The 115343-nt window shown below is 61.7% G+C and carries 96 protein-coding genes, 4 tRNA genes and 1 rRNA gene (1 of these 101 running past the window's edge); 57 read left to right on the forward strand and 44 right to left on the reverse strand.

Annotated features, from left to right (window positions below; genetic code table 11):
• From ACQ4W0_RS24805 to ACQ4W0_RS24830, 6 genes are all read right to left on the reverse strand, one after another.
• A 16S ribosomal RNA gene (locus ACQ4W0_RS24805) occupies nucleotides 1-453 on the reverse strand; the annotation flags it as partial.
• Between the two features lie 399 nt (nucleotides 454-852).
• A complete protein-coding gene (locus ACQ4W0_RS24810) occupies nucleotides 853-1581 on the reverse strand; it encodes a DUF2135 domain-containing protein (RefSeq protein WP_436579336.1) in 729 nt (242 codons plus the stop codon).
• 29 nt (nucleotides 1582-1610) lie between these two features.
• Nucleotides 1611-3293, reverse strand: a complete 1683-nt coding sequence (locus tag ACQ4W0_RS24815) for a DUF2300 domain-containing protein (RefSeq protein WP_436579183.1) — start codon at nucleotides 3291-3293, stop codon at nucleotides 1611-1613.
• A complete protein-coding gene (locus tag ACQ4W0_RS24820; protein ID WP_436579184.1) occupies nucleotides 3293-7831 on the reverse strand; it encodes an alpha-2-macroglobulin family protein in 4539 nt (1512 codons plus the stop codon). Before ACQ4W0_RS24820 ends, ACQ4W0_RS24815 begins: the two co-directional genes overlap by 1 nt.
• Nucleotides 7828-8502, reverse strand: coding sequence for a DUF1175 family protein (locus tag ACQ4W0_RS24825; RefSeq protein ID WP_436579185.1), 675 nt, complete (start codon nucleotides 8500-8502; stop codon nucleotides 7828-7830). Before ACQ4W0_RS24825 ends, ACQ4W0_RS24820 begins: the two co-directional genes overlap by 4 nt.
• Nucleotides 8499-10115, reverse strand: a complete 1617-nt coding sequence (locus ACQ4W0_RS24830; protein WP_436579186.1) for a DUF2138 family protein — start codon at nucleotides 10113-10115, stop codon at nucleotides 8499-8501. Before ACQ4W0_RS24830 ends, ACQ4W0_RS24825 begins: the two co-directional genes overlap by 4 nt.
• 134 nt (nucleotides 10116-10249) lie before the next feature.
• Between ACQ4W0_RS24830 and ACQ4W0_RS24835 the strand changes: the two genes are divergently transcribed.
• From ACQ4W0_RS24835 to ACQ4W0_RS24875, 9 genes are all read left to right on the forward strand, one after another.
• A complete protein-coding gene (locus ACQ4W0_RS24835; RefSeq protein WP_436579187.1) occupies nucleotides 10250-11770 on the forward strand; it encodes a B12-binding domain-containing radical SAM protein in 1521 nt (506 codons plus the stop codon).
• Nucleotides 11771-11827: 57 nt separating this feature from the next.
• Entirely contained in the window at nucleotides 11828-12961 is a 1134-nt protein-coding gene (locus tag ACQ4W0_RS24840; RefSeq protein WP_436579188.1) for an MlaE family ABC transporter permease, read from the forward strand.
• Nucleotides 12961-13863, forward strand: coding sequence for an ABC transporter ATP-binding protein (locus ACQ4W0_RS24845; protein ID WP_436579189.1), 903 nt, complete (start codon nucleotides 12961-12963; stop codon nucleotides 13861-13863). The genes ACQ4W0_RS24840 and ACQ4W0_RS24845 overlap by 1 nt, the downstream gene beginning before the upstream one ends.
• Nucleotides 13863-14822 (forward strand): MlaD family protein, encoded by a 960-nt coding sequence (locus tag ACQ4W0_RS24850; RefSeq protein WP_071321645.1) that lies wholly within the window; start codon nucleotides 13863-13865, stop codon nucleotides 14820-14822. Before ACQ4W0_RS24845 ends, ACQ4W0_RS24850 begins: the two co-directional genes overlap by 1 nt.
• Nucleotides 14823-14834: 12 nt before the next feature.
• Nucleotides 14835-15449, forward strand: coding sequence for an ABC-type transport auxiliary lipoprotein family protein (locus ACQ4W0_RS24855; protein WP_436579190.1), 615 nt, complete (start codon nucleotides 14835-14837; stop codon nucleotides 15447-15449).
• Nucleotides 15450-15459: 10 nt separating this feature from the next.
• Nucleotides 15460-16647: a VanZ family protein gene (locus ACQ4W0_RS24860; RefSeq protein ID WP_436579191.1), complete on the forward strand. Its 1188-nt coding sequence runs from the start codon at nucleotides 15460-15462 to the stop codon at nucleotides 16645-16647.
• 40 nt (nucleotides 16648-16687) lie between these two features.
• A complete protein-coding gene (locus ACQ4W0_RS24865) occupies nucleotides 16688-17005 on the forward strand; it encodes a (2Fe-2S) ferredoxin domain-containing protein (protein ID WP_034781335.1) in 318 nt (105 codons plus the stop codon).
• A 48-nt stretch (nucleotides 17006-17053) separates the two neighbouring features.
• On the forward strand, nucleotides 17054-17707 hold the full coding sequence (locus ACQ4W0_RS24870) for an alpha/beta hydrolase (protein WP_230523236.1): 654 nt from the start codon (nucleotides 17054-17056) through the stop codon (nucleotides 17705-17707).
• Nucleotides 17708-17820: 113 nt separating this feature from the next.
• Nucleotides 17821-18966 (forward strand): D-alanyl-D-alanine carboxypeptidase family protein, encoded by a 1146-nt coding sequence (locus ACQ4W0_RS24875; RefSeq protein ID WP_436579192.1) that lies wholly within the window; start codon nucleotides 17821-17823, stop codon nucleotides 18964-18966.
• Between the two features lie 59 nt (nucleotides 18967-19025).
• On the opposite strand, the gene ACQ4W0_RS24880 is transcribed toward ACQ4W0_RS24875, so the two are convergent.
• From ACQ4W0_RS24880 to ACQ4W0_RS24890, 3 genes are read right to left on the reverse strand one after another with little or no spacing between them, the layout of a single operon-like run.
• Nucleotides 19026-20423 carry a cytochrome c gene (locus ACQ4W0_RS24880; RefSeq protein ID WP_436579193.1) on the reverse strand — a complete coding sequence of 466 codons (1398 nt, stop codon included), beginning with the start codon at nucleotides 20421-20423 and terminating at the stop codon, nucleotides 19026-19028.
• 14 nt (nucleotides 20424-20437) lie between these two features.
• The gene (locus ACQ4W0_RS24885) at nucleotides 20438-22234 is read right to left on the reverse strand and encodes a GMC family oxidoreductase (protein WP_436579194.1); all 1797 of its coding nucleotides are present in this window, start codon (nucleotides 22232-22234) and stop codon (nucleotides 20438-20440) included.
• Nucleotides 22235-22272: 38 nt separating this feature from the next.
• Nucleotides 22273-22965 (reverse strand): gluconate 2-dehydrogenase subunit 3 family protein, encoded by a 693-nt coding sequence (locus ACQ4W0_RS24890; RefSeq protein ID WP_436579195.1) that lies wholly within the window; start codon nucleotides 22963-22965, stop codon nucleotides 22273-22275.
• A gap of 225 nt (nucleotides 22966-23190) precedes the next feature.
• Here ACQ4W0_RS24890 and ACQ4W0_RS24895 point away from each other — a divergent pair, with 225 nt between their 5' ends.
• Both ACQ4W0_RS24895 and ACQ4W0_RS24900 read left to right on the forward strand, forming a co-directional pair.
• Entirely contained in the window at nucleotides 23191-23754 is a 564-nt protein-coding gene (locus ACQ4W0_RS24895; protein WP_436579196.1) for a TetR/AcrR family transcriptional regulator, read from the forward strand.
• A gap of 56 nt (nucleotides 23755-23810) precedes the next feature.
• The gene (locus tag ACQ4W0_RS24900) at nucleotides 23811-24737 is read left to right on the forward strand and encodes an aldo/keto reductase (protein ID WP_436579197.1); all 927 of its coding nucleotides are present in this window, start codon (nucleotides 23811-23813) and stop codon (nucleotides 24735-24737) included.
• Here the strand turns inward: ACQ4W0_RS24900 and pssA are convergent.
• Complete coding sequence (gene pssA, locus ACQ4W0_RS24905; protein WP_436579337.1) at nucleotides 24734-25504, reverse strand: CDP-diacylglycerol--serine O-phosphatidyltransferase; 771 nt, start codon at nucleotides 25502-25504, stop codon at nucleotides 24734-24736. The two genes, ACQ4W0_RS24900 and pssA, sit on opposite strands and share 4 nt — an antisense overlap.
• A 237-nt stretch (nucleotides 25505-25741) precedes the next feature.
• On the opposite strand from pssA, the gene ACQ4W0_RS24910 reads away from it, so the two are divergent.
• Together ACQ4W0_RS24910 and ACQ4W0_RS24915 are read left to right on the forward strand one after the other, a co-directional pair.
• On the forward strand, nucleotides 25742-26692 hold the full coding sequence (locus ACQ4W0_RS24910; protein WP_436579198.1) for a CAP domain-containing protein: 951 nt from the start codon (nucleotides 25742-25744) through the stop codon (nucleotides 26690-26692).
• A gap of 104 nt (nucleotides 26693-26796) precedes the next feature.
• On the forward strand, nucleotides 26797-27432 hold the full coding sequence (locus tag ACQ4W0_RS24915) for an Hpt domain-containing protein (RefSeq protein ID WP_436579199.1): 636 nt from the start codon (nucleotides 26797-26799) through the stop codon (nucleotides 27430-27432).
• Between the two features lie 9 nt (nucleotides 27433-27441).
• Here the strand turns inward: ACQ4W0_RS24915 and ACQ4W0_RS24920 are convergent, their stop codons facing one another.
• Nucleotides 27442-27642, reverse strand: coding sequence for a hypothetical protein (locus ACQ4W0_RS24920; protein ID WP_436579200.1), 201 nt, complete (start codon nucleotides 27640-27642; stop codon nucleotides 27442-27444).
• A gap of 179 nt (nucleotides 27643-27821) precedes the next feature.
• Here ACQ4W0_RS24920 and ACQ4W0_RS24925 point away from each other — a divergent pair, with 179 nt between their 5' ends.
• A complete protein-coding gene (locus ACQ4W0_RS24925; protein WP_436579201.1) occupies nucleotides 27822-29528 on the forward strand; it encodes a M1 family metallopeptidase in 1707 nt (568 codons plus the stop codon).
• 143 nt (nucleotides 29529-29671) lie between these two features.
• On the opposite strand, the gene ACQ4W0_RS24930 is transcribed toward ACQ4W0_RS24925, so the two are convergent.
• The 6 genes from ACQ4W0_RS24930 to rpmH form a co-directional block, all read right to left on the reverse strand.
• A complete protein-coding gene (locus ACQ4W0_RS24930) occupies nucleotides 29672-29974 on the reverse strand; it encodes a hypothetical protein (protein WP_436579202.1) in 303 nt (100 codons plus the stop codon).
• Between the two features lie 6 nt (nucleotides 29975-29980).
• Nucleotides 29981-31360 (reverse strand): tRNA uridine-5-carboxymethylaminomethyl(34) synthesis GTPase MnmE, encoded by a 1380-nt coding sequence (gene mnmE / locus ACQ4W0_RS24935; protein ID WP_436579203.1) that lies wholly within the window; start codon nucleotides 31358-31360, stop codon nucleotides 29981-29983.
• Between the two features lie 163 nt (nucleotides 31361-31523).
• Nucleotides 31524-33254 carry a membrane protein insertase YidC gene (yidC, locus tag ACQ4W0_RS24940; protein ID WP_436579204.1) on the reverse strand — a complete coding sequence of 577 codons (1731 nt, stop codon included), beginning with the start codon at nucleotides 33252-33254 and terminating at the stop codon, nucleotides 31524-31526.
• An 11-nt stretch (nucleotides 33255-33265) separates the two neighbouring features.
• Nucleotides 33266-33526: a membrane protein insertion efficiency factor YidD gene (yidD, locus tag ACQ4W0_RS24945; RefSeq protein ID WP_436579205.1), complete on the reverse strand. Its 261-nt coding sequence runs from the start codon at nucleotides 33524-33526 to the stop codon at nucleotides 33266-33268.
• The gene (gene rnpA / locus ACQ4W0_RS24950; RefSeq protein WP_102123307.1) at nucleotides 33523-33960 is read right to left on the reverse strand and encodes a ribonuclease P protein component; all 438 of its coding nucleotides are present in this window, start codon (nucleotides 33958-33960) and stop codon (nucleotides 33523-33525) included. The genes yidD and rnpA overlap by 4 nt, the downstream gene beginning before the upstream one ends.
• 23 nt (nucleotides 33961-33983) lie before the next feature.
• Nucleotides 33984-34118 carry a 50S ribosomal protein L34 gene (gene rpmH / locus ACQ4W0_RS24955; RefSeq protein WP_010401996.1) on the reverse strand — a complete coding sequence of 45 codons (135 nt, stop codon included), beginning with the start codon at nucleotides 34116-34118 and terminating at the stop codon, nucleotides 33984-33986.
• A gap of 513 nt (nucleotides 34119-34631) precedes the next feature.
• Between rpmH and dnaA the strand changes: the two genes are divergently transcribed.
• From dnaA to ACQ4W0_RS24980, 5 genes are all read left to right on the forward strand, one after another.
• A complete protein-coding gene (dnaA, locus tag ACQ4W0_RS24960) occupies nucleotides 34632-36026 on the forward strand; it encodes a chromosomal replication initiator protein DnaA (RefSeq protein WP_034781304.1) in 1395 nt (464 codons plus the stop codon).
• Nucleotides 36027-36175: 149 nt separating this feature from the next.
• Entirely contained in the window at nucleotides 36176-37282 is a 1107-nt protein-coding gene (gene dnaN / locus ACQ4W0_RS24965) for a DNA polymerase III subunit beta (RefSeq protein WP_086147318.1), read from the forward strand.
• Between the two features lie 81 nt (nucleotides 37283-37363).
• Nucleotides 37364-39862 (forward strand): DNA topoisomerase (ATP-hydrolyzing) subunit B, encoded by a 2499-nt coding sequence (gyrB, locus tag ACQ4W0_RS24970; protein ID WP_436579206.1) that lies wholly within the window; start codon nucleotides 37364-37366, stop codon nucleotides 39860-39862.
• A 144-nt stretch (nucleotides 39863-40006) separates the two neighbouring features.
• Complete coding sequence (locus ACQ4W0_RS24975; protein ID WP_436579207.1) at nucleotides 40007-40927, forward strand: bifunctional helix-turn-helix transcriptional regulator/GNAT family N-acetyltransferase; 921 nt, start codon at nucleotides 40007-40009, stop codon at nucleotides 40925-40927.
• A gap of 204 nt (nucleotides 40928-41131) precedes the next feature.
• Nucleotides 41132-42193, forward strand: a complete 1062-nt coding sequence (locus ACQ4W0_RS24980) for a GGDEF domain-containing protein (protein ID WP_436579208.1) — start codon at nucleotides 41132-41134, stop codon at nucleotides 42191-42193.
• On the opposite strand, the gene ACQ4W0_RS24985 is transcribed toward ACQ4W0_RS24980, so the two are convergent.
• A complete protein-coding gene (locus ACQ4W0_RS24985; protein ID WP_436579209.1) occupies nucleotides 42172-42543 on the reverse strand; it encodes a hypothetical protein in 372 nt (123 codons plus the stop codon). The genes ACQ4W0_RS24980 and ACQ4W0_RS24985 overlap by 22 nt on opposite strands.
• A 122-nt stretch (nucleotides 42544-42665) precedes the next feature.
• Here ACQ4W0_RS24985 and ACQ4W0_RS24990 point away from each other — a divergent pair, with 122 nt between their 5' ends.
• On the forward strand, nucleotides 42666-43676 hold the full coding sequence (locus tag ACQ4W0_RS24990) for a hypothetical protein (RefSeq protein WP_436579210.1): 1011 nt from the start codon (nucleotides 42666-42668) through the stop codon (nucleotides 43674-43676).
• A 171-nt stretch (nucleotides 43677-43847) separates the two neighbouring features.
• The gene (locus ACQ4W0_RS24995; RefSeq protein ID WP_436579211.1) at nucleotides 43848-44999 is read left to right on the forward strand and encodes an AI-2E family transporter; all 1152 of its coding nucleotides are present in this window, start codon (nucleotides 43848-43850) and stop codon (nucleotides 44997-44999) included.
• 130 nt (nucleotides 45000-45129) lie between these two features.
• On the opposite strand, the gene ACQ4W0_RS25000 is transcribed toward ACQ4W0_RS24995, so the two are convergent.
• The 5 genes from ACQ4W0_RS25000 to ACQ4W0_RS25020 all read right to left on the reverse strand — a co-directional run bounded on the left by ACQ4W0_RS25000 (nucleotide 45130) and on the right by ACQ4W0_RS25020 (nucleotide 49782).
• Nucleotides 45130-46863: a methyl-accepting chemotaxis protein gene (locus ACQ4W0_RS25000; protein ID WP_436579212.1), complete on the reverse strand. Its 1734-nt coding sequence runs from the start codon at nucleotides 46861-46863 to the stop codon at nucleotides 45130-45132.
• Nucleotides 46864-47209: 346 nt separating this feature from the next.
• The gene (locus ACQ4W0_RS25005; RefSeq protein WP_436579213.1) at nucleotides 47210-48040 is read right to left on the reverse strand and encodes a toxin-antitoxin system YwqK family antitoxin; all 831 of its coding nucleotides are present in this window, start codon (nucleotides 48038-48040) and stop codon (nucleotides 47210-47212) included.
• A 131-nt stretch (nucleotides 48041-48171) separates the two neighbouring features.
• On the reverse strand, nucleotides 48172-48318 hold the full coding sequence (locus ACQ4W0_RS25010) for a hypothetical protein (protein ID WP_436579214.1): 147 nt from the start codon (nucleotides 48316-48318) through the stop codon (nucleotides 48172-48174).
• Between the two features lie 32 nt (nucleotides 48319-48350).
• Entirely contained in the window at nucleotides 48351-48827 is a 477-nt protein-coding gene (locus tag ACQ4W0_RS25015; protein WP_436579215.1) for a hypothetical protein, read from the reverse strand.
• Between the two features lie 40 nt (nucleotides 48828-48867).
• Nucleotides 48868-49782: a DMT family transporter gene (locus ACQ4W0_RS25020; protein ID WP_436579216.1), complete on the reverse strand. Its 915-nt coding sequence runs from the start codon at nucleotides 49780-49782 to the stop codon at nucleotides 48868-48870.
• Nucleotides 49783-49884: 102 nt separating this feature from the next.
• Here ACQ4W0_RS25020 and ACQ4W0_RS25025 point away from each other — a divergent pair, with 102 nt between their 5' ends.
• The 3 genes from ACQ4W0_RS25025 (at nucleotide 49885) to ACQ4W0_RS25035 (ending at nucleotide 51968) form a co-directional block, all read left to right on the forward strand.
• Nucleotides 49885-50673: an AraC family transcriptional regulator gene (locus ACQ4W0_RS25025; RefSeq protein WP_436579217.1), complete on the forward strand. Its 789-nt coding sequence runs from the start codon at nucleotides 49885-49887 to the stop codon at nucleotides 50671-50673.
• A 116-nt stretch (nucleotides 50674-50789) separates the two neighbouring features.
• On the forward strand, nucleotides 50790-51389 hold the full coding sequence (locus ACQ4W0_RS25030; protein ID WP_101483148.1) for a MarC family protein: 600 nt from the start codon (nucleotides 50790-50792) through the stop codon (nucleotides 51387-51389).
• 33 nt (nucleotides 51390-51422) lie between these two features.
• A complete protein-coding gene (locus ACQ4W0_RS25035) occupies nucleotides 51423-51968 on the forward strand; it encodes a DinB family protein (RefSeq protein ID WP_436579218.1) in 546 nt (181 codons plus the stop codon).
• Here the strand turns inward: ACQ4W0_RS25035 and ACQ4W0_RS25040 are convergent.
• Both ACQ4W0_RS25040 and ACQ4W0_RS25045 read right to left on the reverse strand, forming a co-directional pair.
• Nucleotides 51933-53114, reverse strand: a complete 1182-nt coding sequence (locus ACQ4W0_RS25040; RefSeq protein ID WP_436579219.1) for an MFS transporter — start codon at nucleotides 53112-53114, stop codon at nucleotides 51933-51935. The genes ACQ4W0_RS25035 and ACQ4W0_RS25040 overlap by 36 nt on opposite strands.
• Complete coding sequence (locus tag ACQ4W0_RS25045) at nucleotides 53111-54292, reverse strand: serine hydrolase domain-containing protein (RefSeq protein WP_436579220.1); 1182 nt, start codon at nucleotides 54290-54292, stop codon at nucleotides 53111-53113. The genes ACQ4W0_RS25040 and ACQ4W0_RS25045 overlap by 4 nt, the downstream gene beginning before the upstream one ends.
• Before the next feature lie 119 nt (nucleotides 54293-54411).
• Here ACQ4W0_RS25045 and ACQ4W0_RS25050 point away from each other — a divergent pair, with 119 nt between their 5' ends.
• From ACQ4W0_RS25050 to ACQ4W0_RS25060, 3 genes are all read left to right on the forward strand, one after another.
• Nucleotides 54412-55302 (forward strand): LysR family transcriptional regulator, encoded by an 891-nt coding sequence (locus tag ACQ4W0_RS25050; RefSeq protein ID WP_436579221.1) that lies wholly within the window; start codon nucleotides 54412-54414, stop codon nucleotides 55300-55302.
• A 208-nt stretch (nucleotides 55303-55510) separates the two neighbouring features.
• A complete protein-coding gene (locus ACQ4W0_RS25055) occupies nucleotides 55511-57226 on the forward strand; it encodes a methyl-accepting chemotaxis protein (protein WP_436579222.1) in 1716 nt (571 codons plus the stop codon).
• A gap of 173 nt (nucleotides 57227-57399) precedes the next feature.
• Entirely contained in the window at nucleotides 57400-60738 is a 3339-nt protein-coding gene (locus tag ACQ4W0_RS25060) for a DEAD/DEAH box helicase (protein WP_436579223.1), read from the forward strand.
• Here ACQ4W0_RS25060 and ACQ4W0_RS25065 read toward each other — a convergent pair.
• Nucleotides 60735-62135 carry a heavy metal sensor histidine kinase gene (locus ACQ4W0_RS25065; RefSeq protein ID WP_436579224.1) on the reverse strand — a complete coding sequence of 467 codons (1401 nt, stop codon included), beginning with the start codon at nucleotides 62133-62135 and terminating at the stop codon, nucleotides 60735-60737. The two genes, ACQ4W0_RS25060 and ACQ4W0_RS25065, sit on opposite strands and share 4 nt — an antisense overlap.
• Nucleotides 62132-62842 carry a heavy metal response regulator transcription factor gene (locus ACQ4W0_RS25070; RefSeq protein WP_436579225.1) on the reverse strand — a complete coding sequence of 237 codons (711 nt, stop codon included), beginning with the start codon at nucleotides 62840-62842 and terminating at the stop codon, nucleotides 62132-62134. The genes ACQ4W0_RS25065 and ACQ4W0_RS25070 overlap by 4 nt, the downstream gene beginning before the upstream one ends.
• A 141-nt stretch (nucleotides 62843-62983) precedes the next feature.
• On the opposite strand from ACQ4W0_RS25070, the gene ACQ4W0_RS25075 reads away from it, so the two are divergent.
• The gene (locus ACQ4W0_RS25075) at nucleotides 62984-63478 is read left to right on the forward strand and encodes a GlcG/HbpS family heme-binding protein (RefSeq protein WP_436579226.1); all 495 of its coding nucleotides are present in this window, start codon (nucleotides 62984-62986) and stop codon (nucleotides 63476-63478) included.
• Between the two features lie 10 nt (nucleotides 63479-63488).
• Entirely contained in the window at nucleotides 63489-63899 is a 411-nt protein-coding gene (gene uraH / locus ACQ4W0_RS25080) for a hydroxyisourate hydrolase (protein ID WP_436579227.1), read from the forward strand.
• A gap of 14 nt (nucleotides 63900-63913) precedes the next feature.
• On the opposite strand, the gene ACQ4W0_RS25085 is transcribed toward uraH, so the two are convergent.
• Nucleotides 63914-64612, reverse strand: a complete 699-nt coding sequence (locus tag ACQ4W0_RS25085) for a glutathione binding-like protein (RefSeq protein ID WP_436579228.1) — start codon at nucleotides 64610-64612, stop codon at nucleotides 63914-63916.
• Between the two features lie 190 nt (nucleotides 64613-64802).
• Here ACQ4W0_RS25085 and ACQ4W0_RS25090 point away from each other — a divergent pair, with 190 nt between their 5' ends.
• A complete protein-coding gene (locus tag ACQ4W0_RS25090; protein WP_436579229.1) occupies nucleotides 64803-65228 on the forward strand; it encodes a hypothetical protein in 426 nt (141 codons plus the stop codon).
• A 1-nt stretch (nucleotide 65229) separates the two neighbouring features.
• Here ACQ4W0_RS25090 and ACQ4W0_RS25095 read toward each other — a convergent pair whose 3' ends face one another.
• Nucleotides 65230-66876: a methyl-accepting chemotaxis protein gene (locus ACQ4W0_RS25095; RefSeq protein ID WP_436579230.1), complete on the reverse strand. Its 1647-nt coding sequence runs from the start codon at nucleotides 66874-66876 to the stop codon at nucleotides 65230-65232.
• A 289-nt stretch (nucleotides 66877-67165) separates the two neighbouring features.
• Here ACQ4W0_RS25095 and ACQ4W0_RS25100 point away from each other — a divergent pair, with 289 nt between their 5' ends.
• Both ACQ4W0_RS25100 and ACQ4W0_RS25105 read left to right on the forward strand, forming a co-directional pair.
• Nucleotides 67166-67594, forward strand: a complete 429-nt coding sequence (locus ACQ4W0_RS25100; RefSeq protein WP_436579231.1) for an EamA family transporter — start codon at nucleotides 67166-67168, stop codon at nucleotides 67592-67594.
• Between the two features lie 73 nt (nucleotides 67595-67667).
• Nucleotides 67668-68033, forward strand: a complete 366-nt coding sequence (locus ACQ4W0_RS25105) for a hypothetical protein (protein ID WP_034781254.1) — start codon at nucleotides 67668-67670, stop codon at nucleotides 68031-68033.
• Here ACQ4W0_RS25105 and ACQ4W0_RS25110 read toward each other — a convergent pair.
• Nucleotides 68027-68464 carry a hypothetical protein gene (locus ACQ4W0_RS25110; RefSeq protein ID WP_436579232.1) on the reverse strand — a complete coding sequence of 146 codons (438 nt, stop codon included), beginning with the start codon at nucleotides 68462-68464 and terminating at the stop codon, nucleotides 68027-68029. The two genes, ACQ4W0_RS25105 and ACQ4W0_RS25110, sit on opposite strands and share 7 nt — an antisense overlap.
• Before the next feature lie 170 nt (nucleotides 68465-68634).
• Between ACQ4W0_RS25110 and ACQ4W0_RS25115 the strand changes: the two genes are divergently transcribed.
• Nucleotides 68635-69471, forward strand: coding sequence for an AraC family transcriptional regulator (locus ACQ4W0_RS25115; protein ID WP_436579233.1), 837 nt, complete (start codon nucleotides 68635-68637; stop codon nucleotides 69469-69471).
• A gap of 48 nt (nucleotides 69472-69519) precedes the next feature.
• Here ACQ4W0_RS25115 and folE read toward each other — a convergent pair whose 3' ends face one another.
• Together folE and nudC are read right to left on the reverse strand one after the other, a co-directional pair.
• Nucleotides 69520-70086 carry a GTP cyclohydrolase I FolE gene (folE, locus tag ACQ4W0_RS25120; RefSeq protein ID WP_035822985.1) on the reverse strand — a complete coding sequence of 189 codons (567 nt, stop codon included), beginning with the start codon at nucleotides 70084-70086 and terminating at the stop codon, nucleotides 69520-69522.
• Nucleotides 70087-70160: 74 nt separating this feature from the next.
• Nucleotides 70161-71000 (reverse strand): NAD(+) diphosphatase, encoded by an 840-nt coding sequence (nudC, locus tag ACQ4W0_RS25125; RefSeq protein WP_436579234.1) that lies wholly within the window; start codon nucleotides 70998-71000, stop codon nucleotides 70161-70163.
• Between the two features lie 291 nt (nucleotides 71001-71291).
• Here nudC and ACQ4W0_RS25130 point away from each other — a divergent pair, with 291 nt between their 5' ends.
• The 5 genes from ACQ4W0_RS25130 (at nucleotide 71292) to ACQ4W0_RS25150 (ending at nucleotide 79787) form a co-directional block, all read left to right on the forward strand.
• Entirely contained in the window at nucleotides 71292-73625 is a 2334-nt protein-coding gene (locus ACQ4W0_RS25130) for a catecholate siderophore receptor Fiu (RefSeq protein WP_436579235.1), read from the forward strand.
• 382 nt (nucleotides 73626-74007) lie between these two features.
• On the forward strand, nucleotides 74008-75321 hold the full coding sequence (locus tag ACQ4W0_RS25135; protein WP_436579236.1) for a dicarboxylate/amino acid:cation symporter: 1314 nt from the start codon (nucleotides 74008-74010) through the stop codon (nucleotides 75319-75321).
• A gap of 108 nt (nucleotides 75322-75429) precedes the next feature.
• On the forward strand, nucleotides 75430-76422 hold the full coding sequence (locus ACQ4W0_RS25140; protein WP_436579237.1) for a porin: 993 nt from the start codon (nucleotides 75430-75432) through the stop codon (nucleotides 76420-76422).
• A 121-nt stretch (nucleotides 76423-76543) separates the two neighbouring features.
• Nucleotides 76544-78451, forward strand: coding sequence for a sensor histidine kinase (locus ACQ4W0_RS25145; RefSeq protein WP_436579238.1), 1908 nt, complete (start codon nucleotides 76544-76546; stop codon nucleotides 78449-78451).
• Nucleotides 78444-79787 carry a sigma-54-dependent transcriptional regulator gene (locus ACQ4W0_RS25150; RefSeq protein WP_436579239.1) on the forward strand — a complete coding sequence of 448 codons (1344 nt, stop codon included), beginning with the start codon at nucleotides 78444-78446 and terminating at the stop codon, nucleotides 79785-79787. The genes ACQ4W0_RS25145 and ACQ4W0_RS25150 overlap by 8 nt, the downstream gene beginning before the upstream one ends.
• Here ACQ4W0_RS25150 and ACQ4W0_RS25155 read toward each other — a convergent pair whose 3' ends face one another.
• Nucleotides 79788-80525, reverse strand: coding sequence for a metallophosphoesterase family protein (locus ACQ4W0_RS25155; RefSeq protein ID WP_436579240.1), 738 nt, complete (start codon nucleotides 80523-80525; stop codon nucleotides 79788-79790). It abuts the gene before it with no gap.
• A gap of 214 nt (nucleotides 80526-80739) precedes the next feature.
• Here ACQ4W0_RS25155 and ACQ4W0_RS25160 point away from each other — a divergent pair, with 214 nt between their 5' ends.
• Nucleotides 80740-81588, forward strand: a complete 849-nt coding sequence (locus ACQ4W0_RS25160) for a porin family protein (RefSeq protein WP_436579241.1) — start codon at nucleotides 80740-80742, stop codon at nucleotides 81586-81588.
• 6 nt (nucleotides 81589-81594) lie between these two features.
• Here the strand turns inward: ACQ4W0_RS25160 and ACQ4W0_RS25165 are convergent, their stop codons facing one another.
• Nucleotides 81595-81825, reverse strand: a complete 231-nt coding sequence (locus ACQ4W0_RS25165; protein WP_436579242.1) for a hypothetical protein — start codon at nucleotides 81823-81825, stop codon at nucleotides 81595-81597.
• Between the two features lie 250 nt (nucleotides 81826-82075).
• On the opposite strand from ACQ4W0_RS25165, the gene ACQ4W0_RS25170 reads away from it, so the two are divergent.
• Both ACQ4W0_RS25170 and ACQ4W0_RS25175 read left to right on the forward strand, forming a co-directional pair.
• Nucleotides 82076-82990 carry an ABC transporter ATP-binding protein gene (locus ACQ4W0_RS25170; protein WP_436579243.1) on the forward strand — a complete coding sequence of 305 codons (915 nt, stop codon included), beginning with the start codon at nucleotides 82076-82078 and terminating at the stop codon, nucleotides 82988-82990.
• Nucleotides 82991-82999: 9 nt separating this feature from the next.
• Entirely contained in the window at nucleotides 83000-86581 is a 3582-nt protein-coding gene (locus tag ACQ4W0_RS25175; RefSeq protein WP_436579244.1) for an ABC transporter permease/M1 family aminopeptidase, read from the forward strand.
• Nucleotides 86582-86666: 85 nt separating this feature from the next.
• Here the strand turns inward: ACQ4W0_RS25175 and ACQ4W0_RS25180 are convergent, their stop codons facing one another.
• Nucleotides 86667-87446 carry an acetoin reductase gene (locus ACQ4W0_RS25180; RefSeq protein ID WP_436579245.1) on the reverse strand — a complete coding sequence of 260 codons (780 nt, stop codon included), beginning with the start codon at nucleotides 87444-87446 and terminating at the stop codon, nucleotides 86667-86669.
• A gap of 300 nt (nucleotides 87447-87746) precedes the next feature.
• Between ACQ4W0_RS25180 and ACQ4W0_RS25185 the strand changes: the two genes are divergently transcribed.
• The gene (locus tag ACQ4W0_RS25185) at nucleotides 87747-88163 is read left to right on the forward strand and encodes a hypothetical protein (RefSeq protein WP_436579246.1); all 417 of its coding nucleotides are present in this window, start codon (nucleotides 87747-87749) and stop codon (nucleotides 88161-88163) included.
• Here ACQ4W0_RS25185 and ACQ4W0_RS25190 read toward each other — a convergent pair.
• Both ACQ4W0_RS25190 and ssb read right to left on the reverse strand, forming a co-directional pair.
• Complete coding sequence (locus ACQ4W0_RS25190) at nucleotides 88160-88642, reverse strand: DUF1203 domain-containing protein (protein WP_436579247.1); 483 nt, start codon at nucleotides 88640-88642, stop codon at nucleotides 88160-88162. The two genes, ACQ4W0_RS25185 and ACQ4W0_RS25190, sit on opposite strands and share 4 nt — an antisense overlap.
• A 193-nt stretch (nucleotides 88643-88835) precedes the next feature.
• Nucleotides 88836-89354 carry a single-stranded DNA-binding protein gene (ssb, locus tag ACQ4W0_RS25195; RefSeq protein ID WP_071075050.1) on the reverse strand — a complete coding sequence of 173 codons (519 nt, stop codon included), beginning with the start codon at nucleotides 89352-89354 and terminating at the stop codon, nucleotides 88836-88838.
• 381 nt (nucleotides 89355-89735) lie between these two features.
• On the opposite strand from ssb, the gene uvrA reads away from it, so the two are divergent.
• Complete coding sequence (gene uvrA / locus ACQ4W0_RS25200) at nucleotides 89736-92585, forward strand: excinuclease ABC subunit UvrA (RefSeq protein ID WP_436579248.1); 2850 nt, start codon at nucleotides 89736-89738, stop codon at nucleotides 92583-92585.
• A gap of 206 nt (nucleotides 92586-92791) precedes the next feature.
• On the opposite strand, the gene ACQ4W0_RS25205 is transcribed toward uvrA, so the two are convergent.
• Nucleotides 92792-94663, reverse strand: a complete 1872-nt coding sequence (locus ACQ4W0_RS25205; protein WP_436579249.1) for a phosphoenolpyruvate carboxykinase (GTP) — start codon at nucleotides 94661-94663, stop codon at nucleotides 92792-92794.
• Between the two features lie 328 nt (nucleotides 94664-94991).
• Here ACQ4W0_RS25205 and ACQ4W0_RS25210 point away from each other — a divergent pair, with 328 nt between their 5' ends.
• Complete coding sequence (locus ACQ4W0_RS25210; RefSeq protein ID WP_436579250.1) at nucleotides 94992-96005, forward strand: D-2-hydroxyacid dehydrogenase family protein; 1014 nt, start codon at nucleotides 94992-94994, stop codon at nucleotides 96003-96005.
• Here ACQ4W0_RS25210 and ACQ4W0_RS25215 read toward each other — a convergent pair.
• Nucleotides 95993-96766, reverse strand: a complete 774-nt coding sequence (locus ACQ4W0_RS25215) for an L-asparaginase (protein WP_436579251.1) — start codon at nucleotides 96764-96766, stop codon at nucleotides 95993-95995. The genes ACQ4W0_RS25210 and ACQ4W0_RS25215 overlap by 13 nt on opposite strands.
• A 178-nt stretch (nucleotides 96767-96944) precedes the next feature.
• Here ACQ4W0_RS25215 and ACQ4W0_RS25220 point away from each other — a divergent pair, with 178 nt between their 5' ends.
• Both ACQ4W0_RS25220 and ACQ4W0_RS25225 read left to right on the forward strand, forming a co-directional pair.
• Nucleotides 96945-97430: an asparaginase domain-containing protein gene (locus ACQ4W0_RS25220; protein WP_034781194.1), complete on the forward strand. Its 486-nt coding sequence runs from the start codon at nucleotides 96945-96947 to the stop codon at nucleotides 97428-97430.
• Between the two features lie 521 nt (nucleotides 97431-97951).
• On the forward strand, nucleotides 97952-100690 hold the full coding sequence (locus ACQ4W0_RS25225) for a TonB-dependent receptor (RefSeq protein WP_436579252.1): 2739 nt from the start codon (nucleotides 97952-97954) through the stop codon (nucleotides 100688-100690).
• Between the two features lie 135 nt (nucleotides 100691-100825).
• Here ACQ4W0_RS25225 and ACQ4W0_RS25230 read toward each other — a convergent pair whose 3' ends face one another.
• Together ACQ4W0_RS25230 and dinB are read right to left on the reverse strand one after the other, a co-directional pair.
• Nucleotides 100826-101722, reverse strand: a complete 897-nt coding sequence (locus tag ACQ4W0_RS25230) for a recombination-associated protein RdgC (protein ID WP_034754435.1) — start codon at nucleotides 101720-101722, stop codon at nucleotides 100826-100828.
• A 116-nt stretch (nucleotides 101723-101838) separates the two neighbouring features.
• Nucleotides 101839-102993 (reverse strand): DNA polymerase IV, encoded by a 1155-nt coding sequence (gene dinB, locus ACQ4W0_RS25235; protein WP_436579338.1) that lies wholly within the window; start codon nucleotides 102991-102993, stop codon nucleotides 101839-101841.
• A 173-nt stretch (nucleotides 102994-103166) separates the two neighbouring features.
• On the opposite strand from dinB, the gene ACQ4W0_RS25240 reads away from it, so the two are divergent.
• From ACQ4W0_RS25240 to ACQ4W0_RS25290, 11 genes are all read left to right on the forward strand, one after another.
• The gene (locus ACQ4W0_RS25240) at nucleotides 103167-105326 is read left to right on the forward strand and encodes a S9 family peptidase (RefSeq protein ID WP_436579253.1); all 2160 of its coding nucleotides are present in this window, start codon (nucleotides 103167-103169) and stop codon (nucleotides 105324-105326) included.
• A 99-nt stretch (nucleotides 105327-105425) separates the two neighbouring features.
• A tRNA-Val gene (locus ACQ4W0_RS25245) sits at nucleotides 105426-105501 on the forward strand.
• Between the two features lie 54 nt (nucleotides 105502-105555).
• Nucleotides 105556-105632, forward strand: a tRNA-Asp gene (locus tag ACQ4W0_RS25250).
• Nucleotides 105633-105850: 218 nt separating this feature from the next.
• A tRNA-Val gene (locus ACQ4W0_RS25255) sits at nucleotides 105851-105926 on the forward strand.
• 57 nt (nucleotides 105927-105983) lie between these two features.
• Nucleotides 105984-106060, forward strand: a tRNA-Asp gene (locus ACQ4W0_RS25260).
• 106 nt (nucleotides 106061-106166) lie between these two features.
• A complete protein-coding gene (locus ACQ4W0_RS25265; protein WP_436579254.1) occupies nucleotides 106167-107270 on the forward strand; it encodes a hypothetical protein in 1104 nt (367 codons plus the stop codon).
• Nucleotides 107261-107887, forward strand: coding sequence for an ABC transporter ATP-binding protein (locus tag ACQ4W0_RS25270; RefSeq protein WP_436579255.1), 627 nt, complete (start codon nucleotides 107261-107263; stop codon nucleotides 107885-107887). The genes ACQ4W0_RS25265 and ACQ4W0_RS25270 overlap by 10 nt, the downstream gene beginning before the upstream one ends.
• 131 nt (nucleotides 107888-108018) lie before the next feature.
• Nucleotides 108019-108369 carry a CzcE family metal-binding protein gene (locus ACQ4W0_RS25275; RefSeq protein WP_436579256.1) on the forward strand — a complete coding sequence of 117 codons (351 nt, stop codon included), beginning with the start codon at nucleotides 108019-108021 and terminating at the stop codon, nucleotides 108367-108369.
• A gap of 139 nt (nucleotides 108370-108508) precedes the next feature.
• Nucleotides 108509-109009, forward strand: coding sequence for a sigma-70 family RNA polymerase sigma factor (locus tag ACQ4W0_RS25280; RefSeq protein ID WP_436579257.1), 501 nt, complete (start codon nucleotides 108509-108511; stop codon nucleotides 109007-109009).
• Entirely contained in the window at nucleotides 109006-110031 is a 1026-nt protein-coding gene (locus tag ACQ4W0_RS25285) for a FecR family protein (protein WP_436579258.1), read from the forward strand. Before ACQ4W0_RS25280 ends, ACQ4W0_RS25285 begins: the two co-directional genes overlap by 4 nt.
• A gap of 93 nt (nucleotides 110032-110124) precedes the next feature.
• Nucleotides 110125-112590, forward strand: coding sequence for a TonB-dependent siderophore receptor (locus tag ACQ4W0_RS25290; protein WP_436579259.1), 2466 nt, complete (start codon nucleotides 110125-110127; stop codon nucleotides 112588-112590).
• 80 nt (nucleotides 112591-112670) lie between these two features.
• Here the strand turns inward: ACQ4W0_RS25290 and ahpF are convergent, their stop codons facing one another.
• The 3 genes from ahpF to ACQ4W0_RS25305 all read right to left on the reverse strand — a co-directional run.
• On the reverse strand, nucleotides 112671-114266 hold the full coding sequence (ahpF, locus tag ACQ4W0_RS25295) for an alkyl hydroperoxide reductase subunit F (protein WP_436579260.1): 1596 nt from the start codon (nucleotides 114264-114266) through the stop codon (nucleotides 112671-112673).
• A 108-nt stretch (nucleotides 114267-114374) separates the two neighbouring features.
• Nucleotides 114375-114938, reverse strand: coding sequence for an alkyl hydroperoxide reductase subunit C (gene ahpC, locus ACQ4W0_RS25300; protein WP_034780873.1), 564 nt, complete (start codon nucleotides 114936-114938; stop codon nucleotides 114375-114377).
• A 188-nt stretch (nucleotides 114939-115126) separates the two neighbouring features.
• Nucleotides 115127-115343 carry the 3' portion of a DUF3597 domain-containing protein gene (locus tag ACQ4W0_RS25305; RefSeq protein WP_436579261.1) on the reverse strand. The gene runs 176 nt beyond the window's last position, so 217 of the gene's 393 nt are visible here — the last part of the coding sequence; its start codon lies beyond the right edge, outside the window; it ends in the stop codon at nucleotides 115127-115129.

Consider the following 115343-nt stretch of genomic DNA (forward strand, 5'->3'; position numbering starts at 1 on the left):
TCACCGTTTCTTCCCTGACAAAAGAGCTTTACAACCCGAAGGCCTTCTTCACTCACGCGGCATTGCTGGATCAGGCTTTCGCCCATTGTCCAAAATTCCCCACTGCTGCCTCCCGTAGGAGTCTGGACCGTGTCTCAGTTCCAGTGTGGCTGGTCGTCCTCTCAGACCAGCTACTGATCGATGCCTTGGTAGGCTTTTACCCTACCAACTAGCTAATCAGATATCGGCCGCTCCACGAGCATGAGGTCTTGCGATCCCCCACTTTCATCCTTAGATCGTATGCGGTATTAGCGTAACTTTCGCTACGTTATCCCCCACTCTAGGGTACGTTCCGATATATTACTCACCCGTTCGCCACTCGCCACCAGAGCAAGCTCCGTGCTGCCGTTCGACTTGCATGTGTAAGGCATGCCGCCAGCGTTCAATCTGAGCCAGGATCAAACTCTTCAGTTTAATCTCTGTTACTTTGCCCTTTTACAGGCACCATCATTGCTGACGGGTCGCTCACTCAAAAAACTGACAGGCTACTTCCGAAGAAGTATCCTATTTCATTATTTCTTGTGAACATTTGATATTTTAAGTTAGACGCCAATCCGAAGATTGACGCTGCACTTACATCAAATGCTCACACTTATCGACTGTTAATTGTTAAAGAACGGTATTCGGTGCTACTTTCGCGCTATCGACAAAGCGTTGTGTTTGTCAGCTGCGAAGAAGGAAGAGTATGAAGCATTTTCAGCATTTCGTCAACCTTCTTTTTACCTCACTTTACTCGGCATTTGCATGCGTCGTTCAGCGAGGGGGCGAATTATAGCCAAGGTGCGGCGGCTCCGCAAGAGCCATTTGCGGCCACTATGGCAAGACGAATGATTTCACCAAAGTCAGCTCGCCGGCAGCCCGCATCGGCACCTGGAAGCTCTGCAACTTTTCACGCGGCGTGCCTTCGTTGGTGATGATCGATAGGCGGGCGACGGTCAGCATGGCGGTGTTCTCGCCGCTGCCGTAGTAATTGACATAGGCGTGATAGTTGCCCTTCAGGGGCGCGGCGCTGGAAAAGATTTCCGGGCCATAGCCGGTAGTCACGTCCACGTCCAGCGCGCCGCCATCTTTCAAGACGCGATTGCCATACCAGGCGTGGCCACCGTCCGGCGTGACCACATGCAGATCGAGGTCGGTGCCGGCGCTGTCCCAGGACAGCACGATACGCAAACGCGCCTGCGTCTTGCCCTGGTAGCTGTCGACAAACTGGGTGCGCGCGCGGCTCCGGCCATCCGGCGAACGCACTTCCACGCTGTTCGAGCCGCTGCCGAATCCATAGGGACGGCCGTAGCTGCCGTCTTCGGCCACTTCCATCGGCATCGCCACGCCGTTGACTACCAGGGTGGCGGGCTTGCCCTTGACGGCGCCCGCGATACGTCCCCGTATCTGCGCCGTTTCGGCCTGGCCCGGCTGCAGGTTGACCGACGCGGCGGGGTAATTGACCGCTTGCGTATAGTCCTCGCGCGCGCCGGCCGAATTGCGCCAGCCGCCCTTCGGTGCATCGATGGTGACCTGGGCCTGCGCCCAGAGTGGCAATAGCATCAGGGGAATCGAGCAACGGATATAAAAACTCACAGGGCCTCCAGATTAAGGTCGACGAGCCGGCGCGCCAGCCGCTCGACATATTCTTCGTCCTGGCCGCGCGGATGGCGGCGCAGGCCAAGGTGTAAATATTCATGGGCCAAGGTGATGCGGTCTTCGCGCGTGGCCAGCGGACGCATGAAGATGCGGTTGCGCGACTGTTCCGAATACGGCGCGCCGCTGGACAGGGCACAGACCAGCGGTGCTTGCGGCGGCGCCTCGTAACCGGCCTCGCGCAGCAGCACGCGCTGCCAGCGCGGCACGGACTGCGCCAGCCAATCTTCGTTCTGCGCCAGGCGACGGCAACGCGCACCGGTGTTGCCAAAGGTGCTCAGCGCGCCGCCCGGATAGGCCGCCGCCAGCAATTCATCATAGTACTTGCCCTGTCTGGCCTGCCGCACCACCTCGCTCCACGCCATCGTACCCTCAGACGGCAAGTTGCTGTGATAGCGCACGGTGACGCCATCGATAATCAGCTGATCGGTCCAGCGCGCAATCGCCAGCGCCGCCGGCGTGGCGGGGCTGGGACTGACGCGCTGGGTCGCGCTGCTGTCGGCGATCTGCTGGCAGCCCGCCACGCTCACTGCGTTCTGCTGCAAATACGTGCGCGCAGCAATCGCCAGCGCCTTGGCCGCTTCCGGCTCGCCAGCATTCGCTTCACGGTCGAGTACCCGCGCCACATATTCATTGACGCCGAAGCGGCCGCGCAACTGCGGGCGGCCGCCCTTCTCTTGTACCAGCATCAACTCGCCGGTGCTGCGCAAGGCGAGGTTCTGGCCATTCTCGAACTGCACATGGTAGCGGCCATTGAGCGGGCCGGGTGCCGCCACGCCACGCTCGCCGCGCACGGTGCGAATCGGATAGCGCTTGAAGTAATCGACCACCACGCAGCCGCCGTCGTCGGCCGCGCCGACTTTCGGCAAACTGGCGGCCAGCCTGGGGGCCCACTGTTCAAAGACATTGCTGCTGCCACCCGCGCCGCCAAACCAGATCGGCGTGCCGTCGGCCAGCCAGCCGGCTGCGCCACCGATACGCTCGTCTGCCCGGCGCTGCTCGTGCCAGGAATACGTTTTTACGCGCAACTGGCTGCCGAACCAGCGCGCCGTACCGGCGCCGCGTCCATCCAGCACCACGCGCAGCAGGGCCGCTTCGGCGTCCACGCGGCTGGCGGCCGGGATGCTGTCCAGCGCGCGCAGCAAGCTGTCCAGGCGCACCATGCGCGCCGGCGCCAACTGGGCGGGATCCGCCAGCCAGGCGAAGTCGCCTGCAGGCGCGCTACCCAGGCGGCCGGTCCAGTACTGGCGCCATGAAGCCGGCGCGATCATCAAGCGCTTGGGCGAGAAGAAGAGGCCGCAGGACTGCGCCAGTGCCGCGTCGTGGCCAATGCTCTGGCCCGCATCGCAGCAATACACTTCTTCCGGATCGCGGCCGCCGCAGCGGTAATCCGGCATCGCTACCTTGTTATCGGTCGCATACACATACACGAACAGCTTCCACAGGCTGGCCAGCGGCACTTGCCGCGTGCCGTCGAAAGGCGGCGGCGCCGCCCCGCCCTTGCGTAGCTGGCGCACTTCCGTCTTGCCATCGCGCCGCCAGGCCACATCCAGCGATGCAGACCAAGCGGGCGCGGCCAGCAGCAGGGTCGCCATCAATGCAGGAAGTGCCACGCGCATCACTCGACCTTCAGCGCGCGTGTGGTCTTGCCGCCGCCCTCGAAGGCTTTCTGCTCCGGCTGGTACATACGGTAGAAGCGCGCCGGCGGCAGCACATAACTGCCCTTTTGCGCAAAGCGCAGCAAATGGCGCACGGTCACGTCGCCGGCCAAAGGCTCGACCGGCACCGCATAACCATCGCGGCGCTCCGTGTGGCGCGCGCGTTCCAGCGCGGCCGGCTTATCGCCCGCCATGACCATGCCCCAGGTGGTCGATTCGACCATGGCGCCCGGTGGCAGCGCCACTTCCAGCAGACCAAAACGATGCTTCGCGCCCGGCGCCGCTTTCAAGGTGATTTCATCGAGATACAGCGCGTCCGTGCTGAACGCCTCGCCCGGCTTGACCAGCTCCGTCGTGTAGCCGCCCTTGCCTTGCTTCATGCGCAGGATGCGCCGTTCGACGGCAACCGGCAAGCTCTGCGTTTCGGCGGCATGGCTGTCATACTGCAGCACGGCCACCGTGCCGGCCGGTACCGGAGTCGATGCGGCGAGACGCAATTTGTCCGGCACGCTCCTGGCATCGGTCCAGCGCCAGAGCGGCTGGCCGCTGCGGCTGTCGCGTTTTTGCCAGGCGCCGTCCAGCGCGACGGCGGGTCCCTTGCCGAACGATGCGCCGCCCAGCTTCTTTTGCACCCACAGCAAGGTCATCGCGCGGTCCAGGGTCGGCATCTCGGCGCGCACGCCGGCCAGTACCGCATCGGCCTGCGATGGCGGCACTTCGCCAGCCAGCATCAGCAAGGCCTGCGCCACTGGCGCCTTGGACTCGCGCAAGACTTGCCAGGCGCTGGCCACTTGCAGCTGAAGCGAATGCGACAAGGCGATGCCATTCTGGCTGGCGACCAGCGCCACCAGGCCCAAAGCCATCGATTGCGCTTCGCGATCAAGGGCGCCGCCCAGCAGCAGGCTGCCGCTGTCGCCCGCCTGGCGCGGCTTGCCGCCCAGGATCGCAACAGCGCTGTCGTCCACCAGGCCGGCGGCCAGCGTCTGCGTGGGCAAGCCCATCTCACGCGCCATCCACAACACCAGCGCGCGGTCGCCCATCGCATCTTTCAAGCCATGTTCGCTATAGACGGCCAGCAGCTTGTTCCAGTGCTCGGGCGGCAGCTCGATGTGCAGCGCCCGCGCCGCATACCAGTCGGCGTAATAGGCGTACGCTGTCATCAACGCATTGCCGTCCGTGGCATTGCCCCACCAGCCGAAGACGGCGTTTGGCCCCGCCATGGACACCAGGCGCAGGCGCTGCGCCGTGAGCAGCGTTTGCAGGCGTTCGCTTGCCGCGCCGGCGTCCGGCCCCAGGCTTTGCGTGGCCAGCGCGAGCGGGATTAAACGGCTCGCCGTCTGCTCCACGCAGCCGTAGGGATAGTCGATCAGGTCGTCGGCAATGCGCGCGAAGTGACTTGCGGCGCCCTGCGCGAACGAGACGCGGATATTGCGGGCGTCCGCCGGCAACTTGAGCGCGAGCTCACTGCCAGCACCATCAAGCGGCAGCACCAGCGAGCGCGGACTGCTCCAGGCGGCGGGCAAGGTTTGCATGGCCGTGTCGAGCGCGTCGACCAGTTTGCCGTTCTGTTTCAGCTCCAGGCGCAGCGGCCCGCTACCTGCCGCCAGCGGGAATTCAACGTAATTGACGCCCGGTTTGGCGGACAGCCTTTCCGTCTTCGGCTGCGCCCCGTCGGAGAGGACAACGTCGAGCGCCTGCTCCTTGCCAGTCTGGTTGAACACGGCCACCGAGGCACGCGGCGCATCGCCGGCACGCATCCAGTCGGGCGCGGTCCACTTGGCATAGAAGTTCTTGTCCGACCGCAGATAGGCGGTGCGCTGGCCCACGCGACCTTGGCTATCCATCGCGCGGCCAGTGATCCTCCAGCGGGTCAGCGCGTCGGGCATGGTGAAACTCACGCGTGCGTTGCCATTCGCGTCGGTCTTCAGCGATGGCGCCCAGTAGGCGGTATCGATATTGTCGCGGCGCGGACGTTCCAGCACCTTGACGCCACGCTCGTTGTAGTTGTGGCGCGCAGGCGCACCGGCAGTGCGCCCCTGCGCCATGTCGTAGCTGATGAAAGACAGGCTGGCCGTGGTACGCACGTTGTTGCGGCGCGGATGATAGAAGAAGTCGCCGATGTCGGGCGCGATTTCCGGCTGCAGAACATAGATCATTTCATCGACCACGCCCAGCGCCACCAGGGTGCTCAATGGCTTGCCATCGAGGCTGGCCTTGACGTCCAGGGTCACCTTCTCGCCGGGCTGATAGACCTCCTTGTCGCTCTTGAACTGCAGCGCGATGCGTGGTTCGATCACTTGCAGGCCGGCGTTCTCGAACACGAAGTCGCCATTGCGCGTGTACGCCACCGAGAATGTCATGTTCGGACCATGCTCCTCCTTGACGGGAATGCGCACGCGCCACTGCCGCGGCGCCACGCGCTTCGCCTGGTACCAATCAGCGGCGCCGGCCATCAAGCCATGGTGTTCCACCTTGTCGCGCTCGAGCGTCAACAGCGCCTGGTCGACCTTATCCGAGAACGTGATCAAGGCTTCGGCGGTATCGCCCGGACGATAGCGGGCGCGATCCAGCACGATCTCGATGCTGCCCGGCGTCGTCTGCACGCCATCGCCGGCGACCCAGTGGCTGGCGGCGGCCAGCAGGTTGCCGCGTTCGTCGCGCAGCGCCAGCTGATACGAGCCGGAGGCCGGGAATGTCACGTCCCAGCCCTTGGCGTTTGGATCGAACGCGCCCTCGGTCTTGCTCTGTTTTTCCAGCTGCACCATCTCCCAGCGCACGGGCTTCGCCGCGCCCTGGCCATCGGCCACCAGGTCGAAATGCACTGTCTGGCCCGGATCGGAAAACTGGCGCGTGGCCTTCAACTGATAGCTGCTGCTTGAGCGTTCTATCATCAGCTCGCGCGTCGTTTTGACGCGGTAGGCCGCGCCATCGGTCGCCAGCACGGTCAAGATGTAGCGCGAGGGATCGGCGGCGGGTGGCAAGGTGAAGTCCACATTGCCGCTGCCGTCGCTCGTCACTTCCTCGGTCTTCAAGGCCACCGGGAACAGGCCACTGTAACGCAGCTCACCCTCGACCATGGTGTTTTGCTGGCTGCGCAGCGACAGGGTCATCTTCGCGTTTTTCACCGGTTTTCCATCCGGGTAGCGCAACGCGATGCTGCCCTTGACCGCCTCGCCCGTCTTGAATTCCGGTTTCGATGGCTGGACGTTGATTTCAAAGTGCGGCTTGACGTATTCGGCCACGCGGAAGGCCGCGCCGTACACGCCATCCTTGTAATTGAAGCGCAGCTCATAGCCACCGGCGGTGGCTTCCGTGGGCAGGCGGAAGCGCGTCTCGGCGCCCGTGTCGCCGGACAGCTGCAGCGTTTGCGTCAGCAGCGGCGTGCCGTTCGGATTGAGCACGGTCAAGCTCAGCGGTGCAGCAGCCGCCGCCTGCGATGCGCGCGCCGACGTAAATTCACGGCCCAGGAACTTGACGTTGACCTCGTCGCCGGGCCGGTACAGGGGCCGGTCGGTCACCGCATAAATCTTGGTGTTATAGATCTCGCTGTCATAGTAAAAATTCTCGGACACGAACACGCCGCCGGCGCGGTCCTGGCCCAGCACATACGTATGTTCGGGGCTGCCGCGCTCGAGCGACGCGACGCCGTCGGCACCAGTAACCGCCGACTGCAGCACGCCGGTGCCGTCGGTCCACGCCACGCTGGCGCCGGCCACGGCGGCGCTGGTGTCGCGCCGCGCCGTCCAGACCAGCATCTGGCCGGACGACACCTTGGTGACGGCCACCGTATCCGACACGAACACCAGGGTGGTAGCGCGGTGCTCGCCGATGATCGCTTCGACCAGGTACAAGCCCGGCTTGCGCTTGCCCAGCGGGATCATCACATTGCCGGCGCCGGCGACGATGAAGTCACTGCTGGAGCCATCGAGCTTGACGCCTTTCGGCGGGGCGATGGCCTTGGCTTGCCAGATCGGATAGCGGAAGCTGTCCACCAGCTCCATGCCCTTGATCGGCTTGTACTGCGGATGGTTGGCAAATACGGTCGGCCGGCGGGCCGCGTCATTGGTGGCCAGCTGCGGCTGTTCCTTGGTGACCGCGCGGCGCGCCTCGCCGGAAAACAGCTTGCGCCAGGCCAGGCGCGACTGCTTCCACCAGCTATCCCACAGAAAGCTCAAGGTATTGGCCAGGCCTTCACCCTGGTAATTGCCCTCGACCTGGATGCGATGCAGATTGCGCTGCTTTTTCAGGAATTCCATCGGCTCGGGCACGCGGTAGATAACGATGTCGGCGCCCGAATACGCTTCCAGGTTCATGCGCCCCATGTCGCGGCCGGGCACCTCGAGCCGCACGCGCGACTCGTCGCTGCTACCGTAACTGGCGTCCGACAGCAGGAAAAAGGGCTCGCCCTTGAAGGTCGTGTAGTTGCTCGGTTCACGTTCCTGCGCCGAAGCGCCGCCAATGAGCACCAACGCCAACAAGCTGACAAAGAATAGCTTCATGATAAAAACGCCAGCCGGAACACACCGGCGAAATTCGGATTGTTGACCACAGGTTGCCACCGCGTGTCCTTCCAGCTCGTAAGTTCTTTGATATCGACGGTCCGCAGACCATTGTCGTCGGGAGTGACGGTGCCGGTGTGGTAGGCGATGCGCGCACCCATCCAGACCATCAGGTGCTGTTCGTCGCCCTGGTCGAAAAACAGCAGGTCGCCGGGCAGCGCCTGGCTGATTTCGCGGGCGATGAAACGGCTGTTGTGCTGCACCAGCGCCAGCGCCGTGACAAAGTGGCCGACCTTGCCGCCCGTTTGTACCCAGCGATTGCGCAAGGCCGCCTGGGCCGCGCCAAGCTCCAGCTCGGGCGGCAGGCGCCGGTCGCTGGCGATGCCGTTCGCATGCAGCCACTTCGCGTCATGCACGGTGAGCGCCTCGTTGACGGCAAAGCGCACCAGGCCGGCGCAATCGCGGTGCGTCCAGCGCGGAGACGGTCCCCGTTCGATCTGCGCGTTGACGATGCGCAACATCCAGGCCTGGAAGGCGCGGCTCTGGGCCTGTGACAGCTGCACTTGTGGATCGGCGGCCGCGCGCAGGGCCCAGGCATGGGGAAAGGCAACAGCGGCAGCCCCTCCCGCCAGCCAGCGCAAGGCGGCACGGCGTGCATGCCACACCGTCATCGCGCAGTCTCCTGCCATTCCAGCGTTTCCCATGCGGTGCCGCTGGCTGGCTGCCGCTTGAGCACCATGCGCAACGGCGGATATTTTTTCAAGGCGTTCAGGCGCGGCACCAGGTGTTCGTTAGCGGCTGCGCGCAGTACTGGTTCCTTATTCGCCGGCAAGGTATCGAAGGCTTCCAGCTGGATCAGCCGGGCCAGCGACGCCGGCGCGATCAGGCCTATCGTGCGGGAAGCATCGGGCAGCAAGTCGCTGGCCGCCGGCGCCTGCTTGCGGCGCACGGCCAGCACCTGGTCCACCAGCTTGCCGTCGGCGGAAAAAACGACGGTATTGCCGGCCACGGCCAGCGCCGGCGTGGACTGGCCCAGGGCCGTGGCGACGCTGCGCTCCCAGCGCACGAACGCACCTTTGCCATCCTTGCCGGTGGTCTTGCGCACGGGGTCCTTGCCGCCGATGGCCGCCTCGAACAGGCTTCCATATAAAGCGTCATCACCGGCCTGCGCACTGCGCGTGGCAACAAAAACCGGCGTATGCAGGCGCGAAGTGCCGTACCAGCAGGCGGCGGCAGGCCCTTGCAAGTGCTGGGCCAACGGAACCACCGGCTCGGATGTCTTGTTTCCCAGGCGCTTGAGCACGGGCTGCAGCGCGGTCCAGTCGACCGGCACGCTGAAGCAGGCGCTGGGATTATGCGGCAGCAGCGGCCACAGGGCGCTACTGTCATAGCCGCCGTTCTTCAGCTTGTCGGCATTGAGCAGCACCTTCGATTGCCAGGTGCCCTGTTGAAAATCGAAGCGCAGCGCTTCGAGCGCGCCAAAGAAGGGCTGGTAGCCGAACGACAGGAAATCCGCCTTGACGGCGATGCTGTGGCCCTCGGGCGCGGCGTTATCGAGATGGAACTGCGCATGAAAGACATTCTGTTTGGCCGGCTCCGGCGCCAGCAGGCTGGCCACGGTTTTCTCGGCCGTGCCATCGCCGTGCTTGCCGTCGCTGCCGCCATACAGCATGCCGGGATGGGACAGGATGACCAGGCGCTGGCCATGTGCTGCAAACAGCAAGGTGCGCTGATAGGCATAGTTCAACGCGTACACGGGCACGGTGTCGCCATCGACGCGCAAGCTGCCGGCCACGCGCATTTGCGTATCCTTCAAGGCGATCTTGCCCGCTTCTTCGAGCAGGCGCGTCAACTGGCTGCGCGACACGGCGATGGCGAAATGCTTGAGCGAGCCGTCGGCGTCGCGCCACAAGGCCACTTCAGCCGGCTGGTCCAGCACCATGCGCAGCAGCTGGTCGCCCCAGCCCAGCGCATGTTCGTAGGCGATGCGGCGCAGGCTGCCCTTGAGCCCCAGCCGGTCTTCGCTTTGCTCGTAATAGAACAGGAAATCCTCGCGCAGCACGTCGCGCGCCAGCGGCACCGTCAGCAGGTCGCGTGGCAAGGTCGACAGGCTTTTCGTCCGGACCAGGGCGTCGGGCCGGGATAAATCCAGCTTCAGGCCGTTGACCGGCCCCATCACGCCCCAGCCGAAGACCCGGTAGCCGACCAGCGCGGCGGCCACCAGCGCCACCCCGGCAAGTGCCCCGAACAGGACTTTCTTATTGCGTACTTTTTTCGCCAGCACCTTGTATCCTTTTAGCCTGCCACAGCATTGACAAGTTAGTAATTATTGACAAATGGTAACATGGCATTTGTGGCCGCAGCGCACCGGTGACGCGACAGCGTAAAATAGCGGTTTCGCCGTTTCAATCGCCTCTCATGACCATCCTGCTCTCCACCCTGAACGCCCGCTACACCCACGCCTCGCTGGGATTGCGCTATTTACTGGCCAATATGGGGCCGTTGCAGGCGCAGACGCGGTTGCAGGAATTCGTCATCGGCACGAAAACCACGGAACTGGTCGAGCGCATCCTGGCGAACAAGCCGCGCATCATCGGTTTTGGCGTGTATATATGGAACGTCGAGGAAACCACGAAACTGGTGGCCATGCTCAAGCGCGTGGCGCCCGAGATCATCATCGTGCTGGGCGGGCCGGAAGTGTCGCACGAGGCGGGTGAGCAGGAGATCGTCAAGCTGGCCGACTACCTGATCACGGGCTGGGGCGACGTCACCTTCCCCAAACTGTGCGGCGAGATCCTCAACGGGCCAAAACCGCTGATGAAGATCCACGCGGGCGTGCAAGCCCCGCTGGCGGAACTGCAGCTGCCTTACTCTCTATATACAGACGACGATATCCGTCACCGCACGATTTACGTGGAAGCGTCGCGCGGCTGTCCGTTCAAGTGCGAATTCTGCCTGTCGGCGCTGGACAAGACGGCCTGGCCCTTCGCGCTGGACAACTTCCTGGCCGAGATGGAATCGCTACATGCACGCGGCGCCCGCCTGTTCAAGTTCGTCGACCGCACGTTCAACCTGAACATCAAGACCAGCCTGAAGATCATGCAGTTCTTTCTGGACAAGATCGCCGCCAACCCGGACGACCCGATCTATGCCCACTTCGAGCTGGTGCCCGACCACTTGCCCGATGCCCTGAAAGAAGGCATCAGCAAGTTCCCGCCCGGCGCGCTGCAGTTCGAAATCGGCATCCAGAGTTTCAATCCGGACGTGCAAGCGCTGGTCAGCCGCAAGCAGGATAATCAAAAGGCGGCCGATAACATCCGCTGGCTGTGCGAAGAATCCCATGCCCACTTGCACGTGGACTTGATCGCCGGCTTGCCGGGCGAGGATGAAGCCAGCTTTGCGGCCGGCTTCAACAAGCTGGTGGCCCTGAAACCGCATGAAATCCAGTTCGGCATCTTGAAGCGGCTGCGCGGCACGCCCATCATCCGCCATACGGAAAATTACGGCATGGTGTTCGACCCGCACCCGCCCTACACCATCCTGGCGAATAAACACCTCGATTTCATGAGCATGCAGCGCCTGGTGCGCTTCGCCCGCTACTGGGACCTGGTGGCCAACTCGGGCCGCTTTGCCAATACGGTGCAATGGATGCTGGGCGAGTCGCCGTTTGAAAACTTCATGGACTTTTCGAACTGGTTGTACGCTCATACGGACGCAACGCACCGCATCGCCATGGAGCGCCTGGCCAAGCTGGTGGCGCAATGGCTGCAGACGCGCGGCATGAGCGCGGCAGAGGCCAATGCCCTGCTGGCCAGCGACTATGCGGGCGGCGCGCAGGCAGCCGCGCAAGCCAAAACAGGCGAAGTGAGCACTAACAACACCAAGGTGCGTCCGGACATCGCCCTGCCACAGCGGCAGGCGCGTCACTTGGCATCCTGAGACGGCGGCGATTGAACAGCGGTGGCGGTCTGCGCCATTCTCCCTTAAACTGGCACGATGCCGACTGTACAATCGCCGAAACTGACCCTCTCCCAGACCAGCTCCCAACAAGGAGCCGTCGTCACTGCCAGCGGCACCTGGCAGGTGCACGCCCTCGCGCATGAGAATGCGATCAAGGCCATCGACGCCCAGCTCAAGCCCCTGCAGGGCGACGCGAATGCCAGCTGGGACCTGTCGCAGATCGATAGCATGGACCATATCGGCGCCCAGCTGTTCTGGAATGCCTGGGGCAAGCGGCGTCCAGCGCAACTGACCCTGGCGCCATCGCTGGAAGAGTTTTTCCGGCGCATCGAAGAGACGGGTCCCCTGGAAACGCCCCCCTCGCGCGCCAACCGCCTCACGCCCGTGATGAAACTGGGCATGGCCATCCTGCTGTTTTCCCAACATTTGAAGGGGTTTATTGCCCTCGTGGGCCAGGTGACGCAGGATATCGGCCGCTTCGCGCGCCATCCCATGCGCGGGCCATGGCGTGAAATTTCCGCCAATATCTTCCATGCGGGCTTCCAGGCACTGGGCATCACGGCGCTCGTGGGCTTTCTGATCGGCGTCGTGCTGTCCTACCTGTCGGCGCAGCAGCTGCGCGCCTTTGGCGGCGACATTTACCTGGTCAACCTGCTGGGCATGAGCGTCATCCGCGAACTGGGGCCTTTATTGGCGGCCATCCTCGTGGCCGGCCGCTCGGGCTCGTCCATCACGGCGCAGCTGGGCGTCATGCGTGTCACGGAAGAGCTCGACGCCATGCTGGTGATGGGCATTTCGCACGGTTTCCGCCTGATCATGCCGAAAGTGCTGGCCCTGGCCATTTCCATGCCACTGCTCGTCATCTGGACGGATACGGCCGCGCTGATCGGCGGCATGGTGGCGGCCAAGGTGGAATTAAACTTGTCGGCGCGCTACTTCATCCAGAAGCTGCCGGACGCAGTGCCGCTGGCCAACTACATGATCGGCCTGGGCAAAGGCGTCATCTTCGGCATGCTGATCGCCCTCGTCTCCTGCCACTTCGGCTTGCGCATCAAGGCCAATACGGAAAGCCTGGGGCACGGCACCACCACTGCCGTCGTTACGGCCATTACCGTCGTGATCCTGGCCGACGCCGTGTTCGCCATCGTCTTCAATGGAGTGGGATATTGATGGCAGACAAGGATAACGCTTGCCAGGCGAGCGAAGGCAACGAGGGCCGGTTCAACCTGCATGGCAGCGCGCCCGTGGTGGAAATCACCAACTTGTGGACCAAGTTCGGCCGCACCGTCGTGCACCAGGACTTGAACCTGGAAATCGAACGGGGCGAAATTCTCTCCATCGTGGGCGGCTCCGGCACGGGCAAGACTGTGCTGCTGCGCCAGATGCTGGGCCTGGAACATCCGGCGCGGGGCTGCGTCAAAGTCTTTGGCGAAGATATCAACAAGGCAAGTTCCGACCAGTTGCAGCAGCTGCGCAACCACTGGGGCATGCTGTTCCAGCAAGGCGCCCTGTATTCGGCCCTGACCGTGTTCGACAATGTGGCCCAGCCGATGCGCGAATTGCGCGTGCTGCCCGAGGCGCTGATCCACGACGCGGTATTATTGAAAATGAATATGGTGGGACTGGGCCCGGAACATGCGCTGAAAATGCCGTCGGACTTGTCGGGCGGCATGATCAAGCGCGTGGCGCTGGCGCGCGCCCTGGCGCTGGAACCGAAGCTGCTGTTCCTCGACGAACCGACGGCGGGCCTGGACCCGGACTTGTCGGAAAGTTTTGTCTCTTTGATCCAGTCGCTGCACCGCGAGCTGGGCTTGACGGTGGTGATGGTCACGCATGACCTCGACACCCTGTTCGCCCTGTCCACGCGCATCGCCGTGCTGGCGGAAAAACACGTGATCGCCATCGGCCCCACGCGCGAGGTGATCGAAGTCGACCACCCGTTCATCAAGCAATTTTTCCTCGGCGACCGCGGCAAGCGCGCGCTGGCCGTCCTCGATGAAAAACAGGCGGCGGCAGGCAATGCTGCGCAGCCAGGCGCTGACGCCGGCACAGACAAGAAAGCGGAGAAGTAATGGAAAACAGATCACATGCCCTGATGACGGGATTTTTTACACTCACCTTGCTGGTGGCCGCCATTTTGTTCGGCGTCTGGTTCAACCGCGACCGCGTTGAGCGCGTCCCGTATCTGCTGGCCACCACCCTGTCCGTGCCGGGCCTCAACCCGCAGGCGACCGTGCGCTACCGGGGCCTGGAAGTGGGCAAGGTCGACGCCATCGATTTCGACACGCAAAAAGCGGGGCAAATCCTCGTGCACATCAGCGTGGCGCCCGACACGCCCGTCACCAACACCACCTTTGCCACCCTGGGCTACCAGGGTGTGACGGGCATCGCCTACATCCAGCTCGACGACGAGCACGTGGGCTCCAAATTATTGGGAACCAGCAAAGACAAGCCTTCGCTGATTCCCCTGCGCGCCGGCTTGCTCGACCAGCTGGAAAAGCGCGGCAAGCGCATCCTCGACCAGGCCGAGCAAATCACCAACAAGGTCAACAACCTGCTCAGCCCCGACAACCAGGCGGCCATGCTGGGCGCCTTCAATGAGGTGGGCAAGGCAGCCAAGGCCTTTGGCGCCATTCCGCAGCAACTGGAGCCGACCCTGACGCAATTGCCGCAACTGACGGAACAAACACGCCAAACCTTGACGGCCGTCAGCACGGCCAGCAAGAACGTGTCGGACTTGACGGCCACCTGGAAAAAGCTGGGCAATGACATCCAGGCGCCCGGCGGCGTGCTCGACAAGGTCAATGGCACGGTCGACCGGGTCGGCAATTCGGTGGAAACGGTGGCCAATGGCGTATCGCTGGAAGTGCTGCCGCAGGTTATCGAGCTGAGCGGCGAGGCGCGCTCCTCGATGCGCGCCCTGAAAACCACCATGAGCACGCTCAATGAACAGCCGCAGAGCATCTTGTTCGGCGCCCCAGACATCCCGCCCGGTCCGGGCGAGCCCGGTTTTTCGGCGCCGGGCAAATAAGGAGAACGAAGCATGCACATCCCTCGCAATCTCACGTTGCTGGCCCTGGCCGGCGCTTTCCTGCTGGGCGGCTGCGCCAGCCGCGGCCCCGTCCCCACATTTTATGATTTCGGCCCGGTGGCGCCGATGGCGACCGTGCCGGCGAGCACGCCGCCCGTGCCCGTGCTGGTGATCGCCGACGCCAACGGCCCTTCCTGGCTGGACAGCCAGCGCATGTATTACCGGCTGCTGTACGCCGATGCACAGCAATCGCGACCGTACGCCTATAACCGCTGGAACACGCCGCCGCTGCAACTGTTGAGCCAGCGCCTGAAGACGCGCGTGGCGCAAAGCGGCGTGAAAGTGTTGTCGACTACGGACGCGGCCGCCGGCATTCCCCTGCTGCGCATCGACGTCGATGATTTTTCGCAAAACTTCGATACGCAAACGCACAGCAGCGGCCACGTCTCGCTGCGCGCCTCGCTGTTCCGCGGCCACCGCCTGATCGACCAGAAAACCTTCAGCCGCAGCGGCCCGGCCGGTAGTGCCGACGCGCAAGGCGGCGCGCAGGCGCTGGCGGCAGCATCGGACGCCATCGCCACCGACCTGCTGGTCTGGCTGGGCACGCTGACCATCCCGAAAGAATGACCGTCACAGAATGACCGCCTCCGCAGCCCCTGCCAGCCCGCCAGCGCCACTGCCGCCCGTACGCTCGTCGCCCGTGTCGCGCGCGACCCTGCTCGCTTACGTCTTTCTGATCGTCTACGCCAGCTGGTTCCCGTTCACGGGCTGGCACAGCAATGGCTTGTCACCGCTGACGTTCCTGGAAAACACGCGCATGCCCCGCTACTGGACGGGCTTTGACGTGGGCATCAACATCGTCGGCTACATCCCGCTGGGCGCGCTGATCGTATATTCGCTGTTTCCCAGGGTCACGGGATTTTTTGCCGTCGTGATCGCCAGCCTGTGCGGTATGTTGATTTCCGGCAGCATGGAAGCGGTGCAAACCTATTTGCCCAGCCGCGTGTCGTCGAATCTCGACTTTTATACGAATTCGGCCGGCTGCTTTATCGGTTCCCTCATCGGTGCCTTGACGGCGCGCAAACTGCTCGACCATAGCCATTTGTACCGCGTGCGCCAGCGCTGGTTTGCCCAGCACGCCAGCCAGGGTCTGGTGCTGGTAGCCTTGTGGCCACTGGCGCAAATCTATCCGCAAGGCTATCTGTTCGGCCTGGGCCAGCTGCTGCCCATCCTGTCGGACTGGCTTTCCAGCCTGATCGGCATGGAGATCGACCTGGCCACGTATCTGCGTCCCGATGTGATATTGACCGTCGAGCAATATTGGCTATCAGAAACCATCATCACGGCTTGCGGCATGACGGGCGCCGTGCTCACCTTGCTGTGCCTGCTGCGCCGCGCGGCACCGCGCGCCGTGCTGATGCTGGCCCTCATCGCCGCGGCCTTGATCGTGCGGTCGATGGCCAGCGCGCTGCTGTTTTCGCCCGAAAACGCCTTCGTCTGGATCACGCCGGGTGCCCAGGGCGGCTTTTTGATCGGCCTGATCATGCTGGGCGGCCTGGCGTTCGCGCCCCATGTGGCGCAGCGCCGCATCGCGGCCGCCACCTTGCTGCTGAGCCTGGTGATGGTGAATACAACGCCGATCAATCCGTATTTCATGTCCACCTTGCAAGGCTGGGTACAAGGCAAGTTCCTGAACTTTAATGGCGCGGCGCAATTCCTCGCCCTGCTGTGGCCTTTCATGGCCCTGTGGTTCCTGTGCCTGCCCTCGCACCGCCTGAACCGGCAGGACGATGCGCAGCGCCAGCGTCGCGAAGACACCCCATAAGCGCTATGATGGCGTATTGATGAATCAGCAGGAGCATAGTATGAGCGACGCACCGTATTTTGAACGCCACGTTTTTTTCTGCATGAATAAACGTGAAGACGGCCGCAACAGCTGCGGCGACCATGGCGCGGAAGCGGCGCAAAAGCATTGCAAGCGCCGCATCAAGGAGCTCGACATGAATGGCGCGGGCAAGATCCGCATCAACCAGGCGGGCTGCATGGACCGCTGCGAGGAAGGCCCGCTGCTGGTCATCTACCCGGAAGCGACCTGGTACACCTATGTCGACACCAGCGATATCGATGAAATCATCGATACGCACCTGGTGGGCGGCAAGATTGTCGAACGCCTCAAAATCTAAGCCCTATATTTAATCTTAATTTAAGCCTACGTCACCAGTATGAGCATCATGAACAGAAACTCGGAAAAATTTACCCTCGCCGGCCATGCAGGCAGCATGGAAGGCTTGCTCGATTTCCCGGCAGACACCCCGCGCGGCATCGCCCTCGTTGCCCATCCGCATCCGCTGTATGGCGGCACGATGGATAACAAGGTCACGCAAACCCTGGCGCGCGCCTTTGTCGCCCTCGGTTACGTGGTGGCGCGCATCAACTTCCGCGGCGTGGGCGCTTCGGAAGGCGTGCATGACCATGGCGCGGGCGAGACGGACGACATGCAATTGCTGTATGAACACATGCGCAGCCTGTACCCGGGCTTGCCCGTGGCCTTGTCCGGTTTCTCGTTCGGCACCTTCGTGCAATCGAAACTGCAGGAACGCCTGGCCGCCGCCGGCACGCCCGTCGAGCGCCTGGCGCTGATCGGCAGCGCAGCCGGCAAGTGGGCCATGGCCGACATTCCGGCCGACACCATTTTGATCCACGGCGAACTGGACGACACAATTCCCCTGTCCGCCGTCTTCGACTGGGCCCGTCCACAAGACATTCCCGTGATCGTGATCCCCGGCGCCGACCACTTTTTCCACCGCAAGCTCAATCACATCAAGAATCTCGTGATTGCGCTGTGGCATGGTGACAAACCCGCAATCGCAGCAGATGATCATTGAAGTGTGGGCTTACTACCGTCTCCACGGCTATAATTGATCCGTTTTTTCCACGCGGCCATGTAAGCAGCAACAACATGGCCCCCAGCCTTCATCTTTTTCGCAGACCAGCCTCCATGAAAAAACTTTTAGCGGCACTGGCCTCCAGTGTACTTTTCCTATCCGCCGCCTACGCCCAGAGCGTTCCAGCCCCGACCATCGCCGCCAAGTCCTGGCTGCTGCTTGACGCCACGAGTGGCCAGATCATTGCTTCGCAAGATCCGGACGCGCGCATCGAGCCGGCATCGTTGACCAAGATCATGACGGCCTACCTGACGTTTGCCGCCATCCGCGAAAAGAAACTGGCGCTGGACCAAAAAGTGAATGTCTCCGTGCGCGCCTGGAAAGTCGATTCGAGCAGCTCGAAGATGTTCATCGACCCGGCCACCCCCGTGTCGATCGACGACTTGCTGCATGGCCTGATGATTCAATCGGGTAACGACGCCGCCGTGGCGCTGGCTGAAGCCGTCGCCGGCGATGAAGGCACTTTCGTCGTGCTGATGAACCGCGAAGCCCAGCGCATGGGTCTGAAAAACACGCGCTTTGCCAATCCGCATGGCTTGCCTAGCCCCGAGAACTATTCCACCGCGCAAGACCTGTCCGTCCTGGCCAAGCGCGTGATCGCCGACTATCCGGAATTCTACAAAATCGACTCGATCAAAAGTTTTACGTATAACAAGATTACCCAGCCTAACCGCAACCGCCTGCTGTGGCTGGACCCGACCGTGGACGGCATGAAGACGGGCCACACGGAAGCGGCCGGCTATTGCATGATCGCGTCGGCCCGCCGTCCAGGCGGCACCGGCGAGCGCCGCCTGATCTCCGTGGTGCTGGGCACCACGTCCGACCAGGCGCGTACGCAGGAAAGCCAGAAGCTGCTGAACTGGGGCTTCCAGAACTTCGATACGGTCAAGCTGTACTCGAAAGGCCAGGCCGTGGCCACGCCGGAAGTGTGGAAAGGCTCGAAAGGCACCGTGAAAATCGGTTTCGCCCGCGACGTGCTCGTCACCGTGCCAAAAGGCATGGCTGCCAAGATGAAACCTGTGCTGGAACGCAAGGACCCGTTGGTCGCGCCGCTGGCTGAAAACGCCCCGGTCGGCAAACTGAAAATGATGGTTGAAGACAAGGTCCTGCTGGAACTGCCTGTGGTTGCACTGGAAACCATCAACCAGGCAACGATCTTCGGCCGCGCCTGGGATTCGATGCGCCTGTGGATGAAATAAGTCATTAGCGTTCCGCATAAAAAATGCCCGCAGATGCTGCGGGCATTTTTTTCGTCCTGCTACTTTGCCGGCGCATCCTTCAGGTGCGGCTGGCGCGCCACGGGCGGGAAAGTACCCGGGCGGCCTGCCGCAAACGTCGCTTCCGTCTGCGACGCTGTCACCGGCACGGACAGCTTGCGCACCTTGGCCACCTGCGCCGCCGTCACCGGTGTGCCGCGGTTGCCCCAGCTGGTCTGGATGAAGGTCACCACTTGCGCAGTTTGCTCATCATTAAAAATGTCCGCATACGACGCCATCGTCAGCGCCGACGGCGCCGTACGCGTGGCCGGCACGGCGCCGCCCGACAGCACGATATTGATGGCGGAAGTCGGATCATTCGTCTGCAACACGGCATTGCCGGCCAGCGCAGGGAAGGCCTTGTCGTAGCCCTTGCCGTCGGAACGGTGGCAACCGGCGCAACGGTCCAGGTACAACTGCGCACCCTTGGAATTGACAATACCGCTGAACAATTGCTTGCCCAGCTTGTCGTCCGCCACAAACGCCGGCGTGGCCTGGCTCGATGGCGGCAGGGACTTCAGGTATTTCGCCATCGCCGCCAGATCGCCATCCGTCATATGCTGCATGGAATGGGCCACCACGTCGTTCATGGCGCCGAACGAGGCCGTATGGCTGTTACGGCCCGTCTTCAGGAATTCAGCGATCTCGGCCGCACTCCAGCGCGCCAGGCCGCCGCCATGTTCATTGCGCAGCGAGGGCACGGACCAGCTGTCGATCACGCCGCCGCCCGCCAGGAAGGTGGTATTACCCGCTTCCGTCAGCGATTTTTCCTGCATGCCCACGCCGCGCGCCGTATGGCAAGCACCGCAGTGGCCCAGGCCCTGCACCAGGTAGGCGCCGCGCAGCAATTGCACATCGCCCGTGACCGGCGTTTTATAGGGCTGCGGCGTGGGCGCGAAGGCCCAGCGCCAGATGGTCAAAGGGAAACGCATCGACAGCGGCCACGGGATGTCGGCCGCCTTGTTTGGCGTCGGGTCCGCCTTCACGCCATGCATGAAATAGGCGTACAGGGCCTGCATGTCCGCCTCGCTCAAGCGCGAGTATGACGGGTAGGGCATGGCCGGATACACCGTGTAGCCGTGCTTGGTCACGCCGGTGCGCATCAGCTTGTCGAAATCGGCATAGCTCCAGTCGCCGATGCCGGCCTTCTTGTCGGGCGTGATGTTGGTGGAATATACCTTGCCGATCGGCGTTTCCATGCCCAGGCCACCCGCGAACGGCTGGCCCTTGGTGCCGGCCGTATGGCAGGCGATGCAGTCGCCGGCGCGGGCCAGGTATTCACCCTGGCGTATCAGCTGGGCGTTCGGGGTGGTGGCGTCGGCAGACCAGGCGGAGCCGGGGGTACTGGCGGCGAGCGCCAGCAGCAGCGCGCCCACTGTATTGGTGAATGTGTTGTTCATCTTCTTGTTCTTTATCAAGCGACCAGGGGACGGGGATCTTTCAGGTATTGCTCGCGGATGGCCTTGGCCGACCAGTAGGTCAGCGCGCAAGCGAGGCCCGTCGGGTTGTAGCCGATGCCGACCGGGAACACGCTGGAACCGACGGCAAACACGTTGTGCACGTCCCAGCTCTGCAGGTAGCGGTTGACGACGCTGGTCTTGCGGTCCGCGCCCATGGCCGTTCCGCCCGCCCAGTGGGTGGTCTGGTAGTTGCGCAAGTCGAGGTGGTCGCCCACGCTCTTGACGGAGACCTTGATAGCTTCCGGGTTCATCGCTTCGGCCACCTTCATCATCTTGTCCGTGACGAAACGGCTCATCTTGATGTCGTTTTCCTTCCAGTCGAAGGTAAAGCGCAGCAATTGCTGGCCGAACTTGTCCGTGTAGGTCGGGTCGAGGTCGACATAGCAATCGCGGTAAGTCATGTTGGCGCCATGGCAATCGAAGGACACCGTGTTCAAATAGCTCTTCTTGACGGCCTTTTTCCAGGCCGAACCCCAGGCGGGCGTGCCATCCGGCGTGGCGATACCGGAAATGGGCTTGGAGCCGGCCGGGTTGCACCAGGCGGGCGAGCCGCCCACGAAGCCCAGCGGGCCATGGTCGAAATTGTCGCCATTCCAGTCATCGAGCGCGACACCCGTGCCGCCGGCGCCGATGAAGGGGTTGGTGTTCGTGTCTTCCTTGAAGAATGTCTGGATGGTGGACATCATTTGGTAGGCGATATTGCGCCCCACCACGCCTTCATTGCTGACGGGATCGTATGGCTTGCCGATGCCCGACAGCAGGAACAGATGCGCATTGTTGTAGGCAAAGGCGCTGGCGATGACCAGGTCGGCCGGCTGCTCGACGGCCTTGCCGTCCGCATTGATGTAGGTCACACCTGTTGCACGCGCTTTGCCACCTTTGCTGCCGTCGAGGTTGATGCGCACGACATTGCAGTTGGCGCGCAGCTCGAAGTTTGCCACCATGCGCAGGGCCGGCATGATGTTGACGTTGGGTGAGGCCTTGGAATAGTTGTAGCAGGCGTAGCCGGAACAGAAGCCGCAGAAATTGCACGGCCCCATCTGGCAGCCATACGGGTTCGTGTACGGGCCGGACGCGTTCGACGAGGCGTTGACGAACGGGTGGTAGCCGACGGCCTTGGCGGCGCGGCGGAACAGCTCGGCCGTGTACGGCACTTTTTGCGGCGCCAGCGCGTAATTGTCGGAGCGGTCGCCCTCGAACACATTGCCGTCGCCGACGACGATGCCGTTGACTTTATACGCCTGGCCCGAGGTACCGAACACTTTTTCGACGAAATCGAAGTGCGGTTCCAGTTCGGCGTAAGTCACGCCAAAATCCTGGATCGTCATGCCTTCGGGAATGAATTTCTTGCCATAGCGGCGTTCGTAATGGCTGCGGATTTGCAGCTCTTCCGGCAAGACGCGCCAGTGCATGCCCGACCAGTGCAAGCCCGCGCCGCCCACGCCCGTGCCGGGTTTGAACGCGCCGATCTGGCGATACGGCACGGCCACGCCCGTGATGCTGTGCCGGAAGGTAAACGTGCTCTTCGACATATCCTGGAACAGCTTGCTGCGCTGGATGTAAGTCAGCTCGTCGAGCGTTTTCGGATAGGCGCCGTCGGGATAGGTGTCGCGGTATTCGCCGCGTTCCAGCGCGACCACGTTCAGGCCCGCTTCCGTCAATTCCTTGGCCATGATGGCGCCGGTCCAGCCGAAGCCGACAATCACGGCATCGACAGGCTTCATTTTTACATCGGGTTTGATATCACTCATGATGGTTTTTCTTTTTCTTTGATCGGGTACTAAAAGTTTTACGCTATGGATACTGGTGGCAACGGGTATTTCTTGCCGTACTGTTCCACCCAATCCATGTAGTCGGCGCGCGCGCCGGGAAAGCCCACCATCTTCCAGGCCAGCATGTCTTTGTTGCCACCGTGCACGGGATCGCAAAAGTAGCCTTCGCGCGTGTTTTGCAGCAGCTGGTTGAAGAAGATCTTCGCCGGTACTGCGCCGATGTCCAGGGTGCCCTTTTGCAATTGCGTGATGACGGCATCGCGCTCGGCCCCGTTCAGCTGCACGAAAGACTTGCCCGACTGCTTGTTGACGGCCGTGTTCACGCCGGCCAGGGCGCTCTTGTACAGCTCGCGCGGCGCCATGTGGAACTGGTAGCCGAACTGTTCGATCGAGGGCACGAACGGCCCCTGCATGTACCACAGCGCGCCATACGCGTAAGGCGTGTTCATCTGCGCGTCGATGAATTCATGCACGCCCGATTCCAGCGCGCCCGGCCCTTCGGCGTCGGCGGGAATCAAACGGTCGACCAGCGCGCTCAGGGTGGCCCATTCGGTGGCGTCGAAAAAGCGCGGTTTGTAGGCAGGCTGGTCCTTGGAGACGGCCATGGCCAGGCCGCCGCCGGCGCCGGCCAGCAAGGCCACGGCAGGTGCGGCGCCGACAGCCTTGCGCAAAAAGTTACGCCGGTGGGGCGAAATCCCGATGATTTTCATAGGTTTTCCTCAGGCGGCGCGAGCCGCCACAGTAATGGATGTGGGAGTCAGAAAGAAAATGCGGGCAAGCGCCGCTGAGATTACAGATTTCACGTAGAGATGACTGGGGTATCGCGGCGCATCCGCCTGCCGGTTAATTGATCAAGGTGATTGACAAGCAGTTGCTTTACATTTACGGTGCGCATCGTACCATAATTAAAAGAAACATTCAGAGACAGGTTCAAGGTGATTAAAAATGCAGCAGCGCCGCGTGGACGTCCGCGCAAGGCGGGCGTGGAAGATGCGGTGCTGGAAGCGATCGTCATGCTGGTGCGCCAGCATGGACTGGAAGCGGTGACGATACAGATGGTGGCCGACGTGGCTGGCGTGGGGCGCCAGACGATATACCGGCGCTGGCCGCGGCGCGAAGACATGCTGCTCGACGCGCTCGTCAAGCGCACGGCGGAAAAGCTGCAGCGCGCGCTCGACATGCCGGACGGCCAGGAAATCGAGGCGATCTGCGCGCGCATCTTCGACAACCTGAACGCCGATGGCCGCTTCACCTGCGATTTATTGGTGCTGATCCACAATGATGCGGCCGCGCAGCTGCGCTTTCGCGAGCAGATCGTCGCGCCGTGGATCACCCTGGTGGTGCAGCGCCTGGTCGACATCGGCGTGCGCGCCGATCTCGACCTGCGTTTGTTTGCCTTCATGCTGCAATCGGCGCTGGTGTACCAGATGCAACTGGGCGGCCAGCTCGACCTTGCCCTGCAGGAGCGTTGCTGCCGCTTTATCCGCAGCATGCTCTAGATTAGCTGGCTATAATCGTGGCGAGTCCCATCACGTCACCATCAGAAAGCCAGCCCATGAGCCATGTATTTCCCGCCAGCCTGCAAGCCCCGCGCAGCCGTTTAAGTAGCAACGGCCCCGAACTGTCGCGCATCGTCGCCGGCATGTGGCGCATCGGCGAGTGGAATATGTCGGCGCAGCAACGCCTGGCCTTCATCGAGCAATGCCTGGCGCTGGGCGTATCGAGTTTCGACCATGCCGATATCTATGGCGACTACAGCGCCGAAGGCCTGTTTGGCGAAGCGCTGGCCCTGCAGCCGGGCTTGCGCGACCAGATGGAGCTGGTCAGCAAGTGCGGCATCAAGCTGCTCTCGCCCCACCGTCCCGGCCACGCCATCCAGCATTACGACACGAGCGCGGCGCACATCACCAGTTCCGTGGAACACACCTTGCGCCAGCTGCACACGGACCGCCTGGATTTGCTGCTGATCCACCGTCCCGATCCGCTGATGGATTTCGACGAGATCGCCGGCGCGTTTACCCAATTGAAGCAAGATGGCAAGGTCCTGCACTTCGGCGTGTCGAACTTCAGCCGCCACCAGTTCGACTGCCTGCACCGGCGCTTCCCGCTGGTGACGAACCAGGTGGAATTCTCGCCGTTGCACGTGGCGCCCCTGTTCGATGAAACCTTCGACGGCTTGCAGGACGTGGGGGTGGCACCGATGATCTGGTCGCCGCTGGCCGGTGGCAGGCTGTTCCAGGGGGGCGATGCGAATGTGGAGAACTTGCGCAATGTCATCAAGCAGATCGCCGACCAGCTGCAGCGCCCGTTTGCCAGCGTGGTGTTTGCCTGGATCATGCAATTGCCGTGCCGCCCCCTGCCGCTGACGGGCTCGGGCCGCATCGAAGCGGTGGGCGTGGCCGTGGAAGGCACGCAATTCACGCTCAGCCGCAGCGACTGGTTCGCCATCCTGCGCGCCGCGCGCGGGCACGAGGTAGCCTAGTCTATCTCGTCCAGGTCGTTGAAAACCTGCGGCAGCGCAATGCCGCGCCAGCCCAGATACCAGGCCAGGTTCAGCGCCAGGGTGGCGGCGATGTAGACGGCGAAGAACAGCGCAAAGAAGCTGGTCTTCAGCCACACCAGCAGGGCAACGGCCACGATCAGCACCAGCAGCGCGGCCAGGCTTTTCTTTTGCTTGGAGCTGGGGAAACGCAAGGTCGACACCATCAGGCTGCCCACGCCCACCAGCAGCAGCATCAGCAGATAGCTGTGCAGCATGGAATCGATGGGCGCCGGCCAGGCCACCACCACGGCCGCCACGCAGGCGGCACCGGCCGTGATCGGCATGCCGACAAAATACAGGGGATCGGTACGCCCCACATTCACATTGAAGCGCGCCAGGCGCATGGCGCCGCAAGCGACAAAGAAGAAACTGGCCATGCCGCCAAAGCGCAGCAGCAGCGGATCGTGCACGCCCATCTGCACAAAGCCGTAGCAGTACAACAAGACGGCCGGGGCGCAGCCGAAATTCATCACGTCGGCAATGGAATCGAGCTGCACGCCGAACTGCGAACTGGTCCCCGTCAGCCGGGCCACATAGCCGTCGAGCGCATCAAACACCCCGGCCAGCACCAGCAGCGCTGCGGCCAGGCGATACGCATCGGCGTCGCCCACTGCGGCGTTATCGACGGAAATGACGATGCTGGCAAAACCGCAGGCTATCGACAGCAAAGTCACCATGCTGGGCAAGGCGTACTTGGCGCGCTGCAGGCGCGACTTGGGCAATGTGTTCAAATTATGGGCAATCAAAGTAGCGGGAATGAGGCAATGCAGCGGCAAACGCTGCGCTATGCTCATTCTACCCTGCGCAGCCGTGGCACCGCCCCGCACGAGCGCGCGACATATCTTTTCATGGATGCTCTACGGCAGATCAAAATGCCTTAGAATCGTTTCACAGGGCAGCACACCGGCCCCCACCTCTGTCCGCCTACCTATACAGGAGTCAACTTGATTGTCTCGTCACTACGTTGGAAACACTGGATACCCGCCCTGCTGAGCGCAGCCCTGTTGAGCGCCTGTGGCGGAGGCGATAGCGGCGGAAATACGTCGCTGGGCACCTCGACCCCGGCCGGGCAGCTGGTACAGGAACCGGGCGCTCCCGCCCTCAGCAACAATATTGCCACGGATGGCTTCAACTGGTTCAACTACCGGCGCAGCCAGATCGGACTGTCGCCACTGGTGCGCAATGGCTTGATCGACAGCGCCGCCCTGGGCCATTCCAACTATCTCAATCTCAACAATACGGTGGCGCACGAACAGGTGCTGGGCAAGCCCGGCTTTACCGGCGTCACGCTGGGCGACCGCCTGGCCAAGGCCGGCTACGTCGTCACGTCGCTGCAGGGCGAAGTCATCGCCGGCGCGAGCAACACGTCCGGCTTTTACCTGGCCGAAGAGCTGGTCACGGCCATCTATCACCGCTTCGTCATTTTCGAGCCGCTCTTCAAGGAAGGTGGCGCGGGAGCGGCTGTCAGTGGCGCCGGCTACGCGTATTTCACCACCGACCTGGCAAGCAACCGCAACTATGGCCCCGGACTGGCGGCGGGGCAAATCGTCGCCTATCCATTTAGCGGGCAGCAAAAGGTGGCCGTCAGTTTTTCCAGCGATAACGAAGCACCCGATCCCGTGCCGAACCAGGACGTGGTCGGCTACCCGATCAGCGTGCATGCCAATTACGGCACGAGCGTCAGCGTGACAGCGTTCAGCGTGCGCCAGCGCGGTGCGGGCACGGACCTGACGGTGCGCCTGCTGACGAGCGGCAGCGATGCGCATACGCCGGTCTCGGCCGCATCCATCATTCCGCTGGCGCCCCTGACCGAAAACACCACCTATGACGTGCATTTCATCGGCAAAGTCAATGGCGCGGACATCACGTACAACTGGTCATTCAGCACGCGCTAGCCTGACATCGCATGGCAAGCGGACGCGGTATTGAGGACGACAGGATGTAAAATAGCGGTTCCTGCTTTACTGACAGTGACAAGTTTTGGGGCTCTCTGCACAGCATGCTGAAACCACACGCCACTTGCGATGATGATGCCGCCGTAGCGGCATCCGACATGGTTCGTATTCTCGACGTCGAGAACGGGCTGGGCCGCATCATGGGCGACCGCATCCTGTACCTGAAAATCCTGCGCCGCTTCCTGCATGACCACAGCACCACGCCGTGCCAGATCCGCGCCGAATTCGACGCCGGCAACTATGCCTCCGCGCGTCTGAAGGCGCATACCCTGAAGGGCGCCGCCGGCATGATCGGTGCGCGCCACGTGCATGGCCTGTCGGAAACGCTGGAGTCGGCACTGCGTGCGCAGGCGCCCGACCTGGCCCAGCAGATGTTGCAGCTAGAACTGGCGCAGGATCAATTGCTCGGCGCGGTCAGCAGCATGCTGGGCACGCCGGAAGCGACCCATACGGCGGCGCAGGACGTGGCGCCCGATCCTGCCGCCCCCGCCATCCGGCTGCTGCTGGCGCGCCTGGCCAGCCATCTGCGCGAAGGCGATGGCGCGGCCATCGACATCCTGGAAAACTCGGCCAGCCTGCTGGCCGCCAGCCTGGGCGTGCACGTCTACCAGGAAGTGGCGGCCGCTGCGCATGAGTTCGACTTCGACGGCGCACTCGCGGCGCTGCTGCGGCGCCGCTGATTACCGAACTCAAGGGTGGTATTGCGCCTCTTCCGCGTAAGCCATGCCGCAACTCTTGCTGCAAAAGCGGCGCACGGCGTCGAGCGGCTTGTCGCAATACCAGCACGCGCCTTTTGGCGGCAAGCTGGCGATCAACTCCGGCATGGCGGGCAATGGCCGCGCCAGTACCCCATATTCGCCCTGCACGATGTCCGGCTGTTTGCTGTCCATGGCGCTTCCTTTCTTAGCGGCACTTCAAAGCCGCTCAGCAAGATTACGTCAGCGCAGTTTACAGCCCATGACATTTCTCAACGGCGGCCACGCTTGCCCCATCGGCACGCTGAAATTTCCAAACGACAACGTTATCACTTAACACTACAATCAGTGTTCCGTTCACTTGCGCGTTCGCCATGAAACCTGTCCCTCTACTGCTCTCCTGCTTGCTGCTCAGCGTGCTCAGCGCCTGCGCCACGCGCGCGCCCACCGCCTACCCCCTCAATTCGGGTGCCGAACGCACGCCGGAACAACTGGCAGTGGTCTTCGAACACGCCGACCTGACCCTGCGCATCGACCCGGCCAACCGCAGCATCGCCGGCGATGCGCGGCTGACTTTCCTGGCGACCCAGCCGATCTCGCGCTTCGCGCTGGACCTGGACCGCAACCTGCCGGTCGATGCCATCGAAGTCGACGGCAAGGCGCTGCAGCCACAAGACTATGCCAACCCGGACGGGCGCCTGAGCATGACCTTGCCGGCCACCCTCGCGGCAGGTGCGCGCACCACCATCCGCATCGTCTACCACGGCGTGCCCCACGTCGCCGTGAAAGCGCCGTGGGATGGCGGCATGGTGTGGTCGAGCACGGCCGATGGCGCACCATGGATCGCCAGCGCCGTGCAAGGCGAAGGCTGCGACCTGTTCTGGCCCTGCATTGACCACCCGATGGGCAAGGCCCAGCTGATCGACCAGCACATCCAGGTGCCGGCGCCGCTGGTGGCGGCCGGCAACGGCATCGCGCTCGGCATGGATGAGGCCGATGGCTGGCGCACCTGGCACTGGCGCGCCAAACATCCGAGTACCTATGGCATCGCGCTGAACGTGGCGCCCTACCGCAGCCTGCAGGGCGGGTATGCTAGCCGCTACGGCAACCGCATCCCCCTGCAGTTCTGGTACCTGCCGGAAAGCGAGGCAAAGGCGGGCGCCCTGTTCGCGGAATTGCCGCCCATGCTGGATTTTTTTGAAAGCGTCATCGGCCCCTACCCGTTTGGCGACGAAAAAGTCGGCATTGCCGAAACCCCGCACAAGGGCATGGAACACCAGACCATCAATGCCTATGGCAACAAATTCGCCAAAACCAGCTATGGCTACGATGAATTGCTGCAGCATGAATTTGCCCATGAATGGTTCGGCAACCAGCTGACCAACAGCAACTGGGACGATATGTGGCTGCACGAAGGCTTCGGCACGTATATGCAGCCCCTGTACATGCAATATCTGCGGGGTGAGCAGGAGTATTTTGCGTCGTTACAGCAAATGCGTGCCGGCATCGTCAACAAGGCGCCCATGGTGTCGGGCAAGCCGAAAAGCGAGGAAGAGGTCTACGACCTGAAGAAAGGCGGGCCGGGCGGCGACATTTATGTGAAAGGGGCGCTGGTGCTGCATACCTTGCGCGGACTGATCGGCGACGAGGCGTTCTTCCGCGCCGTGCGCCTGCTCGTGTACGGCACGGAACAACCGCAACCGGGCCAGTTCCAGCCACGCTATGGCAGCACGGCGGAATTCATGGCCATCGTCAACAAAGTCACGGGCAGCAACTATGACTGGTTTTTCCAGGCTTATCTGTACCAGGCCGCGCTGCCAGAGCTGTCCGCCGTGCGTGACGGCGACACCTTGCGCCTGCTATGGAAGACGCCTGCTGACATCGCCTTCCCGATGCCAGTGGAAGTGCGTATCGGCAAGGAAATCCATACCGTTTCCATGTCGCTGGGCTTTGGCGAACTGCCCCTGCCGGCTGGCGCCACTTACACGCTCGACCCGCACTCACGCGTGCTGCGCCGCGCCGAGCATATCGAGGCCTTCCAGACATTCAGGGAAGAACAGGCGAAGGGGAAGAAGGGGTAAGGTGATATCAGCTTTCACCCCAAAGGCAAAACCTGGGGTCAGACCCCCTCGCACGTTAGCGGTGACCTTTGTGTTAGCGGTGTTGAGGGTCTGACCCCGGCCTTTTTGCCGTTCGGGGCAAATGCAAAAAACACCTCTGATACTTATTTCCGAAAGCTCCTGACCGCATCATTCGCATGCTCGTCGATGACTTTTTTAATCGCCGGCTGCCCCGCATACTTCACGTGCAGCCGTTTCCACTGGCGTTGCGCCTGGCCGCATGATTGCTCGATGGCTTGCGTGATGTCGCGCTGGCGCGCCTTGTCGTGCTCATCCCATTCGCCGGCAAAGTGCTCGCACATTTGCGCCTGCTCAATGAATTGCGCCACGTCGCGCGGCAGTTTTTCCTCTGCGGTCACCAGCAGGGGCAGACAATACAGCACGCAAGCGAACAGTCTTTTCACCATGCCCCCTTACTTGCCAATGCAGAAACGGCTGAAGATCACGCCCAGCAAATCGTCAGGTGAAAACTCACCCGTGATGCTCGACAGCTGCACCTGCGCCAGGCGCAGCTCTTCGGCGAACAGGTCCAGCGACTGGTCATCCTGCGCCGCGTGCGCGGCAGCGATGTTCAAGTGCTTGCCGGCCGACTTGAGCGCGATCAAATGGCGTTCGCGCGCCAGGTACAGCGATTCGCCCGTCTGCTGCCAGCCGGCGATGCGCAGCAGCTCGGCGCGCAGCAAATCGATGCCGATGTGCTCGTGCGCCGACAGATACACGTGCGTGGCGTCCGGCAAGCTGTCGACGCCAGGCTTGTGGCCGGACAAGTCGATCTTGTTCCACACGCGCACCACGGGCACGCCTTCAGGGAAGGCGGCGACGATGGTTTCATCGGCCAGGGTAGGGCCATGGTCGGCGTCGAGCAGGTGCAGGATCACGTCGGCCTTGCCGATTTCGCCCCAGGTGCGCTCGATGCCGATGCGCTCCACGGCGTCGATGGTGTCGCCCGCGCTGCGGATGCCGGCCGTGTCGATGATGTTGAGCGGAATGCCCTCGATCTGGATGGTTTCGCTGACCTTGTCGCGCGTGGTGCCGGCGATCGGCGTGACGATGGCCACGTCGGCGCCCGCCAGCGCATTCAGCAGCGACGATTTGCCCACGTTGGGTTGACCCGCCAGCACGACATTGAGGCCTTCGCGCAGCAACGCGCCCTGCGCCGCCTGGGCAAACACTTTATTCAAGGCTTCGATGACGGCTTTCAACTGGCCGCGTGCATTCGATTTTTCCAGGAAATCGATTTCTTCTTCCGGGAAATCCAGGGTCGCCTCGACCAGCATGCGCAAGCCCGTCACCTGTTCCACCAGCGCATGGATCGTATTGGAAAACGCGCCCGACAGCGATTGCGAGGCGGACTTGGCGGCCGCTTCCGTGGAAGCGTCGATCAGGTCGGCCACGGCTTCGGCTTGCGCCAGATCAAGCTTGTCATTCAAAAAGGCGCGGCGCGTGAATTCACCGGGTTCGGCCAGGCGCAAGCCGCTGTCCTTGCCTGCCTCCAGCACGCGCGCCAGCAGCAGCTGCAACACGATCGGGCCGCCATGGCCCTGCAATTCCAGCACGTCTTCGCCCGTGTACGACTGCGGGCCCTTGAAGTGGATGGCGATGCCCTGGTCGATGATGCTGCCGTCACTTTCCGTGAATGGCAGGTAGGTGGCATGGCGTGGTTTCAGCTGCTGCGCGCCGAACAGGGCAGTCATCAGCGGTGCGAGGTTTTTGCCGGAGGCGCGTACTACGCCAATGCCGCCGCGTCCGGGTGCGGTGGCGATGGCGGCGATAGGGGAAGAGTCGAGTTTCATGGGGATATTGTAGATTATTCGGGGGAGCTGTACGCAAAGGAGTAATGGCGGAACGGCCACGCTTGTGGTGCCGATTCCTCAGCGGAAGGCTGGGGTCAGACCCGGCGGGTCTGACCCCGAAAAAAAGCCCGCGCGAGGCGGGCTTTCTGTTCGCTGGCCGGAATTACTTGGCGGCAGGCGCGTATTTCTTGGTGATCACCCATTGCTGGCCAATCGACAGGACGTTGTTGACGACCCAGTAAAGTACCAAGCCCGACGGGAAGAAGAAGAACATCACCGAGAATGCCAGTGGCATGAACAGCATCATCTTCGCTTGCATCGGATCGGCCGGGGCCGGGTTCAGCTTGGTCGTGATGTACATCGAGATCGCGTACAGCACAGGCAGGATACACCATGGGTCATGCTGGGCCAGGTCGGTGATCCAGCCGATCCATGGCGCACCGCGGATTTCCACGGACGCGTTCAGCACCCAGTACAGGGCGATAAAGACGGGCATCTGGATCAGGATCGGCAGGCAGCCGCCCAGCGGATTGATCTTTTCCGTCTTGTACAGCTCCATCGTCGCCTGGTTCATCTTTTGCGGGTCGCCTTTGTAGCGCTCGCGGATCGCTTGCATCTTCGGCGTGACCAGTTTCATCTTCGCCATGCTACGGTAACCGGCAGCCGACAAGGGGAAGAACGCCAGCTTGATCAGGATCGTGAAGGCGATGATGGTCCAGCCCCAGTTGCCCAGCACGCTGTGGATGTGTTCCATGACCCAGAAGATCGGCTTGGCGATGATGGTCAGCCAGCCGTAATCCTTGACCAGTTCCAGGCCAGGCGATACCGATTCCAGCAGATGCGCGATTTGCGGACCCGAGTACAGTTTGCTGTCCATGCTGGCCGTGGCGCCTGGCGCCAGGGTAGGCAATGGCAGCACGTTGCCGATGGCGTACAGGTTGGCGCCGACCTTCTTGGTGAAGATGTCGCGCTTGGCGTTTTCAGGCGGCACAAAGGCGGAAACGAAGAAGTGTTGCGAAATAGCAAACCAGCCGCCATTCGCCGTGGCCGGATGCAGGCCCTTCATGGCGTTGTCGTTGCCCTTCTTCTCGTCTTCCACGGCGGCTTTTTCGATTTTCTCGAACGTCAGCTTCTGGTACTTGTCTTGCGGCGTGTACAGGGTCGGACCCGTGAAGCTGCTGTTGAAGAACGAGTCGCCGACCGGCTTGTTGCCGTCATGCGTCAGTTGCAGATACAGCTGTGGCGTGACAGGCGCTGCGCCCACGTTGGCCACGTCATGGCGCACGTCGATGACGTAGTCGCCACGTTTGAACGTAAACGTCTTGGTCAGCTTGACGCCGCCTTCGACCGCTTCCATCACCAGTTGCACTTGCTTGCCGTCACCGATGGTGCGCACGCCAGGCTGTACGGTGAAACCGCTCGCATGGGTAGGGAACGGACCGCCGACCAGGCCCGATTGCGCCAGGTAGGTGTGGTTCGCGCCTTCGTCGAACAGCACTTCGTTTTGCTTGCCTTCGTCAGGCTGGCACCATTTGAACAGGCCGAAGCAGCCGCCAAACCAGCCCGGATTGCCCGCGCCCTTGAATTTCAGCAATTCCAGACGCTTGACCTGGCCGCCCAGGGTGTCGATGTCGACCTTGATGACGTCGGTGGTGATGGTAATCACTTCGCGCTTGAACGCGGCGGGATCGACAGCCTCACCCGGCAGGGCAGGCACGCCTGCCGCAGCCGGCAAAGTATCCGTCTTGGCAGGGGTCGCAGGCGCCTTGGCGGTTTGTTCCGTGTTCGCGGAGAACATCGACGGCTTGCCGTTCGAGATCATCCATTCGTTCCAGAGAATTACCAGCGAGACGGAAAACACGATCCACAGGATGGTACGTTTATTGATATCCATTAGGGTATTTGTCAGGAGTGGTTGCAACCGCAAGCGGTCGTTGAAGATTGTTTAGCGTCGGTCGGCGGCACCGGGTCGACACCCCCTTCATTCCAGGGGTGGCAACGGCACACGCGTTTGGCAGCCAGCAGGCTGCCCTTGGCGGCGCCGTGCACACGCAGCGCTTCCATCGCGTAATGCGAACAGCTCGGATAGAAACGGCAATTCTGTCCCAGCATGGGGCTGATCAGCAACTGATAAGCGCGCAGCAGGAACAGCAGCAGGGTTTTCATGGCGCGGATGGTGGTGGCGCAGCAACAGAACGGGCCTGGGCGGCGATTTGCGCCGCAAACAGGCGGCTCAATTCCTCACGCAGCTCGGCTTTGAGCTGGCTCGTGGTGGCCGGGCCATCCTTGCTGTTGACGGCGCGCGACAAACGCACCACGCAGTCGACCGGCGGCATCGCGCTGTTGCGAAACAGCTCGCGCGTGACGCGCTTGATCGTGTTGCGGGTCGCCGCGCGTGGCGCGAAACGCTTCGCCACAACGACGCCCAGCCGCGCATGCGGCAATTGATTGTGTCGGGTGTACAGCACAAAATGCGCTGTTTTTTGCGAAGGGCGCAAACGAAAAACGGATGAAAATTCATCCGTTTTAACGATACGCCGAACGCGCGCGAAGTCGTGTGAACCTTCGCGTTGATTGCCGACTGGAGTACAGCTAGCCACGCGATCAGCTGTCAACGACAAGCCTAGACGGCCAGACGTTTGCGGCCCTTTGCGCGACGTGCGTTGAGCACATCACGGCCACCACGGGTAGCCATACGAGCGCGGAAGCCGTGCGTACGCTTGCGGCGAACGACGGAAGGTTGGTAAGTACGTTTCATGTTGGTCTCGCTAAAAACAAAAAAAATGCAAAATCGGGTCTGACGTCCCGTCAGTTTTTGGTGCCAATGACAATCGCGCACTTATGCCAAGGCACAAGCTGGCCAATCTCATCGCCCGCTTAATCCACGCTTAGTCCATATTGTCGTTCCAAATGAATAAACACGGAATACGGGCGGGGAACCCTGAATTATTCAGCATATGCCCCCCTCTTGTCAAGGATTGCCGTGATCGCCCGGAAATTTGCGCGCCGGACCCCGTCTGCCGGCAAGGCCCCGCCACAGGCCGCGCCAGCACTGCCTGTGGCGGGATAACCTTGGGATAAGTCGCCTCTTATACACACGGCGCCCCGCCCTGGCACAGAAAAATAACAGCCGCGCCTGTGGATAACTTTGGCAGTCGGGAGTAGAATAGCGCGTTACGTGTGGCGAGCCCTCGCGCGACGCCGGCCTTGCAACACGGTGAACGCAGGGCAGAATCGATACGCCCTCCCACACCTTTTCACATAGACATACATGGATAATTTCTGGCAGGCCTGTTCCGCGCAGTTGGAACTGGAGCTGACACCGCAACAATTCAGTGCGTGGATCAAACCGCTTATCCCTCTCGATTACGAAGAGGGCAAGCTGCGCATTGCTGCGCCCAATCGCTTCAAGCTCGATTGGGTCAAGACCCAGTTCGCCAGCCGCATCACTGCACTGGCCATACAGTACTTCGAAGCGCCCACGGAAGTGCAGTTCGTGCTCGACCCGCGCCTGGCCCTGCCGAAGAAGCCCGTCACCGCCAGCACCCCGGCCAGCGATCCGAATGGCGGCGCGCCCAGCGCGCGCGCCGCGGAGCCGCAGCCCAGCGTGCCGGAACTGAGCATTGGCGCGGCGCCGCGCCGCGAGCAGAGCCGCATCAACACCGATCTGACCTTCGACAGCTTCGTGACCGGCAAGGCCAACCAGCTGGCGCGCGCCGCCGCCATCCAGGTAGCGAACAATCCGGGCGTGTCCTATAACCCGCTGTTCTTCTACGGCGGCGTCGGCCTGGGTAAAACCCACTTGATCCACGCCATCGGCAACCAGGTGATGGCCGACAATCCGGGCGCGAAAATCCGCTACATCCACGCAGAACAGTACGTTCGCGACGTAGTGACCGCTTACCAGCGCAAGGGTTTCGACGACTTCAAGCACTACTATCACTCGCTCGACATGCTGCTGATCGATGATATTCAATTCTTTGGCGGCAAGAGCCGCACGCAGGAAGAGTTTTTCTATGCGTTCGAGGCATTGATTGCTGCGAAGAAACAGATCATCATCACCTCGGATACCTATCCGAAGGAAATCACGGGCATGGACGACCGGCTGATTTCGCGCTTCGACTCGGGCCTGACGGTGGCCATCGAACCGCCGGAGCTGGAAATGCGCGTGGCGATTTTGCTGAAAAAAGCCAAGCAGGAAGGCGTGACCTTCTCCGACGACGTGGCCTTCTTTGTCGCCAAGCACTTGCGCTCGAACGTGCGCGAGCTCGAAGGCGCGCTGCGCAAAATTCTGGCGTACTCGCGTTTCCATGGCAAGGACATCACGATCGATATCGTCAAGGAAGCCCTGAAGGACTTGCTGTCGGTGCAGAACCGCCAGATTTCCGTGGAAAACATCCAGAAAACAGTGGCCGACTTTTTCAATATCAAGGTGGCCGACATGTATTCGAAGCGCCGGCCCGCAAATATCGCCCGGCCGCGCCAGATCGCCATGTACCTGGCCAAGGAATTGACACAGAAGAGCCTGCCGGAAATCGGCGAACTGTTCGGCGGCCGCGACCACACCACGGTACTGCATGCCGTGCGCAAGATCGCGCTGGACCGCACCAAGAACCCGGAATGCAACCACGAATTGCATGTGCTGGAGCAAACCTTGAAGGGCTAGGCACAACTTGGCAAGACTGGCTCAAAACGTGCTTTACCCTTATTATCTGGGAGGGCACCGCAGCCGGTCTGTCGGGGCTCCCTATGGCAACAATTGTTAAATTAATACGTTAAACGTCGTACTGTTCAACCTATACATTGAGGATAAATATGCAATTGGTCAAAACCACCCGAGATACCCTTCTCCGGCCACTGCAGATCGTGAGCGGTATTGTCGAGCGTCGGCACACTATGCCGATTCTGGCCAATATCCTCATCCGCAAAGACGGTGAAAATGTCTCCTTCCTGTCGACCGACACCGAAGTGCAGATCACCACGCACGCGGAAATCGGCTCCGGCGCGGACGTCACGGGCACCACCGTGGCCGCGCGCAAGCTGCTGGACATTTTGCGCGCGCTGCCCGAATCGGGCGACGTCACGATGACCCTGCTGAACAAGCGCCTGACCGTGCAAACGGGCAAGTCGCGCTTCGCCCTGCAAACCCTGGCGGCGGAAGAGTTTCCAACCGTGCAACAGGCGGAAAGCTACAACGCCTCCGTCACCCTGCCGCAGAAAACGCTGAAGCACCTGTTCAACATGGTGCATTTCTCGATGGCGCAGCAAGACATCCGCTATTACCTGAACGGCTTGCTGCTGGTTCTGGATGGCAATCATGTCATCGCCGTGGCCACCGACGGCCACCGCCTGGCGTTTTGCCAGGTCGCCACCGAGCAGACGTTTGCGCGCCAGGAAGTGATTATCCCGCGCAAGACCATCATCGAACTGCAGCGCCTGCTGGAAGAGAACGATGAGCCGGTGCAACTGGACATCGCCGCCAACCAGGTGAAACTGACCTTTGCCGACATCGAGCTGATCTCGAAGCTGGTGGAAGGCAAGTTCCCCGACTACACGCGCGTGATTCCAAAAGGCTACAAAAACGACTTCACCATCGGCCGCGATGAATTGCTGCGCTCGCTGCAACGTGCCGCCATCATGACCAGCGACAAGTTCAAGGGCGTGCGCTGCATCATCACGCCAGGCAGCATGAAAATCAGCTCGACCAATGCGGACCAGGAAGAAGCGGTCGAGGAACTGGAAATCGACTACGGCGGCGACTCCGTCGACATCGGCTTCAACGTGACGTATCTGCTGGACGTGCTGAACAATCTGAAATGCGAATACGTCAACATCGCGCTGGGCGACTCGAACTCGTCCGCCCTGATCTCCATCCCTGACAATGCGGACTTCAAGTACGTTGTCATGCCGATGCGCATTTAAGCGTAACCCAATGCAAAACTGGGGTCCGACCCGACAGGGTCAGGCCCCGCAATCAGCAATCGTTATTTGAGAAAGCAGTCCATGTCCGAGAATCCACAAGACACCCCGATCCAGGCCATTACGGAAGAATACGGCGCCTCCTCCATCCAGATCCTGGAAGGTCTGGAAGCCGTGCGCAAACGCCCGGGCATGTACATTGGCGACACCTCGGACGGCACCGGCTTGCACCATCTGGTATTCGAAGTGCTGGACAACTCCATCGATGAATCGCTGGCCGGCCACTGCACGGACATCCACGTCACCATCCACAGCGACAATTCGATCTCGATCACCGACAATGGCCGCGGCGTGCCGACCGGCCTGAAAATGGACGACAAGCACGATCCGAAGCGTTCGGCAGCGGAAATCGTCATGACCGAGCTGCACGCGGGCGGCAAGTTCGACCAGAACTCGTACAAAGTATCGGGCGGTTTGCATGGCGTGGGCGTGTCCTGCGTCAATGGCCTGTCGAAATTGCTGAAACTGACCATCCGCCGCGATGGCAAAGTGCATCACATGGAATTCGTGCGCGGCGTGCCGCAAGACCGCCAGATCGTCATGGTCGGCGACATCGCGACGTCGCCGATCAAGGTCATCGGCGAAACGGACAAGCGCGGCACCGACGTGCATTTCTGGGCCGACGAAGAGATTTTCACGCACGTGGAATTCCACTACGAAATCCTGGCCAAGCGCATCCGCGAACTGTCCTTCCTGAACAATGGCGTCAAGATCAAATTGTCCGACCAGCGCACGGGCAAGGAAGAAATCTTCGCCTTCGAAGGCGGCACGCGCGGCTTCGTCGAATACATCAACAAGGCCAAGTCGGTCTTGCACCCGACCATTTTCCAGGCCACGGGCGAGCGCATGTCGGACCAGGGCACGAACATCTCGGTCGACGTGTCGATGCAGTGGAACGATGCCTACAACGAACAGGTGCTGTGCTTTACAAATAACATCCCGCAACGCGACGGCGGCACCCACTTGACGGGCTTGCGCGCGGCGATGACGCGCGTGATCAACAAATACATCGATGAACACGAGTTCGCCAAGAAGGCGAAAGTGGAAATCAGCGGCGACGACATGCGCGAAGGCTTGACCTGCGTGCTGTCCGTGAAAGTGCCGGAACCGAAATTCTCGTCGCAGACGAAAGACAAGCTGGTCTCAAGCGAAGTGCGCGGCCCGGTCGAAGAGATCGTCGCCAAGACCCTGGCAGATTACCTGCAAGAAAAACCGAACGACGCCAAGATCATTTGCGGCAAGATCGTCGAAGCAGCGCGCGCCCGCGAAGCGGCCCGCAAGGCCCGCGACTTGACGCGCCGCAAAGGCATCATGGACGGCCTGGGCCTGTCGGCCAAGCTGGCCGACTGCCAGGAAAAAGACCCCGCCCTGTGCGAACTGTACATCGTCGAGGGTGACTCGGCAGGTGGCTCCGCAAAACAAGGGCGCGACCGCAAGTTCCAGGCGATCTTGCCACTGCGCGGTAAAGTCTTGAACGTGGAAAAAGCCCGTTTCGAGAAAATGCTGTCGTCGGAGCAGATCACCACCCTGATCGCCACCCTCGGCACCTCGATCGGACCGGACGAATTCAACGTCGAGAAACTGCGCTACCACCGCATCATCATCATGACCGATGCGGACGTCGACGGCGCCCACATCCGTACCCTGCTGCTGACCTTGTTCTACCGCCAGATGCCGCAACTGGTCGAACGCGGCCACATCTACATCGCGCAACCGCCGCTGTACAAAGTAAAATCGGGCCGCGACGAGCGCTATCTGAAAGATGACGCCGAGGAAGCGAGCTACATGATGACGGTGGCGCTGAACACGGCCGTGCTGGTGCCGCGCACAGGCGCGGAAGGCATTTCCGGCGAGACCCTGACGGAACTGGTGCGCAAGTTCAACCTGTCGAACACCATCATGACGCGTCTGACGCGCGTCATCGACCGTGCCGCCCTGACGGCCATCATGACGGGCGCGCAGCTGGACCTGTCGACCCTGGACCTGGCGGAAACCTCCGCCCTGACCCTGCAGACAGCCATCAACGACAGCGCCGTGCGCGTGCATGTGCGTTCCGACGACTTGTCGGAAAAACACAAGCTGCACATTGAACGCATGCACCACGGCAACATCAAAGTGACGGCCATCGACGCCGACTTCGTGCAAGGCCCGGACTACGCCGTGCTGAGCAGCGGCGCCGCCACCTTCGAAGGCCTAATCGGCGAAGGCGCCTTCGTGCGCCGCGGCGAAGGCGAGCGCGTCAAGGAAATCGCCGTGGTCGACTTCCACCAGGCCATGCAATGGCTGCGCGACGAAGCCGAACGCACGGTCTCGAAACAGCGCTACAAAGGTCTGGGCGAGATGAACCCGGACCAGCTGTGGGAAACCACGATGGACCCAACCGTACGCCGTTTGCTGAAGGTACAGATCGAAGACGCCATTGCGGCGGATCAAATCTTCACCACCCTGATGGGCGACGACGTGGAACCACGCCGCGCGTTCATCGAAAACAACGCGCTACGCGCGGGCAATATCGACGTGTAAGCCCGCTTCCCTGGTTTCCATGTCTGCCAAGGCGGCCCTTTTCAGGGCCGCTTTTTTTATGCGCGCGAGAATCCTGCCGGCATATTGACATACTTGCTAAAAGCAAGCAATAATCTGCTATAAGCAAGCAAATGGAGGTGTCACATGCAGGCGGATCAACTCAGCGAGCGCACGGAGATCGTGCGTCGTTTCAACCGTTTCTATACGCGCCAGATTGGTGTGCTGCATGAACATTTGCTGGATAGCGCGTTTTCGCTGACAGAGGTGCGCATCCTGTACGAATTGGCGCACCGGGAGCAACTGACCAGTGCGGACTTGTGCCGCGAGCTGGGCTTGAACGCAGGCTATCTGAGCCGGGTCATTGCCGGGTTTGAAAAGCAGGGGCTGATCACCAAAACGCGCTCGCCCACGGATGCGCGCGCGGCCCGATTGCAGCTGACCGAACAGGGACAGCGCACCCTCGCGCCACTGGTCGAGGCGTCGCGGCGCGAAGTGGCGGCCATGCTGGAACGCTTGCCCCCAATGGCGCAGCAGGAACTGGTCGCTGCCATGGGCCAAATCCAGGGCTTGCTGGGGGAAGCAACGCCCAGTTATATCCTGCGCAATCCGCAGCCGGGCGATATGGGCTGGATCATCCACCGGCAAGCCGTGCTGTATACGCAGGAATACGGCTGGAACAACGAGTACGAGGCACTCGTTGCCGACATCCTCGCCAAGTTCGTGCGGGAATTCGACCCGGTCCGTGAGCGCTGCTGGATCGCCGAGAAGGACGGCAAGGTGATCGGCTCGGTCTTCATCGTGCGCCAGGACGACGCGACGGCCAGGCTGCGCCTGCTGTATGTCGATCCCTGCGCGCGCGGCCTGGGCATCGGCAGCCGCCTGGTCGACGAATGCCTGCGCTTCAGCCGCCAGGTGGGCTACACGAAAATGGTGTTGTGGACCAACAGCATCCTCACCGGCGCGCGCCGGATCTACGACAGGGCTGGCTTCGAGCTGGTCGAGGAAGAGGCGCATCACAGCTTTGGCAAGGACTTGATCGGCCAGGTGCTGGCGCGCGACCTGTAAGCAGGCGCAGCTGCCCCCTGGCATGGAAGCGACTGTGGCGGCGCCAGGACAGTGGCCGCCAATTTCCTCGTCTGGATCACCAATCCCCCCAAGAAACCAGTACACTAGTTCCTGAGTGCAACTACTTTTGTACGCACCCATGCCGCCTGCCGTTGCCGGGAGGCGTCCCTGCCGCAAGGCGTGTTGTCTGCCTGGACAAATGCAATGTTCACTTCGCGCAGCCTGTCTCCTGCCTTCTATTACCTGTTCTTTTCAGGTGAACGGGAGCAGCAACAGCGCTTTTTCAAGGAACTGCATTTCATTTCGATAGCCATCCTGACGTTTGGCCTGGCCTGCTGGCTGGTCACGTTCAGCCTGACCTTGCCGCGCGCTTCGCTCAATCATGCGCATGCGGCAATGGCCGTGACGGGCATGGTGGTGGGGCTGGTGCTGACCAAGTATGCGAAGTCGCTGCAGGCCATCATCGTCAGCGGCAGCATCAGCGTGCTGTTCATCGCTTTCGGCTTTCGCGTGCTGATGCTGGGCACGGAAGCCCCCGCTTTCTGGGTATTGCCGCTGGGCGTGATGATCACCCTGACGACGGCGCCCATCTTCAGCGGCATCGCGTACTACCTGGGCGTGTCGCTGTGCGTGTGGGCCATGCTGGGGCTGGGACAGTTTCCCGTGCATGCGGGCCAGGCCGACCAGCATTGGCCCGTGCTGGCCGTCACCATCAGCGTAATCATCGGCCTGGCGCTGAATATCTATTTTCTCGTTTTGCGCATCCATAACTATCGTGCCCAGCGCGAACTGACGACGATGGCCTACAAGGATGGCTTGACCGGGCTCAACAACCGACGCATGTTTACGCAAAGCGCCCGCATCCTGCAGCGTACGACGCACACGCCCGCGTATTTTTTAATGATCGACATCGATGACTTCAAGCAAATCAACGATGTGTACGGCCATGACGTGGGCGACGAAGTGCTGAAAAAGATCGCCGAGGTCATCGAGGGGCTGTCGGGCGAGCATCTGTGCGGCCGCCTGGGCGGCGAGGAATTCGCCATTATTTACTTGGGCGAAAAGAACGCGGCTTGCGCCTTTGCCGCACAGCTCGTCGACAGCGTCGAGGCGGCTTTCGTGCCGGAACGCAAGGTCTCCGTCAGCATCGGCATGGCGGAAATGATCAAGGAAACGGACTTGTCGCACAGCTACCGGCGTGCCGATGAATCCTTGTACCAGGCCAAGAAAAGCGGCAAGAACCGCTACGTGCTCAACGCCGCCTGATTATGCGAGGCTGACGAAGTTGCATCAAGCAGCGCCAGCAAGGCTTGCGGCGAAATCTTCCAGGGATCGCGCTGCTCAAGGTCCACCTCATACCAGCTGTCCTGGGCCACGATCTTGAGGATGGTCAAGGGGATGTGCTTGCTTTCAAAGAACGCCAGCATGCAGCGGATCAAACGGCTCACCTTGACGTGATCATCTCGATACAAGGGGCAGGTATAGAAACAGCCCTTCTCTCCCATGCGCAATTTCCTGGCTGCGCCGACACGCGAGTGGAGCACGTACTTGTGCAAGAACTCGGTCACGACCTCATCGTCAACGGGAATACTGCAGGAAATGGTGATCTGGGCCATGAGAATACGGACAGTGATTCAATAGCCAAGCTTAGCAGAATTGATTTTTTCCTGAAATGCTAAGATCGCGGCGCGCGCATGCCGGCACACGCACCGGCATGGCGTCTCGACAAGGATTGCCATTGAACACCCCAGGAAAAATCACTCTGCGCATACTGTCGCTGTGCGCCGCCCTGTGCCTGCCGCTTTCCACCATGGCACAAGCCATTTCTGCCGAGGACGCCGCTTTCGTGGCCGCCACCGTGCCCGTGCCCTCGCCGCCGCTGCGCCTGAGCGTGCATCCCGAGATCCGCGCCGACGTGTTCAAGCTGCTCGGCTATGCGCGCGGCAGCTATACGCAGGGCAATGCCCTGATCGCGCGCCAGGTGCTCGACAGCATGCAGTCACTGGACGACATCACGCGCACCATGCTGCCCGACGGGCGCTCGGTGCTGGCCTCCATCGATGCCAGCAAGCACGGTGCTCAGCGCGCCGCCATGCTGTTCGACCCGCAACGCAAGCTGTTGGCGCTGGCCCTCGTCAACGGCCATTGCGCGCCCGCCACTGGCGACGCCGCCCCCGCCTGCCTGCCGCCCACGCACCCCGTGCTGACGCTGTTCCTGCCACCAGGCGCAGAGGACGAGACGGCCGCGCCGCTGCTGGTGTGGGCGCGGCAGCTGCCAGCGATGCTGGCACAGGCTGCGCCGGCACAGCGGCAAAGCATTGCTGCGGTGGAATACATCACCACCCGCCCCGGCCAGCCCGGCTGGGAGCCGCGCGACGTGCCGCCCGGCTTTCCCGCCAGCATGCTGCACCTGCTGCTGCCGAACGCGGAACTCAACAGCAGTTCCAGCGGCGGCAAACTCATCGCACCGGCCGGCCTGGCCGGCTTGCCCATGCGTACGGCCACGGAAGCGGCCGAGGCCGGCGACGAACCCATGCCCGATGCCCACATCACCCTGCGCAGCTATGCCGATTTCCACTGGGTGCTCAACACCTACGCCAAACTGGCCAAGGGCGCGCAAGTAAAGGGGCATGACGAGAAGGTGGTCTTCAGCGGCAGCGATGCCGGCGGCCGCTACACGGTGACCTTGCGCGAGCCGGACAAGGAAAACGGCGTCTTCATCACCGTGGCCAGCTGGCGGGAAAAATAGGCCGAAGCGGAGTACGAACAAGGGAAAGCATTGCCATTACGCACAGGAGCATGGCATTTTGGCATTTTGCGGTATGATTTCCGGCCGTGCGGCGCGGCCCGATCCCCGCCTTGCCCACCCAGTCCGTCAAGCCAGCCACGCTTGCGTAGCATCCTGCCCTAAGGAATTCATATGTTTGGTTTTAACTTGCGCGTTGCCAAGATGGTGTGGACGGCTTTCCTCATCGCCTTCCTGCTATTTCTCACCTACAAGGTCTCGTCGACCCTGATCGTGGTGGTCTTTGCCATTTTCTTCAGCTATCTCGTGTATCCGCTGATCGGACTGCTGGAGCGGTATGGGCCGAAACGCCTGCCGCGCACGGCCAATATCGGCATCGTCTTCCTGGTGGTGATCTTGCTGGTGGCGATACTGGGCTCCATCTTCGGCGCCCGCATCGAGGAAGAGGCGATCAAGCTCAGCGATCAGTTGCCAACTCTGCTCAAAGGCAACAATTTTGCCGAGCGCATCCCGTTGCCGGAATTCATGGAACCCTTGCGCGCGCGTCTGCTGTCATTCATGCAGACACAGCTGAGCAGCGGCACGGGACAAGCCATGCCGCTGGCGAAAGAACTGGGCCTGACCGTCATGCATGCAGCCAGCAACCTGATCTATCTGGTGCTGGTGCCCGTGCTGAGCTTTTTGCTGATCAAGGAAGGGCCGGACATGCGCGACGGCTTGCTGTCCTTGCTGAACCGCCCGAACAAGAAACTCTGGGGCGCCATCATCGATGACCTCGACATCTTGCTGTCGCGCTATGTGCGCGCCCTGCTGCTGTTGTCGATCGCCACTTTTGTATCCTACAGCATCGCCTTTTCCCTGATGGGCGTGCCGTACAGCCTGCTGCTGGCGGGCGCTGCCGCCCTGCTGGAATTCATCCCGTTTGCCGGTCCGCTGGCCGCCGCCGTCATCGCCGTCGTGGTGGCCGGTTTCAGCGGCTTCGATCACGTCTTCTGGCTGATCGGCTTTATCGCCGCCTACCGCTTGTTCCAGGATTACGTGCTCAACCCGTACTTGATGAGCGAAGGCGTGGAAGTGAGCCCGCTGATGGTAATCGTCGGCTTGCTGGCCGGCGACCAACTCGGTGGCGTGGTGGGCATCTTCCTGTCCGTGCCCGTGATGGCGGCCATCAAGATCGTCTTCGTCCGCGCCCGGGCGGCCTTGCAGGCGCGCCACGATGCGCTGGAGAAAGCGGAACAGGCGGCAGAGGAAGCGCGCGCCCAGGCCTTGGCCGAGGCGGCGCGATTACAGGAACAGGGCAGCAAGGTGGCCCTGGAACAACAATAATTCAGAATCAACAACACCTAAAAAACCGTAGCGAGCGGCAGCAAGTTGTGGCCGAGAAGCGCAACTGTGCTAGGGCACAGTGAGCATCGCAGGCTGCAAATTGCGACGCGCAGTAGGTTTTTAGGTGTTGTTAAAACTCTTCCCACTCGCCGCTGTTATCTGCAGCGGGTTTGGCCGGACGCGGTTTTGCAGCAGGGGCGGGTGCTGCCGCAGCGCGGGATGGCGCCAGGCGCAGCGCCGGGCGTTTCAAGGCCGTGCTGGTGGCGGCCACGACAGGCTTGCGCAAGGCAGGCTTGGCCGCTGCCGGGCCGCTATGGTTGGCGTCGAGCTTGAAAATGCTGACCATCTCGGCCAGCGCCGCCGCCTGCTCCTGCATCGCTTCCGAAGCGGCTGCCGCCTCTTCCACCAGCGCTGCATTCTGTTGCGTCACGGTATCCATTTCCGCCACGGCTTGATTGATCTGGCCGATGCCCAGTTCCTGCTCGCGGCCGGCGGCGCTGATTTCACCCATGATGTCCGTCACGCGACGGATGCTGGATACGATCTCGTCCATCGTCGTGCCCGTCTGGCTGACCAGCGCGCTGCCGGCGCCCACGTTCTGCACCGACGCTTCGATGAGCAGCTTGATATCCTTGGCGGCGCTGGCCGAGCGGTGCGCCAGGTTGCGCACTTCCGTGGCGACGACGGCAAAGCCACGGCCTTGCTCGCCCGCACGGGCCGCTTCCACGGCCGCGTTCAGGGCCAGGATGTTCGTCTGGAAGGCGATGCCATCGATCACGCCGATGATGTCGGCGATCTTTTTCGACGATTCGCTGATGGTGCCCATGGTATCGACCACTTGCGCCACCAGCGCGCCGCCCTTGACGGCCACGTCCGAAGCGGAGACGGCCAGCTGGTTCGCCTGGCGCGCATTGTCGGAATTCTGCTTGACGGTCGAGGTCAGCTCTTCCAGCGAGGAAGCCGTTTCTTCCAGGCTCGAAGCTTGCTGCTCCGTGCGGCTGGACAAGTCCAGGTTACCCGAGGCGATTTCATTGCTGGCCGTGGCGATGGCCCCACTGCCGTCGCGCACGCCGCGCACGGTGCTCGACAGGCGTTCCTGCATTTTCTGTAAGCCGGTCAGCAAGGCGCCCATTTCATCGTGGCGCGCGATGACGATGTCATTGGCCAGGTTGCCGTCCGAAATGGCGTCGAAATGGCGCAGGGCCTGGTTCAGCGGGCCAAAGATGGCGCGCAGCAGCAAGATGCTGGAAATAATGGTCAGCAAGGCGCCCACGATCATGCCGATGATGGCCATGGTCACTTGCGTGTGGTAACTGGCTTGGCTGTCCGCATACATTGCGGCAGCTGAGCTAGCCTGGAATTGCGTCAATGTTTCCGCTGCCTGGTCCAGGGTGCGGTAGAGGGGCGAAAGGCCCGTCATCATCAGCTTGTCCGCCTGCTCGATATTGTGTTCGCGCAAAGCCTTGCTCATGGCCAGCACGCCATTGTTCAGGTAATCGCTGCGCTTCTTGTCCATGTCGTCGGACAGGCGCTTTTCTTCCGCGTTTTGCGGCAAAGCCAGGTACGCCTTCCAGGCCTTGTTCGACGCTTCCAGGAATTGTTCAGCACGCGCCAGGGTCTCCTTGGCATCCGGCGCATCCGGGTGCACCATCACGCGGTCCATCGTGAAACGACCACGGCCCAGGGCGATTTGCGACTCGCCAATGGCTTGCGTTGATGCCAGCTGATTGCTATAGACCTCGTTGAGGCTGTTGTTGGCCGATTTCAGGCTGATGATACTCATGGCGCCCAACACGGCGATCAGCAAGCCCAGCACACTCATGGTGGCGATCAGGCGCATTTTTATTGTTATATTCGACAGCATGCAATTTTCCTTGTAAGGGCGCAACCATGCTTGCGCATGCCGGACGGATAGCAGCAAGCGCCAGATGGGCGGGGCAGTTCTTAATTGTTCAGGACAAAATTCGGTCGATGGAGCGTTGCTAGCGGCTGGGGGGAAGGCGGCCCGCTCATCATCGTCAGGAGTGAAATACAGGGCAACAGGGTTGAGGTTTCCTGTACTTTTAATTTCCTTACTGCAAGATACAGGGAAAAATTACCAGTAGCAACATCCAGCATGGATTTTCACGCTTTGTAACAAGCGGATGATGTTTTTTGCGCAGAACTGGCATTCTGCTGTTGTGCGCGGTCGCGCCGGAATGCCAGATATGTTAATAGACGGTTTCTTCGATCAGCTGGCCATCGTCACGGAAAGACTGAAACTGGTCCGTTTTCTTGCCCATGTGATAATTGCCAGTCTGCTTAGGTTTCCCGTTCTGGAAATGTTCGATGCTGACGCCATGCAGCACGCCCTTGTGCCAGTTGCGGTGAAATTGCGGCAGGTCGCCATCGGGATAAAACAGGGTTTCCGCACCATCGCGCTTGCCGTCGGCAAAGCTGCCCTGGTAACGCCGCTTGCCATCCGGATAAAAGCTTTCCATCGTGCCATCGAGCACGCCCAGGCGGTAATGCTCGACCAGTTCCAGCTGGCCGCTGGCTGCATACTGCTCCAGCTCGCCATCGGGCTTGCCATCGAGCATGGTCAACACTTGCCAGCCGCCGTCCGCCGTCGCCTTCTTCCACGGCCCCTGCTTGACATCATCGATGTAGTTGCCGCCACCGCCAGGTTCCACCCACTGGCCCTGCTTCTTGCCATTCACATAGTTGCCCTGCCATTGCACCACGCCAGCGACGCGGCGCTCGCTGGGCCCATTCAAGCGGTCTTTCACGAAATGGTCGTAACCGGTGAAACTGTGCATGTCCGCTGCGCGCCACTCGGCCAGGCCCGGGCTGACTTCCCAACGGCCCGTGCGCTGGCCCCGCTGCATCATGCCCGTCGTGGTTTCATCGCCGCTTTCATACGTCCATGGCCCTTCGGCCTTGTCGTCGACAAAGGCGCCAAACGAGCGGATGGTGTTCGGCTCTTCGTAATGCCATGCGCCCGTGCGCTTGCCCTGCACATACGGGCCGCGGGCAAACACGCTGCCCACACAGCAATTCACGTCGTATTCGATGAATGGCCCATCCTGGCTGGCGGCAAAGCGCTGCGGCTGGGTTTCCCAGGTGACCCACTTGACGTGATAACTGGGCGCGCGGCCCCCTTGCCATCCCTTGCCGAGCAGATACGTGACGGTCAGATAATGGCCCTCCTTTTCCTGGAAGGTTTTTTATAGGCAAACGCGGGAGCTTCCGTTGGCTTGCCCGGCAGTAATTCACCATCGATATTGAAATAGCCGACCAAGGTGCCATGGCCATGCTCGATGGCGTCGAACTCGGCCACGCCCGAAGGCGCATACGCGATGCTGTAATCGATCAGCTGAAGGAAGCCAGCGCCGCGCGTACGCGCGTTTCATCCATGACCTTGGCGCCGCGCACGATGGCGTCCAGCGCGGGCTGCAAGGTGGCCACCTTGAACATCCTGCCGCCGCTGCGCTCGTAGCGGTAGGCGTGCAAATCATAGGCCGCGCCACTGTTAGCACTGCGGCTGAGCACCAACGTCGTTTCGCCTTCGCTGTCGAGGTCCAGCTGGAACACGGCCTCGATGCTGGCCTTGCCGTACCTGTCCAGGTTCATGCGTTTCTCGCTGCCCTCGTTGCACTGGCAGTAGTAGCCGTTGACCTCGCCATTTTCCCGCAGGAAGGCCAGCACCACGCCGCCATCGCGGCGCTCGACGGCGCTGGCGGTGGCCATGGGTGCGCCCTCATAGAACCGCGCTGCAGCCTGCGCCGGCGCCAGGGCGCCCAGCGCCAGCAACGCCGCCATTGTGCTCATCCAAAATGTTTGCCGCATGCCAACTCCACTGCCGAAAACCGCCATTATGCATGGCCATTCAGGCAAGACCGGACACGCCAGGACGCCGGCGCCACAGGGGCCGCTGCACCGTCTGCGCCAGCAGCACGCCCAGCAGCGAGATGCCGCCGCCGACCAGGTGATACAGATGCATGCTTTCGTGCAGCCAGACGATGGCCAGCAAGGCCGTCAGCAAAGGCAGCAGATTGACGTAGATGCTGCAGCGGTTCGGCCCCAGCAGTTTGACCCCTTCGATCCACAGGTAGGACAGCACGATGGAGGAACCGATGCCCGCATAAGCAATCAGGGGCAAGGTGGTGGCGTCCAGCCGGGCGCTGCCGGGCGGCAGCAACAGGAACAGCGGCAGCATGCAAGCGAGGGCCGCCAGCGCCTGGCAATAAATGGCTTGCCAGGCAGGAATGGACAAGCGCCAGCGGCGCAGCAGCACGCCGTACAGGGCAAACACCAGGCAGGCCAGCAGCATCAGCGCATCGCCCGCATGCACGCCCTGCTGCAGCAAGGCCAGCACATCGCCGCGCCCCACCAGGTACAGCAAGCCGCCAAACGACAACACGCCGCCGGCCGCCATGCCCACCGTCAGGCGCTCGCCCAGCAACAACACGCTGAGCAGGGCCGTCATCAGGGGCGCCAGCGCCGTGACGATGGCCATGTTGGTGGCCGTCGTCGATTCGGCGGCGCGGTAGGACAGGCTCTGGAACAGCGCCATCGACATCACGCCGCACAGGGCCAGCTGCCACCACTGGCGACGGATGGCGGCGCGGTTACGCCACAGGGGACGGGCGATAAACGGTGTCATCACCAGCAAGACCAGCACCAGGCGGTAAAAGGTGATGGCCGTGGGGGCGATGCTGGACGCGGCCAGCTTGGACACGACGACGTTGCCGGCCCACAGCAACATGGCCAGAAACGGATACAGATAGGCGCGCACAGGCATGTGTAGCTCCGGGAATAGTTACGGGGAACCATCATGCCGCAGGTGCGCCGCGCCTTCTCGCGCTAAGATGTCTGTACCTATCGCAAAACTGACTTTATTTTTATGGATTGCACCTCCCCCGCCTTTCAGGAATTGCTGCCCGTCACGGCGCGCGCCATGGCGCTGGCCGTCGACTATGCGCATGGCCACGTTATTTCCGTGCACCGCCACACGCATGCACAGTTGCTGTATGCCATCGAGGGCGTGATGACCATCGAGGCGCAAGGCGGGCGTTGGGTGGTGCCGCCCACGCGCGGCGTGTGGCTGCAGCCCGGCATCGCGCACCAGGTGCGCATGAGCGGCGCCGTGAAAATGCGCACCGTCTTCATCGATTGCGCCAGCTCACCGCTGCTGCCGCGCCACAGTTGCGTGCTCGACATCAGCCCCCTGCTGCGGCAATTGATCGTGGCGGCCGTCGACATCGCGCCCGATTTCACAGAAGGCAGCCGCGACTGGCATCTGCTGCAATTGCTGTTGCACGAGCTCGACAGCCTGCCCGTGCTGCCCCTGTATTTGCCGCTGCCCGTGGATGCGCGCCTGCGCGGCATTTGCGCGCGGCTGATGGCGCAACCGGGCGAACAGCAGACGGTGGCGCACTGGGCGCAGGAACTGGCGATCACCGAGCGCAGCCTGCACCGTTTGTTCCAGAAACAAACGGGCATGCGCTTTGGCCAGTGGCGCCAGCAGGCGCGCCTGCTGCGGGCACTCGAACAATTGGCGCATGGCAGCAAGGTCATCGACGTGGCCATGGACAATGGCTACACCAGCCAGAGCGCCTTTACCGCCATGTTCAAGAAGCATTTCGGCACCACGCCCACCGCGTTTTACCGGGCAAAAGTCATCGCAGTGTAAAAAAAATGCTGCTGTGCATCAATAATCATGGGCGAGAGTCGCCGCGCTTGTTATCATCGCAAGCCTTATCGCACCGCGCCCATCCTGGCAGCGGTGTTGACCTTAATCACACCACCATGACACAGAATTTCTTCCAGACTTTTATCCTGCTCTTGCTCGTCACCGATCCGTTCGGCAACGTTTCCCTGTTCGTCAATGCCCTGAAACGGGTACCGGTCGAGCGGCGCTGGAAAGTCGTGGTGCGCGAGTGCATGATCGCCTTCGGCATCTTGCTGCTGTTTATGTTCTTCGGCCGCCATTTCCTGAACGCCTTGCAATTGTCGGAAGTGGCGCTGCGCATCGGCGGCGGCGTCATTTTGTTCCTGATCGCCATGCGCATGGTGTTTCCGCAGCCTAACGCGGGCAATAGCGACCACGAGATGGGCGGCGAACCGTTCATCGTGCCGCTGGCCATCCCCGCGCTGGCCGGCCCATCGGCACTGGCCACCGTGCTGCTGTTTTCCTCGCACGAAATGAACGATGTCATCGCCCACGTGGCGGGGCTGACGGCCGTAGCCGTCGTCTGGCTGGCCGTCTTCCTGTGCGCCGAACGCTTGCAGCGGGCGCTGGGTCCAAGGGTCATGACGGCGTTCGAGCGCCTGATGGGCTTGATTTTGACGGCGATGGCCATTGAAATGTTGCTCGCTGGCATACGCGCATTTTTGAAGTCTGTATAAAATAGCCTTTCATTCATTCACGGAGGTTTGTTCATGAGCCGTTGCGCCCACATTTGCCTGATGGCCGATTACAACCAGTGGATGAATGCCAAGGTCTATGCGGCCGCGGCCGGGCTGGCACCTGAAGATCTGCAGCGCGAGCGGGGTGCGTATTTTGGTTCCCTGCTGGCCACCTTGAACCACGTGATGGTGGGCGACACCCTGTGGCTGCAGCGCTACGCCAAACACCCGGCCGGCTTTCCCCTGCTCGACCCCATCCGCACCATCACGCCGCCCGCATCGCTCACACACCCGCTGTTCGCGGCCGAGGATTTTGCCGCCATGCACGCGCACCGGCTGTGGCTGGACCAGGTCATCATCGACTGGGCCGCCTCCATCACGGAAGACGACCTGGACCACCTGCTCGACTACCGCAACAGCAAGGGACCGAACCGGCGCGAGTTTTTCAGCCTGCTCATGCATTTCTTCAATCACCAGACACACCACCGGGGCCAGGCCAGCACCCTGCTGTCGCAAGCAGGCGTGGACATCGGCGATACGGATTTACTGTTTCGCATCCCCAACCATATCGAGGACTGACGGCAAGCGGTACAGCCACGCTTTCACAGCAATCGTTGCCAGCGCCAGCGCCCCCAGCAGCGCACCGCAGGCCAGCGCCCCCTGCATGCCATGGTGGGCGATGGCCATGCCGCCGGCCAGCGCACCCACCGTCACACCCAGGTTGATGGCGGCGATATACACGCCAATGGCAAACGCGGGCGCCTCGCGCGCTTCGCTGCTGAGCCACACTTGCGTCACGATCAGCCCGCTCGTATGCGCGGCGCCCCAGAACAGCAGCAGCACGGCCAGGGCCACCCAACCGATATCGCCGCCCGCATGACGGTACAGCAACCAGTACGCCAACCCCAGCAGCACGGGCTGCAGCAAGACCGTGCGCAGCACATGCGTGCCCAGCTGGCGCCCCGCGAACAGATTGCCGGCCACGCCGCCCACGCCAAACACCACCAGCGCCAGCCCCGTCTGGCGCGCCGACAAGCCCGCTTCCTGTTGCAAATACGCGGCCGCATACGCATACACGGCAAACATGGCGGCAAAGACAAATACGGCGGCGGCAATCGTCAGCCACAGCGCCGGTTTGCGCAGCACGGCCAATTGACGGCCATACGCCATTGGCGCTTGCTGCGGCGTGTCCGGCAAGAACAGGTACAAACCCAGGGCGGCCAGCGCATTCACCAGGGCGCAGGCGAGGAACGATGCCTCATAGCCATACTGGGCGGCGATCCACGTCGTCAGCGGGATGCCCAGCACCATGCCCATGCTGGTGCCCGTGAACGCATGCGCGCCGGCCCGCGCCGCATCGCGCGGCGGGTACAGGGCGGCGGCGGCCACCATGGCCAGCGAGAAATAGACGGGGTGGAACAGGGCCGGCACGATGCGCAGCGCCAGCAGCACCTCGAAGCGGGGCGCATACGCCGAGGCCACGCTGGCCAGCGCGAACACCAGCAGGGAAACCACCAGCACCGGCTTGCGGCGCCAGCGCGTGGCCAGCAGCACGAGGAAAGGCCCGCCCACCGCGATCACCAGCGCGAACAGGCTCACCAATGAGCCCGCCTGCGCCGCCGTCACGCCGTAGCGCTGCATGATCATCGGCAAGATGCCCACCACGCCAAACTCGATGCAATACACGCCGAACAGGCCCAGCGCGAGGAAGATGATGGGCGTCATTGCCCTTGCTCCACGCCATACACAGCCTGGCACAATTCCATCACGAACGGACCCGCCATGCCTTCCAGTGCCGTATTCGTGAACGCCACCACGGACAGTTCTCGGGCCGGGTCAACAAACCACGAGTGGCCATACGTGCCACCCATGCGCCACGTGCCCGCCGCTTCCGATGTGGCGGCGGCAAGCGGGTCCGTCAATACGGTAAAACCCAGGCCAAAGCCCCGTCCCGGCCAGAACGGCAAGTCAAAGCCGCCCGTCTGGCTTTCGCCCATCTGGCGCGCCAGCTCTGGCGGCAACAGCGGTGCGCCGCCCTGGCGCAGGGTTTCCAGCAGGCGCATGAAGTCGGGGGCGGAACCGACCATGCCGGCGCCGCCCGATGGATACGCGTGCGCGTCGAGCGCGCGCGCCGGCGACAAGGTAAAGCCAGCCATGCCATCGAGAAACGGCAGATGGTCTTCCCCCGCGTCCAACAAACGCCGCGGCCGGGACTCTCCCGCTGCGCGGTCCGCATACGCCACGGCCAGTCGCGCCGGCGCCGTGGCCAGGAAGCCCGTGTCGCGCATGGCCAGCGGCGCCGTCACCAGGGTCGATATTGCCTGCGCCAGCGGCATGCCAGCCGCCTGCTCGATCACGGCGCCCAGCACGTCGGTGGCAATCGAGTACGCCCAGCGCTCACCGGGCGCATACGCCAGCGGCGCCGTGGCCAGGCGGCGCAGGTTGTCTTCCAGGCTAATGCGGGAAGCATTCATGCCGTCGGACACCCCGGCCTGCGCATACGCGCCGCCCGGCGGCTGGAAGAAACCGTAGTCGAGGCCGGCCGTGTGCGTGAGCAAGTGGCGCACGGTCATCGCCGCCACCGCGCCGTCCGGCTGGCGCGGCGCAAAATACGGCAGCCAGCGCACCACCAGGTCGTCCAGCCCCAGGCGCCCCTGCCCCACCAGCGCCAGCGCGGCCGTCGAGACGATGGGCTTGCTGACGGATGCCAGGCGGAAGACGGCGTCCTCGCGCATGGGCGTGCCCGCTTCGCGGTCCAGGTAGCCGGCCGCGCAGCGGTAGATTTCCTGGCCACGCTGGCGCACCAGCACCACAGCGCCCACCAGGCGCTGCTGTTGCAAGACAGCATCGAGCACGGCATCGATGCGGGCGGACAAGGCCGCAGGAGAAAAGTGTGTGTACATGGCTAGTCTTTCAAATGGTCAGGCTGGCAGCGTAAGCCGGCACGGATAAAAGAAAAATAGGCTATAGTTTCTGTCTGTGCAGACGTTGACATCCGCAATCAATGGCGACAAGGGACGACATGGATAACCTGGCGGGATTCACTGCCTTCGTGCAGGCCGCGGAAACGCGCAGTTTTGTGGCGGCGGGCCGGGTGCTCGGTATTTCCGCTTCGGCCATCGGCAAGAGCATCGCGCGGCTGGAAGAGCGCCTGGGCGTGCGTCTGTTTCACCGCAGCACGCGCAGCATCGCGCTGACGAGCGAAGGCACGGTGTTTCTCGAACGCTGCCGACGCATCCTGGGCGAGATCGAAGCGGCCGAGCTGGAGTTATCCAACAGCAAGAGCGCACCGCAAGGCCGGCTGCGCGTCAGCCTGCCGCAGGTGGGCAGCTTGCTCAATCCCGTGCTGGCAGCCTTTGCGCGCGCCTATCCGCAGGTGGAACTCGATCTCGACTTCAGCGACCGCCGGGTCGATGTCATCGAAGAGGGCTACGACGCCGTCGTGCGCGCAGGCGAAAGCGCCGACAGCCGCCTGATGAGCCGCCAACTGGGCCAGTTCCAGCTGCAACTGGTGGCCGCGCCCGCCTATCTGGCGCAGCACGGCACGCCGCAGCTGCCGGCCGACCTGCTGCGCCATACCTGCCTGCTGTACAAGTTTCCCAGCAGCGGCAAGGTCGAGGCCTGGCCCCTGCCCGAATGGCCAGCCCTGCACGCGGCCGGCTTGCCGGCCCTGCTCAACTGCAACAATGTGGAAACCCTGCTGCACTTTGCCGAAAGCGGCCTGGGCATCGCCGCCCTGCCCGACTTTGCCGTGCGCGCGGCGCTGAGTACGGGCCGCCTGCAGAGCGTACTGGACGCGCACCGCCAGCACGCTGGCGCCTTCCGCATCCTGTGGCCCAGCAGCCGCCACCTGACGCCGAAACTGCGCGCCTTCATCGATTTCCTGGCCATCCACGTGTTTGCGGAAAGCTGACGACGCCTGCTGGCGCCACGGTCGTTGTTTCCATGCGACAACTTATTTAATTTGCTGTCAATTTTCAAACTTTTCGGGGACTTGATACAAGTTTTTGTATTGCAGTGCGAAATTTTGAGGAACAATTACAGCCTGGCCGCCCTTACGTATTAACCCGTAGTCCTGGCCTGCCGGCGTTTTCCCTCACTTCCGCACCACGAAAGCAACCATGTCACTCACACAATTCAAAATCGGCACCCGGCTCGGGATCGGGTTTGCTGTCGTCCTCGGCCTGCTGGTAGCCGTCTTGCTCGTCGGCCTGTATTCCATGGGGCAACTGAGCGCACGCACCCACGACATCGTGGCCGACAAGAACGTCAAGATGGCCGCGGCCAACACCATGAGCGACAACGTGCGCAACATTACCCTGGCGATCACCAGCGTAGTGGTGGCGCCGACGGAGGCGCTGGTGCAGGCGGAACTGGCGAAAATCGGCGAATCGCGCAAGAAATACGGCGCCGCCAAGGAAACCTTGCAAAAGAAAATCTCGACGGACAAGGAAACGGCGCTGATGGCCGAGCTGGACGCGGCCCTGAAATCAGGCGCGCCGCTGAACAACAAGGTCATCGAGCTGCGCAATGCGGGCCAGACGGAAGAAGCGATCGCCTTCCTGACCCAGCAGGCGGCACCGAGCCTGAAGCGCGTGCTGGGCGCGCTCGACAGCCTGGTCGCGTATGAAGGCGAGCAGGCGGCACAAGCGGCGACGGAAGCCGAAACGCTGAGCACCAGCGCGCGCGCCTCCATGATCACCCTGGGCAGCGTGGCCGTGCTGCTGGGCGCCTTCGTTGCCTGGATCATCACGCGCTCGATTACCCGCCCCATCAATGCGGCAGTCAGCGTGGCCGAAACCGTGGCCTCGGGCGACCTGTCCTCGCACATCATCGTCAATTCCAGCGATGAAACGGGCCGCCTGCTGGGCGCCCTGAAGGCCATGAACGACAGTCTGTTGGGCGTGGTGGCGCAAGTGCGCCATGGCACGGATGCCATCGCCACGGCATCGAGCGAAATTGCCGCCGGCAACCTCGACTTGTCGTCGCGCACAGAAGAACAAGCCAGTTCGCTGGAAGAAACAGCCTCATCGATGGAAGAACTGACCTCGACCGTGAAACAGAATGCGGACAATGCGCGCCAGGCAAACCAGCTGGCGAAAAGCGCGTCGGAAGTGGCCGTGCGCGGCGGCAGCATCGTCGCGCAAGTGGTCGACACCATGGGCACGATCAACGCGTCGTCAAAGAAAATCGTCGACATCATCGGCGTCATCGATGGCATCGCCTTCCAGACGAATATCCTGGCCTTGAACGCGGCCGTGGAAGCGGCGCGCGCAGGCGAACAGGGCCGTGGCTTCGCCGTCGTGGCAACAGAGGTGCGCAATCTGGCACACCGCTCGGCTTCGGCCGCCAAGGAAATCAAGGAACTGATCGCCGCCTCCGTCGCCAACGTGGACACGGGTTCGCGCCTCGTCAATGAGGCGGGCCAGACCATGGGCGACATCGTCGACAGCATCGTGCGCGTGACCGACATCATGGGCGAAATCACCTCCGCCACGCACGAGCAAACCATCGGCATCGAACAGATCAACATGGCCATTGCCCAGATGGATGAAGTGACGCAGCAAAACGCCGCCCTGGTGGAAGCAGCAGCAGCCGCCTCGCAAAGCATGCAGGAACAGGCCGGCGAGCTGGCGCATGTGGTGGGTTTCTTTAAAACGGGCAACGCCGTTGCCGCATCTCAACCGGTAGTCAAGCTGGCCGTCGCGCGCAGCAGCATCCCGGCGCCAGCGCCAGCGCGCCCCGTGGCCCGCAAGGCGCCCGTGCGCCAGGCCGTGGCCGCCGCACCGGCGCGCCGCAGCAATGCAGCTGCCGAGAGCGAGTGGGAAGAATTTTAAGTAGAGCAACACCCTCCAGACGTGCAGGCCAGGCAGGAAGTTGCTGCCTGGCTTTTTTTCGTCTGTAAACCCCACTTTTTTTGCGGCAAAGCCCGCGCAATAGACAAAAGTGCAAAACGTGCAGCGCGCATACGCTTTACAATCCTCGCTCGCTTTACAAAATATTGGTCATCATGAATCAGGCAGAACAGCAGCGCCTCCTGGCTATCCTGGAGTATTGGCACAAGATCGAATTCTTTATCCCGTTTGACCTGAATCAAATCACGGACGTTGAAGACCCGTCCACCGTGCGTCTCCTGCAGCGCGAACAGCTGGCGCAATTGCCGCTGCAGTTCGCCACGCAATGGCAAGTCCCGTCCGACCGCGAAATCGACGGCTTTTCCCTGTTCCTCGGCGTGTTCGACAAGGCTGAAATCAACAAGGCTTGCCCGCCAGCCAGCGCCCCGGACAACATCGCCGAAACAGAAAAAACGGAACTGGTCGGACGCTCGTGCTTTGCCCGCCTGTCCCTGAATGCGCTGGGCGAGCCGCAGTTCGATCCCGTGTCCGTGTCGACGTTACCGTGGGCTCTGGGTCGCGCGCGCACGCCGGACTGGTCGGGCCTGAGCCTGGACGCCTTCAGCGACAGCCAACTGGCGCTGCAAGACAGCTTGCGCAATTTCGCCGCCGCCCGCGCCCCGCAGCAAGTGACAGACGAAGCCGGCAATGTCTCGTCGCCCCTGTCCGGGCTGGAAATCGCGGCCCTGGCCGACCTGCTGCGCGACTGGGCCGGTTTCCACCCGTCCGCCGGCCAGCCGCTGGCCGTGCTGGAATTGCACACGCGCAAGAAACGCGCCGCCGTAACGGAAGCCGATACGCTTGAGTCCAGCCAGAACCGCTCCTTGGACTTTGGCGACGCGGTGGAGCCGTCCATCGATATCCTCAACAGTTTTTACCTCGATGACCTGGAACAGATCATCCGCGCCTTGCGCGGCGGCAAGTTGCCCGCGACTGTCGCCGCCTACCTGACGCCGCTGGCGCAGGATGAACGCATCGACCTGTACAGCCCGGCCGGACGCCAGGCGCTGGCCGCCATGCTCAATCCGGGCAATATGAACCGCGGACACTGGCTGGAAGACGCCAGCTACGCCATGAGCCTGATGCAGCAATTCGCCATCCACGGCGCGCGCACGGGCTTGAGCGAACGGGGCATCTTTTCCGTCAACGGCCCGCCCGGCACGGGCAAGACGACCTTGTTGCGCGAATTGTTCGCCGACAACATCGTGCGCCGCGCGGCCGTGCTGTCCTGCCTGGACCGCGCCGGCGACGCCTTCATCGGCAAGGTGGCCGTGGCCTTCGAAGGCGTGCGCGAGCCGATCACCATCGCCCGCTTGCGCCCGGAACTGACGGGCTTTGAAATGGTCGTCGCCTCATCGAACAATGCGGCGGTGGAAAACATTTCCGGCGACTTGCCAAAACCCAAGCAGCTGGGCAAGGAATGGGCGCGCACGCGCTACTTTGAAAGCGTGGCGCGCCGGGTCGTGGCCGATGGCAATGGCGCCAACCGCGCCTTGAGCGAGCAGGACGCGCCATGGGGCTTGATGTCCTGCGCGCTGGGCAATAGCGCCAACCGCCGCCGCTTCGTCAGCAATTTTTATGACGACGACTGGGATAAAACCACGGCGCGCAAGACGCCGAACGCGCAGAATATCCGCCAATGGCTGGCCAGCTACCAGGGCGTCAGCTTCGCCCAGGCGGCGCGCGAGTTTCGCGAGACGGAACACGTGGTGGAAAAGGCCCTGGCCGAGCACGCTCAGTACGCGGCCCTGTGGCAAGCCGTGGGCACCTGCACGGAAGCAGATTTCATCGAGGCCAGCCAGCAAGCGCTGATTGCAGCCGAGCAAGATATGGATGCGGCCAACGGCGCCCTGTCCGGCGCGCTGGCGCAGCAGGACATCTTGCTGGCCAGCAAGAAGGAATTGCTGGAAGAAGAACGCCTGGTGGCGCTGACGCAGCCCGGATTCTTTGCCCGGCTGTTCCGCACGACACCGGCGCGCGCCTACAAGGATGCCGTCATCGCCAACGCCGAGGCGCAGCGCCAGGCCGCGCGCGACGTCTCCGCCATCAAGCTGCTGCTGAAAGGCGAACTGGAACCGCGCTGCGAGCGCGCCCGCAACAGCCTGCACATCGCCCTGCGCACAGCGCAATCGCGCCAGCGCGAATGGGATGACAGCACGGAATTGCTGCGCCGCGCGCGCATGCGTTTCCCCACCATCATCGCCCCGGCCACGCTGGACGAGCTGGACGGCGACACGCTGCAGATAGCCGGCCTGTGGCATGAGCCGGCCCTGGCGCGATTGCGCTCACGCCTGTTCGCCAAGGCCCTGGCCCTGCATGAAGCGTGGCTGGCGGAAGTGGCGAAGAAAGGCGGGCCTGGCTTTGGCGGCAACTTGCTGGCCGTGTCGAAATTGCTGAAGAACAAGCGCGCCTATGACCAGTCGCACATCGCCATGGTGTGGCACAGCCTGTTCATGGTGGTGCCCGTCGTGTCGACCACGTTCGCCTCGTTCGCGCGCCAGTTCCAGGGCATGGGCGCGGAATCGCTGGGCTGGCTGTTCATCGATGAAGCGGGCCAGGCCGTGCCGCAAGCGGCGCTGGGCAGCCTGTGGCGCGCCAGGCGCGCCGTCGTCGTGGGCGACCCGCTGCAGATCGAACCCGTGTTCACGGTGCCGGGCCGCCTCGTGCAAACATTATCGGCGCTGTCGCCGCATACGCAGGATGGCAGTTACGCACCGACAAGCGTTTCCGTGCAGACCCTGGCCGACAAGGCCAACCGTTATGGCGCGCATGTCGGCGCCGGCAGCGCCCAGCCCCTGTGGATAGGCAGCCCCCTGCGCGTGCACCGTCGCTGCGTGGAGCCGATGTTTTCGCTGGCCAACAGCATCGCCTATGAAGACAAGATGGTCTACGGTTTGAGCGAACGCACGCCGCCGGCCGGTGCACGGGGCCTCACGCGCGGTTCCAGCCGCTGGATCGACGCCGTCGGCCCCGTCAGCTACAAGCAGGTGGTGCCCGTGCAGCTCGATTTCGTGCTGGAAGTGCTGCTGAAACTGTATCGCCGCGATGGCAAGCTGCCGGAAATGTATCTGATCACGCCGTTCAAGGCCGTGCGCAAGGAATTGCGCTCACGCATCGTCGATATGGACTGGGACCGCCGCCTCGGCTATGGCAAGGCGCCCACGGCGCGCGAATTGCGCCAGTGGAGCAGCCAGATGGTGGGCACCGTACACACCTTCCAGGGCAAGGAGCAAAGCGTGGTGATGCTGGTCCTCGGCGCCGACGACAGCACGGCCGGTGCCGCGCAGTGGGCGGCCAGCACGCCGAACCTGCTCAACGTGGCCCTGACGCGCGCGCAACACTATGTGTACATCGTCGGCAACCCGCTGCTGTGGGGACAGTTGCCACACTTTGCGCCCGCCTGCGCGCAGTTGCCGCATACGGGGATGCATGAGTTTCTTGTCGAAATGGGCTAAGCGGGGAAAACGAGGGTAAACGTCGTGGCGGCCGCGTCGGACGCCACGGTCGCGCTGCCATCATGCAACTGCATGATAGCCGTGACGATGGCCAGCCCCAGGCCCGTGGAGGCAGCCGAATCGCTGCGGGCCGGGTCGGCCCGGTAAAAGCGCTCGAACAGGTGGGGCAGGTGGCGCGCGGGGATGGCGGGACCGAGGTTGCTCACGCTCAATTCCACGCTCGCGTTCGTCGTGTGCGAACGCAGCAAAATCGTGCTGCCAGGCGCCGCATGGCGGATGGCGTTCGACAGCAGGTTGCCCAGCGCGCGGCGCAGCAGTTGCGGCTCGGCCGTCACTGCGCCGCTGCCGTGGCAAGCCAGCGCCAGCCCCCGCTCTTCGGCCAAGCCTTCAAAGAAATCGGCCAGGCGCAAGAACTCGTCCTGCACGGGCAAGACTTGCTTGACGAGCAGCATTTCATCCTGCTGCGCGCGCGCCAAAAACAGCATGCTGTCGATCATGCGCGACAGCCGCTCCAGCTCTTCCACATTCGACGATACCAGCTGCTCATACTCTTGCGCACTGCGGGGGCGGGCCAGCATGACCTGGCTTTGTCCCAGCAGATTGGTGACGGGCGTGCGGAATTCATGCGCGAGGTCGGCGGAAAACTGCGACAGCCGCGCATAGCCTTCCTGTAGCCGCGCCAGCATGGCGTTCAGGGCCTGGATCAATGGCAAGAGTTCCGTGGGCGCGCCGCGCGCCTCCAGTTGCTGGCCCAGCTTGCCGGGCCGCACCAGGGCCGCATGGGCGGCGATATTGCGCAACGGCCGCAGCCCCCGCAGCAGCATCACGCTGGCCAGTATCGCCGCCACCAGCGCGCTGACGGCCACGGACACGACGATCTGCCAGCGGTAGGCGGCAAACATGGCTGTGCGGTCGCCGTACACCCTGGCGACAGAAATATCGGCCATCTGCGCCGGCTCGCCGATGCGCGCGCTGGCCGCCACGACCCTGGCCGGATAGCCGTCGCGGCTGGTCCAACTGACGATGGCGGCCGCCGTGACGGGCGCATCGACGGCCACGGGAACAGCATGCGCCACCGTCTCGCCATGCGGATTGACATCGATCAAACGCGTGCCATCGGCGCGCACGATGCGGACCAATGAATTCTCTTGCCCGCTCATGGTGTCGCGGAAATACTGGGGCCGTTCACGGATGATGTCGAGGGTGCCCGCATTGCCCAGCAACTGCTGAATCTGGCGCAATTTGCCCAGCAACAAAATGTCGTCGCGGCGCTCGATTTCCGCCACGAACGAGCGGTACAGATGCATGCCCAGCCCGGCCGACACGAGCGCCACGATCAGCACGAAGACAAGCGTGACGCGCAGGGTCAGCGAACGGCGCAGTTCCGCCAGCTTCATTGCGTGGCGCCGTTGTCAGGAAGCGTCGGCACGCGCAATTCGCAAACATAGCCCATGCCCCGCAAGGTGTGGATCAGCTTGGGTTCGAACGGGTCGTCGAGCTTGCTGCGCAGGCGGCGGATGGCCGCGTCGATGACGTTGGTGTCGCTCTCAAAATTGATGTCCCACACTTGCGAAGCGATGATGGAACGCGACAAGACCTCGCCCTGGCGTCGCGCCAGTAAATGCAGCAAGCCGAATTCCTTGGCCGTCAGGGTGATGCGCTGGCCTTGCCGGCTGACCTTGCGTTTCATCACATCGATTTCCATGTCGCCGATGCGAATCACGTCGTCTTCGCGCGGTGGCCCGCGCCGCAGCAGGGTGCGGATGCGCGCCACCAGCTCGGCAAAGGCAAACGGTTTCACCAGGTAATCGTCGGCGCCCAGTTCCAGCCCCTTGACGCGGTCCTGCACTTCGTCGCGCGCGGTCAGGAAGATCACGGGCACGTCCGCGCCGCCTTCCTGCAGCCGCAGCGCGCGCAAGACTTGCCAGCCATCCATGATGGGCAGCATGACGTCGAGCACGATCAAATCGGGGGCTTCCGTGCCGGCCAGGTGCAGGCCGTCGCGGCCGTTGCGCGCCAGGCTCACCGTAAAGCCGGACTCGGCCAGGCCGCGCAGCAGATAGTCGCCCGTCTTCGGTTCGTCTTCGATGACCAGGATGCGCATGGGTATGGGCTTTCTTGTTGGAATTTGAACCATTTTACGCCGCGCGCAGACCGCTGCGGATGATAAAAATGTCATGTGGCGATCATCTTCTCGTAGGGCAACACTGGCCATACTGGCGTCACTTTATTCGATGGATGCCAGATGAAAACCCTGATACTCGGCAGTACCCTGCTGTGCCTGCTAACCAGTCCCGCCCACGCGCAATTGCGCAATATCAATGACCTGTCGCTGGCGGCAGCCAACAAGCTGGCCAACGCGGCCATGGCCGCTTGCCAGGCGCAAGGCCGGCACATCGCCGTCAGCGTACTCGACCACAGCGGCAACATCGTCGCCGTGCAGCGCGCCGATGGCGTCGGGCCGCACAACATGGAGGCGAGCCGGCGCAAGGCATACACGGCCTTGTCCACCAAAAGCGACACCTACACGCTGGCCGTCGCCGCGCGCGGCAATCCGGACATGCACAACTTGACCACCGTGCCGGAGTTGCTGCTGCTGGGCGGCGGTCTGCCCTTGCTGGCCCATGGGCAAGTGGTGGGCGCCATCGGCGTCGCTGGCGGCGGTGGCGCCCTGCAAGACCGTGCTTGCGCCCAAGCTGCGCTGGCCCTTGTTCCCGAACTCGATCTCCCCACACCTTGAAAGAAACACGATGACTTATCTGAAAAAAATTGCTGCCGCCCTGGCCTTCGCCGGCCTGTCCAGCATGGCCCTGGCCGCCGCCAATCCCTTGAGCGTGCACATCCTCGACCTGCAGAGCGGCCAGCCGACGGCGGGCGTGACAGTGACCCTGGAACAAAAGCAGGGCAATGACTGGAAACAGCTGGGCAGCGCCGTGACGAATGCGCAGGGGCGCATCGCGGCCATGTATCCAAGCGATACGCCCATGCAGGCGGGCGACTACCGCATCGTCTTCAAGACGGGCGAACACTATGCGCGCCTGAAACAGGAAACCTTCTTCCCGGAAATCCCCGTGCAATTTCACGTGGGAAAGACTGACCAGCACTATCACATTCCGTTGCTGCTCAGTCCTTTCGGCTTTTCCACGTATCGGGGTAACTGAGGGGCAACTGAAACTTAGCCGAGTGTCTTCGCCGTCTGGCCGAACAGCACGCTTTTCGCGTCGCCGCTGACAGTGGGCTGCACATTGATTTCGGCCGCGCGGGCATACGCGCGCACGGTGGCGGGACGAGCGGCAATGGCGGCGAACCAGCGTGCCATGTGCGGAAAATCTTCCAGCTTCTGGCGCTGGCGTGCGTGCGGCACGATCCACGGGTAGATCGCCATGTCGGCGATGGTATAGGTATCGCCGGCCACGAAGGCACGGTCCGCCAGGCGCTTGTTCAGCACGCCGTATAAACGGTTCGTTTCGTTCACGTAGCGCGTGATGGCGTACTCGATGGGCTCGGGCGCGTATTGCACGAAATGGTGGTTCTGCCCCGCCATGGGCCCCAGTCCGCCCATTTGCCAGAACAGCCATTGCATGACCTCGGCGCGCCCGCGCACGTCCGCCGGCAGGAATTGCCCGCTTTTCTCGGCCAGGTATTGCAGGATGGCACCCGACTCGAACAGGGACAAGGGCGCGCCGCCATCTTCCGGCGCCTGGTCGACGATGGCGGGGATGCGGTTGTTCGGCGCGATGGCGAGAAACTCGGGCTTGAATTGCTCGCCCTTGCCGATATGCACGGGAATAATGTTGTAGGGGATGCCCGCTTCTTCCAGGAACATCGTCACCTTGTGCCCGTTGGGCGTGGTCCAGTAATACAGGTCGATCATCGTCGTCTTTCAGCTCGTTGGCATAGGGCGGGCGTAACTATTGTCGCGCCGCAACTGGTGTGCATGGATATAATGCCACGTAAGCGAAAAACAAGACGGCGGACGACGCACCAACCATGCAAGCAAGCGCCCACTCTCGCCGCAATGATTGAATTCCGCCACTCCCGAGAACCACCAAAGAAAGCCGACCATGCGCAAACTCCTGATCGTCATGCTGTCCGTCCTGCTGTCAGGCTGTGTCCAGGACTTCGCCATCTATCTGTTCGACGGCCAGGACCATTCCCTGACCGTGCGCCGCCAGCAACGTTATTTTTGGCAAGATACCGTGGAAGTGCAGCTGATGGCCACCAATCTGCCGCAATGCCAGCGCCTGCATATCCTGTCGACCGATGCACCCGCCGACATCAAGGTCGAACTGTTTGCGGCCGGCGATGGGCGGTGGAATATCCGCATGGGCAAGCAGCTGTGGCAGGCGGAAACGACGACCTGCAATGAGCTGACCGAAATGGAAAACGACCCGAAAGCCGACCTGGGCCAGCCGGTCGGGCAATTCGTGGTCGTCGATGACAAGCTGGAATTCGAGCCGGCGCCGCCAGCGGCGGCGCCGGCCCAGTAAATCAGCGCGCCGCCAGGCTGCGCAGCGGTTTTTTCGCCACGGCGCGCGGTGCGCCAGCCGAAGTGGCCGCCAGGCGCGGCGCCGTCCCCGGCTCCTGCGCCGACAGTTTGAAGCGCGCCACCAGTTGCGCCAGCACGGCCGCCTGGTCCTGCATGCTGGACGCCGCTGCCGCCGCCTGTTCCACCAGTGCCGCATTTTGCTGCGTCACGCTATCCATTTCCGTGATCGCCTGGTTGACGTGGCCGATGCCCGTGCTTTGCTCGTGCGAGGCGGCCGTGATGTCGGCCATGATGTCGGTCACGCGCGAGACGCTGGCCACCACCTGATCCATGGTCGTGCCCGCCTGTGCGACCAGGGTGCTGCCGGCCGCGATGCTGTCGACGGAAGCGCCGATGAGCTCCTTGATTTCCTTCGCTGCGCCAGCGGACCTTTGCGCCAGATTGCGTACTTCCGACGCCACCACGGCAAAGCCGCGGCCCTGCTCGCCGGCACGCGCCGCTTCCACGGCCGCGTTCAAGGCCAGGATATTCGTCTGGAAGGCGATGCCATCGATGACGCCGATGATGTCGACGATCTTGCGCGACGAGGCGTTGATGGTGTCCATGGTGCCGATCACTTGCGCCACCACGGCGCCGCCCTGGCGCGCCACGGCGGAAGCGGACTGCGCCAGTTCATTCGCCTGCACGGCGTTGCCCGCGTTTTGCGTTACTGTCGAGGTCAATTCCTCCATCGAGGCCGCTGTTTCTTCCAGCGAACTGGCTTGCATTTCCGTGCGCGCCGACAAGTCCATATTACCGCTGGCAATCTCGCTCGATGCCGTGGCGATCGTCTCGGCGCTGTGGCGGATTTCACTGATCGCATCGACCAGGTTGGCCTGCATGGTTTTCATCGCGTACAGCACGCTGTGGCGGTCGTTGGCGTGCGTGCGCACGTTGCCGCTCAAGTCGTTGTTGGCGATCTTTTCAGCCACATCGGCTGCATACTCGGGGTCGCCGCCCAGCGCATGGCGCAGGCTGCGGTTGATCACCACGACAACGGCGGCCAGCAGGCCGCATACGAGCACCAGCACGCCCAGCGAAGTGAGCAGCGACTGACGGAAGGCCGCGTCGATATCGTCCATGTACACGCCCACCACCAGGGTCCAGGCCCACGGTTTGTAGGCCACCACGCGGCTCATCTTCGGCTCAGGATTTTTCTGGCCCGGACGGGGGAAATAATAGTGGACGAAACCCTTGCCCGCATCGCTCTTGCCGACGGCAACGATGTCGCGGTACAGATAGGTGCCGTTGGCATCCTTGAAGTCCGACATGTTCTTGCCGTTGGTTTGCGGCGCGGCGGGATTCATCACGACAACGGCATCGAGGTTGATGATGGACAAATAACCGGTCTCGCCAAAGCGCATGCTCTTGATGACGGCGGTGGCCTGCTTTTGCGCTTCTTCCTTCGTCAAGGCGCCGCTGGCGGCCAGGTCGCCGAACATCTTGACGGCGCCCAGGCCCAGGTCGGCGGCATTGCTCAGGTCAGCGCTACGCTCTTCGATGCGGATCTTGCGAATTTCCAGGGCGTTATAGACAAAAATAACGGTGATGCACAACAGGCTGCAAATCAGGGGAATCCATAACTTCTGCTGGAACGTCAATTTCTTCATGCTGTGTCTCCAACTCTCTATTGTGCGGCGAAGGGGCGTGGCCTGCTTCCAGCTCTACAGGCCAGGAATGCGGCGGCGACGGTGCTCTGGCGGCACCGTTCAGACGTCTCCAGCATACGCTCGAACTACCATTTTTTACAATGCTGAGAAGCAATGTTTTTTGTCCGGTGTTGTTAATGGGTTGCGACAATTGATGAGAATTGATGCTGCGTTGCAATAAAAATGCTGATAGGGGCCGCCATGCTTTTACGCTACAGTCACTACCATTCCTCACCGCGCAGGGAGTTCCATGTCGACCACCTTTACCTGGCAAGGCTTTGCCATCCTGTCGACCGTGTTTGCGGCCCTGACGGCCATCCTGGGCAAGCTGGGCGTGGCCCATCTGAACAGCAACATGGCCACCTTGATACGCACGGGCGTCATCCTGCTGGTGACGGCGGCCATCATCTCGCTGCGCGCGGAATGGCAGCGCCCCAGCGGGGGCAACTGGGTGGGCTGGACCTGCCTGATCGCTTCGGGCGTGGCCACGGGACTGTCGTGGCTATGCTACTTCCGCGCGCTGCAGTTGGGCCCCGTCTCGCTGGTGGCGCCCGTCGACAAGCTCAGCGTGGCGCTGGTGATGCTGGCCGGCTGGCTGGTGCTGGGCGAGCCGTTCACCCTGAAAGCGGCGGCCGGCGGCGGCTTGATCGTGCTCGGCTCGCTGATTTTGCTGCTGTAAGACATTCCACGGCACGCAGCGGCGCGCCTGTGTCAGAATGCACGCCGCATAGATCGAATCACGAAAGAACAGCATGACCAAGAATGAAGCCATGAAACGCATCAACGACCGCCTGGGCAAACCCACCCTGACGGACAAGAACACGCATTTTGCCAGCGTCGCCAGCTATGGCACGGACGAAGGCTGGTGGCTGAAGATTCCCTTCCTGACCTTCAAGCAGGAATTGCACTTCATCCTCAACAATGAAAAGACGAAAAGCTTCCAGCACCTGAAAATCGGTGCCAACCAGATCCTCAGCCCCGGCATGAAGTTCCGCAGCACGGGCGGCGCAGCCGACGCCTTCATGTCGGCCTCGGCGCCGAAACGCCTGGTCGACCTGCTCGACGGCGGCAGCAAGTACAACTTCACCAAGCACTTTGTCAACGATTATCGCTACTGATGCATAGCCGGGCTGCTCTTGCCTGACGGCAGTTGCGGCGGCAGCCAGGCCTTCAGCAAATGCTGCGCGATATCGAGCGCGTCGTCGCGGCTGGTGCCGAAATGCAGGGGATAGCCCCAGAACTGGCCGAACATGACGGCAAAGGCCTTGCCCGCCAGGCGCTTGGCCGCGCTCGGTTCGACCAGCACCATGCCCTGGATATACGCGCGCAGGGCGGCCTTGTGCCGTTTCATCCACAGCACGGCGCGCTTGCGCTCTTCCTGCGGATGCGCATGCCCGTCCTCGTCCAGGCCGTCTTCGCTGAGAATGACAAACGCCTGCTGGCGTGCCAGCAGGGCCTCGAACTGGGCGAACAAGGCATCGTCGTGGCTGCCTGCGGCGCCGTCGCGGCGGATCCAGACGAGGGGGAAATCGGTGATATCGAGTTGCATGGGAGACTCCTTCAAAGGGGGTTGCCGTTCCTCCTGGCCTTCATCAGAACACTGGCGGCGGCGGTTGCCGTTGAAGCGGGGCTGCGGATGCCCATACGATAGCGTTGGCGGCATTGCGCGTCATTGCATAAAATAGCCACAATATTATTCAATCCAGCCAAATTTTCCCCATGCCCCATCTCCTCCTGCCCGATCTGCTCTCTACGCGGCTGGGCGCAGCCACCATTACCATCGATTTCGACGTCGATGGCGTGCTGCGTCCGCTGCTGGCCGTGGGCCTGGCCAGCGTGCGCGAGGATGCGGAGCAGGCGCCGCACCAGCACCGCAAGGGACAGCTGCTGTACGCCACGCGGGGCGTGATTCATTGCGAAGTGGAAAGCGGCGTGTGGATCGTGCCGCCCCAGTGTGCCGTGTGGATACCGGGCGGCCTGATGCATGCGGCGCAGGGCGTGGGCGAGGCCGAATGTTATTGCCTGTTTGTCGAAGCGGCCATGGCGCCGGCCCTGCCCGCCGTCTGCTGCACCGTGGCCGTCTCGCCCTTGCTGCGCGAACTGATCGCCAAGGCAGCCTGCTTTTCCCCCATGACCGCGCTGCACGGCGCGCAGGAACGCCTGGTGGCCACCCTGCTCGATGAGTTGGCCGCCGCGCCCGTGGAAGACTTGCATTTGCCGATACCGCGCAATGCGCGCCTGCGCCGCTTGGCCGCCCTGCTGCTGGCGCAACCGGCCGATAAAAGCACCCTGGCCGAATGGGCCAGCCGCATCGGCATGAGCGAGCGCAGCATGACCCGGCAGTCATTACAAGAAATGGGCATGAGCGTGGGCCGCTGGCGTCGGCAATTGCACGTCATCCTTGCCCTGCAAGGACTGGCGCAAGGGCACAGCGTGAAAGCGGTGGCGCTGGAACTCGGTTATGAAAACACCAGCGGTTTTGTCACCATGTTCCGCAAGGCGGTGGGCAAGCCGCCGGCGCGTTATCTGGCGGAACGGGAATCCGGAAGAATATAAAAAAAGGCGGCATCGCGCCGCCTTCGTCCTGCATCGTCGATCAAAGCATCAGACTTCGCGCGCCAGTGCCAGAAATTCCGTGCGCAGCGCCAGGTTCGGCTGCATCTCGCCCAGCATGGCCGAGGTGATGGTTTCTTCGCCCGGCGTGCGGATGCCACGGCTTTCCATGCACAGGTGACGGCAGCGCACGACCACGCCCACCGATTTCGGTTCCAGCACTTCCATCAGGGCATTGGCGATCTGCATCGTCATGCGTTCTTGCACTTGCAGGCGCTTGGAGAAGCAATCGACCAGGCGCGTCAGTTTCGACAGGCCGACGATCTTGCCGTTAGGCACATAACCGATGGTGGCCTTGCCAAAGAACGGCGCCAGATGGTGTTCGCAATGGCTGTAGACGGGAATGCCGCGCACGACGATCAGCTCGTTATACTGTTCCGCACCATCTTCAAAGGCTTTCAGCAAGTCCACCGGATCCTGGCCATAGCCCGACGTCCAGTGCTTCCACGCCTTGGCCACGCGCGCCGGTGTTTCCAGCAAGCCAGGACGCTGCGGATCTTCACCAAAGCTGCTGATCAGCCGGCGCCAGTCGTTTTCGGAGAATTCTTCTTGAGACATGCTAAACCACCCTAAAATTTGCAATTGCCGCCAGTATATAGAAAATGCGGCAAGCTGCCCGGGCGGCCCCCGCTTTACGACACTGCCGGCGGACGATGCGCTCTTACCAGCAGCGCCGAAATCGACACGCTGGAGCTCGCTTCCGGCCAGGCATCGCCGGGGCCGAACCAGCGCGCCTCGGCGATCTCGTTCTCGTCCAGGCGGATCTCGCCATCGAGGTAATCGGCCGTAAACGCGATCATCAGGGAATGGGGAAACGGCCAGGACTGGCTCATGAAGTACTGCAGATTGTGCACGCGCAAGCCCACCTCTTCCATCACTTCGCGGTGCACGGCTTCCTCGATCGATTCGCCCGCTTCCAGGAAACCGGCCAGCGGGCTGAAACGCTGCGATGGCGAATGCTTGTGCATGGCCAGCAGCACGGAGTCGCCCTTGCGGATCAGCACCATCATGGCCGGCGAAATGCGCGGATACGCGAGCATGCCACAGGCGGCGCACGTGAAGCAGCGTTCGCCGCGCGTGCGCTGCATGGGCGTGGCGCACACGCCGCAATGGCGGTGCGTGCGCGCCCACTCGGCCAGTTGCACGGCGCGGCTGGCCAGGCCCAGGAAGCCATCGTCGACGGCATGGAATAGCGAGCGCATGCCGTGATACGCCAGGGTGCCATCGGCGGGCAGCAGCTCCTCATCGGTCCAGACTGTCTGGCAATAGCGGCCCTGCCACAGACCCACGGGCTGCGCGCGGCTCAAGTCAATATCGAGCGCCGCCGCCTCGGCGGCAGTGGGCAGGGTCAGCTCGGGCGTACGCAACAGCAAACGCCCGCGGTGAAAGACGAAGGTGAGCGTCTCGGTGGCAGCCGGGGCCGGTTCGGGCGCGTCGATCAGGGGGACAAAGGCATCGGGAGTCTGCAGCATGCTGGAAGTCATTTGTAAAGGTTGCTCATCATACTCCCGCTGCGAAACGCCTGCGCGCATAGCAGTGGCCGGGCTGCAAAGCAAGCATTCCTGCGCCATGACAGTGTTTTTTTTGCGGCACATGCATTTCGTTGCGTAAACGAGACTGATAACGATTCTCATTTACGAATTAGTGTCCAATAATTACAATGTCTGCCAACCCGTCCATCGCCAGCCACTTGCCCGCGTGCCTACACAGCGCGTCGCAGAGCCAGCCAGGAACCACTACCCTGACCTTATCGAGAGAGCAAGATGGCAATCAAGAGCCGCAAACACGCCCCAACCCGTTTCAACCAGCACATCGGCGCCGCCCTGGCCGTGATGCTGCTGCCCGTCGCCGCCCAGGCGACCGACCCGGCCGGCCAGAGTGCCCCGGCATCGCAGCAAACCCTGAACGAAATCAAGGTCGTGGGCTCCAAGGAAAATGATTTCAAGGCCGAAAAAGCCTCGTCGCCGAAATACACGGAAGATCTCGTCAATACGCCGCAAACCATCGTCGTGATCAAGAAGGAATTGATCGAGCAGCAAGGCGCGCTGACACTGACAGATGCACTGCGCAACACGCCGGGCGTGGGTACCTTCTTCCTCGGCGAAAACGGCAACACCAACACGGGCGATGCCGTCTACATGCGTGGTTTCGACTCGTCGGGCAGCATCTATGTCGATGGCGTGCGCGACGTGGGCTCCATCTCGCGCGACGTCTTCAACATCGAACAGATCGATGTGCTGAAGGGCCCGGCGGGCACCGATAGCGGCCGCGGTTCGCCGACGGGCTCGATCAACCTGGTCAGCAAGACGGCCACCATGGAAAACAAATTCAATTCGCTGCTGACGGCCGGTAGCGGCAAGCAGAAACGCGCCACGGCCGACTGGAACCGCATCCTCGACACCGATACCGGTACGGCCTTGCGCCTGAACCTGATGACGCAGGACAGCGGCGATCCGGCGCGCGATGAAGTCAAGAACAAACGCTGGGCCTTCGCGCCCACCGTCACCTTCGGCATCGGCAAGCCGACGCGCATCACGGCCAGTTACCTGCACGTGGATCAAAACAACGTGCCCGACGGCGGCGTGCCGACCATCGGCTTGCCTGGCTATTCGACGCCGGACGTCGCCACCAAGGAGCAACCGGTCATCCGCACCTTCCTGAACGGCGCGGCCAAGGTCGACCCGAAGAATTTCTACGGCTCCACTGCGGACTACAACAAGGTCAAGGCCGACATGGGCACCTTGCGCATCGACCATGATTTCTCGCCCAACGTGCAGCTGCAGAACACCACGCGCTACGGCAAGACCCAACAGGATTACCTGTTGACGGCCTTCATGGGCAGCACCGCCAATCTGAAAACACCGGTCCCCACCGATCCGTCGACCTGGACCCTGGCGCGCTCGCTGCGCACCGTGAAGGACCAGGAAAACACGATCCTGACCAACCAGACCGTGGTCAGCGCCCAATTCGACACGGGCGTGCTGAAGCACTCCGTGGTGGCGGGCGCCGAGTTCACCAGCGAAAAACAGACCAACTACAGCTATGTGCCCGCCAGCCTGGGTACCTTGCCGGATGCCAATCTGTACAATCCGAATCCGCGTGACACCGTCACCGGCCACAACCCCGTGCGCAGCGGCGCCTTTACCGAAGGCGAAGTCAACACGCAAAGCCTGTATGTGTTCGACACCGTCAAGTTCGGCGACAAGTGGATCTTCAACGGTGGCGTGCGCTTCGACCATTTCAACACCACGTATGACGCCGTCACCCTGCAAACGGCCGTGGCCCAAGGCCAAGTGCAAAAACTGCCCGTCGGTACGCCGATTCCTACCCATTTGACCCTGAGCGACACCCTGGCCAACGGCAAGATTTCGGCCATGTACAAGCCGACGCCGGACAGCAGCGTGTATGCCTTGCTGGCCACGTCGAAAGCGCCGCCAGGCACCAATTTTGCGCTGAGCGCCGGCGCCAGCAGCGCGCAAAACCCGAACTATGACCCGCAGGAAACCACGACCAAGGAAATCGGCACCAAGTGGGACTTCCTGAAGCAAAAACTGTCGCTGTCGGCCGCCGTCTACCAGACCACCGTCAAGAATGAAGTGGAACAGGATCCTGTGATCCCCACCATTTATTACCAGACCGGCAAGAAGCGCGTGGAGGGCCTGGAACTGGGCGTGGTGGGCGAGATCATGCCGAACTGGCTGGTCAGCGCCGGCTATACGCGCATGAATACCAAGGTTGAGTCGGGCAAGGTCGTCACGGCCAGCGGCGTGAATAACCTCAGCTACACCCCAAAACAGGCGTTCACCAGCTGGACCTCGTACACCTTGCCGTTTGGCCTGAAGATCGGCGGCGGCGCACGTTACGTGGGTGAAATGTTGCGCGGCACCGATGGCGCCGTCGGCACGCCGGCACGCGTGGATGCCTACTGGGTCTTCGACGCCATGGCGACCTATACCGTCAACAAGAACCTCGACTTGCAGTTGAACGCCTATAACCTGGCCGACAAGACCTATGTGGCGGCCATCAACAAGTCCGGCTTCCGCTACACCCCAGGCCAGCCGCGTTCGTTCAGCCTGACGGCAAATATCAAGTTCTAAAATCGAGAACACGCATTGCGCCATATCAAGCCCCTCTTCGGAGGGGCTTTTTTATTGTCCTGATAATCTTGCTTTTTTGGCGCCCCGCCACCCTGCCGCGACTAGCGTATGAAAAGTCATACAGCGATCGCCCGCCGCGTCCAACATTTCGCGCAAGCACGCCAAGTTGCTACATCTAAACAACAAAAAAGCTTCCTTAAATCAACAACTTAAGAAGTTAGGTCCCAAATTCCCATTTCAGGCATATCCTTTGCTATGTACAGGTTTTGCTGCAAATAATCGCTAGCACGCAAGGGCTTGTTTTTGAGAAATGTTGACTCCAAGCTTGAGTTGCTCGCTATCAATAATCCGCTCACAGCGGCGTTTCACCGGAGGAGTCAAAATGAAAAAGAAACGGCCATTAACCCTGTACATCCTGATTGCCATGATCCTCGGCATTGCCGTGGGCTATGGATGCAACACCGCCTTCCCTGATGCCAAGCTCAGCGCTCAGATCGCTGGCAATATTTCCATCGTCACCGACGTCTTCTTGCGCCTGATCAAGATGATCATTGCGCTGCTGGTATTTTCCACCCTGACAGTCGGCATCGCCCACATGGGCGACGGCAAGACGGCAGGCCGTATCGGCTTGAAAGCCATGTGCTGGTTCGTGGTTGCCTCGCTGGTCTCGCTGGCGCTGGGCATGGTGCTGTCGAATCTGATGCAGCTGGGCACCAACCTGGGCTTGCCATTGCCGGACGTACACGCGTCGACCAATTTGAAAACGGCCGCCTTCACCTTGAAAGATTTCTTCACGCACCTGGTGCCGAAGTCGCCGATCGAGGCGATGGCCAACAATGAAATCCTGCAAGTGCTGGTGTTCTCGATCTTCTTCGGCGGCGCACTGGCCGGCCTGGGCGAATCGGGCAAGACACTGACGGCCGTTGTCGACCAGCTGGCGCAAGTCATGCTGCGCATCACCGGCACCATCATGAACCTGGCTCCACTGGCCGTGTTCGCCGCCATGGCCTCCGTCATCACCACCCACGGCCTGGGCGTGCTGGTCACGTTTGCCAAGTTCATGGGCGGCTTCTACCTGGGCCTGCTGTGCCTGTGGACACTGCTGATCGCCGCCGGCTTCGTCGTCATCGGCCCGCGCATCTTCAAGCTGGTCGGCCTGATCCGCGAACCGTTCCTGCTGGCATTCTCGACGGCCAGCTCGGAAGCGGCCTATCCAAAACTGCTGACGGCGCTCGACCAGTTTGGCGTGGACCGCAAGATTTCCAGTTTTGTGTTGCCAATGGGCTACTCCTTCAATCTCGATGGTTCGATGATGTACTGCACCTTCGCCGTGCTGTTCATTGCGCAAGCCTACGGTATCGACCTGTCGATCGGCACGCAAATCACCATGCTGCTGCTGCTGATGCTGACCTCGAAAGGCATGGCCGGCGTGCCGCGTGCCTCGCTGGTAGTGATTGCCGCCACCTTGAACCAGTTCAATATTCCGGAAGCGGGCCTGCTGCTGCTGATGGGTGTCGACCAATTCCTCGACATGGGTCGCTCGGCCACCAACGCGGTCGGCAATGCCGTCGCCACGGCCGTCGTCGCCAAGTGGGAAGGTGGCCTCGCCACCGAGGAAGAAGCAGCCGCGGCCAACGCCGCCAACCAGAACACGGAAAGCCATTGGGGCGAAGCTGACCACGCTAGCAAAGCCTGATAGCGCCATGGCCCGCCACAAGCGGGCCATTTATTTGTTGTCCATGTTGAGTAACAAGCAGTCAGGTAGTGCGATCAGTAGTCATTCCAACTTATTAGAGAGATTTTCATGAAAAAAGTCCTGTTTACCCTGCTGGCCCTTGGCGCAGCTTCCGGCGGCGCATTCGCTCAATCCAGCGTGACCGTCTATGGCGTGGCCGATGCCGGCTTGGTGTTCGACAAGGATGCAGCCGGCGACCGCCTGAACCGCGTCGCTTCCGGCGTCGCCTCCGGCTCGCGCATCGGATTCAAAGGCAAGGAAGACCTGGGTGCTGGCCTGGCCGCCACCTTCGTGCTGGAAAGCGGTTTCAATATCGACACCGGTACCTCCGGCCAGGGCGGCCTGCTGTTCGGCCGCCAGGCGTATGTCGGCCTGACCGGTAGCGCCGGCGCCGTCACCCTGGGCCGCCAATATTCTCCGTATTACCTGGCCCTGCGCGACGTGGCCGATCCGTTTGTCATCGGCCTGGCCGGCACGGCATCGAACCTGATGGTGACGAATATCCGCGTCGATAACATGGTCCAATACACCACGCCGACCTATAGCCACCTGTCGGCCGACCTGGCGTATGGCTTTGGCGAAGTGGCCGGCGACAATGCGAAAAATCGCAGCATGGGCGGCGCCGTGCATTACATCGATGGCCCGCTGAACGTGACCCTGACGCACCACCGCAAGGAAAATGCGCTGGCGACCCAGCAAACCCGCAACACGCTGCTGGCCACGCGCTACGACTTTGGCGTACTGCAAGGCAACTTCGGCTACGCCGACAATCGCGCGCTCGACAACAGCAAGAGCAACGACATCCTTGTTGGCTTCAGCGCACCGTTTGGCGCCACCAAGCTGGTCGCGTCCTACATCCGCCACAACGACAAGAGCAACCTGAACCGTGACGCCCAGCAGTGGGCCATCGGCGCCTTCTATGCCCTGTCCAAGCGCACCGACCTGTACACCGGTTACGGCCACATCAGCAACAAGAACGGCGCCACCTTCGTCGTCGGCAATGCCACCGACAATGGCACCGGCGATAGCGGTTTCAATTTAGGCATGCGCCACACTTTCTGAGGACGTCGAGAGGTCCGTGAAATAAAAGCGTGAGCCGCCGGATGCACATCCGGCGGCTTTTTCTTTTTACGCAATATTTAAATGCGATACTGTGGGATCTTGCAAGTTGGCAGCTGATTTTATGAATAGCAGTAACAAACCTTCCCTTTCCTGGCGCCAGCGCCTGTCGCAACGGTCGGGCCGCGAAACGCTGGCCTGGGGCGTGGTGCTGGCCGCCTGCCTGGCCACCGTCTGGCTCGTGTATTTCTGGACCGAACGCATCGCCATCGGCAAGCTGCAGGCGAGCGGCGCGCAGCGCCTGGAGGTGTATGTCAGCAGTCTTGAAAATGCACTGGAGAAATACGACTTCCTGCCCAAGACCCTGGAGCTGAACCGCGACGTCATCCGCCTGCTGCAGCACCCGGAAGACCCGGTACTGGTCGATACGGTCAACCATTACCTCGAGCAGATGAATGCCCAGGCGAAATCGTCGACCATTTTCATCAGCAACCTCGACGGCAACACGCGGGCCGCCAGCAACTGGCAGCAGCCCGACAGCTTTATTGGCGACAATATCTCGTTCCGTCCCTACGCCCAGGACGCGCTGCGCGGCACGCCGGGCCGCTTCTATGGCGTGGGCACGACGCGGCTGGAGCCCGGCTACTTCTTTGCCCATGGCATCTACCAGAATGGCCACATGCTGGGCCTGGCAACGGTCAAGGTGAACCTGGAAAACCTGGAAAAACGCTGGGTGCAGGGCGCGGACAAGGTGATGCTGGCCGATGAGCACGGCGTGATCTTCCTCAGTTCCATGGCGGACTGGAAGTACAAGACCCTGGCGCCGCTGTCGCCCGCCATCGTCGAAGAGCTCAACCGCACACGCCAGTATTACTCGAAGCAACTCGAAGCCATTCCCTTCGTCTCCGACCGCCAGTTGGGCAATGGCGCGCGCGTGATCAGCGTGCGCGAGCAGGAACACGCCGATGCGCCACCGAAGACCAGTTCGAGCGTCATGACGCAGATCAAGCTCAAGTCCCCGCAAGGATGGACTTTCATTTATTTGTCCGACCTGGCGCAGGCCAAGGCCAGCGCGCGCGCGGCGGCCGCCTTTTCCTGCGTGCTGCTGGGCTTTTTCATGTTGCTGTTCTTTTACCTGCGCCAGCGCCGCGCGGCCGTGGCGCAAAAATTGCGCGCCCGCGAAGACCTGCAGCATGCCTATGACAACCTGGAAGCCATGGTCGAAGAACGCACCTCGGAACTCAATGCCATGACGCAAAGCCTGAGCCAGGAAATCGAGGTGCGCAGCAAGGCCGAGCAGAAACTCCACATCACGCAAAACGAACTGTTTCAGGCCGGCAAGATGGCCGTGCTGGGACAAATGTCGGCCAGCATCACGCATGAACTCAACCAGCCGCTGACGGCGCTGCGCACCATGTCCGACAATGCCGTCATCCTGCTCGAGCGGGGGCGGCTCGACGACGCGCGGCGCAACCTGGCGAAGATCTCGCAAATTGCGGCCAGGATGGGGACCATTACAGGGCAATTGAAGATTTTTGCGCGCAAATCGACCACCAGCCTGACCTCCGTGTCGATTCCCACGGCGATCAGCAACGCCCTGTTCCTGGTCGAGCGCCGCCTGCAGGTAGAAAATGTGCGTTTCACCCTGCAACTGCCGCCTGAAGACATCTTCGCCATGTGCGAAAGCAACCGCCTGGAGCAGGTGCTGGTAAACCTGTACGCCAACGCGCTCGACGCCATGAATGGCAGCGACGTGCGCAGCTTGCGCGTGGCCGTCGAATGCACGCCGGAACACGTGCTGATCCACGTGGCCGACACGGGGCCGGGCCTGTCGACGGAAGTGTGCGAACACCTGTTCGAGCCGTTCTTCACAACAAAACCGCAAGGACTGGGTCTGGGCCTGGGCCTGGCCATTTCCGAACAGATCACGCGCCAGTTCGGCGGCGTGCTGCGCGCCGAGAACGCCCCCGGCGGCGGCGCCATCTTCACCATCGAACTACAGATTGCAACGCAGGAGGAAAAACATGTTTGACGGCTTGAAGGTCTTGCTGGTCGAGGACGACCCCACCGTACGCGAAGGCAGCGAGCAGGCACTGCAGCTGGCCGGCCTGGACGTGCTGGCCTTCCACTCGGCCGAACTGGCCTATAAACTGCTGACGCCGGATTTTCCCGGCATCGTGGTCAGCGATGTGCGCCTGCCGGGCATGAGCGGCCTGGAATTGCTGCAGGCGGTCAAGACGCTCGATGCCAACCTGCCCGTGATCCTCGTCACGGGCCACGGCGACATCACCATGGCCGTACACGCCATGCGCACGGGCGCCTACGATTTCATCGAAAAGCCATACTCATCCGAGCAACTGGTCGACGTCATCCTGCGCGCGCTGGAAACGCGGCGACTCACCCTGGAAGTGCACAGCCTGCGCCGCCAGCTGGAAGACGGCGGCGGCATCGAAGCGCGCTTACTGGGAAATTCCGTGGCGATGCGCGACATACGGCGCCTGATCCTCGACGTAGCCGACGAACCGGCTGACGTGCTGATCTATGGCGATACGGGCACGGGCAAGGAAATGGTGGCCCGCTGCCTGCACGACTTCAGCCATCGCCGCAAGCACAACTTCGTCGCCGTCAACTGCGGCGCGATTCCCGAAAGTATTTTTGAAAGCGAAGTCTTCGGCCACGAACCGGGCGCGTTCACGGGTGCGGCCAAGCGGCAAGTGGGCAAGATCGAGCACGCCGACCATGGCACTTTTTTCCTCGACGAAATCGAAAGCCTGCCCCTGTCGCTGCAAGTGAAATTGTTGCGCGTGCTGCAGGAACGCTATATCGAACGGCTCGGCTCGAACGTGCCCACGCCCGTCGACGTGCGCGTCATCGCGGCGGCCAAACTGGACCTGGAAGACTTGTCGCAGCAGCAGAAATTCCGCAGCGACCTGTACTACCGCCTGAATCTGATCGTGCTGCATCTGCCACCGCTGCGCGAACGGCGCGAGGATATTCCCATCCTGTTCGAGCACTTCGTGCTGGCCGCCGCCGCCCGCTACAACCGCGCCGCGCCCGTGGTCTCCAGCGCGCAGATGCGCAACTTGATGGCCCATTCCTGGCCCGGCAACGTGCGCGAACTGCGCAATATCGCCGACCGCTTCGTGCTGGGTATCGCCGGTGGCGCTTCGAGCCTGCTGGCGGGCAATCAGGCCAGTCCCCTGTCGCTGGCGGAGCAGGTCAACGGCTTCGAACGCGCGCTGATCGAACAGGAACTGCGCGCATATTCCGGCAACGTCAGCGAAGTGAGCGCGGTGCTGGGTTTGCCGAAGCAGACCTTGTACCACAAGATGCAGAAGTACAACCTGGTGGCCGAAGAGTTCCGCTAATCAGCCTACCCGGCCCGTGCGCAGCGGCGTGACCCAGTCGGGCCTGCCGTTGGCCAGCGCCAGCCGCGCCGCCTTGTCCCAGTCATACGCCACCGCATGAAAGTGCGCCGCCCAGGCGCCGTCCGCGCCCTGTTCGGCGATGGCGTAGCGTGCATGCGGCGTGCCGTTCTGCATCACATGCGGATAACCATGGTCGTCGTCGTAGGCTTGCAAGCCCACGCTGCCCGGGTTGACGATCAGCCGCCCATCGGCCAGGCGCACCTGGCGCGGCATGTGCGTGTGGCCACACAGGATCAAGGCCGCGTCGGCCTCGCCCGCGCGTTCGGCCACTTCCACCGGCGTGGCGGCGCGGCTGCCTTGCGGCGTGACGCTGTCGAGAAAATATACGAGGTCGCTTGTCGGCGTGCCATGCACGAGCAGCACGTCCTTGCGCAAGCGCAAGGTGGCGGGCAACGAGTCTATCCACGCGAGTTGCTCGGACAACAGTTGCGCACGCGCAAAGGCGTCCGAGACGCCCATGCGGGCCGGATCAGCCAGTAGCTGGCGCTCGTGGTTGCCGCGGATGGTGGGCAAGCCCAGGCCCATCAGGCGCGCCGCCGTGGCGCGCGGCTGCAGATGGCCCGAGACGATGTCGCCCAGGTTGACAATGACATCGACGCCCTGGCGGGCGATGTCGGCCAGCACGGCCTCAAGCGCGTCCAGGTTGCCGTGGATATCGGAAATGGCGGCGATTCTCATGCAGTGTCTCCTCCTTGTGCGCACCATTCTGCCCGCGTCCGGCGTTGCAGACAATGCCGGCGTGTGTACCAGCGGTTACACACGGTAGGACAAGTCCGACGGCCAATTGCGACGTGCGGCTACGTAATTCAAAAGTAACAATTGCTACCATTTCCTCATTGCACTGTTGCCCAAGCGTTGCGACAGTTTTCACTTTATCCTGAGGAGTTACCCCATGTTTTCTATGTCCGTGCCCACCCGCCTGTCCCCACCCCGTTTGCAGCATCTCGCCTTGCGCGGCAGCATGATGCTGGGCGTGCTGGGCATGGCCACGGTGGCCGCCACGGCGCGGGCCGAGCCATCGCCCGCCTTGGACCGTGTCAGCATCTCGGTAGGGGCGTTTTCTGCCGATCCGCGCATCAATATCGGTGCCGACACGCAGTTTGGACGCATCGACGCGCCCGAATCGAAGCCCAGCCATACCACCATCCCGCGCATCAAGGCGGACTTGCTGATCGGCGACCGCCACGGCCTGGCATTCGACTACTACCGCTACGACAAATCCTACACGCCAAGCCTGACGGGCCAGACCATCATCAATGGCCAGCCCGTCACGGGCACGGCCACGGCGAATGCCGACCTGAAACTGGACCTGGCCAAGCTGGCCTATAAATGGTGGCTGGGCAGCGGCAACGACACCTTCGGCATCGGCCTGGGCGCCGCTTACTATCATGCCAGCCTGAACGGCACGGCCACCGGCGTCGTCAATGGCGAAACGGCCACGGCACGCGACTCCATCGGCGAGCACGCGTTTGCGCCGCTGCTGGAAGTGGGCTGGCGCCACGCCTTCACGCCGGACTTGCGCATGTATGCGGAAGCGTCGGGCATCAAGAAAAATGGCGGACGCATCAACGGTCACATCTACGGCGGGAATGTCGGCGTGGAATGGTTTCCGTTCAAAAATATCGGTTTCGTGGCCGACTACGGCATTTCGAAAATCAAGCTGCACCGCGACAGCGAACGCGATGCCGACCTGAACATCCGCCTGACGGGACCGTCGGCGTATGTCAAAGTACGCTTCTAAACCGGCTCAGGCCGCCGGTTTCAGCAAGGTCAGCTGAAACTGCGTGGCCGTATGGCCGGCTGCGTGCACATGCGACGCCAGCCCCGCATCGCACACCTCATAGCGGCCATCGGCCAGCAGCGCCTCATCGCTCCAGGCGGCATTATCGTAGCATGACAGCTGAAACAGCTGTGCCAGCGCGCCCTCTTCGCCGGGCGCAACGGCGCGCAATGTCATGTTCTGTACGACCGCCATCATCCCGTCTTTCCGCCACCTGGCATCGCCGAGATGGCGGGTGTAGCACCACGTCACTCATCCGTCCCTCCTGTCTTTCATCCCTGCATTTCCCCCCTTGGTCGCAAAAAGATTACTTTTCCTCCAATTGCTTATATATTATTGTTTTTAAGCAACATCCGCTATCGCGGCTGAAAAACAAGGGGGATCCCCTTTTACCGACCGGCAGGCAGGCATCTGCCGGCTTTCATACCCAAGCTCTGGAGAGTGCTGCATGCTATCGATCAAACAGCTGAACAAAACGTATGCCAATGGCGTCAAGGCCATCAACCATGTCAGCCTGGAGATTCCCAACGGAATGTTCGGCTTGCTGGGACCAAATGGCGCAGGCAAGTCCTCGCTGATGCGTACCATTGCCACCTTGCAAGACCCCGATAGCGGCAGCATCCACTTCGATGGCCTCGATGTGCTCAAGGACAAGGCAGGCTTGCGCCGCCAGCTCGGCTATCTGCCGCAGGATTTCGGCGTGTATCCGAAAGTGAGTGCGGAAACCCTACTCAATCACTTTGCCGTGCTCAAAGGCTTGACGGAAAAGGGGGTACGCAAGGAAGCTGTGGAAGCCTTGTTGCAGCAAACCAATCTGTGGGAAGCACGTAAGCGCAATCTGGGCACGTATTCGGGCGGCATGCGCCAGCGCTTCGGCATCGCCCAGGCGCTGCTGGGCGCGCCGCGCCTGGTGATCGTCGATGAACCGACGGCCGGCCTGGACCCGGAGGAGCGCAACCGCTTCCTGAACCTGCTGGCGAAGATCGGCGAGCAGGTGGTGGTGATCCTGTCGACGCACATCGTCGACGACGTGACGGACCTGTGCCCGCGCATGGCCATGATCGTCAAGGGGCAGGTGCTGGTGCAGGGCGAACCGCAGGCGGCCATCGATACCTTGCACGGCAAGGTCTGGCGCCGCAGCGTCACGACGGAAGAACTGGCGCAGTACCAGCAAACCTTGAACGTGCTGTCGACGCGCCTGGTGGGCGGCAAGCCGCAAATCAATGTGTTTGCCGACAGCCAGCCCGACAGCGGCTTCGTGCAGATCGCCGCAGACCTGGAAGACGTGTACTTCCTGCACGTGCGCAACGCTGCCCGCCACGGCGCCACCGCAACAGCCGCGCCGGCTGCAGTGGCAGCGTAAGGGGCCGCCATGTGGAAAGAATTTTTCAAGTTTGACCTCGGCTATCAGCTGAAACAGCCGCTGCTGTGGATATTTGCCGCCATCCTGGCCTTGCTGGCCTTTGGCGCCAGCAGCAGCGATTCGATCCAGATCGGCGGTGCCATCGGCAACATCAACCGCAATGCGCCCACCGTGGTGGCGCAGTTGCTGACAATGTTCAGCCTGCTTTCGATGTTGCTCATCACCATCTTCATCGCCGGCGCCGTGCTGCGCGACAGCGAAGTGGGCATGGCCGACATGCTGTTCGCCACGCCCATGCGCAAGTGGGATTACCTGTTTGGCCGCTTCGCCGCCGGCTTTGTCGCCTGCCTGGTGATCTTTGCCGCCATTGCCCTGGCCCTCATGCTCGGCCCCCTCATGCCCTGGGTCGATACGCAGCGCGTGGGGGCGTTCTCGCTGCATGCGTATGCGTGGAGCTTCGGCGTGATGGTGATCCCGAACCTGCTCTTCATCGGCGCCCTGCTGATGCTGCTGGCGGCCACCACGCGCTCGATGTTGCTCGTCTACGTGGGCGTGCTGGGCTTTTTCGTGCTGTGGGGCATGGCCGGCGCCTTTACGCGCGACATCAACAACGAATGGATCGCCGTCCTGCTCGACCCGTTCGGCATGCGCGCCCTGGGCCGCATGACGCGCTACTTCACGTCCGCCGAAGCGAACGCGGGCCTGCCGCCCCTGTCCGGCTTCCTGCTGGCCAACCGCTTGCTGTGGCTGGGTATCACGGCCGTGCTGTTCGCCGCCACCGTGGTCCTGTTCAAGCCGCAGCGCACGGGGACGGGCAAGCGCCTGTTCGGCAAGCACAAGGCCGTGGCCGCCGCCCCCGCCGTCACGCCGCCGCCGCAGCTGCCGCGCAGCATTCCCACTTTTACCCCGGCAACGGCCTGGCGCCAGTGGTGGCAGATCTTGCGCTTCGATGCGGCGGGCGTCTTCAAGAGCCTGCCCTTCCTCGTCATGCTGCTGTTCGGCGTCATCAACCTGATCGCCGGCGCCAATGTCGGCAAGAACATGTACGGCACGGCCGTGTATCCGATGACGCATTTGATGTTGCAGCAGATCAACAACAGCTTCAGCTTCCTCCTGATCATCATCGTCACGTTTTACGCGGGCGAATTGATCTTCAAGGAACGGCAAGCCAGGATCGCCAATGTCAGCGATGCCATGCCCGTGCCGGACTGGGTGCCCCTGCTGGCCAAATGCACGGCCCTGATCGGTGTCATCGGCGGCTATTTGCTGGTGGGCGTCATCGCCGCCATCGGCTTCCAGCTCGTCAAGGGTGGCGCGCCCGTGGAACTGGGCCTGTACCTGAAAGGCACCCTGCTGGGCGCCCTCTTCTTCGTGCTGATGGGCTTGTGCGCCCTCACCCTGCAAGTGCTGTCGAATAACAAGTTCATCGGCTACCTGCTGGTGATACTGCTGATGGTGACGCAAGCCGTGCTGGGCATGCTGCATCTGGAACACAATCTGTACGCCTTCGGCGGCACGCCGGCCATCAAGTACTCGGACATGAATGGCTACGGCCACTTCCTGACGGGCTGGGCCTGGTTTGCGCTGTACTGGAGCCTGTTTACCGTGGCGCTGGTCCTGCTGGCGCAGGCGTTCTGGGTACGCGGCCTGTCTGCCGGCTGGCGCGTGCGCCTGCGCTTGGCCCGCCAGCGCCTGCAGGGCAGCACAGCTACTGCGCTGGCCGCTGTCCTGCTGTGCTGGGCGGGCACGGGTGGCTGGATTTTCTACAACACGAATGTGCTGAACCAATATGTACCGTCGAACATCGGCATGGACAAGCAGGCCCGCTACGAGAAATTGTACAAACAATACAAAGACTTGCCGCAGCCGAAGATCACCGATGTGCAGGCCGATGTGGATATTTATCCTGAGCAACGTAAGGTGTTGATCAAGGGCCACTATGTGCTACAGAACAAGACAGCGCAGCCGCTCGACACCCTGCGCATCCAGCTCGATCCGCAGCTCAAGACGGCCTGGTTGAACTTGCCTGAGCACAAGGTGATGCTGGACGACAAGGAACTCGGTTTCAGCATCCTCAAGCTGGCCCAGCCCCTGGCGCCGGGCGCCACCCTGCCGCTGGACTTCACGGTGGCGGTCACCCACCAGGGTTTCACCAACGACGGCGCGCCGGACCAGGTCAACCTGAACGGCAGCTTCTTCAACAACCAGGCCTTCTTCCCCCACTTCGGCTATGCGAAGGAGATGGAGTTGCTCGACCGCAATGAGCGCCGCAAGCGGGGCCTGGGCGAACCACAGCGCATGGCCAAGCTGGAAGACCAGTCCGCGTATGGCAATACGGTGCTGGGCGGCGATGCCGACTGGGTCCATTTCGACACCACCGTCTCCACCAGCGGCGAGCAGATCGCGCTGGCGCCCGGCTATCTGCAGAAGAGCTGGGAACAGGATGGCCGCCGCTATTACCGCTACAAGATGGACCAGCCGATGCTGCCGTTCTTTGCCTACCTGTCGGCCCGCTGGGAAGTCAAAAAAGGCGAATGGCACGGCTTGCCGATCGAAATTTATTTCGATAAAAAGCATGGCTATAACACGGACCGCATGATTACCTCCGTGCAAAAGTCGCTCGACTACTACAGCTCCCAGTTCACCCCCTACCAGCACAAGCAGGTGCGCATCCTGGAATTCCCCGGCTACCAGAGCTTCGCCCAGTCGTTTGCCAATACGATTCCGTATTCGGAGGGCATCGGCTTCATCGCCGACCTGCGCAACAAGGATGACATCGACTATGTGTTTTACGTCACGGCGCATGAAATGGCGCACCAGTGGTGGGGCCATCAAGTGATCGGTGCCAACGTGCAGGGTGCCAGCATGCTGATGGAGTCCTTGGCGCAATACTCGGCGTTGATGGTGATGGAAAAGGAATATGGCCGCGAAAAAATGCGCCGCTTCCTGCGCTATGAACTGGACCGCTACCTGAGCGGACGCGGCGGCGAAGCCATCGAAGAATTGCCGCTGGCGCGCGTGGAGGGACAGCAATACATCCACTACAACAAGGGCAGCCTGGTGTTCTACCGCCTGCGTGACGAGCTGGGCGAGGAAGCCCTGAACCGTGCCCTGAAACGCTATCTGCAGGACAAGGGCTACCAGCACGCGCCATTCACCACCTCGCGCGAACTGCTGGCGTATATCCGCGCCGAAGCGCCGCAGGACAAGCAGGCGCTGATCACGGACCTGTTCGAAAAAATCGTCTTCTATGACAACCGCGTGACGCAAGCGACCGCCGTGCAGCGCAAGGATGGCCAGTGGGATGTCACCCTGCAGCTGCACCTGGCCAAGCTGGAGTCCGACGGCAAGGGCAAGGAGAGTCCGCGCGTCTATGACGAGCCGGTGGAAATCGCCATCTTCGCGCGCGCCCCTGGCGCCAAAGAAAAGGATGAAAAAGTCCTGTTCACGGACAAGCGCGTGTTGTCGGGCAGCGACCCGGTGGTGACCATCACCGTGAAGGACAAACCATTCGAAGTGGGCGTCGATCCGTACAACAAGATGATCGACCGCGTCTCGCGCGATAACCGCAAGGAAGTCACTTTCAATTAAGGCTAGCTTACGGCGCTTGATGCTACGCAAACAGGCCACGCCGTCACCGACAGCGTGGCCTGTTTTTTTAGGCGCGATCAAGGCATCAGCGGTACACGAGACCACCATCGATCAGCGGCGCCTGGCCCGTCATGTAGTCCGAGTCCGGCCCCGCCAGGAAGGAGACGAGCCCCGCCACGTCTTCCGGCGTCTCGGCACGTCCCAACGCGATGCCGTCCACGTATTTCTTGTACGTCGCGCCCAGCTCGGCGCCAGTCAGTTCGGCCATGCGCTTGTCGATCTCGACCCACATATCAGTGCCGACAACGCCGGGGCAATACGCGTTGACGGTGATGCCGTCGGCCGCCAGTTCCTTGGCCGCCGCCTGCGTCAGCGCGCGCACGGCAAACTTGGTGGCCGAGTACACTCCCAGCAGGGCGAAGCCGTCATGCCCGGCGATGGAGCAGGCATTGATGATCTTGCCCTTCTGCCGGCGCGCCTTGAACGTCTTGGCAGCTGCCTGGATGCCCCACAGCGTCCCTTGCACATTGATGCGCATGATGCGGTCGACCTCGGCCGGCGTCACGTCGAGCAGCGGCTGCACTTGCGCGATGCCGGCATTGTTGACGATGATGTCGAAGCCGCCCAATTCTTGTTCGGCAAACGCCACTGCGGCGGTCACCTGATCGAGCTGCGACACGTCGGCAATGAAGGTGACGGCGCGGCGCCCCAGCGCGCGCACTTCGGCGGCAGCAAGGTCCAGCTTGTCCTGGTTCAAATCCACCAGCGCGATATCGGCGCCATCCTTGGCCAGACGCAAGGCGATGGCCTTGCCTATGCCTTGCGCGGCACCCGTGACCAGCGCGACTTTTTCGGAAATACCCATCTGCGTTCCTTTCAGTACAGGGAAGAAGAGCAGCAAAAAACCGGTCCGGCGCAGCAGCGCCCGCAGCCGGTTCCGCAGCCGGTTCCGCAGCGTAGAGACGCTTCAGCCTACCTGAAATTGGCATTTGGCCGCGTCTTGAAACGTGCGCAGCCCAAAAAAGTACCCAGGTCAAGAAAGGGGGAAAAACCATCCTCGAACTGGCCATGCGCGCGCTGCCGTACTGGCGCCGGGCAGCTGCTGGCGTAAGATGGACGCCATCGCCGTCGCCTGCCAATTCATCCACGTTCAAAGGAGTGCCCTATGCTGCATCGTCCCCTGCCCATCCGCGCCATCCTGCTGCTGGCGGCACTCGTCTTTGCCACGCCCGCCTGGAGCGCCGATCCTGTCCACAAGGAAACCGTGGAATTGACGGCAGGCACGAACACGCACAGCGTGAAAGGCAAGATCAAGGGCTACGCCACGGCAGAATACACGTTGACAGGCAAGGCTGGCCAGACTCTCAGCGTCAAGCTCAAGACCAATCAGCCATCGAATTACTTCAATATCCGTCAGGCCGGCCAAGACGAAGCCCTGTTCATCGGCTCGACCAGCGGCAACAGTTTCCAGGCAAAACTGCCAGCCGATGGCGAGTACACGGTGCAGGTGTATTTGATGCGCAACGCGGCGCGCAGGAATGCGGTGGCGGTGTACACACTGGAGATAGGCTTGCGCGATTAGGCAAGGGAGCGGCCAACGCGGTCGATGCGGGCCGCATAACAGCCCCGCTTGGCATTGTGGACGTGAATATAACTGACGGCTGCATGGCCGAATAGTTGTGCAATGACGGCTTCCACGGCGGTGCCGTCCACCACTTCCGCATCGAGCATCATGCCATCGACAGAGTAGGCGCGCAGCGACAATAGACGCCGCCGCATCGATTCCGGCACTTGATTGATGGCATCGTACGCTTGCGTAGCGCCCTCGCGGACAAAAATGGCGTGGGACGCTCGGTAGGGCGTCATGGCGGGCTGGCAGACATGGTTCAACAACAGCACGGTCTCGCCCAATTCGGCGTCCACCAGTGCGATACGGTCAGGAAATCCGGGATGCTGGTCGACCACACAGCGTCGCATGCCAAGCGCCGTTAACTCGGCATCGGATAAGGAAAAAAGGGGCAGAAAAGGCTCGGGCGACAGCCCCGTAATACGAAAATTCATGCTGTTCTCCGGCGTCGTCAAAACCACCATCAGACCAGCATCCGGACAGCGTCGCCATCCGTTTCTTGCTGTGAAATGGGACGATGCGCCCCGGATTGCCGTGTACAGCCCGTGCCTACAAAAAAAGCCTGCTTCACGAATGAAGCAGGCTTTTTATCCACAGTGCCTAACGGCAGGCGTCAGAACGGCAAATTTAGAACGGAATATCGTCATCCATATCCGAGAAGTTCGGTGCTGGCTTCGGTGCCGGGCGTGGGGCTGGTGCCGGGGCTGGGCGCGGGGCCGGTGCCTGGCGCGGGGCCGGGGCGTCGTAGCCGCCACCACCGCCGCCACCACCGTAGCTGTCATCGCCACCGCCAGCGTCGCCGCCCATGCCGGAGCGACCGCCCAGCATTTGCATTTGTTCCGCGATGATGTCGGTTGCGTACTTCTCGACGCCGTCCTTGTCCGTGTATTTACGGGTTTGCAGACGGCCTTCGACGTAGACGGACGAGCCTTTTTTCAGGTATTGGCCGACGATTTCCGCCAGGCGGCCGAAGAACGAGATACGATGCCACTCTGTCAATTCTTTTTGTTCGCCCGTGTTGCGGTCCTTCGATTTGTACGAAGTGGCCACGGCGATGTTGGCGATCGCGTCGCCGCTAGGCATGTAGCGGATTTCCGGGTCACGGCCCAGATTGCCGACGATGATGACTTTGTTGACTGATGCCATGAATAACTCCTGATGAACTGCAGCGGGAGCCGGTGTCCCGCGCGGTAGTTTAGTGTACTAAACGAGGATTATAAGCGACCACGCGGCGCAAAGCACCCGCTTTCTAACGGACGCCAGCTAGCGTGCGGCAGCACGTTTTTTTCACGGCAAGGGAAAACAAGAAACTTGAATACTGGTATTATATACAGTGTTTAAACGTCGGCACGCATCTGTATCAAACTTTGTCGGGGCACGTTCGCCTGGCGGCGCAATCCGCCCATGGACGCCCCAGGCATGCAGAGCAAAACCCGGCTATAGTAACAGGTTGACCCGTTGTGGCTCCTCATCTGCACCCAGGCACAATGCGCCGGCCGCACCACTCACTGAAAGCAAGGCAATCACATGGAACAGATCCGCATTCGCGGCGCTCGCACGCATAACCTCAAGAATATCAATCTCGATTTGCCGCGCAATAAGCTGATCGTGATTACCGGCTTGTCCGGCTCCGGCAAGTCTTCGCTGGCCTTCGACACCTTGTACGCGGAAGGCCAGCGCCGCTATGTCGAGTCGCTGTCGGCCTATGCGCGCCAGTTCCTGCAATTGATGGAAAAGCCCGATGTCGATCTGATCGAGGGCTTATCCCCCGCCATCTCTATCGAACAGAAGGCAACGTCGCACAACCCACGCTCAACGGTGGGCACCGTGACGGAAATCCACGATTATTTACGCCTGCTGTACGCGCGCGTCGGCACGCCCTACTGCCCCGACCACCCGGAAAACGCACTGGCCGCCCAGTCCGTCTCGCAAATGGTCGATGCCGTGCTGGCCATGCCAGAAGACACCAAGCTGATGATACTCGCGCCCGTCGTCGCCAACCGCAAGGGTGAGCATGTCGACCTGTTCGAGCAGATGCAGGCACAGGGCTTCGTGCGCTTTCGCGTGCAGAGCGGCACGCATGCGGCGAAAATCTATGAAGTCGATGACCTGCCGAAATTAAAAAAGACGGAAAAACACACGATCGACGTCGTCATCGACCGCGTCAAGGTGAACCAGGAGATCAAGCAGCGCCTGGCGGAAAGTTTCGAGACAGCCCTGCGCCTGGCCGATGGCCGCGCTATTGCCTACGAAATGGATACCGCCCAGGAACACGTGTATTCGAATAAATTCGCCTGCAATGTGTGCGGCTATTCCCTGCAGGAACTGGAACCGCGTTTGTTCTCGTTCAACAACCCCATGGGCGCCTGCCCGGAATGCGACGGTCTGGGGCACATCGAGTTCTTTGACCCGAAACGCATCGTCGCGTTCCCGAATCTGTCGCTGGCGTCGGGCGCCGTCAAGGGCTGGGACCGCCGCAACCAGTTTTACTTCCAGATGCTGTCGAACCTGGCCGCCTACTATGAGTTCGACCTGGACATGCCGTTCGAGCAACTGGACTTGAATTCACAGCAGGCCGTGCTTTACGGTTCCGGCAAACAAGTGATTCCGTTCAGCTATGTGAACGAACGGGGCCGTACCGTCATCAAGGAACACACGTTCGAAGGCGTGGTCAACAATCTGCAGCGCCGCTACCGCGAGACGGACTCGATGGCCGTCAAGGAAGAGCTGGCCAAGTTCATCAATGAAAAATGCTGCCCGTCATGCGATGGCGCGCGCCTGCGCGTGGAAGCGCGCTTCGTCAAGGTTGGCACCGGCAAGCAGCAGCGCGCCATCTATGAAGTAGCGGGAAAACCGCTGCGCGAGACCCTGGAGTTCTTTGAAAAGCTGAAACTGACGGGCGCCAAGAAAGAAATTGCCGACCGCGTCGTCAAGGAAATCATTTCGCGCCTGAAATTCCTCAACAACGTGGGCCTCGATTATCTGTCGCTGGACCGCAGCGCCGACACGCTCTCCGGCGGCGAAGCACAACGGATCCGCCTGGCATCGCAAATCGGCTCCGGTTTGACGGGCGTCATGTATGTGCTCGATGAACCGTCGATCGGCTTGCATCAGCGCGATAATGACCGCCTGATCGAAACGTTAAAACACTTGCGCGACATCGGCAACAGCGTGCTGGTGGTCGAGCATGATGAAGACGCCATCCGCACGGCCGACTACATCGTCGACATGGGCATCGGCGCGGGCGTGCACGGCGGCGAAATCATCGCCGAAGGCACGCTGCAAGACATTCTCAAAAACAAGAAATCGCTGACGGCGCAGTACCTGAACGGCAAGCTGAAGATCGCCGTGCCCGCCAAGCGTCACGCCAGCAATCCGGAAAAGCAGCTGGTCATTACTGGCGCGACGGGCAACAATCTGAAGAAGGTGTCGCTGAGCTTGCCAGTGGGCTTGATGACCTGCGTGACGGGCGTGTCCGGCTCCGGTAAATCGTCGCTGGTCAACGATACTTTGTACCCGGCCCTGTCGCGCCATTTGTATGGTTCGCAGACGGAGCCGGCGCCGCACGAATCGATCAGCGGCCTGGAACATTTCGACAAGGTCATTTCCGTCGACCAGGCACCGATTGGCCGCACGCCGCGCTCGAACCCCGCCACGTACACGGGCTTGTTTACACCGATCCGCGATTTATTCGCCACCGTGCCGACGGCCAAGGAACGGGGCTACAGCGCAGGGCGCTTCTCGTTCAACGTGAAGGGTGGACGCTGCGAAGCGTGCCAGGGCGATGGCGTGATCAAGGTCGAAATGCATTTCTTGCCCGACGTCTACGTGCCATGCGACGTGTGCCACGGCAAGCGCTACAACCGCGAAACCCTGGAAGTACACTACAAAGGCAAGAATATCACGGAAGTGCTGGGCATGACGGTAGAAGAAGCGCATGAATTCTTCAAGCCCGTGCCCTTGATCGCGCGCAAACTGCAAACCCTGCTCGACGTGGGCCTGGGCTACATCAAGCTGGGCCAGAGCGCCACCACCTTGTCCGGCGGCGAGGCGCAACGCGTCAAATTGTCGCTGGAACTGTCCAAGCGCGACACGGGCCGCACCCTGTACATCCTCGATGAACCGACGACGGGTTTGCACTTCCACGACATCGACTTGCTGATGAAAGTGATCCACCGCCTGCGCGACCAGGGCAACACCCTCGTCATCATCGAGCACAACCTCGACGTCATCAAGACGGCTGACTGGATCGTCGACCTGGGCCCTGAAGGGGGCGCCGGCGGCGGCCAGATCATCGCCACGGGCACGCCGGAAGACGTGGCCCTGAACCCGGCCAGCGTGACGGGTAAATACCTGGGGCCGCTGCTCAAGCAATAACGAGGGCAGCCCAATAAAAAACGGCGCGGATTGCTCATGCAATCCACGCCGTTTCTCTTTTTGATAGCACCCCAGTCATTGCCGGCGTGTCATTTATTGCACGTCAGTCTTCGCCGACGTGTTTCTCCCCCACTACAACTCTCAACACCTGACAAGCTACTGCGCGGCGCGCTACGCTTGTCAGGTGCCGCTTTACGTTAACTTACTTATGCAACCAGCCGCTTTTCCAGCGCAGCCTTGTTATCTGCCAATTCTTGCGGCAGATGATACGCGAGTTTTTCAAACAACTCCGTATGCAATTTCAATTCTTCCACCCATGCCGCCTTGTCGATCGACGTGATGGTGTCGAACTGTTCTTGCGTGAATGGCAAGCCATCCCAGTTTAGGTCGCCATACTGCGGCGTCGTACCGAACAGGTTTTCCACGCCGCCCGCCTTGCCTTCGATGCGTTCCAGCATCCATTTCAGCACACGCATATTGTCGCCAAAGCCAGGCCAGACGAACTTGCCCGCCTCGTCCGTACGGAACCAGTTGACGCAGTAAATCTTCGGCAGGGCGGCGGGGTTGACTTTACCCACTTTGACGCCCATGTCCAGCCAGTGCTGGAAGTAATCGCTCATGTTATAGCCGATAAACGGCAACATGGCAAATGGATCGCGGCGCACGACGCCCATCTGGCCCACGGCGGCGGCCGTCGTTTCCGAGCCCATGGTGGCGGCCATGTAAACGCCTTCGACCCAGTTGCGCGCTTCCGTTACCAGCGGCACGGTGGTCGAGCGGCGGCCACCGAAGATGAAGGCCGAGATCGGCACGCCGGCCGGATCGTCCCAGGCAGCGTCAATCACGGGGTTTTGCGTAGCAGCAACCGTGAAGCGCGCGTTCGGGTGCGCCGCCTTGGTGCCGGACGCCGGCGTCCAGTCCTTGCCCTGCCAGTCGATCAGGTGGCTTGGTGCTTCTTTCGTCAAGCCTTCCCACCAGACGTCGCCATCGTCCGTCAGCGCCACGTTGGTGAAAATCGTGTTGTCGCGCATGGAGGCCATGCAGTTGTAGTTGGTTTTCTCGTTGGTGCCCGGCGCCACGCCAAAATAACCGGCTTCCGGATTGATGGCATACAAACGGCCATCGGCACCCGGCTTGATCCAGGCGATATCGTCGCCGATGGTAGTCACTTTCCAGCCGTTAAAACTTGCCGGCGGGATCAGCATGGCGAAGTTGGTCTTGCCGCAAGCCGAGGGAAACGCTGCCGCCACGTAATGCTTCTTGCCTTCCGGCGATTCCACACCGAGGATCAGCATGTGTTCGGCCAGCCAGCCCGGGTTGTTGTCGGACGCTTGCGCTTCCTGGTAGCCCATGTTCGAGGCGATGCGCAGGGCGAAACATTTCTTGCCCAGCAAGGCATTGCCGCCGTAACCCGAACCGAAAGACCAGATTTCGCGCGTTTCCGGGAAATGCACGATGTACTTGGTGCTGTTGCAAGGCCATTTCACGTCTTGCTGACCGGCGGCCAGCGGTGCGCCCACGCTGTGCACGCACGGCACGAAGGCGCCGTCGGTACCCAGCACGTCGTACACGGCACGGCCCATGCGGGTCATGATCTTCATGTTGACGGCGACATACGGCGAATCGGACAGTTCCACGCCGATGTGCGCGATCGGCGAGCCCAGCGGGCCCATCGAGAATGGCACGACGTACATGGTACGACCGCGCATGCAGCCATCAAACAGGCCGTTCAGGGTGTGGCGCATTTCGCCCGGGTCGGTCCAGTTGTTCGTCGGGCCAGCCGCTTCTTTCGTTGCCGAGCAGATATACGTACGATCTTCGACGCGGGCCACGTCGCTCGGGTCGGAGCAGGCCAGGTAGGAATTCGGGCGCTTTTGCGCGTTGAGTTTTTTCATGGTGCCGCTGGCAACCATTTCGGCACACAGGCGCTCGTACTCTTCTTGCGAACCATCGCACCAGTAGATGCGGTCTGGCTTGGTCAGCGCGGCAATGTCGGCCACCCAGTTGATCAGTTTCTGTTGTTTAATATAAGCTGGGACGTTGAGTGCGGCGACGCCACCCATGACGGGCTGATTCATATTACCTCCAATACCAATAAAAGAAATTCTGGTCGTTCCGGCAAGACAGGCAGCATCGTTGAGAAGTGGCTGCGGCTCACTGCGGGCGGCGTGCGCACGCGGGCAGGGCTCTGGTGTCGTTTACCTGGATCATGCACCCAAGTAGCGGGAACAGTTTGCGCTATAACTATAATCAGGAAGCTTCAAAAGTGCCGGCGATTGTACACCCGAGTAACGGCTATTCTCGCAAAAATGTAGGAGAATAGCTTGACTAATGTAGTAGGCTATTCAGCATTCCCCGTATCCTGTTATTTCCCTACCAAATCCTTACTAAAATCGGCCATCTACCATGAAAATTGCCATACTCGATGATTACCAGGATGCCGTGCGCGGCCTCGATTGTTTCCCATTGCTCGATGGCCACGAGGTCAAAGTGTTCAGCAACACGGCGCGGGGCCTGGGCCAGCTGGCGATCCGCCTGGCGCCATTCGACGCGCTGGTACTGATCCGCGAACGCAGCAGTTTCAACCGCGCCTTGCTGTCGAAACTGCCGAATCTGAAACTGATTTCGCAAACGGGCAAGGTCAGCGGACACATCGACGTGGCGGCCGCCACCGAGCTGGGTATCGCCATCGCCGAAGGCATCGGTTCACCCACGGCGCCGGCCGAACTGACGTGGGCGCTGATCATGGCGGCGCAGCGCAAGATCGTGCCGTATGCGCAACATTTGCAGGAAGGGCTATGGCAGACGTCGTCGCTGGAAGCGGCGCGCAATACGCTGGGGACGGTGCTCAAGGGGCGTACCCTGGCAATCTGGGGCTACGGCAAGATAGGCCAGCTGGTCGCCGGCTATGGCCGCGCCTTCGGCATGAGCATCCTCGTGTGGGGCAGCGAAGCGAGCCGCGCGGCGGCCGTGGCGGCCGGCGATACGGCGGCAGAGTCGCGCGAGGCCTTCTTTGAGCAAGCCGACGTATTGACCCTGCACCTGCGCCTGTCCGACAAGACGCGCGGTCTGGTAAGCAACGAAGACCTGGCACGCATGAAACCGAGCAGCCTGTTCGTCAACACCAGCCGCGCCGAACTGGTGGCCGATGGCGCGCTGGAAGCGGCGCTGCCGCAGGGGCGCCCGGGCGCCGCCGCGCTGGACGTGTTTACGGACGAACCGCTGCCGCCAGGCGCGCCATTGCTGCTGCTGCCGAACGTGCTGGCCACGCCACACCTGGGCTACGTCGAGCGTGACAGCTATGAACTGTATTTCCGCTACGCCTTGCAAAACATCGTGGAATTTACGCAGGGTCAATGCACGCGCCTGCTCAATCCCGAGGTGCTGGCACATGCGCGGCAAACGTATCAGGAGCGCTGATAGCCCTTGATGAGGTCCGGCTCTCCCGTGATGCGAATGGCGGGCGCCGGCAGCACGTGCCGGCCGCGCCACAGGCCGGCCCAGCCGGGCGGCCAGGCAATGTCCGGCCCCTCGTACGGCGCCACGCCGGCGCGCACGGCGACCACCGGCACGGGCGGCATGTCGGCCAAGGGCTCGCCTGCGGTACGCTGCATGTCCAGGCTATACATATAATCGGGCAACAAGGCGTCGCAGACGCGGCCAAACCACTCGGTGTGGTCGTCGTCGCGCCCCAGCGCCTGCGCCAGCCCCTGCGGATCGAAACGGGCCAAGGCATCGATCAGCTCTCCAGTCGTGGCGCCGGGCGTATCGCCCCAGCCCATCACGGGATTGACGTTGTAATCGGCGCCCGAGCCATACCAGCCTTCGCGCCACGGCCGCTGCATCCAGTCTCGCGGCCCCGTAAACAAATGCCAGCGCCAGTGCAGGCCCGACGGTTTCGGCCAGGAATACAGATACAGTTTTTGATAACCGGCCTGGTGCAGCTCGCGCACCATGGCCATCAGGCGCGCGTGCGGCATGCGGTCCGGCGGCGCGCGGCGAAACAGGATCGCTTCGCCATCGGCAAACTGCACGTCGTCGGTCGACAGGTTCAAGTCCAGGGTCCGCGCTTCGCTGCCGAAACGGGCGGCGATCCAGCCCGTCAGCAGATTGACGGACGTGATCACCCCGTAGCCACGGTGGCGGTGAAAAATGACGGTGCCGGGAGCGAGGGCTTTCATACGGAGTCGGGACGGTAGGCAAACAAAGAAACCAGTGTACTCACAGATGGCCAGATTTTCCAGATGCGGCGCAAACGCAGGCGGCAAGCACGCTGCCCCATCTGCAGCACCCATTCACGCAACGCTGCCAATCCACGCTATCATGCGCGTCATTCTCCACTGACATCGTGACCACATCATGACTTTGCGCATACTCGCCACTGGCGGCACTTTCGACAAACACTACAACGAATTGAACGGTACCCTGGGCTTTTCCGACAGTCATTTGCCGGCAGCGATTGCCCGCGCGCGCATGACGGCACCCGTGGCCCTGGAGCAACTGCCACTGCTGGACTCGCTCGACATGCAGGATGCGGACCGCCAGCGCGTGCTGGCCTCGTGCCGCGCGGCACAGGAAAAAGCCATCGTCATCATCCACGGCACCGACACCATGCGCGAAACAGCGCAAGTGCTGGGCGCGGCGAACCTGCAGCAAACTGTCATCCTGACAGGCGCCATGATTCCCTATGAAATCGACAATTCCGATGCCCTGTTCAACCTGGGCTTTGCCTGTGGCGTGGCGCAAACCTTGCCAGCCGGCGTGTACGTGGCCATGAATGGCCAGATCTTTGCCTGGGACAATGTGCAAAAGAACCGTGCCGCCGGTGTATTCCAGCCCTTGTAAGCCGATGGCAGGCAAGATGCAAAAAGCAGATTGGAAAACGGTCTGACTGCCACTTTGTCACAATTCGACAAGCCCGTTTTCAACGGGCTTTTTTTACGTTTTTTCGCCGTTCATAAATTCATCAATACAACAGTATTCATCGAATTATTATAGGTAAAACATCAAATTGCCAATACAATAATTTTATGTTGTAAAAAAACACCATTGATCATTTTTAAAAACGACGATATTAATAAATATAAGACTGTAATTTAACATTTAAATTAAATATTCTTCTGTATCCATAATTTATTGCCAAATCCGACACGGTTGAGGTGCTTTTTTTCTTGCTGAGACGACATAATGTTTGCCTCGACAAGTAAGAAGTGCATTTATAACAATATTGCGCTAAGTAGTCCTCCACTTCCCACCGACGTGGTTCCGCCTACCGTACACGAGCACCCTGGCCATCTATCCGATGGCTTGATACGTGCTCGTGTACCGCTTGTCGTTATTAAAACTACTACGGAGTAATTGTTACAATGGCATTTAAAGAAAAAATCGGCGTGCGCAGCGTACGCCTGGCCCTGACCGTACTGGCAGGTAGCGTCTTGTTCTCCGGCCAATCCATGGCGGACGAAGCAATTCAAAAAGTTGAAATTACCGGTTCGAGTATCAAGCGTATCGCCGTCGAAGGGGCACTGCCTGTACAGCGCCTGTCGCAAGAAGCGATCGCCCGTACTGGCGCCACCACCGTTGCTGATCTGGTACAAAGTCTGCCAGCGATGCAAGGTTTCACCATCGGTGCCGTTGCTGCCGGTTCCAACTCGGGTGGCCGCACCAGCGCGTCGATCCATGACATCGGCGAAAGCTACACCCTGGTTCTGCTGAACGGCCGTCGCATCGCGCCACAAGGCTCGGGTACCTCCGTCAACCTGAACGCCATTCCGATGAGCGCGGTTGAACGCGTCGAGATCCTGACCGACGGCGCTTCGGCCCTGTACGGCTCGGACGCCATTGCCGGCGTCATCAACTTCATCCTGAAGAAAAATGTCCAAGGCGGCACCCTGGAAGCCACCTATGGTGGCCCGGAAGATAAAGGCGGCAACGCCTGGAATACCAACGTCACCTACGGTTTTGGCGATCTGGACGAAGACCGCTTCAACGTGCTGGTATCGTACCGCCACGACGAGCAGTCGAAACTGAAGGCAACGGACCGCAAATTCGCCCGTTCGTCGTACATTCCTGTCAGCTACGGCGGCAAGAACTACATCTACGACCGCACCAGCTCCTCGACGGCACCGGCCAACGCCACGGTTGCGTTCAAGGACAAGAACACGCTGCCAATCACGTTCAGCCCATACCTGGCAGCAAACAAAGATGGTTGCGCGCCAAGCAACTACGTCATGGCAAACAATAACCAGGCTTGCGGCTTCGACGGCGGCTCGACGGTTGAAATCGTTCCAGAATCGAAACGCGACAGCCTGTTCACACGCGGCACCTACAAACTGACGGAAAACCTGAATGCGTTTGCCGAAGTTGCCCTGTCGCGCTACGACCTGACCGCGCGTATCGCCGCCAACCCGGTGCCGATCACGATCGCCAAAGATAGCGCCCTGTACAACACCTACGTCAAGCCTAGCCTGACGCCAGCGCAGCAAGCGGACGTCAAGACTGTTACCGCCAACTACCGCATGGTCGACTGGGGTACCCGCGCCAGTAACACCATCACCGACACCAAGCATTTCGTGGTCGGCGTAGAAGGCGAAGTGGGCGAGTGGAACGTGGAATCGGCCCTGACCTGGTCGCAAAACGCGATCGACGAGCGCTATGTTGGCGGTTACGCCAAGAACGCCGACTTCGTCGCGATGCAGAGCAATCCTCAGTTCAACCCGTTCCTGCCAGCCGGCAGCGCATCGCCAGAACTGCAAAAGCTGATCAACAGTTCCCAATTCAACGGTTCGATCCGTACGGCATCGACCACCATGCGCGGCATCGACGCACACGGTTCGCGTGAACTGTTCTCCTTGCCAGGCGGCAAGGCCAACATCGGTATCGGCGGCGACTATCGTGAATACAATTACGAGCAATCGCCAAGCGCCGGCGCCAGCACCAGCACGATCTACAACTTCAACACGTCGCCACGTTACGACCTGACCCGCGAGACCTATGGTGTATTTGCCGAATTGCTGGCACCTGTCACCAAAACGATCGAAGTGAGCCTGGCCGGCCGTTACGATACCGTGACGAAGATCGACAACGGTGTCGTGAACAAGTCCATCGGTAAAGACCAAAGCGCCAGCACCTATAAAGTAACGGCACGCTGGCAGCCAGTCCAGCAATTGCTGGTACGTGGTTCGTACGGCACGGGCTTCAAGGCACCAAGCATGCTGGACATCGGCCAGCCGCTGGTCAACAACGGCTTCACCGCAAAACCTTGGAACTGCCCGTTCCCAGGCGATGCCATGTGCCGTCCACCAGCAACCCAATACAACCAATTGGCTGGTGGTAACGAAAACCTGAAACCGGAAAAATCGAAACAGTACACCGTCGGTTTCCGTATCGAGCCAAGCTCGGCATTCTCGTTCGGCGCCGACCTGTGGGATGTGAAGATCACCGACGCGGTTTCGGCAGTGAGCGAATCGCAGGCCTTCAACAACCCAAGCCTGTACCGTGACCTGTTCGGCACCTACACCGAACCATCGACCGGCAATACCTACTATGCATTCAAGTCGCTGTCGCTGAACATCGGCCAAACGCATAACCGCGGTATCGACTGGGACATGACGGCACGCAAGCGCTTTGACTTCGGTAACTTCACGGCTAATCTGAGCGGCACCCACATGCTCAGGGCCGACTACACCGTGCCAGGCACCAAGGACCAGTGGACGAACAACATGAACTACTTCGGTATCACCGATGCAGTCACGTTCCGTAACCTGGCCAAGCTGAATCTGAGCCTGGAATCGGGCAAGCTGACCAACAGCGTCATCATCAGCTACCGTAACGGTTATACCGACGCTTCGGCCGAGGTCATGGACGTTGCGACCAAGCAACTGGAGAAGATTCGCCTGGCCGTGCCTTCGTACACCACCATCGACTGGCAAGGTCGTTATGTGTTCGACAGCAAGAAGTCGATCCGCGCTGGTATCAAGAACCTGTTTGACCGCGCACCACCATTGTCCCTGCGCACTTCGTCGGGCCACCAGGTTGGCTTCGACCCACGCTACGCCGATCCAATGATGCGTTCGTTCTACATCACGGGCCAAATCAAGTTCTAAGTTGATTCCGTCAATCTGAACTGAATGGCGAAGGGCCTTGCAACTGCAAGGCCCTTTTTTATGCCACGCCGGGCGCCATGCACAGGCGAAAAAAAAAGGAGCCGCAGCTCCTTTTCCGTACCTATATAACTACTTTTATGCAGTCGCTTCGCCGCCCAAGGCTTCGACCACGTCGGCCATCAGCTTGCTCAGCTCGCCCGTCATCAGCATCACGTCGCCGTCGAAACGTTCTTCGTCGTTCTTCGTGCTCGATTCCGTTTCCTTGATCACGTCCAGCGGCTTGACGCTCTTGATGGCCAGGGACTCCGTCAGCACGAACGAAATCTTGTCGTTCCACGTCATGGCCAGGCGCGTGCACTGCTTGCCGGCCGCGATGTGGCGGCGCACGTCGTCCGCTTCCAGGGTGTGGCGCACGTAGCGCACGGTGGCCTTGCTTTCGCCCGTGGCGCGCAATTCCGTGTCCATGTCGACCGTGAAGCCGGCTGGCGCATCGTCGGCCTGCAGCCATTCCGTCATCACCGCCACGGGCGAGCGCTGCACGCGCAGGCTTTCCAGCGGCAGTTTGTCGACGGCTTTCAGCAGCAGTTTGATGACTTCATCGGCTTTTGCCGGGCTGGCCGCATCGACCACCAGCCAGCCATTGACGGGGTCGATCCAGGTCCAGACGTTGCTGCGGATGCTGAAAGCGCGCGGCAGCAACTCGTCGGCCACGCGCTCCTTCAATTCTTTCATGGCTTTCTTGCCGGGCGCAAAGCCTTGCGCTTCTTCCATCTCGGCAGCGCGGGCCTTGGCCACCTGGTTGATGACGGTCGCTGGCAACAGTTTCTTTTCCGTGCCCAGCAAGATCAGCATTTGCTTATTGACAACATGGACCAGGCCACCGTTCGGACGTGGCGTATCCCAGCCCTGGCGCATCAGATCCATGCTGGTCGCCGGCGTAAATTTGTTCGAGGACAGCGCCTCTTCCAGTTGTTCTGGCGTGTAAGCCCATGGTGCGGGCAGGCGGTAAATCTGAAGATTCTTGAACCACATAGTTTTTGTCTTCCGTTTGTTTCAGTAGTGCCAGGGGAACGCCATTCTACACTTTCGACGTGAAAATGCCGTCAAAAGCGCGGTCCGGCGCGGTATGTATCTTGTAGGAAACGCCGCTAGAGGCTGGGAAACAGCTCCGCCTGGGCTGGCGCCTGCCGCGTCACCACGGCCGGATGGCACAAGGTCGAGATGCGCACGCCCAGCAGGCGGATTTTCTTTTCAAATGGCACGCGCCGCAGGCAATCGCGGCTGGCGCGCAGGATGGCGGCTGCGTCCGCCGTGGCGCTGGGCAGGGTGATATCGCGCGTGACGGTGCTGAAATCCTCGAAGCGCAGCTTGATGCCCACCGTGCGCCCCGCCAGCGACTGCTTGTCGAGGTCGCCCGCCACGCGCGTACACAGGCTTTCCAGCTTTTCCGACAGGGTGGCGCGGTCGCGCACCACCTGCAAGTCGCGCTCGAACGTCGTTTCGCGGCTGACGGACTTGGTTTCCCGGCTCGTCTGCACGGGCCGCTCATCGAGGCCCAGCGCCGCCTGGTGCAGCCAGCCCGTGTACAGATCGCCGAACTGCGTGCGCAGCATGGCCAGGTCGGCTTGCGCCAGTTCACCGATAGTGACGATGCCCAGGGCTTCCAGCTTGGCCGTGGCCTTCGGGCCGATGCCGTTGATCTTTTTTGCCGGCAAGGGCCACACGCGCGTTGCAATATCCTCGGGCGACAACATGGTGAGCCCGTCGGGCTTTTCCAGATCGGAACAGATTTTCGCCAGCAATTTATTCGGCGCCAGGCCGATCGAGCACGACAGGCCCGTCGCCTCGAACACGGCCGCCTTCAGGCGCGCGGCCATGGCCGGCGCCTGCTCGCCGTATTCCGTCAGGTCGACATAGATTTCATCGATGCCCACGTTCTGGATGATGGGGCACAGATGGGCCACGGCTTGCTTGAAGCGGGCCGAATACTCGCGGTAGGCCTCGAAATCGGCTGGCAGCAGGATGCTGTCGGGCGCCAGCTTGGCCGCCTTCATGATGCCCATGGCGGAAAACACGCCAAACTTACGCGCCGCATAGGTCGACGTGGTGACGACGCCGCGCCCCACGTAGTCGCGCATGCGCGCAAATTGCCGCGTGCCGTCATCCTGCAGCACGGGTTGCTGCAGCCGGCCGCCGCCGATGACGACGGCTTCGCTGCGCAGTTCCGGATATTTCAACAGTTCCACGGAGGCAAAGAAGGCATCCATGTCCAGGTGGGCAATCCAGCGGCGTGGTTCAGGCAATGTGGGGGCAGATGTGATCAAGGACACCTCGCGGCGGGATGCTGTTGAGTACTGTAATTATATACAGTATCGCTGCAAATGTCCGTGGATGCAAGTTGAAACGCACGAGCACCGCAGTTGCTTTTCTCAATAGCAAGATTACAATCCTGACACGACTATGAAAAGGAGTTGCCTTGTCTACAGCACATCATGCTTTACGCCACCTGGCTGTCTGCTCATCCATCCTGCTGTCCACGCTGGCGCCATCCGCGCTGGCCGCCGACGCCACCACCACCGTTGCCACGGCCACCGCGCCGGTCGCCGCCAAGACAGCCTGGCAGGAAACGCGCCACGGCAGCGTCGTCACGGACGACTACCGCTGGCTGCAAAAGAAAACTGATCCTGCCGTGATCGATTACCTGAATGCGGAAAACGCCTACACGGCCGCCGTCACGGCCCCGATCCAGCCGCTGGCCGACAAGGTGTACGCGGAAGTCAAGGGCCGCATGCAGGAAGTGGATCTGTCCGTGCCTGCGCGCCAAGGTAATTTTTACTATTACACGCGCACGGAAGCGGGCAAGCAATACCCGCTTCATTGCCGCCGTCCTGTCGGCGCCAGCGGTGCCTACGATGCGCAAGCGGTGGAAGAAATCCTACTGGACCAGAATCAATTGGCCGAAGGCCACAAATTCTTTGCCGTGCGCGCGTTTGCCATCAGCCCGAATGAACAATTGCTGGCCTACACCACCGACACGACGGGTTTCCGCCAGTACGAGTTGCATGTCAAGGATTTGAAGACGGGCAAGTTGCTGGGCGACAGTATGCCGCGCGTGACATCGCTGGCTTGGGCGGCGGATAACGCCACCCTGATGCTGGCCCAGGAAGACGCCACCACCAAGCGCTCGGACCGCTTGTTCCGCCTGGCCCTGGGCGGCGCGGCGCAGCAGGTCTACCACGAGCCGGTGGAACAGTTCGCCATCAATGTGGGCCGCACGCACGACAAGCGCTACTTCGTGCTGACCTCGGGCAGCACGGATACCAGCGAAGTGCTGCTGCTGCCAACGAACAAGCCGCAAGGCAGTTTCCAGAGCGTGCTGAAACGCGAAAAAGGCCACCGCTACGTCGTCGAGCACCGCGACGGCCAGCTGTATATTCTCACCAACAAGGAGGCGAAGAATTTCCGCGTCGTCAGCGCGCCGCTGTCTGCGCCACAGCCGAAACACTGGAAACCCGTCGTGCCGCACGACAAGGACGCCGTGATCCAGTCCATCGACGTGTTCCAGGGCCACCTGGTGGTGATGGAAAAGGCCCGCGCCCTGAACCGCGCGCGCATCTACGATTTCGCGCATAAAAACTGGAAGACGGTGCAGTTCGACGACCCCGTCTATCTGGCCACGGCGGCCGGCACGCCAGAATTTACCGCCACGCAATTTCGCATGTCCTACCAGTCGCCCGTCACGCCGCCCACGGTGATTGACGTCAGCATGGAGGATGGCAAGCGCACGGTGCTGAAACAGCAGGAAATCGTCGGCGGCTTTGATGGCAGCCGCTACACCACGCAGCGCCTGTGGGTGAAGGCGCGTGATGGCGTGCAAGTGCCACTGTGGGTCGTCTACAAGAAAGGCGTAAAGCTCGACGGTTCCGCACCGCTGCTGCTGTACTCGTACGGCTCGTACGGCATTTCCACGGAAGCCAGTTTTTCCATCAGCCGCATCAGCCTGCTGGAACGGGGCGTGATCTATGCGCAAGCGCATATCCGCGGCGGCACGGACATGGGCGAAGCCTGGCATGAAGACGGCATGCTGATGAAGAAGAAAAACACCTTCAATGACTTCATCGACAGCGCCGACTACCTGGTGCGCGAAAAATGGACCAGCCCGAATCGCCTGATCATCCAGGGCGGCAGCGCCGGTGGCCTCCTGATGGGCGCCGTCGTCAACATGCGCCCCGACCTGTTCCACGCCGTGCACGCGGCCGTACCGTTTGTCGACGTGATGAATACCATGATGGACGCCAGCCTGCCCCTGACGACGGGCGAATACCTGGAATGGGGCGACCCGAACCAGAAAGCGGCCTACGACTACATGCTCAGCTACTCGCCCTACGACAACATTGCGCGCAAGAATTATCCAGCCATGCTGGTGACGACAGGCCTCAACGACAGCCAGGTCATGTACTGGGAACCGGCCAAGTATGTGGCCAAGCTGCGCGCATATAAAACGGATGGCAATGCGCTGCTGCTGAAAACAAATATGGGCGCCGGCCATGGCGGCGCTTCTGGCCGCTATAACGCCATCGCCGAGAACGCGTTTAATATGGCGTGGATGCTGTCACAGTGGAATATCACGGAATAATGTGAAAAAAGCGCTTGCACAAGGATTTCCATCGTCCTATAATAGCGCCTCTTCCAGACGTGGTGACAAACGTCGGGATGGTTTTCTGAGACAAGCAACGGGTGCTTAGCTCAGTTGGTAGAGCGGCGCCCTTACAAGGCGTAGGTCGGGAGTTCGAGCCTCTCAGCACCCACCAAATCAGAAAACTGTCCAGTGCTTCATGGATCAGCAATACAGATCATACGAGCTTGGAGTGGTAGTTCAGTTGGTTAGAATACCGGCCTGTCACGTCGGGGGTCGCGGGTTCGAGTCCCGTCCGCTCCGCCAATAAAAGAAAAGCCCTTTGGTTCCCAGAACCGAAGGGCTTTTCCCATTTCCGAACCAGAAAACACGTCAACACTCCCTTGCTTGAATATTTTTGCGCTTTTCAGCAAAAAAAACTGCTTTTAGCCCTCAAGAATAGTTGCACAAGCGGGAAAGCGCCCCCTATAATAGTGCCTCTTCCAGACGTGGTGACAAACGTCGGGATAGTTTTCTGGGTATGCGGGTGCTTAGCTCAGTTGGTAGAGCGGCGCCCTTACAAGGCGTAGGTCGGGAGTTCGAGCCTCTCAGCACCCACCACCAATGCAGAAAATTATCCAGTGCTTCATGGATCAGCAACACAGATCATACGAGCTTGGAGTGGTAGTTCAGTTGGTTAGAATACCGGCCTGTCACGTCGGGGGTCGCGGGTTCGAGTCCCGTCCGCTCCGCCAATAAAAGAAAAGCCCTTTGGTTCCCAGAACCGAAGGGCTTTTCCCATTTCCAGCCCGAAAAATGCACTAGAATCAGCGCTCCGCCTGACTCTGCCGCTCTTGCCTGATGCGCCTGCCCCACAGTCTTTCCCCCTACCTCGTCCTGCGCTTGCGCCTGGCCCATCATGCTTTGCTGCAATTTTTCGCCAGCCTGACGAGTTCCATGGAGATCTTCTTTTTCCTGGCCGGCCCCGTCTTGCTGGGCTTACTCAGCGTCATCGCCCTGCCCGGCTTTCTCGCCGTGAGCCTGCCCTGGCCCGCCGCCCTGGGCCTCCTCAGCACGCAAGCCCTGCTGACCTGCCTGCCCGCCTGGCTGTTGCGCAAGCGCCTGCTGCCGGCCAGTACCGCCGCCTGGCTGCGCCAGCTGCCCTTGCCGCCGCGCCTGCGCTGGCAAGCCGACGTGGCCGTGGCCGGCCTGCTGATGCTGCCACTGGGCCTCGCCTATGCCGTCTCGGCCACCATCTGGCTGGTGCAGCCACCGACCTGGCTGCGTCCGATTGCCGCGCCCGGCATCGCCGCCACCCTCGCCGCATGGCTGCTGGCCTGGCTGCTGACGACGCTCATCGTGGCGCAGCGCCTGCGCGCCCCCCGCCCCGCACAAAGGACCCGCCCGCCCACAATGACGGCATACGTGCCGCAACGGCCCCGCTGGCGCACCGTGTTCCTGTGGCGCCAGCTGTTCTGGCTGCCGTTCTGGCGCAACGACAATGTGATTGGCATCCAGCAAAGCGTGCTGCTGGCCACGGCTGGCGCCAGCATGCTGGCCTGGCTGCAGCGCGCGCCCCTGCTGCCGGCACCGCTGCTGGGTTTGCTGGCCAGCGCCAGCCTGATCATTGTGACGGACCGGGGCGACAAGGCCGTGCGCGAACAGATCGGTTTGCTACGTCCATCGCTGAACGCCTGGCCCCTGGCCAGCACGGCCTTGACGCGCCTGGCCTGCGCAGCGAGCCTGCTGCCACCGTTTGCCGTGTTGCTGGCAGGCGCTGTCTTGCTGTACAACATCCACCCCGCCGTCTTGCAGCAGCGCGTCACCAGCGTGTATGCCGTCACCGCCAGCGCGGCCCTGCTGGCCATCGTCGGCCTGCCCCGCCTCACGGCGCGGGGACGCGTCGCCCTCGTCGTGCTGTCCATCCTTGCATTGAGCGCCATCGGAAGCGAATTATGGAATTGAATACCTATTCTCCCACCCTGCAGGTCGAGCACCTCGATTTTCACTTCCCCACGCACAGCGTCTTCCAGGGATTCAGCCAGCAATTCGGCCCCGGCGTCACCTGGCTGCGGGGCGCGAACGGGGCCGGCAAGACGACCTTGCTGAAATTGGCGGGCGGCGCCCTGCTGCCCGCGCGCGGCGCCATCCGCCTCGATGGCGTCGACAGCGGCTTCATGCCGCTGACCTACCGCGCTCAGGCATTCTATTGTGGCGGCGACGCGCCCGCTCTGCCCTGGCTGCAAGTACACGAATTTCTCGACCTGCACCTGGCCCTGTATCCGGGCAGCGACCAGTCCCTGCTGAACGACGAGCTGAAGGCGTTTGCCATGACGTCCACCTTGCAGCAAAGCATCACCGCCCTCTCGCTGGGTCAGCACAAAAAACTGCAACTGGCCCTGGCGCTGGCCTTGCCCGTGCGCCTGCTGCTGATCGATGAACCGTTCAATGGCCTCGACGCGGCTGCCATGGCGCATCTGCGCGCGCGCCTGTCCGACCCGTCCCGCCTGGCGCGCCAGTGCATCGTGCTGACCAGCCACCTGGCGCCGGACGTGCCGCTGGCGGCGACGGTGGAAATATAGACAGGAAATACAGCTTTGCAGATCGCACAAGAAACGCTTACGATGCCGTGGTGCAAAAACCGGCGATCCCGGTGCCACCACTACCATAAAACGGCGCGCTTATTCGCTGCGCCTGGCTTATTCTTGGAGAAATGATGTTGAACACCCACCGCAACGCCCTGGCCATCCTGTGCGCCGCCTTCACCACCTGTGCCACCTCGGCCCTCGCCGCCGGCCCCACGGGCACGCCCGCCGACTATGGCAGCAGCGCCCCCCACGCCGCCGCCCACCGCAGCATCGACTTGCAGCCAGAGACGCGGCACATCAACGTCACGCACGGCGAAACCGTCACCATCGCGCGCGCCGGCCAGCGTTTTACGTGGCACGTTCAAACCTTCAGCAACAAGACCGTCTTCGCGCTGAGCGACATCGCGCCCAAGGACATGCCCGTCGATGGCGTCCAGGTGTATGTCGCCGGCAACCCGCTGTACGCGGGCAGCTGAGCTTCAGCATAAACACCACAGCACAGGAACCTGCCATCGACAGCGGCATTGTGGCACTGTTACAATGAGAATCGTTATCATTTACGGTGTATTGCCAACGCCGTTCCATCGTCTCTGCCCTTCCTGCCGACTGTCTCCCGTGGTTGCACGCTATTACCGAGAACTGCTGAATTTTTGCCTGCGCAGCCTGAAGGACCGGGCGGCGGCCGCTGACGTGGTGCAGGAGAGCTATGCCCGCGTCCTCAGCATGCAGCGGGCGGGACAAGCCATCGCCGAACCGCGCGCCCTGCTGCACCAGACGGCGCGCCGCCTGCTAATCGATGGCCACCGCCGCGCCGCCGTGCGCGACCACGACGAACTCGACACCTTGCTGGAAACGCAGCAACCGGCTGCACCCGCGCATGCGCAACCGGAGGAAATCTATGCCTACGAAGAATATGCGACGGCCATCACCCACGCTATCGAAGCCTTGCCAGCGCGGTGCCGCGAAGCCTTCATCCTGAACCGTTTCGATGGCCTGTCGCACCAGCAAGTGGCGGACCAGATGGGCATTTCGCGCAACATGGTGGCGCAGCACATCATGCGTGGCGTGCTCACTTGCAGGGCGGTGGAAGAGCGCATGAAGGGGGCACAGCCATGAGTCCATCGGACAGCCACGACAGCGCCGCCTTCCTGGCGCAACAATCCTCCCTGGACGTGCAAGCCGCCGACTGGCTGGTGCGCCGCCAGGATGGCTTCAATGATCACGAAGAAGCGGCCTTCCAGCAGTGGCTGGCCGCCAGCGCGGCGCATGCGACTGCCTACGCGCAACTGGCCCGTGCGTGGGATGGCCTCGATGCACTGCCGGACGCCACCATCGCGCGCCTGCGTCCCGTACCCGCCAGCAAGGCGGCGCCATCGCCTCCCCGGCTTGCCTGGCTGATTCAACTGTGCCAGCCCATGCGCCTGGCTGGCGCCGCCGTCGCGTGCGCCGTGCTGGCGGGCGGATGGCAATACTGGCTGCATCAGCCCGTCTACAGCGCCAGCTTTGCCAGCGCGCGCGGCGAACAATTGACGGTGGAATTACCGGACGGTAGCACCTTGCGCCTGGACACGGCCACGCGCGCCGACGTCACCCTGTACCGCCAGCGCCGTGAAGTGCGCCTGCCGGAAGGCCAGGTCATGTTGACGGTCGCACCCGACACGGCCCGCCCGTTCGAGGTGCTGGCCGGTCCCGTGCGCGTCACCGTACTGGGCACACGCTTTAGCGTGCGCCACACGCATAGCGGCCTGTATGGCGATGGCGCCAATGTGCAAGTGGAACACGGCATCGTGCGCGTCGCGGGCAGCGGCACGCCGCTGGTACTGACGGCAGGCCAGGCCGTGCGCAGCGATGCGGCAGGCAAGCTGGAGGCGTTGACGAATGCCATGCCAGAAGACGCCCTGCTGTGGCGCGAAGGTCGCGCGCACTTCAACAACACGCCACTGCGCGAAGCCCTGGCCGAGTTCGAGCGCTATGGTCCGACAGGCTTGCGCCTGGCCGATGACGGCGTGGGCGAACTACGCCTGAACGGCAGTTTCAATCTGCGCGAAGTCGGTTCCTTCCGCCGCGCCCTGCCGCAAGTGCTGCCGCTGCGCCTGCGCGAAGAAGGCGGCAGCACCGTCGTCACGGCCGCACCGTAAATTTTTTTGCGATTGACCTCAACTGTTTGGCTTCTCGTGCGTCTTCATTGGTAATGATTCGTATTTATATTTACTTTTTGGAGAATAGCCTCGATGTCTTGCCCGCGTATTGTTTCCCCTTTCCACCTCACTCCCATTACCCTGGCCCTCGCCCTGGCCGCCATCGGCGCCACGCCATCCCTGCACGCCCAGGCCTTGGCCCCGGAAGCCGTCGTCACGCTAGCCGTACCGGCGCAGGCGCTGGGCACGGCCCTGAACACCGTGGCGCGCCAGGCGGGATTGCAATTGATGGTGCACCCGGACCTGGTGGCCGGCAAACAGGCACCCGCCGTGACGGGGCAACTGTCCGCGCGCCAGGCGCTCGAGCGCTTGCTGGCCGGCACGGGCCTGGTGGCGCAGATCCAGGGCAATGACGTGATCATCCGCGCGGGGAGCGCAGCCGCCGTGGAAAAGACCATGGCGCCCGTCACCGTCAGCGCGGCGCAGGAACGTGACGGCACAACTGAAGGCAGCGCTTCCTACACCACCGGATCGATGCAGACGGCCACGCGCTTGCCCCTGTCTATACGCGAAACACCGCAATCGGTCAGCGTCGTCACGCGCCAGCAGATGGACGAGCAAAACATCGTGCTGCAAGAAGACCTCGTCAAGCGCACCACGGGCCTGACCTTCGTGCAATACGGCCCCTCCGGCAGCGATACCAACGGCTTTTTTGCGCGCGGCGCCAGCGTGCAAAACATGCAGGTCGACGGCGTGGCGCGCCTGTTTACCGATTACGTTGGCATCTTCCAGACCAATGACATGGTGATCTATGACCGTGCGGAAGTGGTGCGCGGGGCCACCGGCCTGATGAACGGCATCGGCACGCCGGGCGCCACCATCAACCTGGTGCGCAAGCGCCCCACAGCCACGGCGCAAGCGAGCCTCAAGCTGACCGGCGGCACCTGGGATTACCGCCGCGGCGAAGCCGATATTGCTGGCCCCGTCAACGAGGCACGCACGGTGCGCGCGCGTCTGGTAGCGGCCGCGCAGGAAAACCAGTCGCAAGTCGATTATGAAAAGGAAAAGCGCAAAGTGCTCTACGGCATAGTCGAGGCGGATCTGGCGCCGAATACCCTGGCCACCCTCGGCTTTGCCTGGCAAGACTACCAAGCCGAGGGCGTGGGCCGCTCAGGCCGCCCCTTCTTCTACACAGACGGCACGCGCACGCACTGGCGCCGCTCCGATTCCTCGGGCGCGCGCTGGGCTTCCACCGACCGCGAAAACCGCAGTTACTTTGCCAGCCTGGAACACCAGTTCGGCAACGGCTGGCGCGCCAAGGCCACCCTCACGCGCGACAGCAGCGATTACACGGAAGTACCTGGCTGGACCGATGAATTTGGCATCGACAAAGTTACCGGCAAGGGCGTGGGCCTGTGGTCGGCCCTGTGGGCGGGCAAGCCCGTGCAAGATACTCTGGACGTCTACGCAAATGGCCCCGTTGACCTGTTCGGCCGCCGCCATGAGCTGGTGCTGGGCGCCACCAGTTCGCGCACGCGCAACGATACGCAGGGCCACGGCCGCTGGTCCTTCCCCGGCTGGAGCAACGTCATCGAGAATATTTTCACGTGGGATGGCAATACGCCCGTGAAACCGAACAATCCGCCCAACAGCGACATCCATTCCACCGAGCGCACCAACAGCGTCTACGCCACGGCACGCATCAAGGCCACGGATAGCGTGGCGCTGGTGCTCGGTTCGCGCGTCACCAGCTGGAAGCGTTCGCAGTCGGAAACGCCGTTCGACAGCAAGGTCACGGACCGCAGCAGCCGCCAGGAAACGGGCGAATTCACGCCTTACGCTGGCGTCGTCTACGACGTCAGCCGCGACTGGTCCGTGTATGGCAGCTACACGAATATCTTCCAGCCGCAAAACAATAGAGGTGCCGATGGCCGCTACCTCGATCCCCTGCTGGGCAACAGCTACGAAGCGGGCGTAAAAGGCGCGCTGCTGGACAAGCGCCTCAACGTCACGGCCGCCCTGTACAAGACCAAGCAAGACAATTTTGCCGTGTCGATCCCCGGCGCGTTTGCGCCAGACGGCTCGCAAGCCTACCGCGCCGCCGCGGGCACGACCAGCCGCGGCCTGGAACTGGAAGTGGCGGGCCAACTGGCGACCAACTGGCAAGGCATGGCCGGTTTTGCGCGCAACATGAGCGCCGACTCCGACGGCAAGCAACTCAATACGGAAGTGCCGCAAAGCACCTTCAAAGTCTTCACCAGCTATCGTTTGCCAGAGCTGGGTAGCGCCGGAGCGGGCGGCCTGAACGTTGGCGGCGGCGTGCGCTGGCAAAACCATACGCGCTCCGACATGTCCTACCTGGCCTTGCCGGGCGACCCCATCATCCGCCAGGGCAGCTATGTACTGGCCGATACCATGCTGCAATACGCGTTCAGCAAGACCATCAGCGTGTCCGTGAACCTGAATAACCTGTTTGACAAGCATTACCAAGTCAATTCGAATTCCTCGTACTACGGCGAAGGGCGCAACGTGCGCGTGGGGCTGGCGTTCAAAATGTAATCTTGCAGAACATAAACGCGGGACAAAAAAACCGGAAAGGCCTCGCGGCTGTTCCGGTTTTTTCTGTACAGCGTCTAGCGTTACGCCGTCAGCGCTTCTTTCGATGCGGCTTCTTCGACCACTTCCTCGTCGTCCGAGCGGATCAGGTGATCAAAGGCGGACAGGGCTGCCTTGGCACCTTCGCCGGTGGCGATGATGATCTGCTTGTACGGCACCGTGGTGACGTCGCCAGCGGCAAACACACCGGGGATCGAGGTCTGGCCGCGGGCGTCCACTTCGATTTCGCCGTGGCGCGACAACGCTACCGTGCCTTTCAGCCATTCCGTGTTCGGCACCAGGCCGATTTGCACGAAGACGCCTTCCAGCTCGACCTTTTTAGACTCCCCGCTGACCCGGTCCGTGTAGCTCAGGCCATTGACGATCTTGCCGTCGCCGTGGATCTCGGTGGTTTGCGCCGAGGTGATCACGGTCACGTTAGCAAGGCTGTGCAGCTTGCGTTGCAGCACCGCATCGGCGCGCAATTCCGCGCCGAACTCGATCAGGGTCACGTGTTTTACGAGGCCGGCCAGGTCGATTGCTGCTTCCACACCCGAATTACCGCCACCGATCACAGCCACGCGCTTGCCCTTGAACAAAGGACCATCGCAGTGGGGGCAGTAGGCGACACCGTGGTTGCGGTATTCCTTCTCGCCCGGCACGTTGATTTCGCGCCAGCGGGCACCGGTGGCCAGGATGACGGTCTTGGCTTTCAAGATGGCGCCATTCGCCGTTTCAATCTCGACCAATTTGCCCGGCGTCAACTTCGTGGCGCGCTGGGTGTTCATGATGTCGACTTCGTATTCCTTGACGTGCTGTTCCAGCGCCATGGCGAACTTCGGACCATCGGTTTCCTTGACGGAAATAAAATTCTCGATGGCAAGCGTATCGAGTACCTGGCCGCCGAAACGCTCGGCCAGCACGCCCGTCTTGATGCCTTTGCGGGCTGCGTAGATGGCCGCTGCCGCGCCGGCAGGGCCGCCGCCGACGATCAGCACGTCGAACACGTCTTTTTTCGACAACGCTGCCGCCTGGCGTGCGCCGGCGTTGGTATCGAGCTTGGCGAGGATTTCCTCGACATTCGTGCGTCCCTGGCCAAAGTGCTGGCCATTCAGGAACATCATCGGCACGGCCATGATCTGGCGCTCCTCCACTTCTTGCGGGAACACGCCGCCATCGATGGTGGTGACCTTGATGCGCGGGTTGATCACCGCCATCGCATTCAATGCCTGCACCACTTCCGGGCAGTTATGGCAGGAGAGCGAAATAAACGTTTCAAACGCGTAATCGCCGTCGAGGTTGCGGATCTGCTGGATCACGGCATCGTCGAACTTGATGGTGTGGCCGCCCACTTGCAGCAGCGCCAGCACCAGCGAGGTAAATTCATGGCCCATCGGCACACCGGCGAAACGCACGCCAATGTCGGAGCCTGCACGGTTGATGCTGAACGACGGGGTCCGTACGCCAGCGTCTATGCGCTCGACCAGCGTGATCTTGTCGCTCAACAGGACTATCTCCTGGAGCAATTCCTTCATCTCGCGGGCTTTTGCGCTGTCATCGAGAGAAGCGACCAACTCAAGCGGATACACTACTTTTTCCAGGTAGGATTTCAGTTGGGTTTTGAGGGTTGCGTCTAACATGATTTTTTTTCCTTTTCTACAAATATTTAGGCGAATGCCGGGCCGGACACCCGGTCCGGCATCGCGGTAACTACTTGTTTGCTGCTAGATGTTGCAAGGTTTCAAGACTTAGATCTTGCCAACCAGGTCCAGCGATGGGGTCAGGGTTGCTGCGCCTTCCGTCCATTTGGCTGGGCAAACTTCGCCTGGGTGAGCGGCAACGTATTGAGCTGCCTTAACTTTGCGCAACAGTTCCGATGCGTCACGGCCGATGCCGTTGTCATGCACTTCCAGCACTTTGATGAAGCCGTCCGGATTGATGACGAAAGTACCGCGCAGTGCCATGCCTTCTTCTTCGATCATGACTTCGAAATTGCGCGACAGGGTACCGGTCGGGTCGCCGATCAGTGCGTATTGCACTTTCTTGATCGCGTCCGAGGTATCGTGCCATGCTTTGTGCGCGAAATGCGAGTCGGTCGAGATGCCGTAGACATCGACGCCCAGCTTCTGGAATTCAGCGTGGTGATCGGCCAGGTCTTCCAGTTCGGTTGGGCAAACGAAGGTGAAGTCGGCTGGGTAGAACACGAATACCGACCACTTGCCTTTCAGCGACGCTTCCGTCAGGTCGACGAATTTGCCATTGTGGAATGCGGTTGCCTTGAATGGTTTAACTTGGGTATTGATGAGCGACATAGTCATTTCCTCTCGTGTGGTGAATCAGTAAGACCCTAGTGTAAGGGGTTTTAGTCCATATACAAAATTGATTGTCACAATAGTTTCAATTGATTTTAGCTATCATGACACTATAGGAACTCCATGATAGGCAGTTCCCACAGGATTGGATAGCGGTGACAGTGGATACCCCTGCCGCCGCTAGGTGTTTAGTTTTTCAACTCTTCCGGTACTTTTCCGCCGTTTTCCGCCAGCTTGATCATCACCTGGCGGTGCAGCCAGATGTTCATGCTGGCCGAGTCATTGGTATCGCCCGTGAAATGCAGCTCTTGCGCCAGTTCCTTGCGCGAAGCCAGGCTGCTGTCGAGTTGAAGCAATTTCATCAGGTCGACGATGGACGTGCGCCAATTGAGTGTTTCCGCGTTC

The sequence above is a fragment of the Janthinobacterium breve genome (assembly GCF_051380895.1).
GTDB lineage: Bacteria > Pseudomonadota > Gammaproteobacteria > Burkholderiales > Burkholderiaceae_D > Janthinobacterium.

Coding starts and splice junctions, on each gene's coding strand:
- ACQ4W0_RS24810 (WP_436579336.1), bottom strand. CDS start 1,581: ATGCTATTGCCACTCTGGGCGCAGGCCCAGGTCACCATCGATGCACCG.
- ACQ4W0_RS24815 (WP_436579183.1), bottom strand. CDS start 3,293: ATGCGCGTGGCACTTCCTGCATTGATGGCGACCCTGCTGCTGGCCGCG.
- ACQ4W0_RS24820 (WP_436579184.1), bottom strand. CDS start 7,831: ATGAAGCTATTCTTTGTCAGCTTGTTGGCGTTGGTGCTCATTGGCGGC.
- ACQ4W0_RS24825 (WP_436579185.1), bottom strand. CDS start 8,502: ATGACGGTGTGGCATGCACGCCGTGCCGCCTTGCGCTGGCTGGCGGGA.
- ACQ4W0_RS24835 (WP_436579187.1), top strand. CDS start 10,250: ATGACCATCCTGCTCTCCACCCTGAACGCCCGCTACACCCACGCCTCG.
- ACQ4W0_RS24840 (WP_436579188.1), top strand. CDS start 11,828: ATGCCGACTGTACAATCGCCGAAACTGACCCTCTCCCAGACCAGCTCC.
- ACQ4W0_RS24845 (WP_436579189.1), top strand. CDS start 12,961: ATGGCAGACAAGGATAACGCTTGCCAGGCGAGCGAAGGCAACGAGGGC.
- ACQ4W0_RS24850 (WP_071321645.1), top strand. CDS start 13,863: ATGGAAAACAGATCACATGCCCTGATGACGGGATTTTTTACACTCACC.
- ACQ4W0_RS24855 (WP_436579190.1), top strand. CDS start 14,835: ATGCACATCCCTCGCAATCTCACGTTGCTGGCCCTGGCCGGCGCTTTC.
- ACQ4W0_RS24860 (WP_436579191.1), top strand. CDS start 15,460: ATGACCGCCTCCGCAGCCCCTGCCAGCCCGCCAGCGCCACTGCCGCCC.
- ACQ4W0_RS24865 (WP_034781335.1), top strand. CDS start 16,688: ATGAGCGACGCACCGTATTTTGAACGCCACGTTTTTTTCTGCATGAAT.
- ACQ4W0_RS24870 (WP_230523236.1), top strand. CDS start 17,054: ATGAACAGAAACTCGGAAAAATTTACCCTCGCCGGCCATGCAGGCAGC.
- ACQ4W0_RS24875 (WP_436579192.1), top strand. CDS start 17,821: ATGAAAAAACTTTTAGCGGCACTGGCCTCCAGTGTACTTTTCCTATCC.
- ACQ4W0_RS24880 (WP_436579193.1), bottom strand. CDS start 20,423: ATGAACAACACATTCACCAATACAGTGGGCGCGCTGCTGCTGGCGCTC.
- ACQ4W0_RS24885 (WP_436579194.1), bottom strand. CDS start 22,234: ATGAGTGATATCAAACCCGATGTAAAAATGAAGCCTGTCGATGCCGTG.
- ACQ4W0_RS24890 (WP_436579195.1), bottom strand. CDS start 22,965: ATGAAAATCATCGGGATTTCGCCCCACCGGCGTAACTTTTTGCGCAAG.
- ACQ4W0_RS24900 (WP_436579197.1), top strand. CDS start 23,811: ATGAGCCATGTATTTCCCGCCAGCCTGCAAGCCCCGCGCAGCCGTTTA.
- ACQ4W0_RS24915 (WP_436579199.1), top strand. CDS start 26,797: ATGCTGAAACCACACGCCACTTGCGATGATGATGCCGCCGTAGCGGCA.
- ACQ4W0_RS24920 (WP_436579200.1), bottom strand. CDS start 27,642: ATGGACAGCAAACAGCCGGACATCGTGCAGGGCGAATATGGGGTACTG.
- ACQ4W0_RS24925 (WP_436579201.1), top strand. CDS start 27,822: ATGAAACCTGTCCCTCTACTGCTCTCCTGCTTGCTGCTCAGCGTGCTC.
- ACQ4W0_RS24930 (WP_436579202.1), bottom strand. CDS start 29,974: ATGGTGAAAAGACTGTTCGCTTGCGTGCTGTATTGTCTGCCCCTGCTG.
- mnmE (WP_436579203.1), bottom strand. CDS start 31,360: ATGAAACTCGACTCTTCCCCTATCGCCGCCATCGCCACCGCACCCGGA.
- yidC (WP_436579204.1), bottom strand. CDS start 33,254: ATGGATATCAATAAACGTACCATCCTGTGGATCGTGTTTTCCGTCTCG.
- yidD (WP_436579205.1), bottom strand. CDS start 33,526: ATGAAAACCCTGCTGCTGTTCCTGCTGCGCGCTTATCAGTTGCTGATC.
- rpmH (WP_010401996.1), bottom strand. CDS start 34,118: ATGAAACGTACTTACCAACCTTCCGTCGTTCGCCGCAAGCGTACGCAC.
- dnaA (WP_034781304.1), top strand. CDS start 34,632: ATGGATAATTTCTGGCAGGCCTGTTCCGCGCAGTTGGAACTGGAGCTG.
- dnaN (WP_086147318.1), top strand. CDS start 36,176: ATGCAATTGGTCAAAACCACCCGAGATACCCTTCTCCGGCCACTGCAG.
- gyrB (WP_436579206.1), top strand. CDS start 37,364: ATGTCCGAGAATCCACAAGACACCCCGATCCAGGCCATTACGGAAGAA.
- ACQ4W0_RS24975 (WP_436579207.1), top strand. CDS start 40,007: ATGCAGGCGGATCAACTCAGCGAGCGCACGGAGATCGTGCGTCGTTTC.
- ACQ4W0_RS24980 (WP_436579208.1), top strand. CDS start 41,132: ATGTTCACTTCGCGCAGCCTGTCTCCTGCCTTCTATTACCTGTTCTTT.
- ACQ4W0_RS24985 (WP_436579209.1), bottom strand. CDS start 42,543: ATGGCCCAGATCACCATTTCCTGCAGTATTCCCGTTGACGATGAGGTC.
- ACQ4W0_RS24995 (WP_436579211.1), top strand. CDS start 43,848: ATGTTTGGTTTTAACTTGCGCGTTGCCAAGATGGTGTGGACGGCTTTC.
- ACQ4W0_RS25000 (WP_436579212.1), bottom strand. CDS start 46,863: ATGCTGTCGAATATAACAATAAAAATGCGCCTGATCGCCACCATGAGT.
- ACQ4W0_RS25015 (WP_436579215.1), bottom strand. CDS start 48,827: ATGCGGCAAACATTTTGGATGAGCACAATGGCGGCGTTGCTGGCGCTG.
- ACQ4W0_RS25020 (WP_436579216.1), bottom strand. CDS start 49,782: ATGCCTGTGCGCGCCTATCTGTATCCGTTTCTGGCCATGTTGCTGTGG.
- ACQ4W0_RS25025 (WP_436579217.1), top strand. CDS start 49,885: ATGGATTGCACCTCCCCCGCCTTTCAGGAATTGCTGCCCGTCACGGCG.
- ACQ4W0_RS25030 (WP_101483148.1), top strand. CDS start 50,790: ATGACACAGAATTTCTTCCAGACTTTTATCCTGCTCTTGCTCGTCACC.
- ACQ4W0_RS25035 (WP_436579218.1), top strand. CDS start 51,423: ATGAGCCGTTGCGCCCACATTTGCCTGATGGCCGATTACAACCAGTGG.
- ACQ4W0_RS25040 (WP_436579219.1), bottom strand. CDS start 53,114: ATGACGCCCATCATCTTCCTCGCGCTGGGCCTGTTCGGCGTGTATTGC.
- ACQ4W0_RS25045 (WP_436579220.1), bottom strand. CDS start 54,292: ATGTACACACACTTTTCTCCTGCGGCCTTGTCCGCCCGCATCGATGCC.
- ACQ4W0_RS25050 (WP_436579221.1), top strand. CDS start 54,412: ATGGATAACCTGGCGGGATTCACTGCCTTCGTGCAGGCCGCGGAAACG.
- ACQ4W0_RS25055 (WP_436579222.1), top strand. CDS start 55,511: ATGTCACTCACACAATTCAAAATCGGCACCCGGCTCGGGATCGGGTTT.
- ACQ4W0_RS25060 (WP_436579223.1), top strand. CDS start 57,400: ATGAATCAGGCAGAACAGCAGCGCCTCCTGGCTATCCTGGAGTATTGG.
- ACQ4W0_RS25065 (WP_436579224.1), bottom strand. CDS start 62,135: ATGAAGCTGGCGGAACTGCGCCGTTCGCTGACCCTGCGCGTCACGCTT.
- ACQ4W0_RS25070 (WP_436579225.1), bottom strand. CDS start 62,842: ATGCGCATCCTGGTCATCGAAGACGAACCGAAGACGGGCGACTATCTG.
- ACQ4W0_RS25075 (WP_436579226.1), top strand. CDS start 62,984: ATGAAAACCCTGATACTCGGCAGTACCCTGCTGTGCCTGCTAACCAGT.
- uraH (WP_436579227.1), top strand. CDS start 63,489: ATGACTTATCTGAAAAAAATTGCTGCCGCCCTGGCCTTCGCCGGCCTG.
- ACQ4W0_RS25085 (WP_436579228.1), bottom strand. CDS start 64,612: ATGATCGACCTGTATTACTGGACCACGCCCAACGGGCACAAGGTGACG.
- ACQ4W0_RS25090 (WP_436579229.1), top strand. CDS start 64,803: ATGCGCAAACTCCTGATCGTCATGCTGTCCGTCCTGCTGTCAGGCTGT.
- ACQ4W0_RS25095 (WP_436579230.1), bottom strand. CDS start 66,876: ATGAAGAAATTGACGTTCCAGCAGAAGTTATGGATTCCCCTGATTTGC.
- ACQ4W0_RS25100 (WP_436579231.1), top strand. CDS start 67,166: ATGTCGACCACCTTTACCTGGCAAGGCTTTGCCATCCTGTCGACCGTG.
- ACQ4W0_RS25105 (WP_034781254.1), top strand. CDS start 67,668: ATGACCAAGAATGAAGCCATGAAACGCATCAACGACCGCCTGGGCAAA.
- ACQ4W0_RS25110 (WP_436579232.1), bottom strand. CDS start 68,464: ATGCAACTCGATATCACCGATTTCCCCCTCGTCTGGATCCGCCGCGAC.
- ACQ4W0_RS25115 (WP_436579233.1), top strand. CDS start 68,635: ATGCCCCATCTCCTCCTGCCCGATCTGCTCTCTACGCGGCTGGGCGCA.
- folE (WP_035822985.1), bottom strand. CDS start 70,086: ATGTCTCAAGAAGAATTCTCCGAAAACGACTGGCGCCGGCTGATCAGC.
- nudC (WP_436579234.1), bottom strand. CDS start 71,000: ATGCTGCAGACTCCCGATGCCTTTGTCCCCCTGATCGACGCGCCCGAA.
- ACQ4W0_RS25130 (WP_436579235.1), top strand. CDS start 71,292: ATGGCAATCAAGAGCCGCAAACACGCCCCAACCCGTTTCAACCAGCAC.
- ACQ4W0_RS25135 (WP_436579236.1), top strand. CDS start 74,008: ATGAAAAAGAAACGGCCATTAACCCTGTACATCCTGATTGCCATGATC.
- ACQ4W0_RS25140 (WP_436579237.1), top strand. CDS start 75,430: ATGAAAAAAGTCCTGTTTACCCTGCTGGCCCTTGGCGCAGCTTCCGGC.
- ACQ4W0_RS25145 (WP_436579238.1), top strand. CDS start 76,544: ATGAATAGCAGTAACAAACCTTCCCTTTCCTGGCGCCAGCGCCTGTCG.
- ACQ4W0_RS25150 (WP_436579239.1), top strand. CDS start 78,444: ATGTTTGACGGCTTGAAGGTCTTGCTGGTCGAGGACGACCCCACCGTA.
- ACQ4W0_RS25155 (WP_436579240.1), bottom strand. CDS start 80,525: ATGAGAATCGCCGCCATTTCCGATATCCACGGCAACCTGGACGCGCTT.
- ACQ4W0_RS25160 (WP_436579241.1), top strand. CDS start 80,740: ATGTTTTCTATGTCCGTGCCCACCCGCCTGTCCCCACCCCGTTTGCAG.
- ACQ4W0_RS25165 (WP_436579242.1), bottom strand. CDS start 81,825: ATGATGGCGGTCGTACAGAACATGACATTGCGCGCCGTTGCGCCCGGC.
- ACQ4W0_RS25170 (WP_436579243.1), top strand. CDS start 82,076: ATGCTATCGATCAAACAGCTGAACAAAACGTATGCCAATGGCGTCAAG.
- ACQ4W0_RS25175 (WP_436579244.1), top strand. CDS start 83,000: ATGTGGAAAGAATTTTTCAAGTTTGACCTCGGCTATCAGCTGAAACAG.
- ACQ4W0_RS25180 (WP_436579245.1), bottom strand. CDS start 87,446: ATGGGTATTTCCGAAAAAGTCGCGCTGGTCACGGGTGCCGCGCAAGGC.
- ACQ4W0_RS25185 (WP_436579246.1), top strand. CDS start 87,747: ATGCTGCATCGTCCCCTGCCCATCCGCGCCATCCTGCTGCTGGCGGCA.
- ACQ4W0_RS25190 (WP_436579247.1), bottom strand. CDS start 88,642: ATGAATTTTCGTATTACGGGGCTGTCGCCCGAGCCTTTTCTGCCCCTT.
- ssb (WP_071075050.1), bottom strand. CDS start 89,354: ATGGCATCAGTCAACAAAGTCATCATCGTCGGCAATCTGGGCCGTGAC.
- uvrA (WP_436579248.1), top strand. CDS start 89,736: ATGGAACAGATCCGCATTCGCGGCGCTCGCACGCATAACCTCAAGAAT.
- ACQ4W0_RS25205 (WP_436579249.1), bottom strand. CDS start 94,663: ATGAATCAGCCCGTCATGGGTGGCGTCGCCGCACTCAACGTCCCAGCT.
- ACQ4W0_RS25210 (WP_436579250.1), top strand. CDS start 94,992: ATGAAAATTGCCATACTCGATGATTACCAGGATGCCGTGCGCGGCCTC.
- ACQ4W0_RS25215 (WP_436579251.1), bottom strand. CDS start 96,766: ATGAAAGCCCTCGCTCCCGGCACCGTCATTTTTCACCGCCACCGTGGC.
- ACQ4W0_RS25220 (WP_034781194.1), top strand. CDS start 96,945: ATGACTTTGCGCATACTCGCCACTGGCGGCACTTTCGACAAACACTAC.
- ACQ4W0_RS25225 (WP_436579252.1), top strand. CDS start 97,952: ATGGCATTTAAAGAAAAAATCGGCGTGCGCAGCGTACGCCTGGCCCTG.
- ACQ4W0_RS25230 (WP_034754435.1), bottom strand. CDS start 101,722: ATGTGGTTCAAGAATCTTCAGATTTACCGCCTGCCCGCACCATGGGCT.
- ACQ4W0_RS25265 (WP_436579254.1), top strand. CDS start 106,167: ATGCGCCTGCCCCACAGTCTTTCCCCCTACCTCGTCCTGCGCTTGCGC.
- ACQ4W0_RS25270 (WP_436579255.1), top strand. CDS start 107,261: ATGGAATTGAATACCTATTCTCCCACCCTGCAGGTCGAGCACCTCGAT.
- ACQ4W0_RS25275 (WP_436579256.1), top strand. CDS start 108,019: ATGATGTTGAACACCCACCGCAACGCCCTGGCCATCCTGTGCGCCGCC.
- ACQ4W0_RS25285 (WP_436579258.1), top strand. CDS start 109,006: ATGAGTCCATCGGACAGCCACGACAGCGCCGCCTTCCTGGCGCAACAA.
- ACQ4W0_RS25290 (WP_436579259.1), top strand. CDS start 110,125: ATGTCTTGCCCGCGTATTGTTTCCCCTTTCCACCTCACTCCCATTACC.
- ahpF (WP_436579260.1), bottom strand. CDS start 114,266: ATGTTAGACGCAACCCTCAAAACCCAACTGAAATCCTACCTGGAAAAA.
- ahpC (WP_034780873.1), bottom strand. CDS start 114,938: ATGTCGCTCATCAATACCCAAGTTAAACCATTCAAGGCAACCGCATTC.